Here is a 115,343-nt window from a genome sequence, read left to right on the forward strand (position 1 = left end):
ACCGCAGGTTCCCCTACGGTTACCTTGTTACGACTTCACCCCAGTCATGAGTCACAAAGTGGTCAGCGCCCTCCCGCAGGTTAAGCTACCGACTTCTTTTGCCACCCACTCCCATGGTGTGACGGGCGGTGTGTACAAGGCCCGGGAACGTATTCACCGTAGCATGCTGATCTACGATTACTAGCGATTCCGACTTCATGGAGTCGAGTTGCAGACTCCAATCCGGACTACGACAGACTTTATGAGTTCCGCTTGCTCTCGCGAGGTCGCTTCTCTTTGTATCCGCCATTGTAGCACGTGTGTAGCCCTACTCGTCTGGGCCATGATGACTTGACGTCATCCCCACCTTCCTCCGGTTTATCACCGGCAGTCTCCCTTGAGTTCCCACCATCACGTGCTGGCAACAAAGGATAAGGGTTGCGCTCGTTGCGGGACTTAACCCAACATTTCACAACACGAGCTGACGACAGCCATGCAGCACCTGTCTCACGGTTCCCGAAGGCACTTCAGCATCTCTGCCAAATTCCGTGGATGTCAAGAGTAGGTAAGGTTCTTCGCGTTGCATCGAATTAAACCACATGCTCCACCGCTTGTGCGGGCCCCCGTCAATTCATTTGAGTTTTAATCTTGCGACCGTACTCCCCAGGCGGTCGATTTAACGCGTTAGCTCCGGAAGCCACACCTCAAGGGCACAACCTCCAAATCGACATCGTTTACGGCGTGGACTACCAGGGTATCTAATCCTGTTTGCTCCCCACGCTTTCGCACCTGAGCGTCAGTCTTCGTCCAGGGGGCCGCCTTCGCCACCGGTATTCCTCCACATCTCTACGCATTTCACCGCTACACGTGGAATTCTACCCCCCTCTACGAGACTCCAGCCAACCAGTCTTAGATGCCGTTCCCGGGTTAAGCCCGGGGATTTCACATCTAACTTAATTGGCCGCCTGCGTGCGCTTTACGCCCAGTAATTCCGATTAACGCTTGCACCCTCCGTATTACCGCGGCTGCTGGCACGGAGTTAGCCGGTGCTTCTTCTGCGGGTAACGTCAATCGTGAGCCCTGTTCAGACTCACGCCTTCCTCCCCGCTGAAAGTACTTTACAACCCGAAGGCCTTCTTCATACACGCGGCATGGCTGCATCAGGCTTGCGCCCATTGTGCAATATTCCCCACTGCTGCCTCCCGTAGGAGTCTGGGCCGTGTCTCAGTCCCAGTGTGGCTGGTCATCCTCTCAGACCAGCTAGGGATCGTCGCCTAGGTGAGCCCTTACCCCACCTACTAGCTAATCCCATCTGGGTTCATCCGATAGCGTGAGGCCCGAAGGTCCCCCACTTTGCTCCAAAGAGGTTATGCGGTATTAGCCACCGTTTCCAGTGGTTATCCCCCTCTATCGGGCAGATCCCCAGACATTACTCACCCGTCCGCCGCTCGTCAGCAAAAGTGCAAAAGCCCTTTCCTGTTACCGCCCGACTTGCATGTGTTAGGCCTGCCGCCAGCGTTCAATCTGAGCCATGATCAAACTCTTCAATTAAAAGTGTTTGATGCTCAAAGAATTTCACTGTTCAGTATCGCAATGAATTAACTGTTTCAGTCACTCTTCAAGACTTGAATCTTTTTCGCCTTGCGGCGTTGATCGTGTCCTGCGAGTGCCCACACAGATTGTCTGATTAATTTGTTAAAGAGCATGGGCAACCGAACTTCCGTTCCGGGTTGCGAGGCGGCGTATCTTACGCTTTTTGCCTCCGGAGTCAAGCGTTTATTTTCGCTTTTCTCCGACTTTCCTCAGCGGCTTGTCTCAGCGCTGCGTCGGTCAGTGGTGGCGCATTATAGGGTGTTTTTCGGCGCTGACAATAGTTTTTTTGCATTTTTTTTCTGTTCGCGTTTTTTTTCAACAAAAGCGGCAAAAAAGTTCTTTTTTCACTCAATAAATGGTGCTATTGACAACAATTTTAAAATCCATGCAGTGCAACTCGAAATCTGTTGGGTATATTTTTATGTATTAAAATGTTACTTAGTTACTAAAATTGTCATGATTACAACATAACAGGACTTCTAATGGTCAAATCCGCACGCAGTATGTCGGGATTACCTTGGATTGCAGCAATGGCTTTTTTTATGCAATCTCTGGATGCAACAATCCTTAATACCGCACTGCCGGCAATTGCTAAAAGCCTTAACCATTCTCCACTAGCAATGCAGCCAGCTATCGTTAGTTACACGTTAACTGTAGCGATGTTGATTCCTGTTAGCGGTTGGTTGGCTGATAGATTTGGCACTCGGCGGATTTTTATTTATGCCGTATCCCTCTTTTCTTTAGGTTCTCTCGCCTGCGCATTATCCAGCTCTCTCTCTTTTTTAGTGATTTCACGCGTTGTTCAAGGGATTGGCGGCGCTATGATGATGCCTGTTGCTCGTTTGGCTTTATTAAGGGCTTACCCGCGTAGTGAACTGCTATCTGTTCTGAATTTTGTCACAATGCCAGGATTACTTGGCCCAATTTTAGGCCCTCTTCTTGGAGGAGTGTTAGTGACTTACGCAACATGGCATTGGATATTTATTATCAATATTCCCATCGGTTTACTGGGTATTGTTTACGCCAGAAAACATATGCCCAATTTTACCATGCCAAAAAGCCCTTTTGATTTTCTGGGCTTCATAATGTTCAGCTCGGGCTTAGTAATGCTTTCGGTCAGTCTGGATTTATTTGGTAATGATACGTTGTCTAATTATGTTCCGGCAGCAGTGTTAGCTGTAGGTATCATTATGCTGTCTGGGTATTGTATCTATGCCCAAAGGCATCCCAATCCACTTATTGATCTCAAGTTATTTGAAACCAGAACATTTTCAGTTGGTATCAGCAGTAATATTGCTACCCGTTTGAGTACAGGATCACTTTCTTTTCTTATTCCACTAATGCTACAGGTCGGTTTTGGTTACTCAGCAATTATTGCAGGTATTATGATGGCACCAAATGCTATTGGTTCTATTATGGCAAAATCTTTTGTCACCCAGATACTGGCCAGATTCGGATACAGAAATACTCTATTTTGGGTCACTGTTATTATTGGATTAATGATTGCCCAGTTTTCGCTACAATCACCAGCATTGTCACTCGTGTTTTTGATCATTCCTCTATTTATATTGGGAATGGTTATGTCTACTCAATTTACAGCAATGAACACAATTACTCTTGGTGACTTAAATGATAATAATGCAAGTGCCGGAAATAGTCTGCTGGCGGTGTCTCAACAGTTATCCATCAGCTTAGGTGTCACAGTCAGTGCCGCAATCCTGCGATTTTATGAGTCAATAAGTTATGGTTCTACAATAGATCACTTTCACTATACATTTATCACTATAGGTTCGATTACCTTGATTTCTGCTTTTATCTTTCTGCTCTTAAATAAAGAGGATGGCAGCAATTTGGTTAAGAAAAAGCGACCTAAAAAATGATGCTGTCAATGCTGGCCTACAAAATCACGCTCAAATAAGTTTCGGTGTCAATGTTAATTGTTTCGATTCACCATCTGGGTTATCCATTCGATAGAGCAACATATCGATGGCTAATATTGTTAATCACATAACAAACCGTCGATGTCGATACACCTGCAAAACGGGCAACGTTCTTCATGGTAGCCACGGATTAACCCTGTTCAGCCAGAAATGCATCAATTTCACTTCGCCACGGAACAGAAGGCTGCGCGCCATGACGTGTCACAGCTATTGCCGCTGCGGCATGAGCAAAACGAATCGCCGATAATATTTCTTTCCCTTCTAACAATCCCGTCACTAAAGCACCATTAAATGTATCTCCTGCTGCAATCGTATCAATGGCTTTTACCTCAAACCCGGATACAACTTTTCCTTGTTTACCTTTCTCGCTAAGCCATACTCCACGACTTCCCAACGTGATGATAACTGTTTCGATGCCTTTATTATGCAACGACTGAGCTGCTTTTTCGGCTCCGGCATCACCTGTTACAGAGACTCCTGTCAGAAACTCTGCTTCTGTTTCATTGGGTGTGATAATATCCACTAGAGAAAGTAGCCGATCTGAGATTTTTTGGGCTGGAGCAGGATTCAAAATCACTTTAGTGTTGTGCTTTTTCGCTGTTTCCGCAGCAAGTTGCACTGTGTCCAATGGCGTTTCAAGTTGTAGTAACAATGCATCTGCGTCTTTGATCACTTGCTCATAACGGCAGAGATATTCTGGTGTGAGCGCACCATTCGCTCCTGCATTAATGCCAATGACGTTTTCTCCCTGCTGATCGACAAAAATCAGCGCTACGCCAGTTGCTTCACCAGCAATAACTTCAATGGCAGAAGTATTGATATTATCTTTCACCAGTTGTTGGAGGACCCGTTCCCCAATATCATCCTGCCCGACACAAGCAATAAAAGTAATGTCAGCCCCGCAACGGCCAGCAGCAACCGCCTGATTTGCCCCTTTTCCTCCGAATGCTACCTGATACCGCTCGCCCTGCACGGTTTCTCCCGGCTGAGGAAATGATTTGAGGTTTAAGATGTGATCGACATTGATGCTACCCATCACGGCCAGTTTTGCCATACTCATTGTATTTATTCCTGCTAAATAATTTCTGCTTAATAACAATGCAGCGATCAAAACTGACAGCCACACGATAACAACGATTATTTTTTGTTAACCAATTCCAATTCAACGGGAATTAAGTATCCCTAGGCTAATGTTAGATCAATTCCCTGAGTAGACTCAGGACAACAAAAGCTCAATAAATTCTCATTAAAGTCTTTGCATAGAATACATTTTACCTATAAATAAATGGAGGTAATTATTCAAACTGCGGTGTTCACGGTATGCAATTGGTTGAGAAAATATCCAGACTAAGCCAGTATCTGGAAAGTGGGCTATATGAAAGACGACAAGCTATTCGTCTTTGTCTGCTGGCAGCCTTATGTGGAGAAAATGTTTTTCTTCTTGGCCCGCCGGGGATAGCTAAGAGTCTGATCGCACGCCGGCTAAAATTTGCATTTCAGCGTGCTCATGCTTTTGAATATTTAATGACACGCTTTTCCACTCCAGAAGAAATTTTCGGCCCCCTCTCGATTCAAGCACTCAAAGATGAAGGGCGTTACCAACGCCTTACTGAAGGCTATTTACCGGAAGCAGAAATTGTTTTTCTGGATGAAATCTGGAAAGCGGGACCTGCCATTTTGAATACGTTGCTGACAGCAATTAATGAAAAAAAATTCAGAAATGGTAATCAGGAAGAGCAGTTACCAATGAGGTTGTTGATCACTGCTTCCAATGAACTGCCTGATGCCGATAATGGCCTGGAAGCCCTTTATGATCGCCTATTGATCCGCCTCTGGCTGGACAATATTCAAGAAAAGAAAAGTTTTCGTGCTCTACTCACCGATCACCGTGATGAAAAAGCCAACCCTGTACCGGATCATTTTCAAATTACAGATGAAGAGTTTGCTCAATGGCAGGAGAAAATAAGTCACATATCTTTACCGGATCCTATTTTCGAGTTGATCTATCAACTGTGTCAGCAAATTAATGCTACAGAAAATGTCTCCCGCGTATCGGATCGCCGATGGAAAAAGTCCATTCGTTTGCTACAAGCCAGTGCATTTTTCAGTGGGAGAAACAGTATATCTCCACTGGATCTGGTGTTATTAAAAAATTGCCTGTGGCACGATCTAAATAGCTTAAAATTTTTGCCACAACTCCTGCATAACTTATTGACAGAACAAGCTTATCAACAACGTGTCTTGATGCAAAAAATGGATAAGCTATACCAACAGTGGGTAAACTCCAGACAAGATGAAAATCATCATTTCCCTCTGCAACTAATCGCAAAAACATCATTTTTTGGTCGTCATACACACTATACTCTCCCGGAAAATATCTATGAAAAAAAGCTGACACTATTTCTGTATCCTTCATTAAATCTACATAATCTTGCTGTTAACTTTATCGAAATAGATAAAAACACGCTGGAAAATTCACTTAAAAATAACAATGGACTATTGCTTATTCGATTAAACGGAATGGGTTTTCCACAAAAAATTTCTTTTGAAATCAATAAAAAAAATCAGATTGAAATTCTGGATACCAGCCGAAAAAGTGCAGTTTTATACCGTTTTGAACAACAGACAACCCTGGAAGAAAAGGAAAAGGTGCAATGGAATGAAAAATGGCTTTCTATACATGAAGAAATTCAACAACAACACCAATTATTCAATCAACATCAACCCTGCTTATTTATAGAAGAACACTGGATTGCCAATATTGAGCAAAGTTTTCTCCAATTAACCGAAAGGTTAAAACAGCTACGATCAAAAGTGGGGGTAGTAACATGCTAGCTCTGACAACACTTGATCTTTTGCTCGCCATTAATGAAGGTGAATTGATAGAGGAAACTATTTCAACGCTATTAAGTTCTCCTCAATTGGTAGTTTTCTTTAAAAAATTCCCCAAACTTAAAAAATCATTACAGAGAGACTTTCCAGACTGGCAGCACACATTACAGCAAAGGATCAAAGATGCCATTATTCCTGTTCTTTTAGCCGAAGAATTTCTGTTATATCAACAAATAGCAATCACAGAATCTGCTGTTTTTTATCGGCAACTTCCTCAGCTTGTCGAAAAACTCCAGCAAATCCAGTCTCCTTTTGCTAATGATGCTTACACGTTGTGCGAAACATTATCTGAACACAGCCATGCAGGATATATGCTGTTTATTCAACGCTGGCGTAGCAGTTTGATCCTACAGGTCACAAAATTTCACAGGATACTACTCGAACAAGAAAAAGATCAGTTGCTGGCAGAGATCCAGAAACGATTGGAACTCACCAGTAACCTCGATCCAATATTTAATGAAAATGATCGTGCAACGGGGCGGCTATGGGATATGAGCAAGGGACAACTTCATCTGACAGAACATAAAATATCATTAATCACCCAACATGCTGAATTTCTCAAGCAACAGCCCGAACTGGAAAAACTGGCCCAATTACTAGGCCGTAACCAAGCTGCTAAATCAATTCCAAAAAATAGTTCTGTCCTGGAAGCCTTTCCCAAAATTGAACGTATGCCAGATACTGTACCGGAGCAGATAAACGGACTTCAACAGAGTGACGATATCCTGAGACTTTTACCCACAGAGCTGTCCATGTTGGGGATTAAGGATCTGGAGTATGATTTTTATCGTCGGCTGATAGAAAAAAAATTACTGACTTATCGTCTGCAAGGGGATAACTGGCAGACAAAAACCGCATTAAAATCCGTTATTCACCATAACAATGAAGAACAACCCCGGGGACCATTTATTGTCTGTGTAGATACTTCTGGCTCAATGGGAGGGTTTAATGAGCGTTGTGCCAAAGCATTCTGCCTGGCATTGATGCGCATTGCTCTGGCTGATAACCGTCAATGCCATATCATATTGTTCTCCACTGAGATTATTCATTATGATTTAACATCACAGGATGGGCTGACTCAGGCTGTACATTTTCTGGGACAAACATTTAGAGGGGGAACCGATCTGGCCTTCTGCCTTAAAACAGTAACGGAGAAAATGAAAGAGTCTATCTGGAGAAATGCTGACGCTGTTGTTATTTCAGATTTCATTGCCCAGCGTTTGCCGGAAGAGCTAATCCATCAGATACAAAATCTGCAACAGCACCAAAAACACCGCTTCCATGCGGTATCCCTGTCCAATTACGGGAAGCCCGGTATCATGCGGATATTTGATCATATTTGGCGCTTTGATACCGGAATTACAAGTCGTTTACTACGAAGATGGCGGCATTGAGCCAAAAACCATCCGACTAAAATTTATAACGCAGCCTTACAGAACACCTTCGACAGATTCAATAATCTCCGGTGACCAAACACCACACTGAACCTGACCTATGTGTGTCATTTGCAACAGCAACATCACTAAGCGAGATTGGCCAATACCACCACCGATGGTCTGTGGCATGTCACCTTTTAGCAGAGACTGATGCCAGTCGTATTGCAAACGCTCTTCATCACCAGTCAGTACAAGCTGACGTTCCAGTGCTTCAACATCAACACGGATACCCATTGAAGAAATTTCAAATGCACCCTGCAAAACAGGGTTCCAGACGATAATGTCACCGTTCAGACCTAAAAAACCATCGCTGTTTGGTGTCGTCCAATCGTCATAATCCGGTGCACGAACATCATGTGCCTGACCATCAGACAACTTACCGCCGATCCCCATCAGGAAAATAGCACCAAATTCTTTGGCTGCTTCACGCTCACGACCTTTAGCATCCAGACCAGGATAACGTTTCAGAAGCTCTTCACTGTGAATGAAGTGAATTTGATCTGGCAGGAACGGTGCCAGACCAAACTCCTTACTTACTGCTTTTTGTGTTTCTTTTATCGCTTCGTAGATTTTACCTACTGTCTGTTTTAGATAGTCGAGTGAGCGGTGACCTTCACCAACCACTTTTTCCCAATCCCACTGATCAACAAAGACCGAATGGATAGGAGTCAGGCGATCCTCATCAGGACGCAAGGCTTTCATGTGAGTATACAATCCTTGTTCTGCTTGAAAACCAAAGCGACCTAATGTCTTGCGTTTCCATTTAGCCAGAGAATGAACTACTTCAAAAGTTGCATCAGGCAATGTTTTAACTTTCACCTGTACAGCTTTCTCGTGGCCTGACAGGTTGTCCTGAGTTCCATCACCAAGACGGCTCAAAATTGGCCCCTGCACTTCGATTAAACCAAGTTGCTTCTCTAGCAGGCGTGAAAAGTAAGATTTCACAAAACTAATCTGTTGCTGTTTTTCAATAAAGGATGTTTTCATGATGCTACTCTCAAAATTTTTTAGTGACCCTGTGTCTTGTTGATATAGATTAAGCAACAAAATGGGGTATAAATTCAATATATAATAATAAAAATATCTAGTAATATTTATAAACGATAATTTTTACACTATAAAAATGAATATTATTCAAAAATAGGGATTAAAAATGGCAGAAATTTATCAGATCGACAATTTAGACCGTGACATCCTTCACGCTTTGATGGATAACGCACGTACACCTTACGCAGAATTAGCCAAAAAATTCGCAGTCAGCCCAGGAACAATCCATGTCCGTGTGGAAAAAATGAAACAGGCAGGGATTATTTCAGGTACTCGAGTTGATATCAGTGTTAAGCAACTAGGGTTCGATGTGTGCTGTTTTATTGGCATTATCCTGAAAAGTGCTAAGGATTATCCGGCCGCATTACAGAAACTCGATAAGCTGGATGAAGTGGTTGAAGTTTATTACACCACTGGACATTACAGTATATTTATCAAGGTAATGTGTCGTTCTATCGAATCTCTCCAGGATGTACTTATCAACAAGATCCAGACTATTGAAGAAATCCAGTCAACAGAGACGTTGATCTCCCTGCAAAACCCGATCATGAGGACAATCAGACCCTGAAATGAAAAGTACATAACCATATTATCCACAAGTAGATACCAGAAGATTCACAACGTACAATAGTTATTCTTTAACGTTAACAAGGATCACAATGAGCACGATAACTTTAATCAGCGGCAGTACTATGGGTAGCGCTGAATATGTTGCTGAACACATGGCTGAGATCTTGGAAAATCACAGTTTTTCAACAAAAGTACTACACGGCCCTTCATTAGATGATCTTCCTCTGGAAGGGTTGTGGCTTGTAGTCACATCAACACATGGAGCTGGCGATTTACCGGAAAACCTACAACCTTTCGCAGATGCGATCATACAACAGCAACCTGATCTCAGTCGTGTGACATTTGGTGCAGTTGGTATTGGTAGTTCTGAATATGACACATTTTGTGGTGCTATAAGATCATTGGAACAGTTATTGGAAGATCATAAAGCAAAAAGGATCGGCGATCGGCTGGAAATAGATATCCAACAACACGAAATCCCCGAAGATCCAGCCGAAGAATGGGTCAAAGAGTGGGCAAAGTTACTCTGATCAGATTAAAAATATAGCAATTGACTGTGGATAACTTTGATGAAAAGCAGGGGTTAACTCGTAGTTATCCATTTAATAACCGAGTTTCAATCTATCGGCTGTGAATAACATGGCTTTTAGATCCCAGTTTATACTGTATTGGATCACGGATCATTCACAGCAAATGATCCTTTTCAGCGTTATGATCTTTCTATAGAAAATTCACTTATCCACAGATGATCGCGATCCTAATAAAAGATCCAATAAAGAGATCTTTAAATAAAAAGATCTTATTTTAAATAATGATGATCAACTGCTACTTGGTCTAACGTCCAAACTTGAGTAGAATTCTCTTCCCCAATGCAAATTCATACGAAGCATTCTTACAATTAAAGGTTCGCACATGTTTTATCCAGAGCATTTTGACGTCATCATTATCGGCGGTGGTCACGCTGGTACTGAAGCAGCAATGGCAGCCGCACGTATGGGACGTCAAACCTTATTACTGACTCACAATATTGATACTTTGGGCCAGATGTCATGTAATCCAGCCATTGGTGGGATCGGTAAAGGGCATCTGGTAAAAGAGATCGATGCACTTGGCGGTCTGATGGCAAAAGCAACCGATCTGGCTGGTATTCAGTTCAGAACACTCAATGCCAGCAAAGGTCCAGCTGTTCGAGCTACACGTGCACAAGCAGATCGTGTACTGTACCGACAGGCTGTGAGAACCGCACTGGAAAATCAACCTAACTTAATGATCTTCCAACAATCCGTTGAAGATCTTATCGTTGAAAATGACACTGTTACTGGTGTTGTTACACGTATGGGTTTGAAATTTAAGGCAAAGTCTGTTGTTTTAACAGTAGGTACTTTCCTTGACGGCAAAATTCATATTGGTTTAGAAAATTACAGTGGCGGACGTGCTGGTGATCCTCCTGCGATCGCTTTATCACATCGTTTACGTAAATTACCTCTGCGTGTTTCTCGTCTGAAAACAGGTACTCCACCTCGTATCGATGCTCGAACCATTGACTTTAGCCAGCTCGAACAACAATTCGGTGATAACCCAACACCTGTATTCTCATTCATGGGTAATATGGATCAACACCCGCAGCAGATCCCATGTTATATCACCCATACCAACGAAAAAACCCATGAAGTGATCCGGAATAACTTGGATCGCAGCCCGATGTATGCGGGGATCATTGAAGGGATCGGCCCGCGCTATTGTCCTTCTATCGAAGATAAAGTCATGCGTTTCGCAGATCGTAACGCACATCAGATCTTCCTTGAACCAGAAGGACTCACCAGCAACGAAATTTATCCGAACGGGATCTCAACCAGTCTGCCGTTTGACGTACAAATGCAGATCGTTCACTCCATGAAAGGAATGGAAAACGCACGTATTGTTCGTCCGGGTTATGCGATCGAATATGATTTCTTTGATCCACGTGATTTAAAACAAACACTGGAAAGTAAATTTATTAACGGTCTGTTCTTTGCTGGACAGATCAACGGTACGACAGGTTATGAAGAAGCAGCAGCACAAGGATTGCTGGCAGGCTTAAACGCTGCCTGTTATACCACAGGTGAAGAGGGATGGTTCCCTCGTCGTGATCAAGCCTATGTTGGCGTTCTGGTTGATGATCTATGCACATTGGGAACAAAAGAACCCTACCGGATGTTTACATCACGTGCAGAATATCGCTTGATGTTACGTGAAGACAATGCGGATCTTCGTTTGACTGAAAAAGGTCGTGAACTGGGGTTAGTTGATGATCTGCGTTGGGAACATTATTCCCGCAAAGTTGAAATGATCGAACAAGAGCGCCAGCGTTTACGCGACATCTGGGTTCATCCAAAATCTGACAATTTGGATGAAATCAATCAAGTGCTGAAAACACCACTGTCAAAAGAAGCCAATGGTGAAGATTTACTGCGTCGCCCGGAAATGAACTACGAATTGCTGACATCAATGCCACGTTTTGCACCGGGGCTGACAGAACCTCAAGCAGCAGATCAGGTTGAAATCCAGGTAAAATACGAAGGTTATATTGCCCGCCAGCAAGAAGAGATCGAAAAACAACTGCGCAATGAAAACACGGCATTACCTGTCGATCTGGATTATAAACAAGTCAGTGGGCTTTCCAATGAAGTTGTTGCAAAACTAAATGACCATAAACCAAGTTCAATTGGTCAAGCTTCACGTATTTCTGGTATCACACCAGCAGCGATCTCCATCTTACTGGTATGGCTGAAAAAACAGGGTTTATTGCGCCGTAGTGCCTAAGAGGACAAAGTTTTGCTTAACAAATTGGAATCTCTGTTGGCGAAGACCGACATTATTTTATCGTTGGAGCAGAAACAACAGCTTATTGCTTATGTAGATATGCTCAACAAATGGAATAAGGCTTACAATCTGACATCTGTTCGGGAGCCTGAGCAGATGTTAGTCCGGCATATCATGGATAGCATTGTCGTTAATCCATTTTTGCAGGGAACACGGTTTATTGATGTTGGTACGGGGCCTGGTTTGCCAGGTATTCCCTTGGCTATTGTGCGACCTGATTCTCATTTCACCTTATTGGATAGTCTGGGAAAACGAGTTCGTTTTTTGCGTCAGGTTCAACATGAATTGGGCCTCAATAACATTGAACCAGTACAGAGCAGGGTAGAGGAGTTTATTCCTGAAGTGCTTTTTGACGGCGTGATCAGCAGAGCTTTTGCATCTTTACAAGATATGTTGTCATGGTGTCATCATCTCCCTGAAACCAATAATGGGCATTTTTATGCTCTGAAAGGTGTGTTGCCGGAAGATGAGCTGGCTCAGTTACCTTTAGGGATCAGTCTTGATACCGTGGTTCCTCTGCAAATACCAGAACTAGAAGGGCAGCGTCATTTGGTTGTACTTAAACAAAACTGACTTTGCTGTTTATCAATAAAAGCTTAAATAATTAGTAACGCCAATCATAGTTATATTGTTACGGGTGTTACTAATTATATCCTCCTATTGTTTCATCTTTATTTACGGATAGATCACAGAAAAATAACTTTCATTTTATATTGAGCAAATTGTTCTTTCTAAGAAGGGGTGTCCATTTTCTTTATAAATAAATTTTAGAGAAAGTGTACAAAATAAACTTTTAAAATTTCTTAGTGATATATCAGATAAAAATTGATAGCTATAATATTAATTGTTTGATTTTATATGGAAAAATAAATGATTTTCATCACATATTTAATGGTTAGTGGTATTAATGTTTTAATTTAGTGTGATATGTATCACGTTTAATTTTTGAGTCGATAGATTAATCGTTACAAAATATTAAATGGTATTTGTGAGCAATCTACCATCAAAGTTAGAAATTTAAATAATTATTCACTTTTTCGCTACTTATGGATTGAATTCATTTTGGCTGCCCGTATAATTTGCACGTTTTTGTCACTTGACACTCTTAAACAAAGACAGTTTTATACAACATTCAGCAAAGCCTGATATGCAACGGTGTACTTCAGGGAGAAAACAAAAGTCATGTCTGTATCCCTTTATGGCGGTAGAATTGCACTGAAACTGTTACTTTTGCAGTTAATGACTTTTGTTATTCTCAGTGCGGCTTTTTATACCAGAAGTATCGAATGGGGTGTTTCTGCTTTTGCTGGTGGGTTGGCATATTGGCTACCAAACGTCATTTTTATGCTGCTTACCCACTTCCAAAAGGCAAAAGAACAGGATGTTCCTGTACGTATTGCATGGTTCTTCGCTATTGGGGAAGGGGTTAAGGTTATCATTTCGATAGCTATGCTGATAGTTGCCTTAGGGGTGTTCAAGGCGGCATTTGCACCACTTGGTGTGGCCTATTTAGCGGTGCTGATTGTGCAGATCATCGCACCTGCCGTAATGAACGGTTAGTGTTTTTAACAATAAAAGGGTAAAAAGCATCATGTCTGCATCAGGAGAAGTTTCAACTTCAGAGTACATAAGTCACCATCTGAGACACCTTCAGTTAGACTTACGTACTTTTGAGTTGGTCAATCCCCACGCTAGTGGCTATGAAGCGACGTTCTGGACGTTGAACATTGACTCGCTTTTTTTCTCCGTCGTATTAGGGATGTTGTTTCTGTTTGTATTCCGGAGAGTCGCGGTTCACGCTACTGATGGCGTACCGGGTAAATTCCAGACTGCAATAGAAATGATTATCGGTTTCGTTGATAACACGGTACGTGATATGTACCACGGGAAGAGCAAAGTGATTGCCCCTTTGGCTTTGACTGTGTTCGTCTGGGTGTTGTTGATGAACGCGTTGGACTTGCTGCCAATCGATTTCATTCCTTTGATCGGTGAACATGTCTTCGGCTTGCCTGCTCTGCGTATTGTTCCAACAGCAGATGTTAGTGTCACCTTGTCGATGGCGCTTGGCGTCTTTGTCCTCATCCTGTTCTATAGCATTAAGATGAAAGGAATTGGTGGTTTTGCGAAGGAGCTGACATTGCAGCCTTTCAATCATCCGCTATTTATTCCGATTAACTTAATTCTGGAAGGGGTCAGCTTGCTGTCTAAACCTATATCACTCGGTCTGCGACTGTTTGGTAATATGTATGCTGGCGAACTGATCTTTATTCTTATTACGGCTCTCTTACCGTTTTGGTCACAGTGGATGCTCAGCCTGCCATGGGCGATTTTCCACATACTGATTATTACGTTACAAGCCTTTATTTTCATGGTTCTGACGATCGTTTATCTGTCGATGGCATCTGAAGAGCATTAATTTCTAACAATCATTAATAGTGTTTTAACTGAAACAAACTGGAGACTGTCATGGATATAAACATGGATCTGCTGTACATAGCTGCCGCTATTCTGATGGGTTTGGCTGCTATCGGTGCTGCGATCGGTATCGGCATCCTTGGGGGCAAATTCTTGGAAGGCGCAGCTCGTCAGCCTGATCTGATCCCTCTGCTGCGTACTCAGTTCTTTATCGTTATGGGTCTGGTTGACGCCATCCCGATGATCGCTGTGGGCCTGGGCTTGTATATGATGTTCGCTGTCGGTACTAAGTAACTATACCAAAGTAACCAGCAGAACTGAAAATTACGCTGATTCATTAATTGAAATAGAGGTATTGTGCCGTGAATATTAACGCAACAATCCTCGGCCAGGCCATCGCGTTTGTCCTGTTTGTTTTGTTCTGTATGAAGTATGTATGGCCACCAATCATGGCGGCCATTGAAAAGCGTCAGAAAGAGATTGCTGACGGTTTGGCTTCAGCAGAGCGTGCTAAAAAGAACCTGGACTTAGCGCAAGCCAATGCGACCGACCAACTGAAAAAAGCGAAAGCAGATGCGCACGCTATCATCGAGCAGGCTAATAAACAAAAAGCCCAGATTATTGATGATGCTCGCGCGGAAGCAGAGCTGGAACGTAGCAAAATCCTCGCGCAAGGTCAGGCTGAAATTGAAGCTGAACGCAAGCGCGCTCGTGAAGAGCTACGTAAACAGGTGGCGATGTTGGCTATCGCAGGTGCCGAGAAAATCATCGAACGTTCCGTGGATGAAGCTGCTAACAGCGACATCGTTGATAAACTAGTCGCTGAACTGTAAGGAGGGAGGGGCATGTCTGAATTCGCTACTGTAGCTCGCCCCTACGCCAAAGCAGCTTTTGACTTTGCTGTGGAACACCAATCTCTCGAACATTGGCAGAACATGCTGGCGTTCGTTGCTGAGGTAACTCGCAATGAGCAGGTTGGTGAGCTGCTTTCCGGTTCATTGGCACCGGAAACGTTAGCCAATACCTTTATCACCATTTGTGGTGAGCAGGTAGATGAGCATGCTCGTAACTTTATTCGTGTAATGGCAGAAAATGGTCGCTTGCTGGTGTTGCCAGAAGTCTTCCAGCAATTTATCCAATTGCGTGCATCACTGGAATCAACTATCGATGTTGAAGTGATATCTGCATCCGAACTGAATGAGCAGCAGCAGGCTAAAATTTCTGCGGCGATGGAAAAACGTCTGTCACGCAAAGTGAAGCTGAATTGCAAAATTGACAAGTCTGTTATTGCCGGCGTGATTATCCGTGCGGGTGACATGGTGATCGATGGCAGTATTCGTGGCCGTCTGGATCGTTTAACAGACGTCTTGCAGTCTTAAGGGGACTGGAGCATATGCAACTGAATTCCACCGAAATCAGCGAACTGATCAAACAGCGTATTGCTCAGTTCAATGTCGTGAGCGAAGCTCACAATGAAGGTACGATTGTTTCCGTTAATGACGGTATCATTCGTATTCACGGTTTAGCCGATGTCATGCAGGGTGAAATGATCTCTCTGCCTGGCAACCGTTATGCAATTGCACTGAACCTGGAGCGTGACTCCGTTGGTGCTGTTGTGATGGGTCCGTATGCTGACTTGGCCGAAGGCATGAAAGTCAAATGTACTGGTCGTATTTTGGAAGTACCTGTTGGTCGTGGTCTGCTTGGCCGTGTTGTTAACACACTGGGTGAGCCAATCGATGGTAAAGGCGCTGTTGAGCATGATGGTTTCTCACCTGTTGAAGTCATTGCTCCGGGCGTTATCGATCGTCAATCCGTTGACCAGCCTGTCCAGACAGGTTACAAATCTGTTGATGCCATGATCCCAATCGGCCGTGGTCAGCGTGAGCTGGTTATCGGTGACCGTCAGACCGGTAAAACTGCTCTGGCTATCGATGCGATCATCAGCCAGCGTGATTCCGGTATCAAATGTATCTATGTTGCGATTGGTCAGAAAGCATCAACCATTTCTAACGTAGTTCGTAAATTGGAAGAGCACGGCGCACTGGAAAATACAATTGTCGTTGTTGCATCTGCTTCAGAGTCTGCGGCATTGCAATATCTGGCACCATACTCCGGCTGTGCGATGGGTGAATACTTCCGCGATCGTGGGGAAGATGCCCTGATTGTTTATGATGACTTGTCTAAACAGGCTGTTGCTTACCGTCAGATTTCTCTGTTGCTGCGTCGTCCACCTGGACGTGAAGCATTCCCAGGTGACGTTTTCTACCTGCACTCCCGTCTGCTGGAGCGTGCAGCGCGTGTTAGCGCTGACTATGTAGAAAAATTCACTAATGGTGAAGTGAAAGGCCAAACAGGTTCTCTGACCGCGTTGCCAATCATCGAAACCCAAGCTGGTGACGTTTCGGCATTCGTACCAACAAACGTTATCTCAATCACTGATGGTCAGATCTTCCTTGAATCGGCCCTGTTCAACGCAGGTATTCGTCCGGCAGTTAACCCAGGGATTTCTGTATCCCGTGTAGGTGGTGCTGCTCAGACCAAGATTATCAAGAAACTGTCTGGTGGTATTCGTACAGCTCTGGCTCAGTATCGTGAACTGGCGGCATTCTCCCAGTTTGCATCTGATTTGGATGATGCGACTCGTAAACAGTTGGATCACGGTCAGAAAGTTACTGAACTGCTGAAACAGAAACAGTACCAGCCAATGTCAATTGCGCAACAGGCTCTGTCTCTGTTTGCTGCTGAGCGTGGCTATCTGGAAGATGTCGAAATCGCGAAAGTGGTCAGTTTCGAATCGGCGCTGTTGGCATATGCCAGCCATGAACATGCTGATCTTCTGAAAGAGATTGACCAGTCTGGCGATTACAACGGAGAGATCGAAGCGAAGCTGAAGGCTCTGTTGGATTCCTTCAAGGCGACTCAGTCCTGGTAACACTATTCGGCCCTGTTTAATTTTCTTTAATGAAAAACATGGGCCGTCTGGTTGAATTCGGAGAAGCAGAAATGGCCGGCGCAAAAGAGATACGCACCAAAATCGCCAGTGTGCAAAACACGCAGAAAATCACTAAAGCGATGGAAATGGTCGCCGCGTCCAAAATGCGTAAAACGCAGGACCGCATGGCGGCCAGCCGTCCTTATGCAGAGACCATTCGCAGCGTGATTGGACACCTTGCGTTAGGGAATCTGGAATACAAACACCCATACCTTGAAGAGCGTGAAGTGAAACGCGTTGGGTATGTGGTTGTTTCGACTGACCGTGGTTTATGTGGCGGTTTGAACATTAACTTGTTCAAAAAATTGCTGATAGAAATGAAAGACTGGTCTGATAAAAAAGTCCAGGTTGATTTGGCACTTATTGGATCAAAAGCGGTTTCTTTCTTTTCTTCTGTTGGTGGCAACATTGTTGCCCAAGTAACAGGGATGGGAGATAACCCATCATTGTCCGAGTTGATCGGGCCAGTCAGCGTCATGATGCAAGCATATGACGAAGGGCGTCTGGATAAATTGTATATAGTGACAAACAAGTTCAACAATACAATGTCTCAGGTTCCGACAATCACTCAGTTATTGCCTCTGCCTGCCGGAGACGATGAAACACTGAAGAAGAAGTCCTGGGATTATCTGTATGAACCTGATCCTAAGGCGCTGTTGGATACCCTGCTGCGCCGCTATATAGAATCGCAAGTTTATCAGGGCGTCGTTGAAAACCTGGCTAGTGAACAGGCCGCACGAATGGTAGCGATGAAAGCCGCAACTGATAACGGCGGCAACCTGATCAAAGAGTTGCAGTTGGTTTACAACAAGGCTCGTCAGGCCAGCATCACTCAGGAACTCACCGAAATCGTTTCGGGTGCTTCTGCGGTTTAATAGCTAGGTTTACGAATTACGTAGAGGATTCAAGATGGCTACTGGAAAGATTATCCAGGTAATCGGCGCCGTGGTGGACGTCGAATTCCCTCAGGACAACGTACCAAAAGTGTACGATGCTCTTGAGGTTAAAAACGGTGAAGAAAAGCTGGTGCTGGAAGTTCAGCAGCAGTTAGGCGGTGGTATCGTTCGTTGTATTGCAATGGGGACCTCTGACGGTCTGCGCCGTAATTTAGACGTAGTTGATTTGGGGCATCCAATTGAAGTACCAGTAGGTGAAGCGACACTGGGTCGTATCATGAACGTACTGGGTGATCCAATTGATATGAAAGGTGAAATTGGCGAAAAAGAGCGCTGGTCAATTCACCGTACTGCACCAACCTATGAAGAGTTGTCTAACTCTCAGGAACTGCTGGAAACCGGTATTAAGGTTATGGACTTGATCTGCCCATTCGCAAAAGGGGGTAAGGTTGGTCTGTTCGGTGGTGCGGGTGTAGGTAAAACCGTTAACATGATGGAATTAATCCGTAACATCGCGGTCGAACACTCCGGTTACTCTGTATTTGCCGGTGTAGGTGAACGTACCCGTGAAGGTAACGACTTCTATCATGAAATGACGGATTCAAACGTACTGGACAAAGTATCTCTGGTATACGGCCAGATGAATGAGCCACCAGGGAACCGTCTGCGTGTTGCTCTGACTGGTCTGACTATGGCGGAAAAATTCCGCGATGAAGGCCGTGACGTTCTGTTGTTCGTCGATAACATTTATCGTTATACCCTGGCAGGTACAGAAGTGTCAGCATTGTTGGGCCGTATGCCATCTGCGGTAGGTTATCAGCCGACACTGGCGGAAGAGATGGGTGTTCTGCAAGAACGTATCACCTCAACCAAAACTGGCTCAATCACTTCCGTACAGGCCGTTTACGTTCCTGCGGATGACTTGACTGACCCATCACCAGCGACAACCTTTGCTCACTTGGATGCAACCGTTGTATTGAGCCGTCAGATTGCATCTCTGGGTATTTACCCGGCGGTTGACCCACTGGATTCAACCAGCCGTCAGCTTGACCCACTTGTTGTTGGTCAAGAGCACTATGATGTTGCTCGTGGTGTTCAGTCTATCCTGCAACGTTATCAGGAACTGAAAGACATTATCGCCATTCTGGGTATGGATGAACTGTCAGAAGATGACAAACTGGTTGTTGCTCGTGCTCGTAAGATCCAGCGCTTCCTGTCTCAGCCATTCTTCGTTGCAGAAGTATTTACCGGTTCACCAGGTAAGTTCGTTCCTCTGAAAGACACTATCCGTGGCTTCAAAGGCATCCTGAACGGTGATTATGACCACCTGCCAGAGCAGGCGTTCTACATGGTTGGTACCATCGAAGAAGCTGTGGAAAAAGCGAAAACGCTTTAATACGGCTGACGGGAGGTTGATATGGCTGCAATGACGTTCTCCCTGAACGTAGTCAGCGCTGAAAAACTGATGTTTGAAGGGCTGGTACAGAAAATTCAGGTGACTGGCAGTGAAGGTGAGTTGGGTATTTATCCTCAGCACACACCACTGCTTACTGCCATAAAACCGGGCATGATACGTATTGTTAAGCAGTTTGGTGAAGAAGAGTTTATCTACCTGTCAGGTGGTATTCTGGAAGTTCAGCCAAACGGCGTGATCGTACTGGCCGATACAGCGATCCGTGGTAAGGATTTGGATGAGGCCAAAGTGCTTGAAGCCAAGCGCAAGGCGGAAGAACATATCCGTAACTCCCACGGCGATGTTGATTATGCTCAGGCATCTGCTGAATTGTCGAAAGCGATTGCAAAACTTCGTGTAATCGAGATGACGAAAAAGCTGATGTAGAATTGACCCGATAAATTTCAGGTTTCAGCTGCACAAGCTATAACTTGAAAGATAAAGGGAACAGGCAGTAGATAAAAAGCCAGTTAGCTCTACTAACTGGCTTTTTTGCATTGCGAAATATGTAGCAATTTATTTCGTAAACAGGTTTACTTTCATACTTAAGATTGGAATTGTCAGGTTTCTTATGTCTATTACACCCAAAGCAATTGTTCCTAATCCAGTTATTCCTAAGCCAATGAGTGCAAAAAGTGTTGTTATTCTGGCCGCTGGCAAGGGAACCCGCATGTATTCTGACCTCCCTAAAGTTTTGCACTTATTGGCAGGCAAGCCGATGGTTCAACATGTTATTGATACAGCAATGGCATTGGGTGCTCAGCAAGTTCACCTGGTGTATGGGCATGGCGGTGATTTGATGAAACAAACACTTTCAAGCCAAAAAATTGCTAACCAAAAGCTAAATTGGGTACTGCAAGCAGAACAGTTAGGTACTGGCCATGCTATGCAGCAGGCAGCCCCACACTTTGCGGATGATGAAGATATTCTGATCCTCTATGGTGACGTGCCTCTGATTGCTAAAGATACGTTAGAGCGTCTTATCGAGGCTAAGCCAGAGGGGGGAATTGGTTTACTGACAGCTATTTTGGATAATCCAACCGGATATGGCCGTATTATTCGTGAAAATGGCGAAGTGACAGGCATTATCGAACAAAAAGATGCGACTGACGAACAACGTAAAATCAACGAAATCAACACCGGTATCTTGGTTGCGAATGGTGGTGATTTGAAACGCTGGTTATCCAAATTGGAAAACAATAATGCACAAGGTGAATATTATCTCACTGATGTTATTGCACTCGCACACAAAGAAGGTCGTCAGATAAAAGCAGTTCATCCAAGCCGTTTAAGTGAAATGGAAGGGGTTAATAATCGCCTTCAACTTTCTGCATTGGAACGTATTTACCAGTCTGAGCAGGCTGAAAAATTATTGCTGGCAGGCGTAATGTTACTGGATCCGGCTCGCTTTGATTTGCGCGGAACATTAGAACATGGGCGCGATATCATCATTGATACCAATGTGATTATTGAAGGTCATGTTGTATTGGGGAATAACGTTCAGATAGGCTCTGGCTGTATTCTGAAAAATTGCGTTATTGGTGATGGCGTAGTCATTAGCCCTTATACTGTAATTGAAGATTCTGAAATCGGCTCTGAATGTACTGTGGGGCCTTTTGCTCGTTTACGTCCAGGTTCTAAACTGGCGGAAAAAGCGCATGTTGGCAATTTCGTGGAAATGAAAAAATCTTCCCTTGGTAAAGGTTCCAAGGCAGGGCACCTGACTTATCTTGGTGATTCTGAAATTGGCAATAATGTGAATATTGGTGCAGGAACCATTACCTGTAACTATGATGGCGTCAATAAATTTAGAACCATTATTGGCGATGACGTATTTGTGGGTTCTGATAGCCAGTTTGTTGCACCTGTGAAAGTTGATAAAGGTGCCACTATTGGAGCAGGAACGACTGTAACAAAAGATGTTGCTGAGAATGAGCTGGTCATCAGCCGTGTCAGGCAAACTCATATTCAGGGCTGGAAACGTCCTGTTAAGAAAAAATAAAATATATACATAATAAAAATCCCCATCTCTACCAGGCTCGGGGGCCGGCAAAGCCAGAACGCGATTTGCCGTAAGACAATCAGGTTGTACGACATAAAAAGGGCGCTTATTAGCCCTGTTTTTAGGAATAAAACACATGTGTGGAATCGTTGGTGCAGTAGCACAGCGTGATATAGCAGAAATATTGATCGAAGGTCTTCGTCGTCTGGAGTACCGTGGCTATGATTCTGCGGGTATGGCTGTTGTCGACAATGAAAATCGGATGACTCGCCTGCGTGAAGCGGGAAAAGTACAGATGCTGGCTGATGAAGCAGATAAACAGCCCGTTATCGGTGGTACTGGCATCGCTCATACTCGTTGGGCGACACACGGGGAACCAAGCGAACGTAACGCGCATCCTCATGTTTCTGAACATATTGCGGTTGTGCATAACGGTATTATTGAAAACCATGAAGAACTGCGTGAAGAGTTGAAAACACGTGGTTATAGCTTCAATTCTGATACCGATACTGAAACCATTGCTCATCTTGTTCACTGGGAACAACAACAAGGTGGCTCATTGCTGGAAGTAGTACAGCGTGTTATCCCACAATTACGTGGCGCTTATGGCACCGTAATTATGGATAGCCATCAACCAGACGTGCTGGTAGCGGCACGTTCTGGCAGCCCATTAGTTGTTGGTTTGGGAGTCGGTGAAAACTTCCTGGCGTCTGACCAACTGGCATTACTGCCGGTGACTCGCCGCTTTATCTATCTGGAAGAAGGTGACATCGTAGAAGTTACTCGCCGTACCGTTCGCATTTTTGATGCGCAGGGTGAGGCGGTTGAGCGTGAGCAGATTGAATCCAACATTCAATATGATGCTGGTGACAAAGGTATCTACCGTCACTACATGCAGAAAGAGATTTATGAACAGCCAATGGCAATTAAAAACACGCTGGAAGGCCGCTTGAGCCATGGCGAGGTAAATCTGTCAGAGTTGGGTGCTAACGCAGAAGAATTACTGTCTCAGGTTGAACATATCCAGATCGTTGCCTGTGGAACTTCCTACAATGCTGGAATGGTTTCACGCTACTGGTTTGAATCACTGGCGGGTATCCCGTGTGATGTAGAAATTGCCTCTGAATTCCGTTACCGTAAGCCTGCATGCCGTAAGGGCAGCTTGCTGATCACTCTGTCCCAGTCCGGCGAAACGGCGGATACTTTAGCAGCATTGCGCTTATCCAAAGAGTTGGGTTATGTGACTTCACTGGCTATCTGTAACGTAGCGGGTTCATCTCTGGTACGCGAATCTGACTTTGCTCTGATGACCAAAGCGGGCGCAGAAATCGGTGTAGCATCCACTAAAGCCTTTACTACCCAGTTAACTGTATTGTTGATGCTGGTGGCTTACATGGGACGCCTGAAAGGCGCTGATGCTTCTCTCGAACAAAATGTCGTTCATGCCCTGCATGCACTGCCAAGCCGCATTGAAAGCATGCTGTCGAAAGACAAAGTTATCGAATCACTGGCTGAAGATTTCTCTGAAAAACATCACGCATTGTTCCTTGGCCGCGGCGATCAGTACCCGATCGCGGTTGAAGGTGCACTGAAACTGAAAGAGATCTCCTATATTCATGCAGAAGCCTATGCCGCTGGTGAGCTGAAACATGGCCCTCTGGCACTGATTGATGCTGATATGCCGGTGATCATCGTCGCACCAAACAACGAACTGCTGGAAAAACTGAAATCCAATATCGAAGAAGTCCGCGCCCGTGGCGGGTTGTTGTACGTCTTCGCAGATCAGGATGCGGGTTTCACCGACAGCGAAAACATGAAGATCATCTCCCTGCCACACGTAGAAGAGTTGATCGCACCAATCTTCTATACCGTGCCATTGCAATTGCTGTCTTACCACATTGCATTGATCAAAGGTACAGATGTGGATCAGCCACGTAACTTGGCGAAATCAGTGACGGTGGAGTAATATTTATAGTACGTTATTAATATAGACGTATAGTAAAACTGAGTAATTTTTAAATCCGGTTATGCGTAAGCTGACCGGATTTTTTCATAAGAGAAAAATCACAATAGAGACTTATCACTACATATAGGATATTCACGATAATAAAATGGAGAAAATAAAAAGTGTCTGAAATGGCTTTAGAATCTGTAGAAATGATGTCCAAATTTCCAGAGAAAAAATTTGATCCAGTGAGATTGCTGGTCGATTTTTTCAACCAACTACATGTTATTGAACGCTTTAATGTATTTGAATTTGAGTATATAACTGGTTGGGAGAATTGGTTTCAGATCGAACTGGCTTATTTTTTATACCACCATGTTACAGAGCAAGATGGGAAATGGTGGAGAGAGTTTAGTATCGAATGGGATGGCATGCCTGAAAATATTGGAAAATGTAAGCCGGATTTTTGGCTTTGGTCAGGTGAGAAAAATAGCTACTACCTGTTGGAATTAAAACAAAATGGGAATGTTCGTATAGCACTCAAAGAAGTCATCAAAGATATTCAAAAACTCAGCACCTTGACTAATACTAAAACCTTCAATGCAGTTGGCTATGATGGCGAATATACCTGTAAAGGTAAATTTTTCGTATTAGTTTCAAAATGTCAGCCGAATATTGTTGAAGTGCCAGCTGGAGCTACTGAGGTTTTTAGAGGGGCCATTGGCAAGAGTGGTTTTTACTTTGTTATATATCGTTCTTGAAGATTATAGTGGTATTTTAATTAGCCATAATCATTTAAGCTAACTGGTTATGTATTACGGTTTTTTATAGTTTTATCCGCCAGTTCCTGAGCAACTTCAATAAATACCCGTGCTGCCGCTGTTTCCCATGCCCCTTTTCGCTGTATCAACACCGCCGTTCTTTCCAGCTGGCAGCCAGCCAGTGGGATTGCGACTAATTCCTTGTCCTGCATAGCGATCGCTGCCGGAAGCAGAGTTGAAAGCGATGTCCGGCGAATCACTTCCAGAACGGCGCTGATGGAATTCATTTCCATCTGTACCTGCGGATGCAGGCCCATCTGACGAAAACTACGGTCAATCTGTGCGCGGGTAGCAAACTCTGCACTCAGAAGAATAAGTTTTTCATCGTTGAGCTCATTCAGGGTTATATGGTGTTGTTGTGCCAGCGGGTGGTGGCGAGCCACCACCAGAGTCAATTTTTCAGTCAACAGAACCCTTGATGTAATTTCCGGGGAATCTCCGTCATCAAAGGCAATTCCGATATCAAGATCATCATTAATTAACAGTCCTTCCATTCTTTCCTGCGATATCTCCTGGATTTGCAATGTGATATTAGGGAAACGAGCATAAAATTCGGCAACCAGAGGCCCGATGAAATAGGTGATAAAGGTGGGGGTGACGGCAACACGCAATGATCCTCTGCTGAGATCCTCCACATCATGAATAGCCCGCTTTCCCTCATCCAGCGCCTGAAATGCGCGGCGCACATACTGCAAATAAACTTCTCCTGCATCTGTCAGGCGGGTATTACGTCCACTGCGATCAAACAACTGGATGCCGAGGCTTTCTTCCAACAGCTTCACCTGCTGTGACAGGGCTGGCTGCGATACATGCAGCGCAGCTGCCGCCCTGGTAAAACCATGATGCTCTGCGACAGCGAGAAAATACCTTACATAACGGAAATTCATGATGGCAATTCATAAGATTTTTGGATGGGATTCATTATAAATGAGACTTTTATCTTATTGAATGAGAGGAGTAATCTTCATCGCATCGCAACAGAGCGAGACAGAGGAAATAAGATGAGCACTTTCCACTCTGTGTTGAATTTCTGCTTTTGATGACGTATCCGGTCAGTTTGTTTCTCTGGCTGAGAATTCAGACGTCCGTGCCGTACCTGCTCGTAACTAATTGATAGTAATTTCAACCGTAAAAAAGAGGTATCACCATGATTCAGTCACAAGTTAACCGTGAAGTCCGTCTGGCGCTGTCCGACAAAATTCTAGCTATCAAAGCGAAGAAAGATCTTTCGTTTGCCCAAATTGCTGACGGTACTGGTTTATCAGAAGTCTTCGTTACTGCTGCAATCCTGGGACAGCACCCGCTTCCAGCAGAAGTGGCTAATATTGTTGGCAAAAAGCTGGATCTCGACAGCGATGCTGTGATGTTACTACAGACCATCCCCGTTCGTGGCAGCATAGAGGATCGCATCCCCACCGATCCGACTATGTATCGTTTCTACGAAATGTTGCAGATTTACGGCACCACGCTGAAAGCTCTGATTCACGAAAAGTTTGGTGACGGCATCATCAGCGCCATCAATTTCAAACTGGACGTGAAAAAGGTTGCTGATCCAGATGGTGGTGAGCGTGCAGTTATCACGCTGGACGGTAAATATTTACCGACTAAGCCATTCTGATAGTAAGGTCACCGACAACAACTGGCACATGACCGCAGCACTATATAAATATCCACACCGTTTGAGTGTTCTTTCGCCTCAAGGTCTTGGTGTTTGCAATGAAGATCGCAACCACGCTCATGGTAAGAATGTTGGTACATAGCGTGATACATTCATTACATTTGATGGAGTGCGGTCTGTAACCCGATACAGTTAACAACTATTTTTTGTCCGCCAACAACTGAACGTACACAAAAGTTGAAGTTTTCTAAATCCGGTTATGTTATTCATAGCCGGATTTTTTATGGTTTTTTGTGACAATTTAAAAGAGGCATTAACCGATACACCAGTAGTATGTTTATTGGGGCCTTGTCAGGTAGGAAAAACCACACTGGTAAAAGAATTAGAGCCGGGGAGAGCGTATATTACTTTTGATGATAGTACGCTATTGAATGCTGCGAAAACCGATCCCTTAGGTTTTGTCCAGGGATTACCTGATCGAGTGACACTTGATGAAGTACAGAGAGTTGGAACGAACATGAATTGCATTTCTCTCACTATCGGGATAAAGACCAAGTTGAGGTTTTAGTCATTGAAGACGGCAGAAAAGTCTGGGGTGTGGAAGTTAAAAAATCTGCCAGCATTCAACCTAAAGATGGGGCGGGTTTGGCTAGACTTGCTTCTTTAGTTTGGCAACGATTGGCAGGGTGGGATACTACTTTATTCTGGGAATAATTGCTTACCTATAAACCAAGTACCAAATACGTATGCGGTGCCGATGGATGCCCTTTGGGGGGAATGAGAGAGAACTTTGTTTATGTAATGTTCGTTGATTCGTTAGATTTATTTATACCCGTCTGGATAAGTTGAACTTGTAAAAGTGCGTAATAACATTATGATTTGCAATAATTTGGATGATAAGGGAACGAACTTAAAATTCATCCAGCCACAATCATTCCATAAAAAAAATCGCATTTTCAAGAATATCAGTTTTGAGGGGAGAACAGTCTTTGAAGCAACAATCTACTTTACCGTCCTCTGTTAACTTTGGTTTCCTTTCCGAACATGATCCATTATTTGTTCAAATTGCATCCACTGCTGAGTTAGTTTTTTATAGTGATCCGAATACGACATTGATAAAGCTCAGACAGTTAGGTGAAGCACTTGCTCAACATATTGCATTGATGGCTGGTGTTGATTTTGATGAAAAAACCTCTCAGTCTGACTTATTGTATCTCCTTAATAGAGAACTGAAATTTCAGCCAGAAATAAGTAATTTCTTCCATATACTGCGTACTGAAGGCAACAAAGCGACACATGGATTTCATACGCAACATAAAGAAGCGCTTGACGGGTTAAAAGTTGCGCGGGCAGTAGCTATCTGGTTTCACCAAACTTTTAGAGGGCTCTTGGAGCGTTTTCTTTAAATGCACAACATGCAGTGAACCAGTCGTCACTGAACCAAAAAAACTAGGAGAGTTTGAATTAAGTTTACCTTCTTTAGCCGAACAAAAAATTATCGTCAATAAACTTGATACACTACTGGAACAGGTAGAAACCACAAAATCACGGCTTGAGCGTACTTTGGAAATATTGAAAAAATTCCGTCAGGCGGTGTTGGCTTCGGCGGTGAGTGGTCACTTAGGAGGTTTAAAGGACAGCAATTCTCTATTTGAAAATGCAAAACAAAAGGATTTAACTTCAAAAATTGGTTCTGGTTCAACGCCTAAAGGGGGAAATAATACCTATAAATTAGAAGGTATTCCTTTAGTTCGTTCACTTAATATACATACTCATTATATAAAATATGAAGATCTAGCTTTTTTAGACGAAGAACAAGCCAAGAAGTTAGCAAATGTAAAAATCCAATCCAATGATGTTCTTTTAAATATTACAGGTGCTTCCATTGGTAGAGTTAACATTGCACCAGAACAATTTATTGGAGGACGCGTAAATCAACATGTTGCGATAATCCGGTGCAAAATTGACAGAATTATCCCAAAATATTTACATATTTTTCTGGCATCACCATCAATTCAAAAATGGATTGTAGGAGAAAACTATGGCGCAACTCGTCAAGCCTTAACTAAAAAAATGCTTGAAGATCTAATTATTATTGTTCCGAGTATTCAGCAGCAAATCGAAATCGTCCGTCGGGTAGAAAAACTCTTCTCTTGGGCAGATTCTATCGAAAAACAGGTAATTGAAGCACAACAACGCGTCAATAACCTCACCCAATCCATTCTGGCGAAAGCCTTCCGTGGTGAATTAACAGAGCAATGGCGTAAAGATAACCCCGACTTAATTAGCGGAGAAAATAGCGCTGAATCCTTGTTGAAGAAAATACAAGCAGAACGTGAATTAACAAAGCCGGCAAAACGAGGCCGCAAAAAGAGTTAAATCCCATCTCACTACATTAACGTTTTCATATTATATGTGCGGCTATCAGCCGTACATATTTTCTTATTGCTATCTTCCATCAGCACAATAAAAAAATCACAGGCGAAGAATCCCACAATAAAACAGATCTAACGAGTAAAAGTGGAGTAACCCAAATGGCAACGATATCGGTAAAAAAACCTCAATAATGCACCTTAAAATAGCACACCAAAAACTCAACCATCACTCTGATATGGGCAGACATAGCAAGATGTGTAACCATCATTCCTTACCTCATTCTTGATTTAAACATAATGTGATCTTCCGCATTTTTTACGTACTTATAATGAGATTATCGTGCTTGCAATATTTCAGGAATTCTTTACTACACTTAAACAGTAACTTGATGTGATTAAGGCAATGATTTAACAGTTTAACGAAGAATATGAGCCACGAGCATCAGTTTTGCTCCGTTGGCAATAAATGGAATTCCTCTGATGACAATTGAAAAAATCACCCTGAACTACCCTGAGTCCAAAAGTGCGGATATCACTCAAAAAAATATCGATCAACTTAAACAGCTTTTCCCGGAAGTATTTTCTGAAGGAAAAATCGATTTTGACGCCTTAAAAGCTGTGCTTGGTGAAGTCGTTGATGATTCAGATGAGCGCTATAACTTTACTTGGCGTGGTAAGGCCCGCGCGCGTCAAATTGCCCAGACTCCATCAACAGGCACACTGCGCCCTTGTAAAGAAGAAAGTGTAAATTGGGATACCACAGGGAACCTTTTTATTGAAGGTGATAACCTTGAAGTGCTTAAGTTGTTGCAAAAGTCTTATCATAAAAAGGTAAAGATGATCTATATCGACCCACCCTATAACACCGGTAATGACTTTATTTATAAAGATAATTTTCAAGATAAGTTAATCAGATAAATTATCTGCATTACTGTTACAATCGATAACACGATAACCTGATTCTCTGCCTGTTCTTATGAAATCGAAGATAATACTTTCTGAGCCTGAACGAATCACATTGCAACAACTTGCTTTGAATCATCCACATCGGGACATTCGTACGCGAGGAACGGGTTTGCTCATGCTTGCCAGAGGGATCAAGCCGTCCCAGATCACCGCTGAAATCGGATGCAGTCTCCGGGTTATCTATAATTGGGTTCACATGTGGCACAATTCAGGGATAGCGGGATTATTAGGTGGTCATGCCGGAGGCCGGTATCTCGCCATGACGCCTGACATGATTGCCACTGCGGTCGAAGCGGCCAGCGCAGAGTCCCTGACACTCGCCCGGATAGCTCAGTGCGTTGAGGCAAAGCATGGTGCCCTGCCTTGTACGCTTGAAACGCTGGCAAATACCCTGAAAAAGCAGGGGCTCACCTATAAACGAACCCGACTGTCGCTTAAAAAAAGCGTAACGAAACGGAGTTTGCTAAAAAATCCGCCTTGCTGAATAAAATTAAGGCTGGAGCACAGTTAGGCCATTACCGTCTGCTCTATTTCGATGAGGCGGGTTTTGCCGCGTCTCCTCCGGTGCAATATGGATGGAGTCCACGGGGTAAGCCCCATAAAACTGAGCCTCGAGAGCATGACAGACGGTCAGTTCTGGGGGCGTTAAATTACACGGATAACACGCTGTTTTACCAGACAACGTCAGGCAGTATCACGCGCGATGACGTGATTGATTTTTTAGAGCAGGTCGCCAAACAAGGGGACAACCGCCTGACATTTTTAGTGTTGGATAATGCGCGTATCCATCACGGGATCGAAGAACAAATCAGAAATGGCTGGTTACGAGAACACAACATGTTTTTATTCTATCTTCCCGCTTACAGCCCAGAGCTGAATTTGATTGAGATCGTCTGGAAACAGGCCAAATACCATTGGCGACGTTTTATCACTTGGACTCAGAATACAATGGAGCATGAATTAAATACTTTATTGAAAGGTTATGGCGACCAATTTGCAATTAACTTTTCTTGAGTACTTAAATTCTGATTTTTTCAATTTATGTCCTGTTAAAGAAAATTTTTCTTACATTATATTTATCCCTTGTTCTTATCATTTTTATGCAATAATCTTCTTTTTATATGTAAAAAAACTAAAATTGCTGACACTGGGCTAATTATTCTATCTTGTTCTTTAAATTTATCATAGTATCTCTCTCGTAATTTAGGTAATTGACTCCAATGAGTACCGCCCGATATATGGTGTTCCTGATGATATCCATCATTAAATGCCAGTAAATTATATAATCTTCCATAATAACTAACAGAGTTAGTGAATTTGTTTTCTGGATTGGCTCCATAATGTTCATAATAATTTTGTATATTTACCAGAATAAAAGAAAGCAAAATAGAAGGTAAATAGCAAAGCAATGCCCATTCCCAAGATACACTAAAGAAAAAAAGCAGACCAACAAATATTGAAAGTCTATCTAAACGCAATTGGTTAATTTCTTTTCTGCTATTAACTTTATCTTTTGAAATTAAATTTTCAAAATGACTATCATACTTACTTAACTTACCTCTCCATGAAAATAAAGACCATAATATATTTGGAATTATGTTTAGTAAAGTTCCCATCCCACCAATAATGGAATATTTCCATAGTGAGTTATGTTAATTTTCTTTACCATTTAAAAAAGTTGATGATAAATCTTTTATAGGACTCCCATTATCATTGTGATATTTATGATGATTCCTGACGTGTGTTAAATGATAGCCTTGAATAGATTGGCCTATATTAATATAATTCAAAATGGAAACAAAATCATTCATTAAAGATGATACAAACCACGGATTATGAGTAAAGAAATGAGAAATAACAATAATATTGTAAGTGGTGATTAATGACACCACAATAACATTAATTATCCAGCTGTAAATAGATAATTCACCCCAATTAAATGCCAATGTTACATTTATTACAATGTTTAATATGCTTAATAGAAATAATATGGCATCTTTTTTCGAGGATTTCCAAATTTTCATACTTATCCTTTTTCATTAATATGATACATTAAAAGTATATTTTATTTTTCAGACTAAATAAATATACTGTTCATTAGAAATGAGTAGATCATTTTCGCAACTTATCATGATTGAGATAAAGCAGGAGTGATCTACTAAAGTTTATAAATCAAACTCTCTATTTTAAAATCAAACTGGTTAAACTCTAATACTTAAAAATATGATTGCAGACTGCCTCAACGCCTTACATCTAGAGTTGCACAGTGGAAAGAGCCACCAAAACTATTAAAATACCTAAAATTACATGGAATTGGTGTAAATCCCCAACGCTTCATTGCTGCTATCATTGAGTCATCTTGTTTTTCGACAATGACTCTATTCTCATCTAACATAAGAATATTCATATTAAGTACTCAAGAAAAGTTAATTGCAAATTGGTCGCCATAACCTTTCAATAAAGTATTTAATTCATGCTCCATTGTATTCTGAGTCCAAGTGATAAAACGTCGCCAATGGTATTTGGCCTGTTTCCAGACGATCTCAATCAAATTCAGCTCTGGGCTGTAAGCGGGAAGATAGAATAAAAACATGTTGTGTTCTCGTAACCAGCCATTTCTGATTTGTTCTTCGATCCCGTGATGGATACGCGCATTATCCAACACTAAAAATGTCAGGCGGTTGTCCCCTTGTTTGGCGACCTGCTCTAAAAAATCAATCACGTCATCGCGCGTGATACTGCCTGACGTTGTCTGGTAAAACAGCGTGTTATCCGTGTAATTTAACGCCCCCAGAACTGACCGTCTGTCATGCTCTCGAGGCTCAGTTTTATGGGGCTTACCCCGTGGACTCCATCCATATTGCACCGGAGGAGACGCGGCAAAACCCGCCTCATCGAAATAGAGCAGACGGTAATGGCCTAACTGTGCTCCAGCCTTAATTTTATTCAGCAAGGCGGATTTTTTAGCAAACTCCGTTTCGTTACGCTTTTTTTAAGCGACAGTCGGGTTCGTTTATAGGTGAGCCCCTGCTTTTTCAGGGTATTTGCCAGCGTTTCAAGCGTACAAGGCAGGGCACCATGCTTTGCCTCAACGCACTGAGCTATCCGGGCGAGTGTCAGGGACTCTGCGCTGGCCGCTTCGACCGCAGTGGCAATCATGTCAGGCGTCATGGCGAGATACCGGCCTCCGGCATGACCACCTAATAATCCCGCTATCCCTGAATTGTGCCACATGTGAACCCAATTATAGATAACCCGGAGACTGCATCCGATTTCAGCGGTGATCTGGGACGGCTTGATCCCTCTGGCAAGCATGAGCAAACCCGTTCCTCGCGTACGAATGTCCCGATGTGGATGATTCAAAGCAAGTTGTTGCAATGTGATTCGTTCAGGCTCAGAAAGTATTATCTTCGATTTCATAAGAACAGGCAGAGAATCAGGTTATCGTGTTATCGATTGTAACAGTAATGCAGATAATTTATCTGATTAACTTAATATAAAAAACTATCTTGAATTAACAGGCCAGGTTGATGGTGAAGGAAAAAAAATCAGTACAAGCCATGAATCTTCAGGAAGATTTCACTCAGATTGGTTATCAATGATCTATCCGAGGTTAAAACTGGCTAGAAATCTATTATCTGATAATGGAGCTATATTTATATCTATTGATGACAATGAGTTTAATAACCTAAAATTAATATGTGATGAAATATTTGGTGAAGAAAACAATATCATTAATTTCACTTGGAAGACTGAGGGTAATTTTGATAATCAAGCTAAAATTAAAAATTGTCATGAATATATTTTAGTTTATGCTAAAAATGCCAAGAGTATTTACCTTAATCCTATTATAGATCCCAATGTACCCAAAAATAGCAAGCTATTTAACAACGCCATTAAGAACACAATTATAAAAAATGGTCCGAAGAATCCCGTATCTACAGTAGTTCTTCCTACAGGCTTCCCTTCAAATTTTGAAAAAGGGGTTATTGAAGAAAGATATGATACCTGGCCTCATTATTTTTCAAAAGCAAGAATTGAAAACTATAAGTTACTCGATAGTGTTGAAATCTCTAGTGGTTGGTCATCGAAAGATCTACTTTTGCAGTTTATTGCTAATAACTATAACCCAATTTCAGATAATAAAGGTCAACCTACATCATTCTATGTAACACCTACAGGGGCAATTGAAGTTGAAAAGGTTAGGAAAAAATCAAGTCATATTATATCTGTCCTTCAAAATCTTGGAGGTTCACAGAAAGGTACTGCTGAGTTGGAAAAATTGGGGGTTATATTTGATGATTATCCAAAACCAGTACAACTTATTGAGTACCTTTGCTTAATGTGTGTATGTGAAAATGATATTGTTTTAGATTTTTTTGCTGGGTCGGCTACAACTGCTCATGCTGTGATGAATTTAAATATCCAAAATAAATCAGGTGCTAAGTTCATTCTAATACAGCTACCAGAAGAGATTGCTAAAGATAAAAAGTCCTATCAGGCTGGGTTTAAAAAAATTTCAGAAATAAGTTTGGAGAGAATTAAAAAGGTAAGTAACCAATTATTTGATGGCAGACAGATAAGCTCAAATGGGGTTAAATACTTTAAACTATCTGAAACTAATATCCGTTCTTGGGATGTTAACTTCGATAATTTGGAGCCAGCACTTAAACTCGCATTAAAATCAATTAAAGATGATCGCTCGGTAGAAGATATTCTTTATGAAATCCTGCTTAAATACGGTATTGAATTAACCACCCATGTTGAAGAAGTCACTGTAGAGGGAAAGAAAATCTTTGTTGTTGGCACAGGGGCTTTAATCGTATGCCTGGACGATGATATTACCGAACAGGTGATTGAAGGTATCGCCAAACTGAAAGAAAAACTTAATCCAGAAAATACTCAAGTCGTTTTTAAAGACCAGGGCTTTGCAGACTGTGTCGTCAAAACCAATGCGATTCAGATCCTGAAGCAGTATGGTATCAACGATGTAAAGAGCATTTAAGGTGATGGTAATGAAGATTCAATTTAGATCGGACTTATCACACCAAATGGAGGCGGTTGAAGTTGTTTTAGGTGTGTTGCAGGGCAGGAAACATTTCAATGTAATTTTACGGTAGCTGATAATATGTGGGCGAATCAGCAACTGGATATCTTTGGTAAAAACAATGACCTTGGTGTCGGAAATGTTCTTACCTTATTGCCTGATGAAATTTATGCCAACACGCGTAACGTCCAGTTAAAGAATGGCTTGCCACAGGTTGAAAACGCAAAGCAAGAACTGGCAAGTCTGGATTTCAGTGTTGAGATGGAAACAGGGACAGGTAAAACCTATGTGTACCTGCGTTCTATCTTTGAGCTGATTCAGCGTTATGGACTGACAAAGTTTATTATCGTGGTGCCGTCTATTGCAATTAAAGAAGGTGTCTATAAGTCACTGCAAATCACTGAGCCGCATTTCCGTGAGCAGTACAAAAACGTCCAGTATGACTATTTTATCTATGACTCATCACAACGCCTATTATCCAGATATGCGTAAGCTTGACTGGATTTTTTAGTGCGTCGGGCATGGCCCGTAGTTTTTATGTTAATAAGATTTTCAGACTTTCAATGTATCAGGAATTCTTTACTACACTTAAACAGTAAATTGCTGTGGTTAAAGCAATGATTTAACAGTTTAACGAAGAATATGAGCCACGAGCATCAGTTTTGCTCCGTTGGCAATAAATGGAATTCCTCTGATGACAATTGAAAAAATCACCCTGAACTACCCTGAGTCCAAAAGTGCGGATATCACTCAAAAAAATATCGATCAACTTAAACAGCTTTTCCCGGAAGTATTTTCTGAAGGAAAAATCGATTTTGACGCCTTAAAAGCTGTGCTTGGTGAAGTCGTTGATGATTCAGATGAGCGCTATAACTTTACTTGGCGTGGTAAGGCCCGCGCGCGTCAAATTGCCCAGACTCCATCAACAGGCACACTGCGCCCTTGTAAAGAAGAAAGTGTAAATTGGGATACCACAGGGAACCTTTTTATTGAAGGTGATAACCTTGAAGTGCTTAAAATATTACAGAAGTCTTACCATAAAAAGATAAAAATGATTTATATCGACCCGCCATATAATACTGGTATCGATTTTGTTTATAAAGATAATTATCATGATAATATAAGGAACTATTTAGAAGTAACTCGGCAAATGAATATCAATGGTCAATTGAATTCAACTAATAGAGAAACCTCTGGCAGGTATCACTCAAGCTGGCTGAATATGATATTTTCACGGCTGCTCGTTGCTAAAAACTTACTTCATCCAGAAGGAATGATCTATATATCTATAGATGATAATGAAGTCTTTAATTTAGTGAAAGTTTGTGAGGAAATATTTGGATACGATGCTGTTAAAATAATTGTAGTTAAAATGAGTGAAGCTAGTGGCCTAAAAATGGCTAGTGTCAAAAAACTAGGGACTATTCCAAAATTAAAAGAATATATTATTGCTATAAAACCGAGTGGTATCAATAATATTGAATTTACTCTAATAAAGAAACCTATGTGGGACTCGGAGTATAATATATACTTGGATAATTTTAGTAGGGAGAATAGAGACTTTTATGACTCTATAAAAGATTCGGAATATCTTAGTGATGAGCAGTTAAAAAAACTAGATGAAATTTTATCAGGCATAACTTTAAAGTCCTTGTCCGAAGTATATAAAGGACCAGTTTCCAAAAAGAATGAATGGCTTTTCAATAATAGCTGGAGAATATGTCAGTGCGTCAAATCTAGTAGTGTTTACAAGCTAAGCGAAGAAAAGAAGAAAAACAAAAAAATAAGTGGTGTTTTTTCTGTTAAGTCAGCTCAGGGATTAGTATATCTTGTACGCGGAACATATCCAGAAACTAGTCGAGACCCTAGGCTACAATTAATATTTGCCTCTGATAACCTATTTGTTCATCCTGGTGATTTTTGGGCTCATATTAAAACAACAGGGCTTGATAATGAAGGTGGAGTTCCTTACAAAAATGGGAAAAAACCATTAAAACTAGTGACTGAACTGATTAGCTCTTTAAAGTGTCTTAATGATGGAGATATAGTTTTGGACTTCTTCGCTGGTTCAGCAACGACTGGTGAAGCGACAATGATAGCAAGTAAAAATAACAATATTAAATTAAATTACATATTAGTTCAATTACCAGAAAATTTAGAGGACACTTACAAATTAGCCAGTGCTGATATGAAAAAGCAAATAAAAGAGTCTATGGATTACTTAAATGATCTGGGTAAGCCTCTTAGCTTAACAGAACTGGGAAAACAAAGAATTAGAATGAGTATTGAAAAATACAAAACTGAATCTCAAGTAGATGGATTTAAAGTATTTAAGCTAGACGAAACTAATATTCGTTCTTGGGATGTTAACTTCGATAATTTGGAGCCAGCACTTAAACTCGCATTAAAATCAATTAAAGATGATCGCTCGGTAGAAGATATTCTTTATGAAATCCTGCTGAAATACGGTATTGAATTAACCACCCGTGTTGAAGAAGTCACCGTAGAGGGAAAGAAAATCTTTGTTGTTGGCACAGGGGCTTTAATCGTATGCCTGGACGATGATATTACCGAACAGGTGATTGAAGGTATCGCCAAACTGAAAGAAAAACTTAATCCAGAAAGCATGCAAGTCGTTTTTAAAGACCAGGGCTTTGCAGACTGTATCGTCAAAACCAATGCGATTCAGATCCTGAAGCAGTATGGTATTAACGATGTAAAGAGCATTTAAGGTGATGGTAATGAAGATTCAATTTAGATCGGACTTATCACACCAAATGGAGGCGGTTGAAGCTGTTTTAGGTGTGTTTGCAGGACAGGAAACATTTCAATGTAATTTTACGGTAGCTGATAATATGTGGGCGAATCAGCAACTGGATATCTTTGGTAAAAATAATGAACTCGGTGTCGGAAATGCTCTTACCTTATCGCCTGATGAAATTTATGCCAACACGCGTAACGTCCAGTTAAAGAATGGCTTGCCACAGGTTGAAAACGCAAAGCAAGAACTGGCAAGTCTGGATTTCAGTGTTGAGATGGAAACGGGGACAGGTAAAACTTATGTGTACCTGCGTTCTATCTTTGAACTGAATCAGCGTTATGGACTGACAAAGTTTATTATCGTGGTGCCGTCTATTGCGATTAAAGAAGGCGTCTATAAGTCACTGCAAATCACTGAGTCGCACTTCCGTGAGCAGTACAAAAACGTCCAGTATGACTATTTTGTCTATGACTCATCAAAGCGCGAACAGGTGCGTAACTTTGCTACCAATGATTACACCCAAATCATGGTGATCAATATTGATGCGTTCAGTAAGTCATTCACCGATCCTACGAAAGAAACTACGGCGAATCTGATTCACCGTACAGATGACAGATTGAACGGGATGAAGCCGATTGAATTTATTCAGGCGACTCGTCCTGTCGTTATTATTGATGAACCACAGTCAGTTGTATCAACGGCAAACCGAAAAGACGCGATTGGCAGCTTAGCGCCGCTGTGTACATTCCGTTATTCGGCCACGTTGGAGGAAGCGCCGCACCTGCTATATAAGCTCGATTCTATTGATGCCTATGAGCGCAAATTGGTTAAGCAAATTGAAGTTGCTTCGCTGGATGTTAAAGACGGGCATAACCAGGCCTACATCAAGCTAGTGAGTGTTGATAATAAGAAGTCCCCCATTTCTGCCAAAATTGAAATTGGCGCTCAAACGCGCACAGGCAAGCTGCAACCACGTAAGGTAATCACTATCAAAGAGGGTCAGGTTAATGACTTATTCGAACTTTCGGGTGGGCGCAGTGTTTATGAAGGTTATATCGTTAACGATATTTATTGCGAAGAAGGTAATGAATATATTGATTTTACCAGTCGCGATGAAATTGTGCGCCTTGGGCAAGCCATTGGCGAAGTGGATTCGGAGGCTTTTAAACGCATTCAAATAGCCAAAACTATCGAAGAGCATCTGGAAAAAGAACTGAAGTTCTATCACAAGGTAACAACGGGTTATGACAAACTCGACCACTCGAAAATCCTAAGCCAGAAAGGTATTAAAGTGCTGAGTCTGTTCTTTATCGATAAGGTTGCCAACTACCGCGGCTACTCTAAAGATGGCGTGCCTGTTCAGGGTAAGTTTGCCAGGTGGTTTGAAGAAGAGTTTGCCAGGCAGGTTAGCAAGCCCAAATATCGCGTGTTGTACCCGAAAATCTGGCACAGTGATGGCGATAAATACACTATTAACGAAATAGCGCTGCAAGAACTCACGCAAACAGTACACGATGGCTACTTTGCACAGGACAAGAAAAAAGATGCTTCTGGCAACCCTCAGCTCGTTGATTCGAAGCTTTCAGCTAAAGGCGAAGGGGGTAAAACCGCGGCGGATGAGTCGGCCTATAATCTGATCATGAAAGATAAAGAAAAGCTTCTGTCTATAGACGAGAAACTGCGTTTTATCTTTTCACACTCAGCACTGAAAGAAGGCTGGGACAACCCGAATGTTTTCCAGATCTGTACGTTGAATGAATCCGGCTCGATCACTAAAAAACGACAGGAAGTCGGTCGTGGCCTGCGTTTAGCCGTTGATCAATCTGGTGAGCGCGTGCCTTACGGTTTTGAGGTAAATACCCTGACCGTTATGGCAAATGAATCTTATGAACATTTTGTTTCTGAACTGCAAAAAGAGATTGAAGCAGAAGAAGGCATTAAATTTGGTGTGGTTGAGTCTCACCAATTTGCCAACATTGTTGTTTCTGGCGAACTGGATCAGAAGGCCTTCTTGGGAGCAAAGAAGTCAGAAGAGATCTTTCAGCATCTTCTGTCTCAAGGTTATATTGATGGCAAAGGCAAGATTCAGGATGTGCTGAAAATTGCCATCAATAACAATGAGGTGAGTCTGCCTTCCAGTATTGCTGAGTATACTGATGCCATCGTTGCCACATTGAAGAAGTTGGCAAAAGGCTTGAACGTGAAAAAACACGCAGAGAAGCGCTCTGTAGCCTTGTGTGAAGATACAAATGGTAAGCAAGTTGTACTTGGTGAAGACTTCATGGCCCTTTGGGGGCGTATTAAATACAAAACAACTTATCGTGTTAACTTTAATATCAACGAGCTGGTTGAAAACTGTATCAAGGAAATTAGAGCGAACGTGGTAGTAGCCAGTGCCAGGTTTCAGTACACCAAGGTTAAGGTTGCTGTCACTGAAGCTGAACTGGAAACTTACGATAAGAAAACCAGGATTCAGGATTACCGCAATCGTAACTTCCGGTTGCCAGATATCGTGACTTATCTGACCGATCAGACCAATCTGACCCGCCAGACAATTATCGATATTCTGTTAGGTTTAGGCGATAAGCTGGAAGCCTTCAAAAACAATCCTCAGCGTTTTATCGAATTAGCGGGTGAAGTTATCCGTAAACAGATGCGTATTGCCATTGTAGATGGCATTAAATATCACCGTATTGGTGACGAGGCATACTATGCCCAAGAGCTTTTCCAAGAAGAAGAGCTGACTGGTTACTTCAAAGATATGGTGAAAGCTGAAAAGTCGGTATATGACTACATCATTTGTGATTCAGATACTGAGGTTAACTTCGCTGAAAAGCTGGAAAGTGCTGAAGAAGTGAAGATTTATTCCAAGTTGCCATCCTGGTTCAGGATTGGTACTCCGCTGGGCAGTTATAATCCTGACTGGGCGGTATTAATTGACAAAGATGATGGCGCGGGGGAGAAGCTTTACTTTGTGGTTGAAACGAAATCAAGCATATTCTCAGATGATCTGCGTGAGGCTGAAAAGGCCAAGATCAAATGTGGTGTTGAGCATTTCAATGCATTAAGCAAAGACAAAGATGGCAAAGAGGTGCCCAACGCTGCCAAGTTTGTTAAAGCCGATAACTTTGATACGTTCAGTACTAATTTTTGATCTTAATAATATCAAGGCACTAGCAATAGTGTCTTCAGGTTACTGACAAAGTACTGGTTTTTATCCGGCGCTTTGCTTTAGTGTGCCAGGCATGGTGCGTGCTTTAACGCTTGATTGGTTCACGAGGAAATTATTGTGGCGCAGGTCAGTGCAAAGTGAGACAAGTTAGCCCTTGTTGCGTAAAGAATACCGGATTCGCACAATATAAGCATCATTGACCAGGAAGTGTTTACCTATATTCATCTGGTTTGAAAATCGTCTTTCTGCTCCAAATAATGCTCCTGAAAATAACGCTCTAAAAACTCAACCGTCACTCTGATACGGGCGGATATAGCCAAACGTGTCACATAAACTGCCCAGATATTCGCTGGCTGGTAATATTCAGGCAGAATATGAATCAAAGCGCCTGATTTAATATTTTCTCTGACATCCCAATACGAGCGCAAAGTAATACCATGACCATCCAGACACCATTGGTGAATAATTTCAACATGATTGGATGACATCGGCCCGGTGACTTTCACCGATTGAGTACCGGTACTGTTTTGCAATTTCCAGATCCCGAACGGATGATCCCGCTCTTTGATCACCAGACAAGCGTGAGAAGGGAGTTCATTAATTGATTTCGGCATCGGGTTGCGGGCGAGGTAAGCCGGGGCAACAAATTTTCTGCCAAAACCGAAGCTGCTGGTAATTCTGATTTTCCCTTGAGGTTCTTGCCGAAGTTCGGAAAGTTCATCAAGCATCTGATTAACATCATTCAGGATATGTTGCGCCCATTCATATATCCGCTCACCATCTTCGGTAATTGATACCCGGCGTGTTGTTCTGTGTAACAGGCTGACATTCAATACATTCTCTAATATGGCGATACGTTTGCTGATAAAAGCAGGAGAAGCCCCGATTTCTTCCGCAACGGCGACAAAACTCGCTCTTTTAGCCACTAAAAGAAAGACGCGCAGATCCTGTAAAAAGGAAGATTATTCATAAATTGTAAATTATGTTTCTACATTTTTTGTATTGAATACAAATTAGTCAATTATAAGATATCTGAAAAGTCAATTCCGTATCCTGATAAATGAGATATGTTTGATGAAAAAATGTTTAAAATTGCTGCAATTCCGGGAGATGGAATTGGTCATGAAGTGCTTCCCGAAGGCATTCGGGTATTGCAGGCTGTGGCTGAAAAATGGGATCTTCGTTTATCGTTTGGACATTTTGAATGGGCCAGTTGCGATTATTATCTTAAACACGGCTGATGATTGGTTTAATCAATTAACACAGCTTGATGCCATTTATTTTGGCGCTGTTGGCTGGCCTGAAACAGTGCCTGATCATATTTCGCTTTGGGGTTCATTACTTAAATTTCGTCGTGATTTTCAGCAATATGTCAATTTGCGTCCTGTACGCCTTTTACCGGGAGTGCCCTGTCCATTAGCGAACAAGAAACCGGAAGATATCGATTTTTAACTTCTCAAAAGGCTTGCCTCGTTCAATATTGTTTTCTGGTGTACAGATAATTTCAAGGCTTACCATCTATTACCCCATTTTTTAAGCTGAAAACCTAGTATCTTTCTGTTTCGAAAAGTTTTATATAGACCATAGCGCATTTTCCTTTGGCGAGAAAGATACCAACTGACTGCTTTTCTGAGAAATTGCATTTATCAGGAAAATCTATCTGAAATTAATAAATTAACTGCCAATACTACAAATATTAAAGCAGTGATTTTATTTAAAATATTTTGTATTTCTGGTTTATGAGATATTACATCACTTAAATACCCTGATAAGTATGAAATAATGGAAAATACAATAAAAGTGATGATGGAAAATATCAAGCCAAGATATAATGACTGGAGTGAAACTGGGATAAAATTTGTATTTTGATTGGTGAACTGGGGCAGAAAAGCCAAAAAGAAAATGATAATCTTGGGATTTGATAAATTCATTATTATCCCTTTGCTGATGAGTTTCTTGGTATCGTGAAATTTGTCAGTACTTACTTGAATAAAAACAGGTTTAGCTTTGAAAGCACCCCAAGCCAGATAAGTGAGATAAATTATGCCAAAAATCCGAATAACTTCAAATGCTACTGCATTTTCTCGTAATATTGCTGCAATGCCTAACGATACTAAAGAAATATGTATTGCCAAACCAATGCATAGACCAATGGTTATTAATATTCCAACTTTTCGCCCATTTATTGCCGATTGACTCAATATAAAAAGATTATCAGGGCCTGGTAAAAAACATAAAAAAGTTGAAATACTGATAAATGTAATTAATGTTTCTATCGATGGCATAATAATTACCGCTATTTTACTATTAATGAATTGATATCATTATACTAATGAAAGTAAATGATATATAAAAGATGAAAAATCTACTTACGGGTATGAATTAATTTCATACCATGTCTGATTGTCCTTTCAAGGTGAGCTTTGATTAGAGGAAAACAAATCTCTCGGAACCATTTATGCTCTGGATCCTGATGATATTTGGCATGCCATAGTAAGTAGTATTGCTGCGGCTGGATATCAATGGGTAAGTATCTTATTTTCAAATCATAATTTTGTGCAAAATCAGCAGCGATATGCAGTGGTATAGTGAGCATCGCATCTGTTTTTATCAGTAACTCAATGGCTGATTGGAAAAAAGGAACTGTAACCAAAATATTACGGTGGAGATCCATCATTGCTAATGTATGGTCAACGAAGCTATCTTTATCTCCGCCACCACTAATAAGAATATGCCGACTGTTAATATAGTCGTTAATGGTTAGCTCACTATCAGATTTAGGGTGATTATGTCTGAATACAACAACAAGTTGGTCTTCGGCCATTAACTTGCCATATAAATTATCAGGTATGGAGTCAGCAATAGTTGCCACTAAGTCAAGATCTTGCCCGGCAAGTTTATTCAGGTTGTTTTTATACCACAATTTATATTCGATACTGACGTTAGGCGCTTCCTTTTCAATATGAAAAAAGATAGAAGGTAAGATGGCTTGGGCGACATAGTCGCTGGAGGCTAAGGTAAATTTCCTTTTACATTGATTTAGCTTTATTGATTCTGGTGCATATAGATTATCTAATTGCTGCATCAATATTGGAAGTTGTGCTTTTAATCTCTCTCCTTTCTTAGTAAGGATAAATTTATTTGCTTCTCTTATAATAATCTTGTCATGAAAATCTTCACGAAGCTGATTTAATGTTTTACTCATTGCAGACTGTGTAACATTTAATTGTTTTGCTGATTCAGTCAAATTAAGTGTTCTCAGTATTGATATTAGAGCAGGAAGTAATTTGTAATTATTCAAAGTGTACTTTCCATATTAGAGGTTTTAATAATTATAAGCACTTTAAGTGATAATTAATTTTTTATCCATAATTTTTCAATACTGATTAATTAAAAGAAACCTTTTTAACAATCACCTCTGTATCTAATCATGATACTCCTACTTCATAAATACAAATGGTTGTTCTAATGAATAAAAAATAATATATATCAGTAATGGGAGACTGATTTAATCAAAAGAGTACTTTTATAGGGGGTAATATGGATAACCATTATGATGTTTTGATTATGGGAGCGGGCGTTTCTGGCATTGGTATGGCATGCCATCTGGCAAGAGAGTGTCCTAACAAAAAAGTGGGGGTCTTAGAACGTCGTCACGCAATAGGCGGAACCTGGGATTTATTTCGCTATCCGGGGATTCGCACAGATTCAGATATGATGAGCTATGGCTATAAATTTCGTCCCTGGACAGACACCAGTATTTTTGCTGACGGGCCTTCAATTAGACGCTATCTGAATTCAGCAGTGGAAGAGTATGAAATTGATAAAAAAATCCAGTTTGGATTAAAGATCACCAAAATTAACTGGTCAAATGAAACTCGCCAATGGACTGTTACCGCAATAGATGAAACCAGTGGAGAGATTCAGCAATTTACCTGTCATTTTCTTATTGGCGCGACAGGTTACTACAATCAGGATGAACCTTATGTACCCAAACTCCCCGGCCTTGAAGATTTTAAAGGCACAATAGTTCATCCACAACACTGGCCTGAGACATTAGATTACAAACGAAAGCGGGTTGTTGTGATTGGAAGTGGTGCAACCGCAGTCACTTTACTTCCGGCAATGGCATATGAGACCGAGCATATTACTATGCTACAGCGTTCCCCGGGTTATATTTTTTCAATACCAGGCAGGGATAAGATAGCTGAGTTTCTGAATGGCATTATTCCACAACGTTGGATTTATACATTAAGCAAAAATCGCAATATCTTATTTTTCAGCTTGTTATATAAAATCAGCCGGTATTTCCCTAACTTTTTGAAATCGTTATTGTTGGGATTAGCCCGCAGAAAAGTTGGCCCTGATTTTGACATGAAACACCTGACCCCCAAGTATATGCCATGGGATGAACGGTTGTGCTTTGTGCCCGACAACAATCTATTTAAAGTTCTGAAAGAGGGGAAAGCGTCTATCGTTACTGATCAAATTAAGCGTATTACTGAAGACGGAATTTTATTGCAATCAGGTAAGAAATTACCTGCTGATATCATAGTTACAGCGACAGGGTTGCAATTACAACTGATGGGGGGAGCTGAGATTTCTATTGATGGTCAACCACAGCAAGGTCATAACCTGATGTTCTATAAGGGGACATTGATACAGGATATTCCTAATTTTGCTTATCTATTTGGTTACGTTAGTAACGCCTGGACATTAAAAGTTGATCTTTCAGCGGAATATATTTGTCGTTTGTTAAAAGAAATGGATCGCCGTCAGACTACGGTTGTGACACCACATGCTCAGCCGGATGAGGTAGTACCTGATAAACATTTGTTTGGTGCCTTGCAATCTGGTTATGTGAAACGAAGCGAAGACGCGCTTCCCCGTCAGGGACGCAGTCCAAATTGGCAAGTGTCACATGATTATCAAAAAGATAAACAAATCTTACGGCAGCCAGTGGATGATCCGGCTCTGGAATGGATGTAATCATAATCAGCCCGTTATGATAACGGGCGAATTATCTTTTATCAGATTTCAGATACCGTCTCAGCCATTTCCTGGAAGTACTCTTTTGTAGATCTGGATATACAGATCAATTTTTTAACGCCTGAACACTCTCAACCAAATCAGCAAGTTGGGCAACAACCCGATCACCGACACTAGCATTATCACCGCCTGGTGCTTTATTGCGCATAAAATCGCGTTTTATCTGTTGCCAGCGTTGTTGTTGTTCTGGTGTCATGGTGCCACGGATCTCTGCTAATTTGAGTAAGTTCTCTTCTGCTCTTAAATATGAATGCTCACCGCCACGGGCAGCCGTGGCGGTGGGTGTTACTGACTACTCTTCTGAGTTATCTTTTTTCTGACTTTTTTTACTGCCGCTGAACATATTGACCAGAGATTGGACTTCCGGGTTTTGCAGCAGAGAGTTGAAATCGAGTTTTTGCTCTCCAGCCACTTTTTCGTCCACCTCCTTTTCTCCGGTTCCGTTATTACCTTTACCAGCCAGTAACTTATCTGCGGCAGATTTTACTAATGGACTTTTGTCTGCTACGCCATTAATCGCTTTGCCCACAGTGAGTGCTTTAGAGAAGGTATTGAAGAAGCTGCCGTCACCGCCCACGATATCGATGTTGGTTTTGCTAAGCGCTGTCGCCAGAACTTCCGCTTGCTCTTTGGCGATCTCTTTATTGGCGGCAATAGCAGACATCGCTTGTTCAAAGTTTTTCTCAAGCTGCATACGGAACTCTTCATGCTCACGTGCGGTATCGCTGAGATTACCCATCGCGGTGAATTTATCAGTCAGGCCATCAGCTTCTGCTTTCAGACGCTGGCGAATAATTTCAGCTTGTGCGGTACCCAACTGACCTTCACCACGTGCTTGTGCCGTCAATTTTTCTTCCAGTACTTTGGCTTCTGCCAGACCTTTTTCTTGTGTACCACGGGCTTCGGCCTGAGCCTGAATAATGGTGATCTGTTTTTGGCGATCTGCTTCAGAAACCATACGCACTTCCTTGATGCGTTCTTCTTCCTGGGCAACGGTTTTTTCTACGGCGACACGCTCACGAATAACGTTAGAAATATTTTTACGCTCTTCTTCCAGCGCTTTCTCTTTTTCAATGCGCTGGAGTTCAACTTCACGCTCACGGGCAACAATTTCCAATTCCTGTGCCCGAATGACTTTTTCCATTTCAATGGTGACGGCACGGGAGCGATTCTGTTGGGCAACTTCCACTTCACGCAGGCGATTCTCTTCGCAGATTTCGATTTCCTGCTGAGTTTGAATGCGAGCCTGTTCTGCTTTCAGGCGCTCTTCTTCTTTTACTTTCAGAGTCTCGGCGGCTTCACGAGCACGGATGCTTTCAATTTCACGTTTCTGGCGGGCTTCGGCATCAGCTTGCTGACGTTCTAATGCCAGACTGGCTTCACGGGTTTCCACGTTTTTCTTCTGGATGGCCAGCTCTTGATCCCGTTCTTTCTGGTTGGTTTCTATATTGTGAATGGCAGTGATTTCGGTAATTTTGCGAATACCTTCCGCATCGAAAATATTGTTTGGATCCAGCGAGTTTTTCGGGGTCTGTTCCAGATAGTCGATAGCAATATCTTCCAGAGCATAACCGTTCAAATCCTTACCGATAACATCAACAATGCGATCACGGAAGTTCTGCCGATCTTCAAACAGTTTTGCCAGTTCTAATTGTTTACCAACGGTTTTCAGTGCTTCTGAGAATTTGGCACTAAACAGGGTGTTGACGGCATTATGGTCAGATGCACGTTCAACACCGATGGATTTTGCCACTTTCAGTACATCTTCGGTGGTTTCATTGACTCGCAGGTAGAAAGCAACAGTAATGTCTGCGCGCAGGTTATCTTTACAGATCAGGCCATCTTTGCCCCGACGATCAACTTCCAGCGTCAGCAGGGAAATTCGCATCAATTCTTTTTTGTAAATAACGGGATAGACCAGAGCGCCAGTAAAATGAACTTTAGGCTGAGATGACATATCGTTGACGATCAGCGCAGTTCCCTGTGGTACTTTGATATAAAATGCTTTAAAAAGCCCGAAAAAACCCAGAATGACGATGATTATCGTTGCAATAATTATCAAAAACGGCATGAAATCAGCCAAATTAATATCTGACATATTTAAGTGTTTCTCCATTTTGTTGTAGGGCAAACTTGTTTGGGGTTAACGGAATACCCCAGAACTTAAGTTGCTATTCATCCATGACCGAAATATTGAGAGAGGCATGTCAGATAGCAAGTTTTACGGCAGTGGTGGAAAGTAACTTGTCACAATCTAAATTCATCTTCATTGGCGACCGTATAACTGTTAGTTGTGGCGTCATAACTGATCAGAACGACATTAAGTGCTCGCTGAAATAGCTCAGTGGCCAGCCAATCAGAGTAATGAGTGTGATCAGGAATTCCGGTCAGGCCGAGTTTCGTTAACCAGCCCGCCAGAGAGGTTGCATCGAAACTATCTACATCCATATTCAGAATATCAATATCAAACAAACCAAAAGCGGCACATATCCAATAAAACAAAATAATCAGTAATAGTCCGCTGAAGATAATAACTGGAAAAGCTAAACAGTTTTGTAAGAAAAGCGCCATTAGGATGCTGTCTCAAAACGGTGGTAGATAATTGTGAAATTATATTTAATTAAATCAAATTTAAGAATAACTTAATAGTTAAAAAAAGATATTTTTTGAATTTTCACCAGAGGAATTAATGGCTGTTATTTATATTCTTGCTAATAATAAAACAAAATCGTTTAATTTTTTGATTGGCTGTTATTCTGTATTGAAATCAGGGAAAACTACGGCGTATTTAAGATATAAATTCAGAAAGGGATATTAGTTGATATAATTTATTTATTAAATTATCAATTAATGAATTATTTTCTTGTAGCTAATTATATTTGCAAAGGAATACCTGAATAAATTTAGATATAGTTTAAAAATAGCACGCGGATTGCTGCAAGACGGTTAGTTTTGTAGCGCATAAATTTACTTGCACCTTTTCTCATATTTTGTCAGCTTTAGTACTGTCAGGGGTGCTGACAATGACTTTTTCAAGACAGGGTAAATATGATGAAAAGTGTAGGTTTTATCGGCTGGCGTGGTATGGTTGGCTCAGTATTGATGCAGAGAATGAGCGAAGAAGGGGATTTTAACCAGATCAATCCTGTTTTTTTTACGACTTCTCAACATGGACAACCAGCCCCAGAGTTTACAGGTAAATCAGGCGTTTTGCAGGATGCTTTTGATATTGAAACACTTAATGCGCTGGATATTATTATTAGCTGTCAGGGTGGGGATTATACCAATGAAATTTACCCTAAACTGAAAGCAACGGGCTGGCAGGGATATTGGATCGATGCGGCTTCTGCACTCCGCATGAATGATGATGCTGTCATTATTCTCGATCCTGTTAACCATCAACATATTCAGAACAGCCTGAATAAAGGGATTAAAACTTTTGTTGGCGGTAACTGTACTGTCAGCCTGATGTTAATGGCATTGGGTGGGTTGTTTTCCAATGATTTGATTGAATGGGCATCGGTATCAACCTATCAGGCGGCTTCTGGCGGTGGTGCCCGTCATATGCGTGAGTTATTGGTTCAGATGGGAATGCTGCATAATCAGGTTGCAGATGAACTGCAAAACCCGGCTTCTGCGATTCTGGATATTGAAAAGCGTGTAACGGATTTCACCCGTAGTGGCACATTGCCGACTGATCAATTTGGTGTTCCTCTGGCCGGGAGTTTGATACCGTGGATTGATAAGCAACTGGAAAATGGACAGAGCCGTGAAGAGTGGAAAGGCCAGGCGGAAACCAACAAGATTTTGAACACAGGTGATAACATCATTCCGGTTGATGGCCTGTGTGTCCGTATTGGTGCACTGCGTTGCCATAGTCAGGCATTTACCCTGAAATTGAAAAGAGATATTCCGATTCATGAAATTGAAACGCTGCTGGCATCCCATAATGATTGGGTTCGCGTGATCCCGAATGATCGCGAACTGACAATGCGTGAGTTAACACCGGCTGCGGTGACTGGTACTTTGAACACGCCAGTGGGTCGGCTGCGTAAGCTGAACATGGGGCCGGAATATCTGTCAGCTTTTACTGTCGGTGATCAGTTACTGTGGGGAGCGGCGGAGCCGTTGCGCAGGATGTTGCGGATTTTGTTGTAGAAATAGTTTAGTTATTGGAATAATACGATAGTTGAAATAGGCTGCCAATATAGTGAAGAATGCTTATATTGGCGGCGGTTCGTTTTGGAATTTCTTGTATCATTAGCATGATGCAGTATATCGATAACCTCCATGCTCTGGAGAGAATAACCAGGCTCCGCTGTTATTGGGATCTAACAGCATAGTACTTTCTGTATAATTAACAAATCCCATCCTATTATAAGCCCTTGAAAGATGAGATATTGCGGTCGTCAATTTTAATTTTCCATGATGGCCTGTTTGGTAGGACAAATTGACAGCTTTTTCCATCAATAAATAAGCACAATTTTGGATCCCTGGATGGATAATCAGGTAACTGACTTCAGGATAATATGGATAGTGATCATCTTCATTGTAGGTAAATAACATTATTCCAATGGGCATCATCAGAGAAGTCACTGAGTCTGTTGGAAAGTGAGTTGTATAACAGACAAAGTAGGTATAATTGCAACCTTGATATAAGGCACCATCTTTTTTTCTGATGCGGAATGATAAATTATCTTTCACTGTACATAACAGGCTATCTGTTATACAACATCTCAGATCCCATAATTCTTCGGTGGAAAGACTCGATTTTGCTTCTATATTATCTCTTCTTCGATATGTATTTTCGATATGTGACAGCCATCCATCCTGTTTAATTGAATTATATAATTTCTTGGCTGCTATTTCTGCTTCTTGCAATGTTACTTTTTTAACTATTGGAACATATCCATTTATCAATCTGGGGTTGTGATGATTAACATTGATATTCAATATATTTTTGGGTGGCAGAGTATGGAAAGAGTTTGAGCGGGATAAAGCTCCAGATGGTGTTTTGTGTATATAGCTATTAAAAGAAGAATTTCGTTTTAACATAATAATAACCTCAATAATAGAAATTGAATATGATTAATGAACTTAAGCTACTCTTAACATCTAGGTTCAATATGTTATATAAGAATTAAAATTTACTGATCTATATAATGAAAATGAAATTTTTCTTATATTCTTAATAAGATCATTTTTTGTTTTTATGACGAAATATCCTTAAATAATAGCTCTTTATCAGGGTAAGCAAATGAAGGATTTTTCAATTAATTTGAGAAGTAATATAAGACAGTTTTGGATGGTTTTCCAAGTAACCAATGAATATTTTATAGATAAATTTTGAACAGTCTTTTTTCCCGGATAACGTTTTAGTTATCCGGGGCAGGAGTCAGGAATATCAGATATCAATATTCGCCGCTTTCAGTGCGTTCTCTTCGATAAATGCACGGCGAGGTTCAACGGCATCACCCATCAGGGTGGTGAACAGTTGATCTGTCGCAATGGCATCTTTCACAGTGACGCGCATCATACGGCGAGTTTTTGGGTTCATTGTAGTTTCCCACAACTGATCAGGGTTCATTTCCCCCAGGCCTTTATAACGTTGGATAGAAAGACCGCGGCGTGACTCTTTGCTCAGCCATTCCAGTGCTTGCTCAAAGTTGCTTACTGCCTGACGACGTTCGCCACGTTCAATATAGGCACCTTCTTCAATCAGATTACCGATCAATTCACCCAGTTTGCTGATGCGGCGGTATTCGCCTCCGTGAATGAAATCGAAATCCAGATTGTAGTTAGTATCAACACCGTGTGTGCGGATGCACAGAACCGGCTCGTAAACCTGACGCTCGCGATTTTCATGGATTTGGTAGCTGTAAGTGCTGCCATGTTGTTCTTTGTCATTCAGACGAATAGTCAGTGCACTTACCCATTCTTCCACTTTGGTTTGATCGGTTAAGGCATCTTCGGTCAATACCGGATGGTAGATTAAGTTATTCAGTAACGCCAGCGGATACAAGCGTTCCATACGTTTGATTATTTTTTGAGTCGCATTGAATTCAGTTACCAGTTTTTCCAGTGCTTCGCCTTTCAGAGCCGGAGCATGTGGATTGGTGTAAAGTGATGCACCATCCAGTGCAATGGACATCTGGTAGGTTTCCATTGCATCATCGTCTTTGATGTATTGCTCCTGCTTGCCTTTTTTCACTTTGTACAGTGGTGGCTGAGCAATATAGACATAACCACGTTCAATGATTTCCGGCATCTGACGATAGAAGAATGTCAGCAACAGAGTACGAATATGGGAACCGTCAACGTCGGCGTCGGTCATGATGATAATGCTGTGATAACGCAGTTTATCCGGATTGTATTCATCACGGCCAATACCACAACCCAATGCGGTAATCAGGGTTGCCACTTCCTGTGAAGAGAGCATTTTGTCAAAACGCGCTTTTTCAACATTCAGAATTTTACCTTTCAGTGGCAGGATAGCCTGATTTTTACGGTTGCGCCCCTGTTTAGCTGAACCGCCCGCAGAATCACCCTCCACCAGATAGAGTTCGGACAGTGCAGGATCACGCTCCTGACAGTCAGCCAGTTTGCCCGGCAGACCTGCCAGATCTAATGCGCCTTTGCGGCGGGTCATCTCACGCGCTTTACGGGCAGCTTCACGGGCACGTGCTGCATCAATGATTTTGCCAACAACAGTTTTGGCATCGTTCGGGTTTTCCAGCAGATATTCCACCAGCTTCTCGTTCATCATCGTTTCAACCGCAGTTTTCACTTCAGAAGAAACCAGTTTGTCTTTCGTTTGTGAAGAGAATTTCGGATCTGGAACTTTAACCGAGATAACCGCGATCAGGCCTTCACGGGCATCATCACCGGTAGCACTGACTTTGGATTTTTTGTTGTAACCCTCTTTATCCATATAGCTATTGAGGGTACGGGTCATCGCTGTACGGAAGCCCACTAAATGGGTTCCCCCATCACGCTGAGGTATGTTGTTGGTAAAGCAATAAATGTTTTCCTGGAAGCCATCATTCCATTGCATGGAAATTTCAACACCAATACCGTCTTTTTCGGTGGAGAAATAGAAAACATTCGGATGGATCGGGTTTTTATTGCGGCTCAGGAATTCAACAAACGCTCTAATACCCCCTTCATAATGGAAGAGATCTTCTGTATTGGTGCGCTTGTCAACTAAACGGATGGAAACGCCGGAATTCAGGAATGATAATTCGCGCAGGCGTTTTGCCAAAATATCAAATTCGAAATCGGTGTTAATTTTGAACGTATCCATACTTGGCCAGAAACGCACAGTTGTTCCTGTTTGTTCTGTATCACCAACGACTTTCAGTGGTGCTTGCGGAACTCCATGATGGTAGGTCTGTTCATGTACTTTACCGTCACGACGGATAGTCAGTTCCAGTTTTTTCAGATAAGGCGTTAACAACAGAAACCCCTACGCCATGCAGGCCGCCGGAAACCTTATAGGAGTTGTCATCGAATTTACCCCCCGCATGCAGCACGGTCATGATGACTTCCGCTGCTGAAACACCTTCTTCTTCGTGTATGTCGGTAGGAATACCGCGGCCATCATCCTGTACAGAAACTGAGTTATCTGCATGGATTGTGACATTTATTTTGTCACAATGGCCTGCGAGGGCTTCGTCGATAGCGTTGTCAACAACCTCGAAGACCATGTGGTGCAGGCCAGTACCATCATCGGTATCACCGATATACATGCCTGGACGTTTACGAACAGCATCCAGCCCTTTTAATACCTTGATACTTGAGGAGTCATATGTATTCGACATCAACGTTTCTCGCTCATCTTAATCCTGTGGTTGAACCTCTATTTTGCCATGTTCTACGCGAAACATCCTGCTATTTACATCAATCATGTCTGCAACTTGCTCAGGAGTTATTGCACTGACAAACACCTGGGCTTGCGTAGATTTCAGACGCTCGGCTAATAAATTACGACGACCGGCATCCAATTCAGAGGCAAAATCATCAAGCAGATACAGGCATTTTTGCCCGCTCTGTCGGGTGAAATATTCACCCTGTGCTAACCTCAGGGCACACATCAGTAACTTAAGCTGACCACGTGAGAGCATATCTTCCACAGATATGCCGTCTGCCCTGATCCGCAGATCGGCTTTGTGGGGGCCGGATGCGGTATAGGTTAATGCTTTGTCGCGCTCAAACTGCCGCGCGAGCAGTTCTGCATATTCACTCTCTTTATCCCAGCCTTGTTGGAAAGAGATACTGAGAGTGAACTCAGGTAAAAACTGTTTGCAGGTTTTTTCAATATCTTCGGCAATACCTGCAATATATTCAGCCCGCCATTGGCTTATCTGGGTCGCAAGCGGTGCAAGCTCATGATCCCAGTGCTGGATCTGGTTATAACGGGTTATCTGCCGTAATGCCGCATTTCGTTGTTTTAGCAGCCTTTTCAGGTTGACCCAGGCAGTAAAAAAACGCGGTTCATTATGAAAACAACCCCAATCAATAAAAGCACGGCGGTATTTCGGGCCACCATTTAACAGCGTAAAACCTTCTGGTGTGATAAGTTGCATTGGCAGCATTTTTGCCAGCTCGGCAATTTTATGCCCATCACTGCCATCAATTCTGACTTTGCTGTCACCCTGACGGTTTTTGCTTAATCCAACCGACAGAGTTCGCTCATGGGACTGTTGCTCCAGCCTCCCATGAAGAATGAACTCCTCACAATCATGACGGATCACTCTCCCCGCCTGAATACTGCGAAAAGCGCGTCCATGGCCCAATGTGTAAATGGATTCCAATACACTCGTTTTGCCGCTGCCATTTGGCCCGACAAGAAAATTAAATCCCGTTGCCAACGGCAAATCGGCATTTGCGATATTACGAAAATCGCGGATCAACAGACGCGAGAGAATCATGAGCTATGAATTAATACTTGTTACAGGCGCATTTTTTACAGACGCATTGGCATCACGACATAAGTCGCTGCCTGACTGGCTGAATTCTCTATTTTTACACTGGATGTGGTATCCGTCAGCAGTAAACTGACTTGCTCGCATTTTAATGCGTTGAGGACATCCAATACGTAACTGACATTGAAGCCAATTTCCATTTCAGCGCCGTGATAATTGACGTCGACGATCTCTTCTGCTTCTTCTTGTTCCGGGTTATTTGCGGTAATTCGGAGCTGGTTTTCACTCAGGTAAATGCGAACACCACGGAATTTTTCGTTGGATAAAATCGCCGCCCGTGAAAATGCCTGTTTAAGCATGTCACAATTTGCTTCCAGTGTTTTATCAGGATTCTTGGGCAGGACACGACGATAATCAGGGAAACGTCCATCAACCAGTTTTGAGGTAAATATAAAGTCACCAACGTGGGCGCGAATATTGTTGCTGCCGATCCGCAATTGGAGTGGGGTATCTCCACCATCCAGTAATCGCATTAATTCAATGACACCCTTACGAGGGACAATCACTGAGTGTGAAGGTAAACTCTGGCCAATATTCATTGAACAGACCGCCAGACGATGGCCATCTGTAGCAACAGTACGCAGTTCTTCCCCTTCAGTTTCGAACAGCATACCGTTCAAATAATAGCGGACATCCTGATGTGCCATTGAGAATTGAGTAGACTCAATCAGACGTTTTAATGTTGCTTGTGGTAATGAGAATTCAACTTCGCTTTGCCAGTCATCCAGATTGGGGAAATCGGATGCAGGCAGGGTGGAAAGTGAAAAACGGCTGCGTCCGGAGCGAACCAGAATACGGTCACCATCCAGCTCAACGCTGATTTCCGCTCCATCAGGCAATCCACGCCAGATATCAAAGAATTTACGCGCGGGAATGGTGGTTGCTCCCTCTTCATGTGGCTGAGTGAGTGCTACCCGAGCCTTCATTTCCATCTCTAAATCTGTACCTGTCAGTAACAGGGAGCCGTCCGTCACCTGCAACAATAAATTGCCTAAAATAGGCAGGGTAGGGCGGCCACCTAAAGGGCTGCTGACCTGTTGCAAGGGTTTTAATAATTGCTCACGTTCAATGATAAATTTCATAGCGCTAGGAAGACAATGTTCTGATTAAGTTAGAAAAATCTTCTTTGATGTCATGACTTTCTTCACGCAGCTGTTCAATTTTACGACATGCGTGCAGTACGGTTGTATGGTCACGGCCACCAAAGGCATCCCCGATTTCAGGCAAGCTGTGATTTGTCAGCTCTTTTGCCAGCGCCATTGCCATCTGTCTTGGACGGGCAACAGAGCGTGAGCGGCGCTTGGAAAGCAGATCAGCAACTTTGATTTTGTAATATTCAGCGACTGTTTTCTGAATGTTATCAATAGTTACCAGCTTTTCCTGTAAAGCCAATAAGTCACGTAATGCTTCGCGTACAAAATCAATAGTAATCGCCCGGCCAGTAAAATTGGCGTTGGCGATGACTCTGTTCAAAGCGCCTTCGAGTTCACGGACGTTGGATCGCAGGCGTTTAGCTATAAAGAAGGCCACTTCCCCCGGTAGCTGAATCTGGTTTTCATCTGCTTTCTTCATCAGAATGGCAACTCGGGTTTCCAGCTCCGGTGGTTCAATAGCAACAGTTAGTCCCCAGCCAAAACGGGATTTTAACCGATCTTCAACGCCATTAATCTCTTTTGGATAGCGATCTGATGTCAGAATAATCTGTTGATTACCTTCCAGCAGAGCATTGAACGTGTGAAAAAATTCTTCTTGGGATCGCTCTTTATTAGCGAAAAATTGAATGTCATCAATAAGCAGGGCATCTACTGAACGATAATAACGCTTAAACTCTTCTATCGCATTGTTCTGCAAAGCTTTAACCATGTCCTGCACAAAACGTTCAGAATGCATGTATACCACTTTTGCATTGGCTTTACGTGCCATGATGCTGTTGCCGACGGCATGTAAAAGGTGGGTTTTACCCAGCCCTGTGCCTCCGTAAAGGAATAGCGGGTTATATGCTCCTCCCGGGTTATCGGCAACTTGTCTGGCTGCTGCCCTGGCGAGTTGGTTGGATTTACCTTCAACAAAGTTATCAAATGTATGTTTAGGATTCACATTTGAACGATAGGATAACTCCGGCTGCGCTTTTGCATTATCCCAGCTCGGACGTACAGATAAACTGGATGGAGCAGTAGCCACCGGCATATCAGCAATGATTTTCTGAGACGTAGACTGGCTCGGTGAAACAGGCTTATTACCTACTTCAAAACGCAGTAATGGTACTTCAGGACCACAGAAATCATTTAATAACAAGTTGATATTATTTATATATTTCTCTCTAACCCAATCCAATACAAAGCGATTGGGGGCATAGAGAGCCAACGTGTTATCACTTAGTTCTGCCTGAAGGGGTCGTATCCACATACTGAATTCTGTGGCAGGTAACTCATCCTGCAAACGGGCAAGACATTGCTGCCAAAGCGAAAGTGACACGGCAAACTCCCCTAAAACAAGACCAATAAAAGAAACTGGAATAATAGATACGTTATACTGGGCACAAGGCATTACTATTTACCGATGAGAACGTTACCGGGTAAGAACGTCTACCGATGAGATAGCTCGCAGTACCTTGTGGCGACTTTTACTTTCATCGCTCTCCCGACGATCCGTACAGCGAGATCGGAATCGTGACCAGTGATCATAACGCAAAAGACGATATAAATCCTCATTCTTTTACACAGCTTTGACGCTTTTTATCCACAGGGAGATCACCACGCTTTGGTACTCGTAGAATATAAAGCCCATAGAAGATACTGTAGTGTAATCATGGTATATAGCAAATCGCATTTAATTATCATTTAAAATTCAAAGGGAAAACAGCAGTATAATTATTGCTCAAATTCCAGGATCCGTGTTGGATCCTTGCGCTTTATTACACAGTCCGTATAATCTTGCACCCTGTGTGTAATGCCAAACGATTTTTTTCCGGCTGTGGCTGGTGGGAAGTCAGGGTTAACACCTTAGATAGCAAAATATTGGGTAGCAACAAGTCTGACACCGACTGAAACGCGGTCAGGCTCGCGTCATCTTGGATTGACTAAGGGTAGTACATTTTATTACAATCCTGCCTCTTTCTATATATTGATGTTGCGATTGAGGCATCGGTGTCTACTTATTTCTCACTGGTCGCCAACGCATTTGCTGAATCAGTTACAAATTTTAAGTTAGGTAGAAATCGCTATGAAACGCACTTTTCAACCATCCGTACTGAAGCGTAACCGTACTCACGGTTTCCGCGCTCGTATGGCCACTAAAAATGGTCGTCAGGTTCTGGCTCGCCGTCGTGCGAAAGGCCGTGCTCGTCTGACCGTTTCTAAGTAATAAAGCTAACCATTCCAAGTGGTTAAGCTCGCTTTTCCGAGGGAGTTACGTTTGTTAACTCCCGAGCATTTCACTTATGTTTTCCAGCAGCCACAACGGGCAAGTTCCGCAGAGATTACCATCCTTGGACGCCTTAATGAGCTGGGGCATCCCCGTATCGGTCTAACCGTCGCCAAAAAAAATGTTAAACGCGCCCATGAGCGTAATCGTATTAAGCGATTGGCTCGTGAAAGTTTTCGTTTAAACCAACATAAATTACCTTCTATGGATTTTGTGATTTTGGTAAGGAAAGGGGTCGCTGAGCTTGATAATCGTGAGCTAACGGAAACGTTAGGCAAATTATGGCGTCGTCACTGTCGTTTGGCTCGCGCCTCTTGATTACTTTAATCAGAGGTTACCAGTTAGTGATTAGTCCACTACTGGGGCCTCGTTGTCGTTTCAACCCTACTTGTTCCCAATATGGTATTGAGGCATTACGCAGGTTTGGAATGATAAAAGGCAGTTGGTTAACGGTGAAACGCGTATTAAAATGCCACCCTTTACACGAAGGTGGTGATGATCCTGTCCCACCTAGAAAAAACGAAGATAACAGAGAACATTAACGATGGATTCGCAACGCAATCTCCTTCTCATCGCTTTGCTGTTTGTTTCGTTCTTGGTCTGGCAGGCGTGGGAGAATGATAAGAACCCACAACCAACAGTACAGATCTCGCACCAAACAAGTTCGCTGAGTAACGAAGCAGGCAATGGGCAAGGCAAACTGATCACCGTGAAAACGGATGTGCTTACGTTGCACATCAATACCCGTGGTGGTGATATTGAAGAGGCTGATCTGCTGGCCTATCCTGATACTCTTGGTTCCAAAACGCCGTTTAAGCTGTTGGAAACGACCCCAGAGTTCACTTATCAGGCTCAAAGTGGATTAACTGGCATTAATGGTCCAGATAATCAAGCTGAGCGTCCTCTCTATACTACTACTCAGAATAGTTATGTTTTGGCTGATGGTCAGAATGAATTGCGTATTCCGATGACTTATACCGCACCAGATGGTGTTGTATATGTTAAAACTTTCGTGTTGAAACGTGGTAACTATGCTGTTTCTGTTGATTACAGCATTGATAACGTGACCGACAAACCGTTGCAGATGGCGTTTTTTGGTCAGTTGAAGCAGAGCGTTAACCTGCCGACACATCGTGATACCGGCAGCAGTAACTTTGCTCTGCATACCTATCGTGGTGCTGCTTATTCTTCTGATGAAGCAAAATACGAAAAATACAAATTTGATGAAATTGAAAGTAAACCGCTTTCCGTAACCACAAAAGGCGGTTGGGTGGCGATGCTCCAGCAGTATTTCGCTACAGCCTGGGTTCCCGGAGAAGGTAAGACCAGTAATTTCTATACCATTGACCTGAAAAACCAGAAAATGGCGATTATCGGGTACAAAGGTGAAACCATCGATATTGCACCAAACAGTAAGCAGAATATCTCCTCTACCCTGTGGGTTGGCCCTGAAATTCAGGACAAAATGGCAACAGTTGCTCCACATCTGGATTTGACTGTTGATTACGGTTGGTTGTGGTTTATTTCCCAGCCTCTGTTCAAACTACTGAAATTCCTGCATGAGTTCATTGGTAATTGGGGCTTCTCCATTATTGCCATTACCTTTATCGTGCGCGGTATCATGTATCCGCTGACTAAAGCGCAATATACTTCTATGGCGAAAATGCGTCTGTTGCAGCCGAAAATCACTGCGATGCGTGAGCGTTACGGTGATGACCGTCAGCGCATGAGTCAGGAAATGATGGCGTTGTACAAAACAGAGAAAGTAAACCCATTGGGTGGCTGTCTGCCTCTGTTGATTCAGATGCCAATCTTCCTTGCATTGTATTACATGCTGATGGGATCTGTTGAACTGCGTCATGCACCATTTATGGGCTGGATTAAGGACTTGTCTGCGCAAGACCCGTACTACATCCTGCCATTGCTGATGGGTGTGACTATGTTTGTGATCCAGAAACTGTCACCAACTACCGTAACTGACCCGATGCAGCAGAAGATCATGACTTACATGCCAGTCGTGTTTACCATCTTCTTCCTGTGGTTCCCGTCTGGTCTGGTGCTGTACTACATCGTCAGTAATCTGGTTACTATTATCCAGCAACAGGTTATTTTCCGCAGTCTGGAAAAACGCGGTTTACATACTCGCGAAAAGAAAGTAGACCTTTCTAAAAAATAAGTCTTTTAAAAATAGATTTTTTTTAAAAATATATAGAGGGCGGTCATTGGCCGCCTTTACTATTTCAGAAAATTGGTAAAAGAGAGAATTTCATGAATACCACCGATACGATAGTCGCTCAGGCCACTCCTCCGGGACGAGGCGGTGTAGGCATTCTGCGTATTTCTGGCCCCAAAGCTGCGGAAGTTGCTGAGGTGGTATTGGGAAAACTCCCGAAACCCCGTTATGCCGAGTACCTGCCGTTCTGTGATCTGGATGGTTCTGTATTAGATCAAGGTATTGCCCTTTATTTCCCAGGCCCTAACTCGTTCACTGGTGAAGATGTGCTGGAACTCCAAGGGCACGGCGGGCCGATTATTCTTGATTTGCTGTTAAAACGTATTCTGACAATTTCCGGTGTGCGCATCGCGAATCCGGGGGAGTTTTCTGAACGCGCGTTTTTGAATGATAAACTTGATTTAGCTCAGGCTGAGGCAATTGCGGATCTGATTGATGCCAGCTCGGAGCAGGCTGCCCGTTCTGCGATGAACTCCTTGCAAGGAACATTCTCCAGGCAGGTTCATCAAATGGTAGAAGCGTTGATTAATCTGCGTATCTACGTTGAAGCGGCGATTGATTTTCCTGACGAAGAAATTGATTTTCTTTCCGATGGCAAGATAGAAGCCAAGTTGGATGAAGTGATTGCAGAACTTGAGCAAGTTCGTTCACAAGCACGTCAAGGCAGCCTTTTACGTGAAGGGATGAACGTAGTGATCGCAGGTCGTCCGAATGCAGGTAAATCCAGTCTACTGAATGCGTTGGCTGGCCGTGAAGCCGCAATTGTCACCGATATTGCGGGTACGACACGCGATGTTTTGCGCGAGCATATTCATATTGATGGCATGCCGCTGCATGTGATTGATACCGCAGGTTTGCGTGAAGCCAGTGATGAAGTAGAGCGTATTGGTATCGAACGCGCATGGCAAGAAATCGAACAAGCTGACAGAGTACTGTTTATGGTGGACAGTACGACAACCAATGCTATCGAACCTGCCCAAATCTGGCCGGAGTTTATGGCAAGGCTGCCTGCATCTCTGCCTGTTACGGTTATTCGTAACAAAACAGATATGACCGGAGAAGAAACCGGTATATCACAGATAAATGGTTACTCATTAATCCGCCTTTCTGCCCGTGAAGGAGAAGGAATTGATTTGCTGCGCGATCATCTAAAAGAAACCATGGGCTTCAACAGTAATATTGAAGGCGGCTTTCTTGCCCGTCGTCGTCATTTACAGGCACTGAATACAGCAACAGAACATTTGCAGGAAGGCCATCAACAATTGGTATTTGCCCGTTCAGGGGAGTTGTTGGCGGAGGAACTGCGTTTAGCACAACAGGCATTGAGTGAAATCACGGGAGAATTTACTTCCGATGATCTGCTTGGACGGATTTTCTCGAGTTTTTGTATTGGGAAATGAAGTCCCAGCCTTTAGGGAAAAAGAAGTCAAAAGACACCAAATGAAAACTAACTAAAGCCTTGTTTAAAGTGGTAAAATCACAAAATCAATGATGGGTTGTTAGTTTTCTTTTTACTTCTCCTCTGTTCTTTTGGTCATATATTGCCCTGCTTGTTCCCCAGCCATATAATCGTGGGGAACACTACCTATGAAAGTATCTATTGAAAAACGACAACCAGACCGCGAAGGAAAGCGTTCTTTGCGCCTGGTGTATTACTACGGCTCCAGCATTGAAGACGGCCAACGTAAACTGAAACGCTCACACGAGCCACTAGACATCTTCATCTATGACAAACCACGCTCTCCGGTAGAACGAGAACACAATAAAGAGGCACTGGGGATCGCTGAGGCTGTAAGATCTAAGAGGCTACTTGAAAGCGAGACATCAAGGCATAAACTGGAGGATCGAACTAAACTCTCAGCCAGTTTCTTCGATTATTACGATTCGGTCACCGACAGCAAAGCTTCTGGTAGCAAATCCAATTATTCGATTTGGGTCTCAGCCGGGCATCATCTAAGGCGCTATCATAGGCGTGCAGAACTTACATTCGAAGATATTAATAGAGCCTTTCTGGAGGGCTTTAAAACCTACCTGTTGAAAAACGCAACCACTAAGTCAGATCAGCTGCTGTCTAAAAATACGGTAAGCAGTTACTTCAACAAGATAAGGGCAGCTCTCAACCAAGCGTACCAAGAAGGGATTATCAGAGATAACCCGGTTAGAATGGTGAAAAGTGTTAAACCAGAAACAAACCAAAGGGTTTATCTGACTTTGGAAGAGATAAAGGCTATGGCAAAAGCAGAATGCTGCTATGACGTCCTCAAACGTGCATTTCTGTTTAGTTGCACAACAGGTCTTCGCTGGTCTGGCATACAGAAGTTGGTTTGGTCAGAAGTGGAAGAATTTGAGCCAGGCCATTTGCGGATTATTTTTAAACAGAAAAAAATCCAGAATGGCGGAACAGCACTGCAGTACCTCGACTTACCAGATTCAGCAGTAAGATTGATGGGGGAACGCAAGAATAACGATGAGCGCGTGTTCAAGGCACTGAGATACAGCAGCTATACCAATGTAGCGTTACTTCATTGGGCCATGCTTGCTGGGGTGACCAAACATGTAACTTTCCATGCTGGTCGGCACTCGTTTGCAGTTAACCAGCTTGCACGGGGCTTAGATATTTATTCATTATCACGCTTACTGGGCCACAGTGAGCTGAGAACAACAGAGATTTATGCTGACATCCTAGACCAAAGACGAAGGGATGCAATGCGGAACTTTCCTGATATCTTTGCAGACAGCCTTTAAAACCTAGCAGTAGACCGAGGGCCAAAACAAAAAGCCATGGATTGAAAGTTACTACTACGTAATTTGATTCTGTTTGTGGGACAGCTTTTATTTCAACGTCCTGCCGAGGTGACAACTCAGATTCGATCATCCGTACAAGCGACGATTTTCCTGCTCCCCATCCTCCCGAAATCCCGATTGAGATAGGCTCACCACCGGTATCTCGTATGAGCTCAGCACAGGCTTTTGCTACTAGGCGAAAGTTAACGTAATCAACGGTTGTTTCATTGTCGTGCCACATATATTTCCTATTAATTCTTTATTCGTCCAATCGCACGAGGCCAACTTGTTAAAAACCAATCTAATCAGAAAAATTAAACCTGTGGCTTTTTGAAAAACTCAAGTTCCAATTTCTACTTGAACCTGATTTTCTATTGCCACTTGAATCTGATTCTCTATTACAGAGTAAATATCAACATTCTCATCTGGAACTTCGATGCTTACAAGAAGGCTAAACCGCACTCTATTTTTCCAACGATCTTCTGCAGTTTTATACTTCCACCATCCACTGACAGGAAAAACAGCTATAGTGTGCATATCAGCTAAATCTTGAGCACTACCCGTCCAGTGATCTGAATGAATTGAACCTCTTGTTCGAAGTTGGCTTCCTAAAAACCACCCATCATTGCCACCTTCTGGTCCATCGTAATCATCCGTATTTGCTAAGCCATTAATGTAAGAGCGGAAGTTAGCAATTGATTGCCCAGGTCTGATGGTTTCAAACCTCAAACCATGAGATTGATAGCTATATCTTGTACGATAGCCTCTCCTTCCAGGATTAGGTTCTATGAAGTACGATAAAGTAACTTTTAGTTTAACCTCTAACTCAGGCGACAAGTTTTGCAACTCAGTCAGAGGCCAAGGTAACTGATAAAGTTTCATTTGTTTTAGTTTAGGATCAGATGATGCCTTAGCATCTTGAGGTTTGATAAATGGTTGAATCTCACCCTCAGCGATCAAAGTAAGTGCATGGTCAGCACTGTATCTAGCTCTATCAATGTTTGTTACACCATACCCAACCGTACGCAACAATGTTTCTTTTGCCACTTTAGGACTATGCACAGCACTTAATAACCCGAATCGTTCCATCATTCGTGGAGTCCACTCCGCAGAGTGAATTATCAAGCCTCGGATAGTCTCAGGCCAAAGTTCAGGATACTCGGCTGTTAACTGAGCCGCACACCTCGAAACTAACGCACATGCAGCGCTTGTATCACTTCCCCGCTCAAAAACCTGACCGGTAGTTTTTCCTGATGTTGTTAATAATCCAACAGTATCTTCATTACTGACTTCCGTCTTATCTGGTGACAAAAGTCGATTCCCACCTTCGGCAACGACATCAGGCTTAAATGGTGCTTGCTTTCTCCATGCCCAATTCACAGAAGAACGACTTGATGGAGCGACATCACCCGCCATTGCAAATGGTGACCAACCTTCAAAATAGGGATCATCATTTGTTGTCATTTCTGTATATGCCCCAACGGTAATAGCATTCCATGCTTGAGCAGGATCTTCTATTTCAGCGAGGTTTACTTGATCCCAGTAATCTTGATCAGGACGAATGTCTAAATTATTACCAGCAGAAATAACAAAAAGTCTCCGCTTTCCATCTTGCATACCAGAGGTAAATTGATCAATTTCTGCAGACCATGACGAAGGTCTACCACTTTCTCTTTCATGATCAGAAGTAACAGCAAGACTATATACTCGGTTTATATCTGGTCTATCTATTTCAAGTTTGTATGCTGTTCCTACAGTTATAGCACCATACAACAAGGGATCATTATTACCTTGAGAAGGTAATATTCTTGCCGATTCAATTATATGTGATAAATGAATAGAGTTGTTTTCCAATACAACATCCATCAAATTCCCAAATGCTGCAAGCCCTGCCTGTAAAGAACCATGTTCATTAAATGGAGCTAGTGGTTTATATTGGTCATATTTAGGCCAATCAGGATCCCAAGAGACGGAGTAATCATCGCAACAAACTGTACTTAACAAACGATTATGATAATTAACCCCAGTATCAAGTATGGATACACTCGTTATTATATTTTCGGAAAAAGTAATTCTTTCTGAAATACTTTGCAGCCACTGTTGTTGCTCTTTTGGTGAAGAGCTAATGATAGGAACTGGTGTATCCTTCGCTTTTCGAATTTCTTCTAAATTTGAAATTAATTCAGGAGCTTTTTCTAATTTATTAACTGAGGCTTTAATAAGAACAACAAAAGAATTGAAAAATGATATAGAGGTGTTTCCTAAACGACCATTAACTCTTTCTGCAAGAGACTCTGCTATTTTTTCAACACCGTCCACTGTGTTTTTTTTCAGCCACAATTCCCACCAAACATCAAGATCTCGATCTGTAGGAAATAATTCTGGAGGATCTGTCCAAAATGACTCTAAACTTGCAAGCCTGATCTCAGAAATGCTATCTATTAATGTGTGATTTCGAGGAAAAGAAACGCCATCTTTATTTGGCTTTCCGTCTTTCTGAGGATCTAAATACTGTTGTATTTTTTTAAGGAATGTATCTCGCCGATCTTCAGGTATGAAAACTAAGGCTAACTCCCTATCTCCTCTCATCTGACAAGAACAGAGTTTAAAATCTCTGTTATCTAAACTATCTAATGGAAGCTTACATCCATCAACTCCTATAATTTCAACATATATCCCAGAATCATCTGTGATAGTATCAATTTCATGTTCTCTTTGTTGGTTATAAGCATCTATTAAATTTTGATATTGACCTCTCAAATGACTTCCATGTTGGTTTCTATCTCGTCCAGGAACACTTGGATTTCGACCAGTCCTTCTAGATTTAAATTTTTCCTCAATGAAAAACCTAGCTACATCTAAATGCTTCCTTTTAGAAACCATATAATTCCCTCCTTTTAGAAACCATATAATTCCCTTACAAGTTTTTATTTATTATTACCTGACTGCCTTCTTGAAAAGGCCTTTAATAGTGTTTCACTTGTTATTTTTGCATTAAAATTCAAAACAGCTTCTTTAGCTGCATCTTCACAAGATCGAGTAATTTCAGCAGAACTCAAACCATTCGCAGCTTCTGCAACCATATTCCAATCAAAGTCATCAGTATCGAAAAGTGATAGGCGATTTTGAATTAGAAGACATATTTGATCAAATTTTGGTTTTTCAAACCTAATGATGTCATCAAATCTTCTATAAAGCGCTTGGTCTAGTAATTCTGGATGGTTTGTAGCGGCAACAATTATACTCTCTGACGCATCTTGCTCTACAAATAACAAAAAAGAGTTTAATACCCTACGAATTTCCCCAACATCATTGGGTGCACCTCGTTGAGTTCCGATAGCATCAAATTCGTCAAAAAGATAAACAGCTCTTGTTTGACGTATGTGATCAAAGATTAACCGCAACTTTGAAGCAGTCTCTCCCATAAAACGTGTAATTAGGTTATCCAGAACTATTGTATAAAGAGGTAATTTTAACTCTGTGGCTAACATAGATGCAGACATTGTCTTACCAGTTCCTGGAGAACCAGTAAAAAGGAGTTTTCTACGCGGCTGCAAACCAAACTGACTAAGTTTGTCTTTCTGACGTTGTTCTAATATCACCTTTTCCATACGTTCTTGTATGTCATCAGAAAGAACAAGCTCATTAAGACGAACACTGTGTGGTGTGAGTTCTAATAAACCTTTTAACTCACTTTGATTCTGTTGAGCAAATGGAATAGTTCTAGACGATGCTAGCCCCAGCTTACTGGTAGATCGTTGAGATTTTTCAACAAGATTTTTAATATCGCTAGCAAGCTTGTTATGCCCCTGTCGAGCTTCTTTGGCAGCAACCTGAAGGGCAACAGAGTAAAAACGCTGATCGTCACGCTCAGCGTGACTCTTTAAAAGCGCTTTCAGTTGTTCCGCAGTAGCCATTAGTTAATCTCCATAAGACGGGGCGACCTTACCATTTTTATACAATAAAGTATGTGTAGTATGACAGAGTTTAAGCTATTAATCCCCAATAGAATTTTGTACACTCACCACCCCAACATGATTATAAATAGTCGTTCTAGATACTCCATATCGTCTAGCAACATCAGATACAGGAATAGAGCCATCCTTGAGTAATTCATTAATTTCCCTAATGTCTTTTTTCTGTAACTTTGGCTTCCTTCCCCCCAAGCGCCCGCGTGCTCTTGCTGCTTCCAATCCCGCCTTGGTACGTTCGCTAATCAAATTCCGCTCAAATTCCGCTAAAGCAGCAAACACATGAGAAACCAACTTTCCAGAAGCACTGTTAGTCTCAATCTGCTCTTGTAAGCTCAGAAATCCAACCTGCCGTTCATCAACCAGATGGGTAACAACTTTCACCAAATCACCTAAGCTACGACCCAGCCTATCCAGCCTCCAAACTACTAACGTATCTCCGGGCCTAAGAGCCTTTAGGCAGTTATCAAGTTCTGGCCGGGCAATATTTTTCCCACTGGCCTTGTCCTCATAGATGATTCTACAACCGGCAGCAGTCAACGCATCCCGCTGAAGATGCAGGTTCTGGTCGTCGGTTGAAACTCTGGCATAGCCGATTTTTTGATTCATGTACGTTTAATTTACATAGAATTATTTACGAGAATTTTAACATTTTTTGATTAAAATACCAACCAATACATAAGTTCCTTAGGTGTTCAATAAACGGTGGTTTGATGAACAAAAAAGAAAGAACCGGTATATGGGAATACCGCACGATAAGGGCTGCTATGCGAAGCAAAGGGGATCGAGCTAAAATAAGCAGTAGACAAGAAAGGAGTTGTTCAATGAGAGAACATCAAAGAAATTGCGACGACATGGCAGAGAGAAATGCCCTGAAAGAGCTTTTGGAGCATGCCGAACCGAGATATTTCGTGCGGAAGAACGCTTTCATCAGAAGATATCAGAGAGAATCTCAAGGAACTGGCTGTTCAGTTCAAAAGGTGATCGTATGTGGGAACGTTGCACGACGTAGTAGTTAGAGCCAAGCATAACAAAGCTGTGATATGTTCTTTCAGAACAAAGTATTACTAAGCGCATTGTGAATGCGAGGGAAAAATTCCTGATCCACATTTACTCCCAAAAAAATCACAATAAATTGTTTTATAACTAATTTATAGTTTTTGTATTGGAAGTGAAGCTGGTAAATAATGGAATAAAACAGCAAACAAATGCAGATTATTTAATTATTTCAAATAGTTAAATACAAGCGTGAGTGAGGGTGAAACACTCGATTTTGTATGTATACGATAAATCCAAAATTGCTGCGCGGTTTAAAAAATCACTTATTGTTACACTCTGAGTAATGAATATGATATATGCAAACATCTAGTTTAGTATCTGTTAAATATTCATACTCAGAGTGTGAAAATGTCTTCAAAATTAAACTGGCTAGTAAATCATACTGCTCCCGGATCATTGATTCTGCAACAGTGGTGGCTGGTTGACTAAATCGGCAACATCATCGGGAGTTTGTGATCTGCCTAATGTGATACCATCAACAAACTTTTTATAAGTTGCACCTTTTTCAGACCAGTCAGTTCGACAAAGCGTTCATCAATTTTGACCCACACATCAGTCCCGACAATGCCTGCATCGTTGATCATGATATCGAAACCACCTAAAAAGTAATTTGTCAATTCAACTCAAAGCTAATTTGCAGTGTGATATCTGCTGCCAGATTTGCAGGTTTCGGGCCAATGGATTTAGCAAGACTGAGGGCTTTTAAAGCCTCATTATCCATTGTACTGTAACCGGAGGATTGAACGACTCTGGCTGTGGTAATTGAACCATCATCTTGCAGTGTAAAATTGACGGTAACTGTACCTTCCTGTCTCATGCGTTTTGCTTTGCGGGGATAACGTTTATGGCGTTCAATTTCCTGTCTGAGTTTTGTACGGTAATTATCCGACTCACGATTACCTTGACCCATCACGGGTTGTGAAGTTGTTGCTCTGCTCATGCCGCCTTGTGAATTGATCTGCTCAATGCCATTGGTTTCCAGCTCTTTTAGGTGCTGTTCCTGATCGGGTTGAACAGATTGTTTTTCTACGTTTTCTTTCGGTTTTTCTTTTCGCTGCTTTTTCGGTTTTTGAATTTTGACTGGCTCGACAGGCTTCTTGATCTTTTTTTCTGTTTGTTTATTCAGTGTAATTGCTGGCGTTGTTGGTGATTCAGGAACAGTTGGCAGTGGCTGAGATAATTCAACAGGTTCTGGTTCCTCCTTCCACGATGGAGCCGCGACCATAGTGATCGAAAATTCTTTCTCAGGCGAATTTTGGTTGAGATGGTGAGCACTATCATCGTAAAAATCTGTATGTCGGTTTAACAGCCATATCAGACTGATATGCACTAAAACAGCAATCAGAATACCAACCAGAAAGCGTTTATTGAGCGTCAACGGAACATAGTTAGCAGAATTGTCAGATATGGCTGTGTTGATCATATTATCCTCTAAAACTGGCTGGTAAGACTGAGTTTAAAGGTTCTGCCCGGTGCCGGTATCATTGAGCGCGTCAGCGGATCAAGATAATAGCGGTTGGTTAAGTTAGTACCAGTCAGCTCCATTGATATGGTAGGGGTGATCTGATAGCTAACATAAGCATCGACAGTGAATACCGGATTCCAGCGCATTGGATTGTTGGTCTGTCCTTTATAAACATCCGGCAAAGCCTCCATCAACCATTTTTCATCTTTATTTTCTGCTCCGCTGTGATAGAGCATCCGGCTGCCCAGTTCCAGTTTTTCATCAAACAGACGTCCGCCAATTTTCAGATTAGCTGAATATTTTGGCTGGATGGAAGTCCGCAGATAACCGCCCGGAAAACCGCCATCAATACATTCAGAGATACCGTAACGATTCTGGGAGTCCATTCTTGCGACTGAGTTATTGTCACATACCTTATTTTTCATATTGTAGACCAAGCCCATATCGGTAAAGAAACTGCCATTGTCATAACGTGCCTGTAATTCCAGACCGGCCAGTTTCTGTTTATCCAGTTGGGAGAATTTGTAGGTATTGTCGCGGTCGAACACATTTTCAATGATGGTGTTGTAATAGGAGAGTTTGATATCCGCATTGCGTTCAGCATTAACTAATTGACTGAAATCATAAACGAAACCCACTTCTATGGTTTTGGCTCGTTCTGGTTTGAATTGTCCGCCAATGATATTATTTTGGACACCCGAAAAACCGACCGTATCCTCAAAAATACTGGGCATTTTTACTGCTTCGGCATAGCGAGTGTAAATGCGGAAATCATCCGTAACATAGGCTGTGGCAGAGAATGTCGGCGCCCAGGCGTGATCCTTACGTTTTGGAGCTGGTTCCCAGGGATCGGCAGCTTCAGAGCCAGATACACTATTCGCATCGACTGCCATCCCATATTCATATTTAAAGGCTTCTTTGCCACTTATTGGATCGATGATTTTCTCATCCATATCCAGTTGACCGTTGAAGTAAGGATTTTGGTTCTTTTTGAGCTGCCCATTGCTGGAATCATATTCCCAAGTGAAATTTTCTTTAACCATCCAACGCCCCTGCCCATGACGATCACTTTTAAATTGAATTTTTTTTACTTTATTACGTAACTCTTTTTTTTCTTTTCTATTGAGTTTGGAATAGTAATCGTCATTCGATTTTTTCTTAAAATATTCAGATTCTTCTGTCGTTGCTGTTCGCCAATAGCTCATTTCATGCCCGATGTTCTCTCCGGGTTTTTTGTAACGCTCATCTCTTGCAGTACGCCGTTCATTGAGAAAATCATCTTTGGACCAATAGGAAACACGTTTAGCACCAGCGCTTAATGCCAGCCATGAAGCAGGGCGCCAGTCAAAGTTAAAAGCGAGATTGATTTCCTGACGCTGCCCTTTCCTTGCTGGTGACTGAAAAAAATACATATTTTGAGGATTGTATTCATCATTGGAATCCAGGTGTTCGCGCTGAAAATTTCCCATCAGGGTCAAGTCCAGATTACGGGTCAGCTCAAATTTATTAGAAATATCCACGCCCCAGCGATTATTTTGAGAATTGGTAACAGCTGTATTTATCAAGGTGCCATCAATATAGGAGGTCTTGTTGCCACGATTTTTTTCCCATTGATAATCCCTGCTAACTGGACTGCGGGGATATCCGCCCGCGGTATTGGTATTACTTGTCGTGCGGGTTGTCCACAAATTCATATCGAAATCGATATAAGGGTTTTCAGCAGGGTGCCATTTATAAGTCAGGTTAGCCGCTTGTTGGCGGACATTAGCCAGTGGCCATTGGGGGACGACGTTGTCTTCAGCAAGTACCATCGCCAGTCTTGAAGGCATAATATCGCCGAACTGCATACGAGTATTGCGGAAACCGAGTTGTAGCGCTTGATCATCGGTGAAATGCCAGGTGTTTTTGATTAACACAGACTGCATCTCACTGGAGGTATTGGGAACTTCATTGCCCGGGCGATAGATGCGGGCTGCAAAAGGCAGATAAGGGTCTAAACTTGTCTGTGGTTCAGTCATCAGTTTTTTATCAGCTTCTGTCACGGCTTCATCATAACGATGGGCACCACCTTTACCGGCAAAATAGTTACCCTGACGACGGTATGCATAAGCCAGCATTAAATCAAAATATTGTTGCCTTGTGCCCACTGCGATGCGGAACGCATTATCTTTGAATCCAAACAGTTTATTGTCTTTTGACGAATGTGGCGTGATTTTTAAGGCAGGATCAGTTTCAGCATCTTTATAGGTAAAGTTGGGTATATCACGGTAATCTTGCCCCAGTGACAAAGAAGGGATACGTTCCCTGACTGAGTTACTGCTGGTTTCCAATTTGGTATTGATGCCAAACGTTTCACCTTCCGGCACCACATCATCAATATTTAGTGTTTTGATAGCAACTGCTCCACCGATAGATCCTTTGACCTTACGATTAAGGGAGGGGCCTTTTTCGATTTCAATACTGCTGATTAAGTTCGGATCAATGTAGTTGCGGTTATTGGCACCGTTGTAACCACGCCCAACGGTAATGGCCTGTTCTGTTCCATCAATAGTGACGGGAATACGTCCTTGCCCCTGAACACCACGGATATTGATATCTAAGGCACCACTATTGCGGGCATCACCGCTATACACACCAACGGCACCTTTGATCAAATCGGCGGGAGATGCGCCCTTGTAGCGTTCGATCTCTTTTTTACCGATATAGATATTGGAGATATCTTTGTCATAGACCGCATCATAACCGGTTTTATCTTTATCACTGTTATCTGTAACCCGAATTTTACCTAGATCAGTCTTGCCACTTGATGTTGTGACGGCAGGTTTGGATTCAGCAAACAGCGGTGGCGCTGCCAGTGAAAAGGCCAGAGATAAGGCCACTGTGATGGGAGTAAGCCGGGTTTTAATTCGATATGCCATTGATATCCCTCGTCTCATTTATCAATTATCATTGCGCCAATGAAAATCATCAGATTTTGCTTAAAAATACTTTTCCAGCCGGATCAGCACTTCGTTTTTGTTAAAGCTGTATAGCCAATCTACATTGCTATGATTGCGTCGGTGGCGGAAAGTCACAGAGGGGGTCATGCCCAATATTTCAGCGGCAGGAACTTTGATAACGGCGGTATAAATCTGCTCCGTATCCTGACGTCTGGCTCTAAGCATCGGGCTGTAAGCGCCAAAGCGCCGATCCCGCAGTGTAGCAAACAGTGATCCATTGATACCGGGGTAGATTTGCCCGGCAATCCCCGCACGGGCACCCCATTGTTGATAACGGTCTACGGGATACAGGTCGTTATCCCGATAAACCCAGTCACCACCGCCAAACAGGATAAATTCTTTGTTGATGGCGTGGGATAAAGTGAGGTAAGAAGAGGTGAGTTCACCGTCTTTCCTGCGGTAATGCTGTTGATGGTGCAATTGTTTGTGTTCAAGTTCAACATTAAGGGCAGTTTGAGAAGTAATGCCCCATCTCCACTCAGTTTTGAGACCTGTGGCACGATAAAAAGTATTACCAGCACGTTGCTTATATTCAAACACAGGGCCAAAAGAGATATTGTGCTTCCTGTTTTTATAACTGTAGCCACCGATTAGCTGGAAAGTGTTTTCGTTCTCATCATGGTAATCACGGTAATTTTCACCATAAATCAGGCCGCGGCCAAAAATACCATGGTGACCGGAAAGCTGGTATCGTCGGCTTAATGTTGCGTCATAAGATACTCCCCATGCTTTGATGGCCTTGGGGATTTGACCTCGATAGATTTGGTGATTTTTTAGATCATAGTACTGATAGAAGTGATCCTGGTCAGGAGACATATTGACGTTATCGTTATAGGCATAACCGGCAGAGAAAGAGCCGCGCCAGCTATTTCTTAAGCTTATTGCTTCCAGATAGCTATTGATATTTTTCAGCACTACTTCTGGTAGCTTTTTTGCTTGATACAATTCAGTAAACAATTCCTCTGCTTCCCGATTTTTATGATCCTCAAAATAGGCACGGGCTAATTCCAGTTTGACGCGAGGAAAATCGGGCTGTTGGTTCAGGATTTGTTGATAATGATAGGCAGCGAGATCTAAATTTCCGTCAAGGCGGGCCAGCCCACCTTGGGCAAAATTCACCAACATAACATCGTGTTCCGGCAATTTCAGGTATGCTGCCAGAAAACGCCTGACGTCTGACCATTGTTGATGGTTAACAGCGAGGAAGAGTGCCTGACCGATATCATTAATATTATTTTCGACCTGAAAAGGTTGCCCATTAATGACAATCAATGATGAGTTATTTTCAATGAAAACAGGATCTGGTGTAATCAGATTAGTTTCTTTCTCCTGTTGGTTATGCTGTGCTTCTTGCCAGATTTTACGTGAAGTATCTTCGTCATCAGCATAAATGGGTAAAGAGAAGCATAAGGCTATCAATGACGTTAATAATATTGGCGTTTTTCTATTGTCAGACATTGGGAAAACCGGATTGCAAAGTTCATGCTACTAGAAAAAATAAAAACAAAGAACAGTACCCAATTAGGGCTCTGTTCTTTGAAAAATTAATAATTACTGTTTAGAGCCACCGAAAGCGGTATCTTTGGAACTGTCGCCAGCAAATTTAGCATATCCAGCCAGACTGGATGCATTATCGCCAAAGAAATGACCTTCTGTCGTCCCGGCAAGGTTGCCAATTTTAGCGTCACCCTCAAACGTAGCATCAGAATGGATATCAGCATCAATACTTATTGTCATTGCAGCATTTGACATCGAACCACTCAGCGTTTCCGCACCGAAATCTGCTGTAAATGTACCGGACAGAGCATTATTACCGCTGTATTGGTTAATACCTGTTACTGTATAGGTCGCTGTACCATCGGTTGGAATGTTGGTAGTGATATCCTTGCCAGCGTAATAAACCGTATGGGTTTTGTCATCGGCTTTACCAGTCTGAGACCATTCACCAAAGTACACATCGGCATTAGCGACTTTGCTGAAATGGAATACCCCCATACCGCCGTGAGAACCAGGGGCACCTGCCATTGAGATATTATGAATACCATTGTTGTCAGCAGGAGCCATGTGGGTTAGGCCAGCAAATCCGATGATTTTACCACCGTAAACGGAACTGACACCAATACCCGGTTCACCACCTGCGCCACCATGTGGGCCTCTACCTGCTTCAGTAGCACCCACCTTAATATGTGGTGTTGTTTCCATCTGACTCTGACCAAATCCTACTGCTGCCTGAGCCTGCGCCATAAATCCTAATGTTCCTAAAGCGGCAACTAATACTTTAATCTTTCTCATTATTATCCTCGTTTGGAGTAGGGGTTCCTTTTTTACCCCATCATGAAAAACAGACTGATTTATTGCGTAAAGAAAATTACACCGTTCATGTGATAATGTAAATGATAGTGATTCTTGTTTGTCTTTGGTTTTTTGGGGTGGATACAGGAAATTTATTTATAACGTATTAAATTTTAATGCTTTTTGTTTTTTTGAAAAAGAGAGAAAGTAATTTGTTTTTTGTCAAAAATGTGATGTTAGTAAACTTAATCACTTAATATTATTGTGGTATTAATGTTCTGATTTTTGTTCAGTAAAATAGTCATCTATGCCCGATGGATTGTTTTATAGTCGTTTTGATGCAACCCGAAATTTATTTATATATTTATCAATCTAATATTTGTTTGATGTAATATGGAACTCGTTATGAATGCCGAAATCATTATTCAATCAGCGAAAGAAAGGGAAGATTTCAGGGAAGAAACAAACGATATTATCAGAGCTAATTGGCCGGAGTTTATGGATTACGATGCGGTAGCCTGGCAATATTGGGATATGTTATATGAGCCTGATTTTAATCATTTTCAAAAGTGTGCCATCCTGAAACAAGGGCAACAAGAACGTCTGATTGGATTGTTGAATTCAATACCTTTTCCGTGGGAGCAACCTTCCTTAAATCAACTGCCTGACGATGGGTGGGATGCGATATTACGTAATGGGGCAGAGGCTAAGGGAAAAAAGCAAGCGAATATGCTGTCAGCCCTGTCTGTTACCGTTGATCCTGAATTTCGTGGACATAATGTACCAGCTTTATTGATTAATGGTGTGAAACAAACTGCCCGTGAAGCGGGGTTGCAAGGGATGGTTGTTCCTGTCAGGCCAAGTCTGAAAAGCTGTTATCCACTGCAAGATTTTGTCGAATACTGTAACTGGAAAAATGAAAAAGGGGAGCCATTTGATCCCTGGGTGCGTACTCATTGGCGTTTAGGAGCCAAAATCATTAAACCTGCACTCCGTTCAATGAATATTTACGGTACAGTGGAAGAGTGGCAAGAATGGACAGGAATGAAATTCCCGCAAAGCGGGGAATACATTATTCCGGGTGGATTGGTGCCATTGGTGGTGGATACGGAGAAACAGACGGCCCACTACATTGAACCCAATTTGTGGATGTTTCATAGCATTGATTAATCTTTTAGCCGTTGAGGATGTGTATATATTGTCGCTCGTCCCGGTTTACAGAAACCTGCCAGTGTCAGGTTACATTTTTCCGCTACCTCGATTGCAAGTGAAGTAGCGGCAGAAACTGCAAACAATATTTCCACTCCACAATTAGCGGATTTTTGCACCATTTCATAACTGGCCCGGCTGGAAACCAAAACTGCCCCTTGCTGCCAGCTTGTTTTTGATCGCATTCCCAGTAACTTATCCAACGCAACATGGCGACCAACGTCTTCGCATCCACCCAGTAAATATCCTTCTGAGTTAATCCAACCCGCAGCATGGGTACACCCCGTTATTGCGCCGATATTTTGCAGACGGGATAATTGTGAAAGCGCCTGATCCAGACAGCTTAATGAGAAATTTTGTGTAAAGGGCAGGGGAGTGATTGGGCGAAATATTTCAGATATCTGTTCGGTGCCACAAATACCACAACCTGTTCTGCCAGCCATACTGCGACGACGCTCTTTCAATTCAGCAAAACGGCGGCTGGAGAGTTCGATATGTAATTCAATGCCGCCGTGACAACTGATGACTGAATCAATACCACGAATTTCCTGTGGAGAAATGATGATCCCTTCCGATAATGAGAAGCCGATTGCGAAATGTTCGAGATCTTTCGGGCTTGCCATCATCACAACGTGAGAAATTCCGTTGTAAACTAAGGCAATGGGGACTTCTTCTGCCACCCAATCCTGTTTGGGGCTGTTCAGATGATTTTTTTGTTGTACATAGATACGGGAAGTACCGCAAATCTTATCAATGATTACGTGGTTTCCTGACCTTGCGTTATCCATCTGCTTCATTCTCCATCGGATTAATTTATGATGCTGTTGACTGAATATCGTCGGCTCAATCCGGCGTTTGAGCTGTCAGTAAAAATACCAGAGACGATTTTTTTCTCCGGTTTTACTGACATTATTGTTTGAACAGCTCTTTATTCGAATAAAAAACTATTCGAATAGCTTTCTGAGTCTACGATTCGCTTCTTGTTTATCAAAAGGTTCAAGTGATTCACTTGGGGATAACCCGATATACTCCAGGTGCTCTGCTTCGTCTTCGGTCAATAGTTTCCTCTTTCTCAACTTGAGTAAATAATTCCATTCCCAAACACCGCCAGAATCTTCAGTCGGACATACCCCGTTACCTGCGGTAACATTAGGCTGAAGGATATCTTTTTCAAGCACCTTCTCTACTGTTATCAGATGGAGCCAGTCATCACCAAAGTCATACTGATAGTTGAGATTATCGCCAATATCACGTAAGAATAAACCAATACATACTTGGTCATAATTTTCTTCCGGGATTTCTATTCCCCCAAGGTCAAAACGAAACAGGTGAGCATTTTCCCATCCCATGGTACTTTGTATCACATCGTGCAATTCATTCAGTGTCATCTGGTTACTGATATGAACCCGACGCCAGACAGCAGGGCTTGCTTCCAGTAAGCTGATTTTGATAACCAACCCTTGCGGTGGGACTGAAGCTGAGAGGTCGTCCAGATCCATAGTAAAGAGCTGAAAACTGAGTTCAGATAAGGTATCAAATAAACCAAATCTTTTACGGTTTATCGCCGGATCGTGGAGCGCATGAGCCAAATCCAGATATTCATTCGTTAAACGTTTCTCTTCTGGTGGTAACTTATATCTCTCGACAGCGGCGGAGTAGGTCAGACGCCCGGTAAACACATCCTTGTTTGCATAATAGTAGAGTTTCAACAAGTCTCTGGGCTTTTTCGCTTTCAATATACATTCTTCTGGTGCCAGCCAGCTCATCATGAGTGCTGATTGAACCGCGTGGCCAAGGTTGACGTAACCGAGGCGACTCTGTTCTTGCCGCTTCGGGTTTACCTCATAACCCAATTTCTGGCTCCATTGTTCAAGATTAAACTCTTCTGGTTGAGTCCAGTCGATAGGCAATTGTGACAACCAATAAAGTGAGTAAAGGTCGAGAGGTGTATTTTTAGTTTGCTGAACGGAAAAGATCCACGGTAGCACTTGTTGCAGCCAGTCTGGAGATACAGGCGTAAATTCAACATTGGTATCGGTACTTAATTGTGCTATTAACTCACTGAGTGTTTGGTCAGGGGTGATATTCAATAAGGTTTCCCGGATACCAGATTTAAAATCCAGCATCATACTTATCTGGTATTCCTGACCATCCAGTGTGGCTTTCATCATCATACTAGCGCAATCATTGCCATCAACCTGGGTGGCGTATAGTTCGTATATTTCTGCTGTCGTCCGTGCTTTATGGTGCGCCAGTGCGCGTTTTTTCCATCGCTTCATATAGGGTTTAATTGAAGGATGGCGGTTAAAGCGGGTACACAGGTTTATAAGTTGCAAGTAGGATAAATTTTTCCAGGCAGAAGAAGGAGATTGATCCAGCACCTGTGCACTGGTAAGTGCTATTGGTTCCTCAAAGTATTGAGTCAGCAAAAGTAGTGCGTCAATGCCCCATGAATACTGAATTACTTCCGACAGTATATGGTGTAACGCTTCAAGGGGCGCAACAGAAAAACCATCTTCGAAAAACTCAATGAATTCGATACCGGATTTAAGATTAAGCTCATGAATCAGTTGTTTTAATTTGGGAGGCTGTTGGGGAAAAGAAGCCACATTTGTGTTATCGGTATACTTTGTAATATCCAGCAGATGAGCGATGTCAGTTTTGATGTGAAACTGGTATCTCTTCAAGATTGAGGAGCATAACAACACGTTCTCACTACGTAGCTCGAAGTTTTCTTTAGCATAATTTAGAATTAATTCAATGGCTTGTTCAAATTGTTGTTTGACTTCCTTAGGTGAATTGACAGAGATTAACGCGAGTTCTGAGATGGCAACTTCAAGCCAATCCTGAACGCTGTCTCCTATATCATCCATCGTTTCCTCAGGTAGAGTTAATGCCGTAGTGATCATCAAAAAGGTATTCTCTGGATTGGCAAACCACTGAACTTGCTTTGGGGTTAAATGCCGTTGCTTCTCAGGCTGGAGGGCATATTCTTCTATTGCGGAGAATAATTTTTCAGGTGTTAGTTTCATCATCAATCTCTTCTATTTTCAATATATTAATCAATAAGAAATAATCATGATTGTACTGTCCAATCTAACCTAGATTGTAAATATAGTTATTAACAGCATTTCATTCTGATAATACTCTTATTTGTCACTATGATCGCCAATTTATTCAGAAGATTTTAAATTTAATAGGTAATTACGATTGAATTAATTATCATAGTGTTAACAGTGGGATCATGGTGGTAGATTTTTTAAAAACTTATCTTTATCTGTCAGGCTGGCACACTATGTACTGAAAAATTTGCTTTATTTTGTCTACAGTATGTCGGGAAACCTGTGCTATTTTCATCGGCTGGTGTGAAACTGGATTCATGCATGGAACACAGTAGAGTATGAAGAAAAAAATAATCTCAGGGGTCTATTTGGGGATATTATTGATCGCAGCCCTGGTATTAGTATTTGAAAAAAGTGCTGATATCTATCCTGCGTTAGTTTCTGTTGGTGTATTTAGTACCCTCTTCGGACTGGTATTTCTTATTTCAGCACGCTGGTTGTTTTCCGTGGTATTTACCGGCACCCTTTTTATTATCATCAAATTCCTCAACCAGCTGAAAGTTCACTACTATAAAGACCAACTGATGTTCTCTGATTTGAATATTATGCTCGATCCTTCAAATCAGGAAACACTGCGCCACTATTGGTTAGCTGGTCTTGCGGTAGTAGCGATGCTAGGTTGGCTAATCTTCAATATGTTCCTGAGCTGGAGAAGCGCAAATCCGGTGCGAGGGCTAAAATGGCGGGTGTTGAGTATTGTATTGGTTGCTGCCGGTGTTGGGAGTGTCAATCTTACCGTCAATGCTTACCATAACGAATGGCAGGCTGAATTACCCAAAGGGCGTGGGACTATGACCAATATGGTTATGTCAGCTAAAGATGTAGAGTATCAATCTCCTGAATTTGGTGTATCAGCAGATTATTTTTTGCAGCGGGCGAAAAATGTCACTCTGCCTGAACCACTGCCATATGTAAAACCAGCAGATGTAAAACCGGATGTGGTTGTATTATTGCAGGAATCTACGGTTAACCCGCATATTTATCAGTTACCGGCAAATACCCGCTTACCAGACCTTTTTATGTTTCAGCACGATGCGGGGGTCAGCGCGCAAAGTCCACTCCGGGTGCAAACCTTTGGTGGTGGAACATGGCTATCGGAATTCTCTATCCTGACTGGATTAAATACTGATGACTTTGGCTCACGTAAAAATTCTGTGTTTTATTTTGTGGTTGATCATCTGCAAAATAGCCTGTTTCGTGCCATGAAAGACAATGGCTATTACACTGTGGTACTGACGCCATTTAATAAATCTGCCTATCATGCCGGACATGCGTACCAGACATTGGGTGTTGATCGCATTATCCAGCCACAAGAGTTGGGTTATCCAGCAAGTATGGATGAGAATTTGTGGCAGATCAGGACACAAGATGTATTATCTTACGTGAAAACTATCCTGGCTGAGGAGACGGATAAACCTATCTTTATTTACGCCCTGACCATGTACGAGCATGGGCCTTATGAAGAGAACCATAGCGACGATTATGGATTGACGGGCAAACTTGAAGATTCATCGGCAGTAGGAAAATTCAGCCACTATATGGAAAAGATCACGACATCGGATCCGTCTGTCAAAGAATTCAGTGAATTTGTGGCTAAACGCGATAAGCCGACAGTTTTTCTCTCATTTGGCGATCATCAACCAAATATCCATTTTAACCAGTATTCTTCTTCACTGCCTGATCCGGCCTATCTGACCCAATTTACGATGCGGGATAATCTGAAACAGGGAGCGCCTATTACCACAGGCAAGCTGACAGATATTTCTTTTCTTGGCGGGATGATTTTGGAAAGGGCTCGGCTAACCGTTCCGCCTTTCTATCAGGCTAATATAACGATGCGTCATTTATGTGGTGGTGAACTCAATGACTGTCAGGATAAAGCACTGGTGGAGAGCTATAAGCATTATATTTACCAGCAGTTATCTGTGGCGGGTAAAGAATAACCTGGGCGTTGTGTAAAGATTGCGCAAATAAAACCTACACGGGCTCAATCGTGTAGGTTTTATATGTAAGCTTTATCTGGCCTGTTTCGATGGTGTAATGCGGTAAGCGCAGCGTCGTGCACCGTTCAGAATATATTCAGTTCTTTCCACTTGTGCTTGCAGAATTTCCCGAAACATTTTCAGCTCAGCGCGACAAAAACCCTGGCATATGCTGGCGGCAGCACAGATTGGGCAGTGATTTTCAACAAACAAAACTGAATTATCTTCCTGAACGATATATTGAGCCATATAACCTTCCTGGCAGCGTATTTTAACCAGACGCTCAATTTTTTCCTGTAATCCAGTTGCTCCTTCCATTGCGGTTTTATAATTATCAGAAATTTCTTTTTCACGAGATTTGACAATTAAATCTAAAGTTGATTCGCCCAATTGATTGCGGATAATCGTAATCATCTGGACGCTTAATTCTGCATGAGTATTGGGAAATTTAGCGTTCCCTTTGTCGGTCAGATACCAAAGCTGAATAGGGCGGCCGACCCCCCTTGTTTCTGAGTGGCCTTCAACCAGACCCTCTTTAGCCAGTTTCACAAACTGTTGGCGGGCTGCTTCTGCTGTGGTGCCTAATATCTTACCAGCATCAGCAGCTTGCATAGCACCTCGCGTTTTTAATAGCATCAATAATCGTTCACTCACAGATTGTGGTGGCATCATGCTATTTTCCAAGTCAATGCTTGACATATTGTTGAACCTGACAGTAATTTATTCCAAGATTTATCTTGTTTAATTTAACGTAACAAATTTCACAACTCAACCTGAATTCAGGAATAATAATCATGGCAATGACTGAGGAAAATCGCTGGAGGGATCTGTTTTCCAGTAAAAATGCACCGAGTGCGATAGCGCTTTCACTGGGTGTGGGATTGATGGCTGTTAATACTTTAATTGCGATTACAATTTTGCCCTCCGTTGTAAAGGATATTGGCGGATTGAACCTCTATGCCTGGAATACAACACTGTTTGTCGTAGCATCTATTATCGGATCGATACTTTCAGCGCGACTATTGAGTGCATCAGGTGCAAGAAATGCTTATTTGGTTGCAGCCCTGGTTTTTTTCATCGGTAGTTTATTTTGTACTTTCGCACCTACAATGGAAATTATGCTGATTGGGAGAGCCATTCAGGGGCTTGGCGGTGGATTTCTCTTTGCACTTTCTTATTCAATGATTAATCTGGTGTTTGCACAATCGCTTTGGCCACGAGCGATGGCATTAATTTCAGGGGTATGGGGGGTATCAACCCTGATCGGGCCAGCTATTGGCGGTATTTTTGCTGAAATGAATGTGTGGCGTTATGCGTTTGGCATTATGTTGCCTATTACTTTGTTGTATGCCTTATTCACTTATCGGATTCTTCCCCAAAAACAGGTAGAGAATACAACGAAAACAGCTTTACCTGTTGTGCAGCTTATTCTGCTATCCGCTGCTGTACTTGCAGTTTCCTCGGGGAGTTTGTCACAAGATGTGCGTATCAATATTCTTGGCATTGTTACAGCAGTAATATTGATATCCTTATTGGTTATCTATGAACCCCGAACTTCGGCAAAATTATTTCCAGAAAATGCGTTGAATTGGCACTCTCCCCATCTGATCTTATTCGCTACTATATCGCTTTTAGTGATAGGGTTGGCGGGTGATGTTTTTGTTCCCTATTTTCTGCAAATTCTGCATGGGCAATCTCCTTTAGCTTCTGGTTATATGGTTGCCACTGCGGCAGTGGGTTGGACGATTGGAGAAATGCTCAGTGCTAGTTGGCAGGGTGAGAAAATTCGCTTTGCGATTGTAAGTGGTCCTGCCTTTATGTTTATTGGTATGTTGATATTGCTTGTAATGTTGCCCTATCAGTCAGCGGGAGAGTGGAAAATAATACTACCGATAATTTTTGGCTTAGGGCTGTTTGGTTTTGGTGTCGGTTTTGGTTGGCCTCATTTGTTGACCCGCATTTTGCAGGTTTCCAGTGATACTGATAAAAACATTGCCGGCTCATCTATTACTACCGTTCAGCTATTTGCCACAGCATTTGGCTCTGCATTGGCTGGCATGGTCACCAACATATTTGGATTTTATCAGCCCGGCGGTATTGAGGGCGCAGTTTCTTCTTCCCATTGGTTATTTTTACTTTTTTCTATTGCACCAATATTGGCGTTATTGACGGCATGGAAATCAGCAAGGATTACAGTAGTAAAATAGGCAAATGGTATAATCTGTGCATTGGCTTTCTATGGAAAACCAATGCACAAGAAATATTGTTTTTTGCAGAATATCAGCCATATTAACTTCTTAAATACCCAGCAATTCATTTAGATAATTACAATATTAGACGTCACAAGATAGGTAAATATAATATGATGCAGAAAGATGTTATAAAATAAAGCTAAGGATATTTGATGTTCATGATTTCCAATCTACCAATGGATGGTTTAAATACCAGCACAAAACACCGCCAAAGATATAGCCGCTCAATAATAAAACATATTTTGATACTATTTATGCTCTTCTTTAGCATAAGCAGTGTATCAGCAAAAGAGGTCCGACAAGAGACGACGCTCGTTGAAGTTCCGGCACTTACCCAGAGTGTAACGGATGTATCCAATATCCTAACCAAGAATGAACACCAGCGTCTGACCCGCAAACTGAAAAAATTGCAATCAGAACACAAAGTGCAAATGGCGGTTTTGATTCTTCCAACGACAGGGAGCGATAGTGTCGAAACTTTTGCTTCCCGCGTGTTCACTGAATGGAAACTAGGCAGTAAACAACGTAATGATGGCATCCTGTTTTTGGTGGCATCAGATGATCATAAGATGCGTATTGCCGTTGGTTCCGGCCTTAAAAAGCAACTAACGGAAACTAAACTGGCAAATATTTTACGTAAGGATGCAAGGCTGGCTTTCAAAGAGGATGACTATTATGAAGGTATCAGTAATAGCATTGAGTCCCTTGAGTCCTTGGTAAAACAATCGTGGCAAGAGCAAGCGTCGCAAGAAACATCAAAGATTACTCAGGCTTTTGAAGACGATAACAGTGATACTTCCGACAACATATCAGACAAAGATTTTTCGAATCTGCTGATTTTTTGGCTGATCGGCCTGATATCTTTGCCCTTGCTGGTTTTCCGTAAAGATGGCAGGTTTAAACGTTTCCTCAAGAGTGCATCAACAGTGGCTGTCTGTACTTTTGTACTCAGTTTGGTTGGCATTTTTCCTGCTATCCCGTTGGGATACTATCTGATGATTTTCTTCCTGCCAGTAATTTTGATACTTGTTGTGCTCTTTTTCGGTGCTTCGTTACTGGGCAGTTTATTCAGTAGCCTCTTTGGGGGGTTATTTGGTGGTTCCGGTTCAGAATCTCCTGCTATTGCTACTGAGAGTACGGAAAACCCTAACGATGACAGTTTTTCCGGTGGTGGCGGAAAAAGTGACAATGATGGTGCATCAGGGGATTGGTAATCTGTTTGGTTAGCACCTGATTGTTAAGCAGACATACTTTTTATATGTAATATAAGAATATGTCTGCTTTTTTGATTTGATTTTGTGTTTTTGTACGCTTAACTAAAATAAATAGCTCAATATTTCTTCAGAGGTAAGTTCAATCTCAAATTCCTCTCGCGGTATCCATAGATCATCCACTTAATGATTTTGAGCCAGTTGCTTGTGCCCTTCATTGTTAATAAAGCAGGACAGACAAAGCACTATTGTTGCCAGAATCAGGCAATAAGCGATAATCGGCCAGCTAGTCTCATTGGATAAAAGTGTAATGGTGAACGTCCCGACCATCCCTGACAGTAACCCCCCTAAGCAAAAATAGAAGGCCGTAACAGTACCAGCGATATGGTCGAATCCCCGAAGCGCTCCATTTGGCGCCACAGAAACCCCTGTAGAAATGCCAACACCAATAAGCCACATTGGGGCGATGAAGCCAAGGACCGATTCAGGCATGAGTAGCTCTCCAACTGCCAGCAATAGTGCTCCTGCCACCAGGCAGCACATTCCTGCCCGTAACATATTCAGCCTTCCCCACCGAACAATCGCACCTCCTGCAATTCGCGAAGTCACCATCATTGCGATAGCCACAGTTGCAAATAGCAAACTGAAGGTAAGCTGCGATAATCCTTGCCGGCCTGTCATTACCCAGGGGGCAGTTGAAAGAAAGACGAAGAAGCTCCCCATTCCTGCACTGTAGCAGAGTGTGTACAGCCAGAAATTCAGACGCTTTACAGGAAGAAGTAGTTGCGACCACTGTAACCCTGCCGACCGTTTCTGCCGGGTCTCTGGATAGAGTTTCCAGGCTGTAATAACAGCGACTGCCATTGCACATCCTAATAAACCAAAGATTGCGCGCCACCCTAGCCAGGTGTTAACCAGCGCTCCTAGCAAAGGCCCTACTGCCGGAACCATAGCAAGCATGGAGCTGAGTAAACCATAGATGATATTGCTTTCCTTACGCCCCGAATAGATGTCGCGTACAGCCGCGAATATGGCTACGAGACATGCCGAAGCACCACAAGCTTGAATAACTCGGAGACCCAAAAAAACTTCTGGGGATGAAGTTATAGCAAGGCCGAATGAAGCAACGATGTAAGTAATTCCACCACTAAGCAAAACAGGACGACGACCGAACCGATCTGACAGCGGGCCGAATAGAAGCTGGCCGGCTCCTATTAGAACCAGGTATACCGTCAACGTTAGCTGGATTGTTCCTGTTCCGGCACCAAGTACATCGGCCATGAGAGGAACGACGGGCAGATACATATCCATACCCAGTGATGCCAGTAAATCGAATGGGGATAACAGTAATATTGTGGTGGTAAGAGAATATCGCCAGGAAAAATCTTTTGAGTGCACGAATCCATCTCCTAAAGTTAAGGAATTGGCGGCGTGCTCATAGAATTGAGAGGTTCTTGAGGACGCCGCAACAACCACACTATGGTTGCTACGGCTTATCTATCTGTTGTGTGTTTTTTGAGGGGACTCATATATAGTTATCCTGTAGTGAGTTCGTATCGTAAGATCTTCACGCTGAGATGCAAAGAGCCTTAAATTACGTGTGATACTTTATAGGTAATTGTTAATCTTTTCTAACCATTTTTGCTTGATGACAGAAATGGTATTTGTTTATCTGTGAGCACTGGCTGAAATTGCCGATGGGTGGTAGTTAAGCTTGAGCTAAGCAAGAATTCCTGCTTAGACTATCTATGACTCAAGTTTGGATCATCTATGTGTCTCAAAAATGATGGAAATTTCCATAACCTTTATAATCAAACAGATATAGATAAAACACGATAATTACTTTTGATATTTCCGAAGGGGGGCGGGTAGACGTCCATGTCTGGATTGATATGAGATCAATAACAATGATGTCTACGGTTATATCCCTGTTATCACCTGAGAATGGCTCTTCAGACTCTATTTTAAACCCGGCAGCCATTACAAATGCCAGCGTCGTGCCTTTGCTGAAGTCCAGTGCGAGCTGCTAAGTTAGTTTCCAATTTATAAACCACCGCATAAGTCTGTAAAGCTTCCGGTCACGAATGAAGCTTCGTCACTAAGTAGCCAAAGAATCGCATTTGCAACCTCTTCAGGCGTTCCACCTCTTTGCATCGGGAAGTTCTTGGCAATACGATCAACTCTAGAAGGCTCGCCTCCATCAGCATGAATATCGGTGTAAATGCCTCCCGGACGAACGCAGTTGACTCGTATGCCGTCAGCGGCGACTTCTTTAGATAATCCTGTAGTAAAGGTATCAACTGCACCTTTCGACGCAGCATAATCAATGTATTCGAAAGGTGAGCCACTTTTCGATGCACCTGATGAAACGTTAACAATTGAACCTCCAGAGCCTCCTCTAGAAATAGACATACGCTTAATCGCCTCAGAAGAGCAATAAAAATGACTCATTACATTGGTCAATAGTACTTGTTGAAATCGTTCCCCATCCATATCAATTAAGGGCATTTTTTGTTTTAAGATTCCAACGTTATTGACAAGGTGAGTAATACTTCCTAACTGAGTATCAATGTTATCGAACATTTTTTTTACTTGATGCTCATTGGAAACGTCAGCACGTACAGCGATACATTTGGCACCCAGATTCAAAATCTCATCACGGACTTTAAACGCAGACTTTTCATCGTTTAAATAATTTAAACATATAGAGTATCCTTTATTTGCTGCCAGTATAGCGGTAGCCGCTCCAATACCTCGACTAGAGCCTGTAACTAAAAGTATTTTTTCGTTCATCATTATCCTATTTAGTAGTATTACTTGACAAAACTAACTTGAAATAACCAAACGCAGATAAATAAGAAAACGCAATTGCTATTAGCATATAACTATACACATACCAGTCACTTACAGAAACGTACTTTGTTACTGCGGGGTAAAGTAGCACTGGGAACATATCAATCTGAGTGGAGATTACATCTGGCGTAATAACCTTAAGATGGGGTCAGGAAAATACCGCCCATTACGCGCTGTCAATACTGGGCTGTAAAAAAACAGTCTTGGTGTGGGATATTTTCCGTTTTCCAAACGGACCCCTAACAAATATTGGGATATGCCAACATACAACAGACGACGGCGTATGCGCACTTAGCACCCGATTATTTGCAGTTAGCAATTACATTGAATCCATTGAGTGAAGGTATAGAAATCTAGTAGCCATAAGCAACTGTAGGTAACAAAAGTGTTAACACGAGTGTCCACACTTGGAAATTTTTAACTCGTCTACAGTTGCTTAAGATAAAATTATCTATCTGATTTTAAAGTAAATATTATTTCGGATAGAGATAAAAAAAAGCCCTTCGCGTGCTGAGGGGCTTTTATAATTCACGTCACATTTCCTTCTTGACCTTCTGAATCATAGATGAAATGCCACACGCTTACCGGTTGGAAGTGTCACATCAATACTTAATTCTCCCCCCAAAGCCGCTACATAGCGTTTGAGCGTTGAAAGGCGCGGATCATGGTCGGTGTTTTCCATTCGAGCAATAGAAGGTTGCTGAACACCCATAGCGGCTGCAAGCTCCGCCTGTGACATGTCTAACTCATCACGTAACTGGCTAAGAGCCAATTTGATGCTGGCCTGTTCAACTCGCTTTTCAACGCGCGCCTGCATTTCCGGGCTTTCTTGCGCTAACAGTTTTCTGTAATTAGACATCATTATTTCTCCAGATTGTCCAAGTGACGGCGATATTCAAAATCAGCTTTTCGGATCATATCCTTGTAGAACCGCTTTTCATTGGTCCCGGTTTTATTGCCGGCACATAAAACGATTGCACATCGCTGAGGGTCAAAAGCAAAAAAAGCTCTAATCGGATCACCGGCGTGTTGAATACGCAATTCCTTCATGTTTGGGAAATCTGAGCCATATAGCGTATCAACATAAGGCCTACCAAGATTCGGACCAAACTTTTCCAGCACGCCCATTGCTTCATAAATTGACTCCCTGAGTTCATCACTCTGAGCCAAAAACTATTCGTCAAAGCACTCTGTCGTTATAACTTCCCACATACCGACCCCATAACTTATTCGTTATAATTAAGAATATAACATATTTGTTATATTGCCAATATTAATACTGAAGACGGACAGCACTCTTTTCGTTTTATTGTGGACTATCGAAGCACATTACCGTCTGTTGACCGCGTACTGGGTGTGGCTGTACGGCCTCAACCAGCGTCGGTTGTCACCCAGCGGACAAAGGTTTCATGACTGACGAATGTGGCACTACAATTGATATTCTGGCACTGGTTGTAACGTTCTTTGGTCTGGAGTGTGTGTACAAAGCTGCTGTGGGTATGGGCGACGTGGCCGCAAAGGGGGCATCTCATCATAATGTGAGTACCTCAATTATCAGGAAAGCGCCAGCTGTGTTAGGCGATAGCGCGATTATAACAAATCAGGCGCCCATGTCAGCATCCTATATTTTCACTTCCAGCGCTAAGGCGGAGGTTAAGCCGCTATCATTCAGGGGGTGTGGGCTGGTACAAAGGGAAATCAGTGCCATTGAATGAATACGATAATGTGAATTCCTCTTTTTTTATTTTGTGATTCATTAAAAATCTTTCATTATCACTGTCCTCAATACCTCATAATAAATGGAGATTTTATGCATTGGTCTTTACGCACAGGGGCTTTCATACTTGTCTTGCTGGGTGTGAGTTATAGCATTTATGCCCGTTTTTCCCCTTATGTAACAAACGAAAACATGAAAGAAGATATTGAAATCATCACGCAAAACACGCTCCCTCCGGTGACCAGTGAAGACTGGGGGATCATTCTGGGTGCGCCCTATGCGGTTTTCAATGGTCATGCGGTTAATGACTATGCGCCTGAAACCGCCGAGGATAATGGATTATCGTCGGCATGGGGGATCAAAAATCGGCAGGATTTACTTCAGCAATTATTTTGGCTCATTATGGAAGGGCACTCTGCCGGTTATTATGAAATAAGAGATAATGTTATTCATCTATCAAAAAACGATTTCGACACATTATTGAGCAGCATTGAAAAAAGTCAGTGGGATGAAACGGAAAAACAAGAAATCATCTGGCAATATAAGATGATGTATCACAACACCAATGACATTCAAAACGTGAAATATCTGGCCTGGGATTATGTCCGGTTCAGTATGTTATGTTTAGAAGGTGCCCGACTGAAATACATCACCAAAGAAGAAGCCAAAGCCTGGACACGGATGTTAGCCCCGCGTCTGCGTAAAACGTATACGGGATGGGGTGATTTGTGGCACCATTTATTTATCACCCGCTGGTTCTGGTCGGCTCAGGATAAGCAATGGACAAGCAGCCAATCAGATTACCTTGCTATCGTGAATAACTTATTACAGAAAAAGGGCAGCCCGGCAACAACCATTAAATGGGGTTCACCGCTTTCCTCCACGGATACCACGTCATTTGCTGAAGCCGTGGCAAGTTTACAATTAGAAGATGAAGACGGTGTGATTGCCGGGGTCGATGAACTGAATAAAGTCATCAAATCGCACCTGAACCTTAAATAAGTCCAACTATAAAACATCAACAGGGGCTATATGCCCCCGTCCTTATTTTGGCGGTTCGGGTCAGTCGATATCAGGCGCTGTCGAGCAAAACACGGTATTTGCGCCATGCTGTCAAGGCGATTGGCCCCGTTTGCCCTGATTATTCTGTGGTCAGTGACCTATTGGCTCGCAAACCCATTGGCTGGGCTATGTCCTTCTCACCGGACTCTGAACTGACAAAGAAAGCCTCAAAAGACACGAAAACAGCGGTTTTTTTATCGTGTGACAGGTCACACCATTCTATTGTTAGACGTTTCTCAGACGCTCGCCCAACGCTTCCAGAATGAAAGCGTTCACTGAAATATGGTGCTCGGCCGCCGCTTGATTTAAACGTTCTCCAAAGGACTCAGGATAGCGCAAAGTAAACGTTTTTATTTTTTCACGTTTCTGATAAGGCTCAATATTCGCGGCCCGACAATCTTCCAGATATTCATCCAAAGACAACCGACCTTCAGCATGCAGTCCGGCGATACTGTCAGCCACAAAATCACAATAACCGGATAAGCCTAAAAACTTCCCCCGAAACATGCTTATTTCAGGGATATAACTGATCACCGCCGAAAGTCCGGCGATTTCCATAATATTTGTATTTTGTTTACTCATGATGGCGTAACTCCTACACTTTCTAACCATTCCCGTAATCCAGCCACAGCCCCTTTGTCTGTGTCTGGCGACGGATGGGGGCGATGAAAATTGGCAATACTCCCATTCAGCAAAAATTTACAACGAGAACCCCGGCCTTCCTTGATTTCACCGCCTAATGCCTTGATTAAAGATTCAATATCTGACCATTTAATTCCCGACGATACAGGTGTTTTAAAAATTTGTTCCAAGGTACGTTGTTGCCTCGTTCGGAGCGCTGAAACCGGTTTGTTCATATCCCAATACACCACGACTTCAAATAATGAAGTCATATTAATGCCAGTAGAAAATGAAGTCAAATTATGAAGTCATAAAAACAAACAACCCGCACGGTAACAGCGGGTTTTATCGTTATTTCGTGATATGCCACACCATCATAATTTCATCTCATGCCAGCCCAGCGTAGCCCAACAGGTCGCCTCGCCAGAGAAACAACTTCAGCCACAGGAAGACGCTCGCCACATTTTCCACATTGCCGTGTTGATAGCGCCTGCATTTTCTGTTGGACCTCCGCCGCCCGGCTGGCCTTATCGGTAAACAGCAACAGATGCCAGTGTGGCGTGCCATCATGATGAGGCTCCACCACGCGTACCCCGTACACATTCAGCACCTTATCCTTAAACGCGGTACGGATTTTCGCCCAGACCCGCACCAGATAACGCTGGTCGTCTTTGGGCGTGTAGGCTTCTTCCGCCCAGTGACTGTTCAGTACCGCCACCTTATCTTTCCCCATCTGGCGGGTCGGATGATATTTTGACGGGGTAGTAATAGTGATAAACATGCCGATATCGCCGCGCGCCGTAGCAACCCGCTCAATCCCGGCAATCTGGGCCATCAGCTCCATGCGGCGGATTTCCGGATTGGAAATACTTTGCATGACTTTCTCAACCAGATCGAACCGCTCACCGGTGGCAACGTCTTCAATATCCATCTACTCAAGGTACTGCCTATTGGCGAGGCGCTGGGACTGCACCTCCTGAATGGCCTGACGGCTGGCATAGGGGGAACGGTTTTTATTGACGGCCATTGCGGCAATCAGCAATGCTTCCCGCCAGCGGGTACGGTGTGCCTTAAGCCGGCGATACCAGAAATCGTCACTGACCAGACGGGACACGGCCGCAATCACCTCTTTGGGTTGCAGTGTTCCTTTCAGGTAACGGGCGTAATGCGCGGGTGTGATATGCAGACTGCGGGCCAGTTTCGCCAGTTCGCCATAAATCGGGTGCAGGTGGCGCATCTTGTAGATAGCTTCTTTATCGCCGTTCGCCGCTGCGATGCACTGATCACAATACTGTACAGCGTAAAGAGCCCGGCGGCGATTTTCGTTGCCAGTGTCTTTAGCGGCTTATTATGGAGATCGGGCAGGCGGTTAAACTGACTGATTTCGGTCGAAATCCGGGCGGTGGCCATCAGCGTCGTGTGGGTATCCATGTCAAAACGGCGGCAATGCGCGGCCAGCGTTTCTGATGGAACTCGAAATACAAAAAATCCTGGGCTTTCAGAATGCCCTGTTCTTCCAGAATCTTTTCGTAACGTTTCGGCAGGAATAACGCAGAACGCGCGGCAGGGAATTAATATCCGATAAGATCGCTTGCCCCTGAAAGCGGGGTGCATTCCACCAATAGGCATATTGCCCGTTAGCGGGTTCTGCTTCGGGCAGGGTACGGAAATCAATCGGGCGGTCTAACATGTCATCACACCGCCGTAAGTAGCCGGGTTCAGGATATCCAGCGCGCTCTGGCAACGTTTAGCTATGGTGTCGACCGCCGCCAGATAGTCTGTCACCGAGCGCATTTTGTGCCGGGTATACGACACAGATACTGGCCGTTTTGCGGGGGGGGGGGGACAGGAGAAAAAACACACCAGAGGGACTGATAGCCCTGAGTGTCCCGGAACTGCGTAAGCTGCTGTCAAAACTGATGGAAAAGGCGGGGGAAACTTTAGAGCAGATTTTATCCTGGTCCTATTGGCGGCGGCGACATCAGTACCGTGCACAACAATGTCATTACCATAGCAGGGATAATCCTTTGATTAAAAAAAATTACGGCTGTAGTACTAGAAGCTCAACATGTTCTAAAAGGTCGTGTGAATTTTCTTAAAACGAAGAATGGGGAACAACGAGTCGTTCCTATTTCTGATGATGTGGAGAAAGAAATTCGCGGGCAAAAGCAAGCAGGCAAACTGTTCAAGGTTGACTACAAGAAATTCTGTGACACCTTACATACAGTCAAACCAGACTTACCTAAAGGTCAGGCAACCCATGTTCTAAGGCACACTTTCGCCAGTCATTTCATGATGAACGGGGGAATATAATTGCGTTACAACAGATATTCGGTCACGCCAGCATAACCCAAACGATGGCCTATGCTCACCTTGCCCCAGATTATCTGCAACATGCAATTACATTAAATCCTCTTAAAGGTGGAATTAAAGTAGTGTAAGGAAAAAGAGTGTGGAGGTTGTCCACCGACCGTCCACACTCAAAAACTTTCACACGCCTTCTAACTCTTTCGTACTTTTTTATGTTGTTGTTTTTACAGGGGTATTGTCTATAAGTCATTGAAAAAAAAGCCCCTCAAGGGGGCTGAAAGACAGGGATGGTGTCTATGGCAAGGAAAATCGTTATTGATATTACTTCACGTCATTAGGTATAACAGAATCAGTTTAACTCCCGGACAATTCGCGCTTTATAACACTTTTGGAGCTGCTCTTCCTGCTCCGATGTCAGCAATTGATACATCTGATGACGAATACGCGCTATTTCTACACTGAGATCAATATTCTGCTTTGCTACTTTTTCAAGCTGCGTTTTTACCGCAACTTCATCAAAATCCTTTGCAGTCAGAAGAGCATACATCTTCCAACGTTCTGCTTCTATATCCGCTCTTACTTGCTCATGCAGATGCCGTTTTTTCACCAAATCCCACATCTGCTGCCGTTGCTGTTCAGTTAATGTAATTCCCCCAAAAACACAACTATAGTTATAGTTACGTTGGTAATAACCAGAATCACCCTTGTCGTATGGCAGACAAAACAGTGAAGAATCAGCCTCGGAGGCATTATACGCATCAGCAATTTCAGCTAAGGCCATTGCCGTTCCAAACACAGACATTGACGCTAAAGCTAATGTTGCTATTTTACGCATTTAATAATTCCTCGCTTTATCGAATAGCACTATTCGATTCAGTGCAGGTAATATAGCCGTATGGCTGCAAACTAGCGTCAGAGCATGTAAAAGTACGTAAAGTCATGGAATAGCAAAATTTGTTATCGTATTTTGCTCTTGGAGGAAGAATGAATGCATAAGATATTATTAGTTGATGATGACCGCGAACTAACATCTTTGTTAAAAGAACTACTAGAAATGGAAGGATTCAGTGTAGTGATCGCCCATGATGGCGAGCAGGCATTACAATTTATCGATTCTTCAATTGATCTATTACTACTGGATATCATGATGCCGCGCAAAAATGGCATTGAGACATTGAAGGAGCTACGTCAATACCACCAAACTCCCGTTATTATGTTAACGGCTCGTGGAAGCGATTTAGACCGCGTTCTGGGACTGGAACTGGGGGCAGATGATTACTTACCTAAGCCTTTTAACGATCGTGAACTGGTAGCCCGTATACGTGCGATTTTGCGTCGTTCCAACTGGAACGAACAACAGGCTGACAACGGTACACCTGTACTCGAAGTCGATAAACTGCAACTCAACCCAGGACGCCAGGAAGCCAGTTTTGATGGCGATATTCTGGATTTAACCGGAACAGAATTCACACTTCTCTACTTATTGGCTCAACATTTGGGGCAAGTTGTTTCCCGTGAACATTTAAGTCAAGAAGTATTAGGAAAACGACTAACACCTTTTGATAGAGCCATAGACATGCATATTTCTAACCTTCGTCGTAAATTACCCAACCGGACTGATGAATTACCTTGGTTTAAAACGTTACGTGGACGCGGATATTTAATGGTTTCAGCGAAATGATCAATAGCCTAACAGCCCGCATATTTGCCATTTTCTGGCTAACGCTGGCGCTCGTTTTGATGGTTGCGCTAATGGTGCCCAAGCTGGATTCAAGGCAATTAACCCCACTATTAGACAGTGAATATCAGCAAGGAAACCAGATAGCCAGACATATTGGAGAAGAATTAACTCGCTATCCACCCAATGATCTATTCTGGTGGCTAAGGCTAGATCGTGCCATTGCCCAATGGGCACCACCAGATCAATTCTTATATCTCGCTACTGCTGAAGGGCGTGTTGTTGGCCATGAGAAAAATTTTGTGCAGGTTGTTCGCAATTTCCTCGGCCAATCTGACAATACAGACCATCCTAAAAAGAAAAAATATGGTCGTATAGAAATACTTGGGCCATTTTCAATACGTGATGGTGAAGATTACTATCACCTCTACCAGCTTCGGCCGGCAGGCAGTCCACAATCAGATTTTATTAATTTGATGTTTGATCGCCCTTTCCTGCTGCCTGCGGCGACCATGTTAATAAGTGCACCACTACTCCTATGGCTGGCATGGAGTTTAGCAAAACCCGCCCGTAAGTTAAAAAACGCGGCAGATGAGGTGGCAAAAGGTAATTTAAGACAGCATCCTGAACTGGAATCAGGCCCACAAGAATTTCTGGCTGCTGGTAGCAGCTTCAATCAGATGATTAGTGCATTAGAAAGAATGGTGACCGCTCAACAAAGGCTGATATCCGATATTTCGCACGAATTGCGCACTCCTCTTACCCGTTTACAACTTGCAACAGCATTGCTACGTCGTCGTCACGGAGAAAGCAAAGAGCTGGAGCGCATTGAAACAGAAACTCAGCGCCTGGATAGCATGATTAATGACTTGTTGGTACTTTCCCGCAACCAGCATAAAAATGAACTACTGCGTGAAAATATCAAAGCCAGCGAGATATGGAATGACACATTGGAGAATGCCAAATTTGAAGTCGAACAGATGCACAAAACACTGGATATCGTTTCTCCCCCTGGTTCCTGGACTATTTACTGCAACCCGGCAGTACTCGGCAGTGCACTGGAAAACATTGTCCGCAACGCTCTTCGCTACTCCAGCAGCCATATCGCCGTGGCATTTAAAGCTGATAATCATGGCGTGACGATTACCGTTGATGATGATGGTCCTGGCGTCAACCCGGAAGATCGTGAACATATCTTCCGCCCGTTTTATCGGACAGATGAAGCAAGGGATAGAGAATCAGGTGGAACTGGACTGGGGTTGGCAATAGTCGAAACCGCAGTGGAACAACATCGAGGCTGGGTGAAAGCAGAAGATAGCCCTTTAGGCGGGCTAAGATTGGTGATTTGGTTGCCGTTGCATGGACGATAGATAGATGGCGTCCTGACCGAAATTTAGTTAATAACAGTATGTAATAATTAAAGAAAAAAAGGCTATTATGCTTGACCTTGAGGCGTTGAGGGTCTAACCTCGTCGCGGTTTGATGAAAATTACTCGTATAGTTATTTATTTTTAGAGAAAAATTATTCTATATCAATTAGATAACCAATCCATGATTAATGATGGGCACTCTGGGAGCCATAACCTAGTGCGGTAGCTTTAATCAAGCATAGACATGTATTTTTCATAAAACTTCCTTCCTAATTCTAAAACCAACCTTAAAATCAACTGAAAATCCAAAAATGAAAATTCTGGTTACTGGTGGAGCAGGTTTTATTGGCTCTGCATTAATTCGATATATTATCAACCATACTGATGACCATGTTATTAATGTTGATAAACTCACTTATGCAGGCAATTTAGAATCACTCAAAGAAATTGATCATAGTCCACGCTATTCTTTTGAAAAAGCAGATATTTGCGATCGTAATGCTCTCGACTGCATACTAGAAAAATATCAACCGGATGCGATTATGCATTTAGCAGCAGAAAGCCATGTAGATCGTTCAATCAGTGGCCCTAGTGATTTTATTGAAACCAATATTATTGGCACTTATACTCTTTTGGAAGCCGCTCGAAATTACTGGCAGAAATTACCCGAAAGCAAAAAAAATAAATTTATTTTTCACCATATTTCAACAGATGAAGTATACGGTGATTTGCCTCATCCAGATGAGCTTCCAGAACATTCTTCCCTTCCTTTATTTACTGAAAATACAGCCTACGCTCCAAGTAGCCCATATTCAGCATCAAAAGCATCTAGCGATCATTTAGTTAGAGCATGGCACAGAACTTATGGATTACCAATAATAGTAACCAATTGTTCCAACAATTATGGACCTTACCATTTTCCAGAAAAATTAATTCCTCTTGTTATCTTGAATGCATTAGAAGGGAAATCTTTGCCAATCTATGGTAAGGGAGATCAAATTCGGGATTGGTTATATGTTGAAGACCATGCAAGAGCACTATATTTAGTTGTTAATACTGGTAAAAATGGTGAAACTTATAATATCGGTGGTCATAACGAAAAAACCAACCTCGAAGTTGTCGAGAAAATTTGCCAAATTTTGGATGAACTCGTTCCTAAAGAAGTTTCTTATAAAAAGCAAATTACCTTTGTTGCTGATCGACCAGGCCATGATCGTCGTTATGCGATCGATGCCGACAAAATCAGCAAAGAGTTTGACTGGAAGTCGCTGGAAACGTTTGAGAGCGGTATCCGCAAAACGGTTAAGTGGTACTTATCAAACGCCACGTGGGTCGAGAACGTGAAGAGTGGTGCCTACCAGTCGTGGATTGAGCAAAACTATGGGAAACGTAGTAAATGAATATTCTGTTGTTCGGTAAGAATGGGCAAGTTGGATGGGAACTTCAGCGTTCACTCGCGCCGCTAGGCAACCTGATTGTGCTGGATGTTCAATCTACTGAATATTGTGGTGATTTCAGTAATCCGGCGGGTATTGCCGAAACTGTATGTCGCATCAAACCAGACGTAATTGTTAATGCTGCTGCTCATACGGCCGTCGACAAAGCGGAGTCTGAACCTGAGCTTGCCTCGTTGCTGAACGCCGAAAGCGTAGAAGCCATCGCCCGAGAAGCAGCAAAAATTGACACTTGGGTCATCCACTATTCAACCGATTATGTTTTCTCGGGAGAGGGTGAAAAGCCATGGGTGGAAACTGATAGCACAGCGCCGCTGAACGTCTATGGTCAGACAAAATTAGCGGGGGAGAAAGCACTACAGGAAAACTGCCCGAAGCATCTCATTTTTCGCACCAGTTGGGTTTATGCCGATAAAGGCAACAACTTTGCGAAAACGATGCTGAAACTGGCGAAGGAGCGTCAGGAACTTTCTATTATTAATGACCAGTTTGGTGCGCCGACAGGAGCTGAACTGTTGGCTGATTGTACTGCTCACGCTATTCGTACTGCCATTATGCAGCCGCAAGTGGCAGGATTATATCATTTAGTTGCTGGGGGGGAAACCTGCTGGCATGACTACGCCGGGCTGGTTTTAGCTGAGGCGAAACGTGCCGGGATAGAACTGGCGCTGAGCAAATTAAACGCGGTATCTACAGATAATTTTCCTACACCGGCGAAGCGTCCGCATAATTCACGATTGAATACAGAAAAATTTCAGCACACCTTTGGTCTGGTACTCCCGCATTGGGAAGTAGGAGTAAAACGCATGTTGGCAGAGTTGATTACAACGACTGCACCTTAATTCATTCTCTGAGATAGTAAAATGAAAACACGGAAAGGTATTATTCTGGCTGGCGGTTCAGGAACTCGTCTTTATCCTGTGACTATGGTTGTGAGCAAACAGTTGCTGCCGATTTATGATAAGCCGATGATCTATTACCCTCTGTCAACTTTGATGTTGGCTGGCATTCGCGATATCCTGATTATCAGTACGCCGCAAGATACGCCGCGCTTTGAGCAATTGTTTGGCGACGGTAGCCAGTGGGGGCTAAATCTGCAATACAAAGTACAGCCAAGCCCGGATGGTCTGGCACAGGCGTTTATTATCGGTGAGGAGTTTATTGGTGATGATGACTGCGCGCTGGTGTTGGGCGACAATATTTTCTACGGTCATGATTTACCGCAACTGCTGGATGGCGCGGTGAATCAGGAACGCGGGGCGACGGTTTTTGCTTACCACGTTAACGATCCTGAGCGTTATGGCGTCGTTGAGTTTGATAAACAAGGCATGGCAATTAGCCTTGAAGAAAAACCGACTGAGCCGAAAAGTAACTATGCGGTGACCGGTCTCTACTTCTATGACAATGATGTCATTGAAATGGCTAAAAGCCTAAAACCTTCTGCGCGTGGCGAACTAGAAATTACTGATATTAATCGCCTGTATCAGGAGCAGGGTCATCTGTCCGTGGCGATAATGGGGCGTGGTTACGCGTGGCTCGACACCGGAACGCATCAAAGTCTGATCGAGGCCAGTAACTTTATCGCAACCATCGAAGAACGTCAGGGATTGAAAGTGTCCTGTCCTGAAGAGATTGCTTTCCGCAAAGGGTTTATTGACGCTGGGCAAATCGAAAAACTGGCTAAACCGCTAGCAAAAAATAATTACGGAAAGTACCTGCTGAAGATGATTGGTAAAAAATAACTGTAGAAGAAAGGCGTAATGCCTTTCTTTTAATCAGATCCTCAGTACCAATCAAATAATAACTGTTAATAAATAGCTTACAATGAAAATATTGATCACGGGTATCTCTGGTTTTTTAGGTTCAAGACTTTCAGAGCTGCTAATGAATAAGTCATTCGATGTTTCAGGTAGCTCACGCACAGGTGATGCAACACGAAATATCTACGCCACTGGCGATATTGATGGTCATACAGCGTGGCATGACATCGTCTCTGGTTGTGATGTCGTTATTCATGTGGCAGGACGCGCGCACATTCTGAATGACAAAGAAACAGATATTGCCGCGGTGTTTAAAAAGGTGAATTGTGATGCGACAATAAAACTCGCTGAAGATGCCTTTGCAGCGGGTGTCAAGCAGTTTATCTTTATCAGTTCGATCGGTGTAAGTGGTGATAATTCAAAACAACAAGCCATTAGTGAAAATTCCACACCGCATCCCGTTTCACACTATGCAATTTCCAAATACGAAGCAGAAAAACAGCTGCTGGAAAAATACAAAAACACGAAGATGGCCATTACCATTATTCGTCCAGCATTAATTTGTGGTCCGAATGCGCCGGGAAATATCGAGCGTCTGCTGAAGCTGGTGGCAAGTGATTTGCTGCTGCCGTTCAAAAAGGTCAACAATGTCAGAAGCATGGCGTCATTGGACAATTTATGTGATTTTATTGCCCACTGCATTGGTAATCCGTTGGCAAAAGACGAGACATTTGTTTTTTCTGATGAGATTGAATTGTCAATCGAAGAGATTGCCAGCACGATGGGCGCAGGGATGGGGAAAAAAGTCAGACTGATCTATTTCCCTCCCTTTATCCTGAAATCGCTGTTGTCTTTGCTGGGCAAAAAGAAAATATATGAGCAGCTTTTCGAGTCGTTAACTGTTGATGCATCGAAATCCAGAACGTTGATGAAGTGGCAACCGGTTGTAACTATCTGGGATTCCCTCTTCGCTGCGGGTCAGGCATTTCACGAGGATAAAAAATAATGTCATCCATCGTCATGTCGCTGTCGGCGTTTATTATTGCTTGCGTTCTGACCTGGCTGTTGCGGGTCTACGCTATTCGCAATAATGTCCTCGATATTCCGGTGCATCGCAGTTCGCACTCCATTCCAACACCGCGAGGCGGCGGAGTTGCCATTGTTATCACGCTACTTGCTTTTGTGGGCATTGGCTACTTTTCACAGCTTATTTCTCGCGATATGATGTTGGCGCTGGCTATTCCTGGTTTGATCACCGCAGTCATCGGTTTCATTGATGATCACAAGCACATAGATGCGAAACTGCGTCTGGTGTTCCATTTCCTGGCCGCCGGTTCCGGGCTTTATTTTATCGGTGGTTTCCCGGCGGTTGTGTTTGCCGGTTACAGCATCAATATTCCCATTGTTGGCATCGTCTTTGGCCTGCTGTTCCTTGTTTGGATGCTGAATCTCTATAATTTTATGGACGGGATTAATGGTATTGCAGGCAGCGAAGCGGTGTCATTCGGTGCATTGAGCCTGTTGGTTATTGGCTTAAGTAACCCGGCATTGTTAGGGCAAGATTTGTCCTTGTGCCTGCTGATTCTTGCCGGCGCCAGCATCGGGTTCCTGGTATGGAACTTCCCGGTTGTGCGCATCTTTATGGGCGATGCGGGCAGCGGATTTTTAGGGATTGTTATTGGCCTGCTGGTACTGATTGTCAGCCATGAGGATAGCCGCCTATTCTTTGCCGAATTGATTTTGCTGGGCGTATTTGTGGTCGATGCGACCGTAACGCTGTTACGCCGCGTGGCACACGGGCAAAAACCTTTTGAAGCGCATGCCAGCCATTGCTATCAAATATTGTCCCGTCATTATCAATCTCATGCGAAGGTCACAACGGGTGCGATAGCGATTAACGTATTTTGGCTAACGCCTCTTTCTTTTGCTGCGGCAACATCGCGCCTTGATGGCGTATTGGCTCTTATCATTGCATGGGTTCCTTTAATCGCGTTGGCGTGGAAATGTGGGGCGGGTGTTAAGGATAAAATTCGAGCGTGAGCGTAGGTATTCGCAATTTGTTTTTGAATATAAAGTCACGACTGGATGTGTCACAATAAATCCAGCTAGGTAATCAAGTAGCGTGTAAAAGATTAGGAATATCATGTTAGTCTGGTTTGTCTCATTACCAAGGTCATACAAAAGAATAATCTCTCTTTCCATCGACATTTTTCTTTTGGTCTTCTCTTTTTGGCTCGCTTTGTGGTTAAGAATTGATGTATTGATGCCAATCAGTAGCATCCAGCATTGGTATCTTGTTTCTTTCAATACCTTAGTAACACTTCTGGTCTTTATTAAGCTGGGCTTGTATCGGGCAGTTTTGCGCTATCTGAGCGCGAAAGTGCTGGTTTTGGTGGCTATCGGTATGGCGCTGTCTGCCGCGTTACTGATCATGCTCGCTTTCTTCACCAATATCTATTTGCCGCGTACGATCCCGGGCATCTATTTTGCCGTTGGTCTGTTATTCGTTGTTGGTTCGCGACTTTTACTGCGCATGCTGCTCAACAGGTGCATGAATTTCGGTACTAAAGTTATCATCTATGGTGCGGGTGCATCCGGGAGACAATTGTTGCCAGCGTTGAGTCAGGCGGCGGAATATTATCCGATTGCGTTCGTTGACGAGAATGAGAAGTTACAAAATACTATCATTCACGGCGTGACGGTTTATAGCCCGCAGAAACTGAAATGGCTGGTTAATAAGTATAATGCCAGGAAAATACTTTTAGCGATGCCAAGCGCCAGCCGTGAACGCAAAAGAGAAGTGATTGCCATGCTGGAAGGACTACCCTGCGAAGTGTTATCTATTCCAGGCATAGTCGATTTGGTTGAAGGTAAAGCCACAATCGATACGATCAAGAAAGTCTCGATTGCCGACCTACTGGGTAGAGATCCTGTTGCGCCGTTGCCGCAGTTGATCTCCAGAAATATCAAAGATAAAGTGGTGCTGGTTACAGGAGCTGGAGGCTCAATTGGCTCTGAACTATGTCGGCAGATACTCAACAACAGCCCCAGCACGCTGGTTCTGTATGAGATTTCTGAATTCTCCCTGTATGCCATTGAGCGCGAGCTGAGTGGTCTTATCAAGCACTTGAATGCGAACATTACGCTGGTGCCGATTCTTGGGTGTGTGCAGGATCAACACCACCTTGAACGTGTGATGACCCGTTTTAAAATTGAAACGGTCTACCATGCGGCGGCCTATAAGCATGTGCCGCTGGTTGAATATAATGTTGTTAACGGCGTCATGAACAACATTTTTGGTACGTTGAATTGTGCGAAGGCTGCTATCAACAGCGGCGTGCGTAAATTCGTACTGATTTCAACAGACAAAGCGGTACGTCCAACAAATACGATGGGGGCGACGAAGAGGATGGCTGAACTGGTGCTGCAATCTTTGTCAGCACAGCAGAAATCGACCTGCTTCTGTATGGTGCGCTTTGGAAACGTTCTTGGTTCATCCGGCTCTGTTGTGCCGCTATTTGAAAAACAGATTGAAGTGGGCGGCCCAGTAACACTGACGCATCAGGATATCATTCGTTATTTCATGACTATCCCGGAAGCGGCTCAGTTGGTTATTCAGGCTGGCGCGATGGGCAAAGGCGGTGATGTGTTTGTGCTTGATATGGGCGAACCGGTGAAAATTCTGGATCTGGCTCACCGCATGGTCTCCCTGAGTGGTTTGAGCGTGAAAGATGAAGAGACCGGGAAAGGTGATATTACGATTAAAATCACTGGATTGCGGCCTGGGGAGAAACTATTTGAAGAGCTGCTGATTGGTGAAAATGTTGAAAAAACGCAGCATCCACGCATTCTGACCGCCAATGAAATAATGCTCGACTACGATAAATTACAAGAGTATTTGTGCGAAATGAAGAACGCTTGTATGAATTACGATCAAGTTAAAATACGAGAGATTCTAATTAGTGCGCAGACTGGTTTTAAACCTTCTGATGATATCTGTGATATATTGTCTTAAAGGTTTTTGGCGTGACAGTAATAGCGAGCAAAGAGTTGATTGTTATCGCTAATATTTATTAACTTAATGCATCGGAATTAAAATGCTCTTAACAGCAACCAAAATACCTGGAGTGTTGATTTTTGAACCTAAAATTTTCAAAGATGAACGCGGATATTTTTATGAAAGCTTCAATCATGCCAAATTTGAAGAAGCTGTCGGTCATAAAGTCACTTTTGTCCAGGATAACCAATCAAAATCGCAGAAAGGTGTTGTCCGTGGTTTGCATTTTCAAGCGGCACCCTCAGCACAGGGTAAATTAGTTCGCTGCGTTGCTGGTGAAGTCTATGATGTCGCGGTTGATATCAGAGAAGGTTCGCTAACGTTTGGTCAGTGGGTTGGCGTGCATTTATCTGCTGAGAACTGCAAACAACTGTGGATCCCGGAAGGTTTTGCCCATGGCTTTGCTACGTTGAGTGATTCGGCTATTTTCCTCTATAAAACAACTAATTATTACAATCCTAAAGCGGAACGGACCATTCTGTGGAACGATCCTGCACTGGCTATTGACTGGCATGTAGAACAACCAATCTCATCCGATAAAGACAAAATTGCGCCTCTGTTACAGCAATTACTGGAGAACAACGGTGGATATTAAACTGATTCCTCTTCAAACCCATGGTGATGAGCGTGGTTCTTTAGTTGCTCTGGAGTATGGCAGCAATATTCCGTTCGAAATCAAACGCGTTTATTATTTGTTCAACACTGATAAAGGTGTCAAACGTGGTTTCCACGCGCACAGAAATCTGAAACAGATTGCTATTGCCGTTCGCGGTTCTTGCCGGTTCGTTCTGGATGATGGTAAAGAGCGAGTGAGTCTGCTGCTGGATAACCCTGCGCAGGGATTGGTGATTGAATCCTTCATCTGGCGTGAAATGATCGATTTTTCAGAGGATTGTGTTCTGATGGTGTTGGCCAACGAACTCTATGATGAGAGCGACTATGTGCGCAATTACGATGACTTTCTGGGGTCGGTTCAGGGGAGGGCTTGATGGCTGTGACTGGTAGTTGGATTTTGACCGATGACGAGTTTATGAAACCCTCATACCGGATAAGCCCGTTCAGTACATCATCCATTGCAAAGAATTGCGGTTTACCACCGGCCAGCAAGGACGTGCAGTTTTTTGAAAAAAGACATCCGGCGTACCATCAGCACTATTTGCTCAAAGCGCGCCACGGTATCACGCTGGCATTAACCAATTTGGAGCTGGCAAAAACAGATCGTGTCACCGTGCTTACCACCACGGATAATCTGTACGTCAGCGGGTGTGTAACGAATGCGATTGAAGCTATTTGCAAATGGAACCGCACGTTGAATGAAGAAACCAAAGCTATCGTGGTTGTCCATGAGTTTGGCACTGTGTATCCGGATATGGATAAGCTCTACCAGCTTGGTGTTCCCATTATTGAAGATTTTGCCCATTCATTTAATTCCTCGTCTGCCGACTCTGGGCGCAGTGATTTCGTCATCTATAGCTTTCCTAAGTATTTCCCTATTCAGTTCGGTGGAATTATCCTTAGCCGCAATATGTTGACCATTAAGTCGGAATTGGGCGCAGAATACGAGGACTATGTTAAGCGTGTGGTTTCCGCACATGTTGACCATGTTGAGGAATATGCCGACATACGATGGAGAAACTATCGCTATCTGTTGGAGCTTTTTGCGGGCTTGTCTTGTACGCCACGTTTTACTTTTAGCGAACGGGAAACACCATCCGTATTTATGTTTTGCCCTCCGGCAGAGGTTAATCTTATTGCGCTGAAAACATTTATGCAGGGTAACGGAATAGAATGCAGTGTTTTTTATGGTGAACAGACGTTTTTCATTCCGTTGCACGATAGACTGCGACAAGCAGACCTCGACTATTTTGTTTTTGTCTACAATGAGTTTATTCAACGGGGCGCGTGATGAAATTAGAAAACATTACATTGGTTGGTAGTGCAACAGTAGATCCTTCGACAAGCATTAATAATGTTCGTTTAGGAGATAATGTTAAAATTGCTAAACGATGCTCTGTTTTTGGTTCAAAGGAAAACGTTCTTGAAATTGGTCATGACAGCTATGTTGGTATGAATTCAATTTTAAACGGCTACAGCGCCAAATTAACTATCGGTGCTCATGTAAGTATTGCGCAAAATGTAAATATAATGACCGATTCAGGTCCAAACTCCAGCGAGCTTTTGCAAAAAATCTATCCGATTCAGAAAGAAGAAATAGAAATTGGCGATCACTGCTGGATTGGCACTTCGGCGATTATTATGCCCGGTGTTAAATTGGGAAATTTTTGTATTGTCGCGGCAAATAGCTACGTTAATACTTCATTTGAAGATTACTCAATTATAGGTGGAACACCTGCTCGGTTGATTAAGAAAATTGATCCTTCTGGGCTGAAAAAGGATTAAGTTATGACCAGAATAGCATTGAATGAAAAATATGCTGTCAACCTAGTTGATGGGTATGCGGAAAATAATTTTTTTTCCAGTAAATGCTTTATTGAGCACCAAATTGTCGTACAGAAAAAAGAAGTACGAACATTTGCTCTGGTGGATCTCGCAAGAAACAAACAACTCGCTATCAAATCTTTTGCCCGCGGACAAAACTCCTCTGACTGGATGTCCCCGGTAACCGGTGCTTTTGGACCCGTTGAGGCCAGCGAGTTTATTTCTATGAGCGAGCTGGATTTTTTCATCAGCGCTATCTCTGATTATCTGTTATCTCTGGAAAACAGCGCTAAAATCGTTTGGCGTCTGCCGCCGCAGTATTACCAAAGCAAAGTCCACACCAAAGTTCAGAATGTTCTATTCCGCCAAAAATGGGCTCTGGATGAATATGATCTTAATTTTCATCTTCCCATTACCAGCTACGAGGATTTTCGCTCTAACCTTAGCAGCAGTAAGCGAAGAGAGCTTAACCGCATTACAAAGTCTAAGCCTGAATTTAACGAAGCAACCATGGCTGAGCAGCGTAAAAGCGTTTATGACGTCATTAAGTTAAACCGAGAAAGCCAGGGATTCCCGATGACCATGTCATGGGAGGCAATTGAAGCGCTTTCTCTCGCCATGGGTGAGAAGATCAAGTTTTATATTCTGACGCGCGACAATGTTGTTCTTGCTGGCGCTATTTGTCTGACACTCGACATCAATACATTATATGTGTTTTATTGGGGCGAGTATCCGGAATATAGAAAAGATTCTACCATCATTAAGTTAGCTGAAGGTATCTATCTGGCAGCAGCTGAAGGCGGATTTTCGACGCTTGATATTGGTACCTCGACATGCCATTCAGAGCCAAACCAAGGATTGATCAATTTTAAAGAGAATATTGGTTGCTTGGTTAGCCAAAAAATTACAGTTAGCTTAAGCAAAGATGGAAAATAAATAAAATGAAAGTAGACTTTTTGAATCTGCAACAAATTAACGCGCGCGATGCGCAAGAAATGCTTACGGCATGCAAAGATGTTATTGATTCTGGTTATTATATCGGCGGGGATAAAGTTGATGCTTTCGAAAATGAATTTGCGGATTACTGCGGGGCAAAACACTGTGTTAGCGTGGCAAATGGCCTTGACGCATTAAACCTTGTTTTACGCGCTTGGAAACTGCAGGGCCGCCTGCAAAATGGTGATGAAGTCATTGTTCCTGCGAACACCTACATTGCATCGGTACTTGCGATCACTGAGAACGGGTTAGTACCTGCGTTTGTTGAGCCTGACTACAATACATTCAACATCACTGCGGCTGGTATTGAATCCGCTATCACCGCGAAAACGAAATCCATCCTTCCTGTGCATCTGTACGGTCAGTTAGCGCCAATGCCTGAGATTATGCGCATTGCCGAAAAACATAACCTGTTAGTGCTGGAAGACAGTGCCCAGGCGCATGGCGCCATGCTTGAGGGGAAGCGTGCGGGTACATGGGGCCATGCTGCTGGTTTTAGTTTTTACCCAGGTAAAAACCTCGGCGCATTGGGCGATGCTGGCGCTGTAGTGACGGATGATGACGAACTGGCAAATGCGATCAAAGCGCTGCGCAACTATGGTTCGCACAAAAAATATGAAAACCTGTATCAGGGGCTGAATAGCCGTCTGGACCCGATGCAGGCCGCGATGCTCAGCGTTAAATTAAAACGTCTGGAGAGTGATACTGAGCACCGTCGTCGCATTGCGGATATATATATTAAGAACATGAATAATGCACTGGTGACTACGCCATTCGTCACTGAAGCGGCTGCCCATGTTTGGCATTTGTTTGTGATTAAAACCCCGTATAGACAACAGCTGCAGGAGTGGCTAGCGACGAACAACATTCAAACGCTGATTCACTATCCTATTCCGCCGCATAAACAACAGGCTTACTCTGAGCTTAACCATCTGCATTATCCGATCACTGAGCAAATTCATGAAGATGTATTATCACTGCCAATATCTCCGATTTTGACAGAAGATGAAGCGATGTATGTCGTAAACAAAATCAATGCATTTAAAGTGTAAGAGTAAATTTAATGCGGGCTCTATTTAGTGTCACTTTTTGGACCGGTTTGTTAACAATATTTAAAATGGCAGTAGGTTTTGTTATTACAAAATTTGTGGCTGTTTATGGCGGGCCTTCAGGACTGGCCCTTTTGGGCCAGTTACAGGCTATTGTCACAAGTTTCAATGGGATAGTTAACGCTCCAGTTAGTAACGGGATCGTTCGCTACACCGCCGAGAATCATGACGCTGGTATAGATAAATGCACGCCTTGGTGGCGTGCAGGTGTATGCTGTGCGATATTCCTCTATCTTATCATCCTGATCGTTGTCTTACTTTGCTCGAATTATCTGGCGCGGGTCTTTTTGGCAAATGAAGAGTATGCTTGGATAATTGTTCTGGCAGGCGCTTTTTTGCCATTTACTGCCATCGGAACCTTTGTCAACTCCGTCATCAACGGTGCGAAAGATTATAAGAAATATGTCATTGTTGGCATGTTCTCAACGCTATTATCATGCCTGATAATGATGGTGTTAATCTATTACAAGAAATTGCACGGTGCACTTATTTCTGTTTGTATTCAATATGCTTTGGTTGGGCTTATCTCTATCGCGTTTGTATATCGACAAAAGTGGTTCAAGCTCGCTAATTTCTTCGGTAGAATAAACAAAGAGAATGTTAAAGGTATTGCAGGTTATATTTGCATGGCGGTGGTCAGTGCCATTGTTTTACCCACCACGTTGCTGTTGATCCGTAACGAAATGGTTGACCAGCTTGGCTGGATGCTTACCGGACAATGGCAGGCCGTATGGAGGATATCGGAAGTCTATCTTAGCGTCTTGACGCTTGCGCTAGGAGTTTACTATTTGCCAAAGCTTTCTTCTATTGGTGATAGCAATAAAATTCTGGCAGAAGTAAAAACGACAAGCCACCTGATGTTTGGTCTGGCTATCATTATGGCGTTCAGCGTCTACGTGATGAAAGATTTTATTATTCTGATTTTGTTTTCACCAGAATTTCTACCGGTGCGGGAGTTTTTCACTATTCAGCTCGTGGGGGACTGCCTAAAACTCATTAACTGGGTTTACTCTTACCCTATGCTGGCGCGTGGTTCTACGCGTTGGTTTATATCGCTCGAGTTATTCTTCGCCTTTTTGTTCTTTATTTTAACTACCATTTTACTGCATTTTACGAATCTGGCTGTCGACTCCGTATTGTATTCATACGTCATTGTCCAGCTGGTTTGTTTCCTGTTCTTGCGAATTGCACTAAAACATATAATTCATTAAATCGGAAGGAACAATGCTAGAGTTGACATATGCAATGCCTTGCTATAACCATAGTGCTTTTTTGGTCGAAGCTTTGGATTCTATAAAAAATGATGTTGCGACTCATGATTTAAGTTATGAAGTATTAATTATCGATGATGGTTCTTTGGATAATTCAGTTGACGTTATCAAAAAATGGGTGGAAACCAACAGCGATATCAATGTTCGTTTAGTTATGCAAGAAAACCATGGTATTGCCAAAACAGTCAATAAACTATACAACAACTCTAACGGTAAATTCGTCCGGCTTTCCGCTTCTGATGATATTGTTCTTCCCGGCAGCTCCGCTGCGATGATGGCTATTGCCGCGGATAATATCACCTGTGTGTTTGGTGATGGCATCGTTATTGACAACGATAGCAAGCAAGTTGGCGATAGCTTTATGAATTATCACGGCGGGAATCCTGATGATCTGCGAAATAACCAGCGCATTCCGCAAAAATTGATCGACAAATGGTGTATTGCCGGTCCGTGCATTCTGGTAAGGCGCGATTTCTTTAACAACTATCAGTATGACGAAAATTCAAGGATCGATGATTTTGACTTCTTCCTGAATGTGTTTAAGAAACCGGATAGCGTAATTTACCTCGATCAAAAAGTTTGTGGCTACCGTATACACGGCAGCAACACATCAAAAGTGAAAGATATAGCAACTCGAATTGCTAATTTGCATTCATTTTATTATTTGCTGGAGAAATACACCTATAATCCTGAACTGAAATATGTGCAGAAGAAACTTTTGGCTAAAAGATACCTCACTAAGTGTAAAATTAACTACTTGCAGAGGAGTTATCTCAAAGCCGCCTATCATTATGCTATTCACAAATATTATTCATCACTAAGTTAATCAGCTAGTGAGATAAAATAGCCAGTAGTCAGCTTAGAGTGGATTGAAATATGAGTGGAATGAAAAGCAGATTGTCATTTTATATAATGGTGCCAGTGTTAGTGCAATTAGCGCTTTTTTATCTATGCTTCAATGTTACTGAGGGGATGGTTTCTTATTCTCTTTTTTATGCAGGTAGCATTCTTTTTCTGGTGTGCTTTGCAGAATTAATTTTCAGAAGGAAAATCGACTATTCTAGCCTGTATGAAAACATATACGGTAACATAGCTCCGATTGATAAACTGGTGCTGAAGTCGCTGGGTTTTTTGATTTTACTGTTATTCCCCCTTGATGTTTATTTTAATGGGTTCAAACTTTTGGATCCAGTTTCTTATGCAGAATTTTATGGGGCGGGGCGATTTGTTCGTCATGTAACCTCTTTATGTTGGATGCTGGTGCCTATTGCGTATATCATCAGACGCGAAAATCCGTGGATTGCCAGATTCTTTATCTTGTTTTCTGTGCTGCTACCGATCATGATGATTGACCGTAATCGCTTGCTGACCTCTTTCTTCTGTTATTTCTTTATTCTTTACGCAAGGTTCCGCTCAACATCAGTCAGAAGCCATCCAAGCGAATTTCGTAAGGTGAAATTCGGTCTGTACTCACTCTTAATTTTACTACCGACGATCTTTGTGGTTATTGGGTTTTATCGTAGTGGTACATCTTTCTCTATTGAATCTTCTGGCGATAGTATTGTCTATGGGAAATTCCCACTGACGGCATTTTTCGACATTATGCCGTCGTCAATCAAACAAATATTGTTATATATTACGACACCGATCCTTAACTTCACTCATGTGGCGTCGACAGGCTTTTTGAACGACCAGTTTTTGCTCAGCCAGATTTCGCCGTTCTCTCGTGAAGAATTTCCGATGTACCCCTATTCTCCAGTGCTGATCGCCCGCTACAACGTCGGGACGGAATTTTTTCCTTTCCTTCTCTTTGGTGGTCTGCCGCTGGTGTTTATGGCAATGTTTTTTGTGATTTTGGTATTTGGTGCTGTTTTTTATTGGTTTTGCAAGACGCAGGGTATCTATGCATGGTTACTCTTCTTGAAACTTGCATATTTTATGTTATTTCTGGGCTTTGCTCCTCAGTTTTATATCTTACTTAATATTATGAGTACTGTTCTTATCTTTTTGTTGTACTTATTTTCTAATTTTCTGAAGTTCTTTATGCTTAGCCATATTGGCAAACCCATTGGTGAGAGGCAGCAATGACGGGAATTAAAGTAGCTGTTTTACTGGCTGCATATAATGGAATGAAGTGGATAAACGAACAAATTCAAAGTGTTCTTAATCAAGAAAATGTATCCGTAGATATCCATATTAGTGTCGATGTTAGTACCGATGGTACCTATGAGAACTGCCTTGAGCTTGCGAAACAATATAGCAATATTTATATTTTTCCTTATGGTATCCGCTATGGTGGCGCAGCACGCAATTTCTATCGTTTAGTCCGTGATGTTGAACTGGCAAGCTATGATTTTGTCTCTTTTGCCGATCAGGATGATATCTGGTACCTGGATAAATTATCGAACGCGATAAAGGTGCTTTCCGAAAAAGGCTACGATTGTTATTCTAGTAATGTCATAGCGTTCTGGGAAAATGGCAAACAAGTCCTGATCAGCAAAGCGCAAGATCAAGTCGAGTATGATTATTGCTTCGAATCTGCCGGACCGGGCTGTACTTATGTGTTCAGTAAAGAAGTGGCATTAAAATTCCAAGCATTCATCAGTAATAATAAAGATAAAGTCGATGAGGTTGAATTGCATGACTGGTTAATTTATGCATTTGCTCGCCACAGCGGATATAAGTGGTTTATTGATTCGTGGCCGAGCATGTTGTACAGACAGCACAGTAGCAATCAGTTTGGCGCAAACGGCGGATTACAGGCAGCGAAGCGCAGAATCCAAATGATACGTGACAGTTGGTATCTGACAGAAGTAAAACGTATCGTTAATATCCTTGATGTTGAAAATCGTCCGTTCTTTGTTAATTGCCTGAATCGCGGTTATTTTGGCCATCTTTATATGGCATGTTATATCCACAAGGTTCGCAGGAAATTACGCGACAGATTAAGCCTTGCAGTTATTTTAGTGTTGGGTATGCTGAAGTAAATTTGCTTAATGTGTCACAAACAAAGGCGTAGATCCATTTCGCTTCTTTTGCACCCGAATCTAGCGTGTAAAATCCTTATTTGACCTGGGAGCGCAGCACCTCCCAGAATACACCTGACAGAAGTTATAATAACCTAATGAAATGGCCACCTCCCCTAAACGGCTTCAGTGAGCCATGCTGAATATATCAGTAAAAACATGAAGAGGTGTCCAATGGAACAAGTTATCGGAATTGACCTAGCAAAGCGAGTGTTTCAAGTACATATTGCATCCCCGCTTGGCAAACTGATTAAAAATACGGGGGTTTCACGCGATAAACTGACGGCTTTCATTGCACAACAGCCTCCTTCAAAAATTGTGATGGAGTCGTGTGGCAGCAGACAGTCGTCCGGGGATGCGTTATGTCCCGGAAAAAACACAGGCACAGCAGGATATTCAGTGTTTGCCTCGGGTTCGCCAGCGGCTAATGAAAAACAGAACGGCGCTGATTAATCAAATCCGGGGATTAGGCTTGGAATATGGCATTGCTATCCCAGAAAGCGCTCACAAAGTTGAGCAATGTTTGCCTGATCATCTGGAAAACGCGGAAAATGACCTGACTCCAATGAGCCGTGAACTGTTTCAGGAACTGCTGTTTGAACTCAAAGAACAACAGCAGCGTCTGATGGAGCTGAATAAACGCCTCGATCACCTGAATGCGCAACAGGAAGATACGGGCGGTTACTGACACTGCCGGGTATCGGTCCGCTGGGAGCCTCGGCTCTAATGGTCGCCTTGGGCGATAACAAAGACTTCAAAAATGGCCGCCATTTTGCTATCTATCTGGGGCTGTTACCAAGGGAACATAGCAGCGGAGGCAAAGTCAGGTTATTGGGGATCACGAAACGCGGAGATAGCTATTTGCGTGGAATACTCATCCACGGTGCCCGCTCAGTGGCTTATCGGGTGCAAAAACTCCCCGACGAACGATGTAATTGGATTGCAACGTTGGTTAAAAGGTGTGATAACCCGTAGCGGACTCAATAAGGCACCAGTAGCGCTGGCAAATAAAAATGCCCGAATCGCGTGGGCACGGGTCAACCAACAATCGAGTTATGAAGCGCGATGAGTCACCCTTTATGTAGCAAAAGTCCATAAGTTGATGTAATTGACAGGTAGCACCGACTCTCTGTGAACCTGGTAACCCGATCAGTCTATCGAGACTGTTGAATTAATGAGGACAGAGAGTGCGGATTTTCATCAGGGCTCACTGAAGCCGAATATATGTTTGCGACTACGTTGTCAGAAAAATTTACTCACCCACTTGAATTAAGTCGGTGTCCATATATCGGGTTATAATACTAAGAACCTATTCAGAATATTTTAAACCTGAATAGTTTTTCATGTAAGCTGCTGGGATGAGAAAAGTTTATACCAGTGACATTAGTCGAGAAGTGTTCATGGAAATTGAACCCCTGTTGCTCAGCAATAGGAAATGTACACGCCCCAGAAAAGTCGCTGTCTACGAGGTATTTTGTGCCTTGCTATATTTGCTCAAGAGCGGTTGTCAGTGGGATATGCTGCCCAGCGATTTTCCCCCAAAAAGCACGGTTTATTACTACTTCAAACTCTGGAAAGAAAAACCGTCAGAAACAGATCTCAGTTTGCTTGAGCAGGCTTTAAAAAAATGTCGTTGGCGAGGTCCGTATCAACCATGGTCGAAACGCCAACACCACTTTCTTGATAGTTGACTCGCAAAGTGTTAAGAACACAGACACAGCGCATAAAAAAGGATATGTCGCGGGTAAAAAGATTTCCGGCCTCAAGCGGCATATAGCCGAGGATAACCAAGGGCTTCCCCATGCTATCAAAGTATGTGACGGACAGAAAAGGTATGTTAGCGGCTTTTACTATGCACAAGAATCCCTTACTGGTGTGAAAAATATCCTCGCTGATGGCGGTTACACGGGAGTCCCCTTCGCTGACAGTGTGAGTGAGATACTGGGAGCTACCGTCGAAATAGCCAAACGTGATGAGCTTCATACCTTCAAGGTTATCCCAAACCGGTAGGTAGTCGAGCGTTCATTTGCCTGGCTGGATAAATGCCGCCGCTTATGGAAAAACTGTGAATGCTATTTAACCCGAATTCCGTTTAAGCCGTCACTGGGAAATCGTCTTCTGAGTAGAAAATTTTCAGTGACGGTTTCTTTTCTTTAACGCAGTAAGCAATCAATCCACATAAAACGGTTAACAAAAAACCTTTTATACTTCGGTGGCGAGAATGCTCTATTTGAGAAATGTGTTTCAATTGGCCATTAATGGTTTCGATGATAAAACGCTTTAATAACATTATTCTATCCCACTCTTCCAGCACCTGTGCTTTCATATTACGGCGCTTTTTCGTGATAAAAGTCACCCCATTTTGGGCTAAATCCTCTGCTAATTCCTTGTTGAGATAACCTTTGTCACCGTAAAGACAACCTATTAGCCCTTTTGCTAATTCACGAACAGGTTCCCGATCATCCACATTACCGGGCGTCACTTTAAGCGCCAAAATTTCGCCCTGATGGTTCACAATCAAGTATAATTTGAAACCGTAAAACCATATATGGACGTCCCCCGGTTGTGCAAGCATTGAGTCGATACGGTTTGCTACCATATATCCGGCGTCATAAAGGGCTTATTTGCCCGCGCCATGATGTCATCCGCACCCTGTTTCCTTCTCAGCCGTCATCGGTATGTGACTACCTAGGTTTTACTCAGGTTATTGCAGGGCCGATAGCCGTTTTTTCATCAGTGTTTGCAAACTCGGTTAAAGCGTCTGTTTCAATTCACTTAATTCAATTAATGGATAGCAAAA

The 115,343-nt window shown here is 42.7% G+C and carries 94 protein-coding genes, 1 rRNA gene and 15 pseudogenes (1 of these 110 running past the window's edge); 66 read left to right on the top strand and 44 right to left on the bottom strand.

The annotated features are described in order from the left end of the window. Nucleotides 1–1,530: ribosomal RNA gene (locus BDD26_RS00005) — 16S ribosomal RNA — on the bottom strand; the annotation flags it as partial. A gap of 524 nt (nt 1,531–2,054) precedes the next feature. On the opposite strand from BDD26_RS00005, the gene mdtD reads away from it, so the two are divergent. Then, nucleotides 2,055–3,452 carry a multidrug transporter subunit MdtD gene (mdtD, locus tag BDD26_RS00015; protein WP_115825225.1) on the top strand — a complete coding sequence of 466 codons (1,398 nt, stop codon included), beginning with the start codon at nt 2,055–2,057 and terminating at the stop codon, nt 3,450–3,452. 94 nt (nt 3,453–3,546) lie between these two features. Here mdtD and BDD26_RS00020 read toward each other — a convergent pair. Together BDD26_RS00020 and rbsK are read right to left on the bottom strand one after the other, a co-directional pair. Beyond that, a pseudogene (locus BDD26_RS00020) lies at nt 3,547–3,639 on the bottom strand (LacI family DNA-binding transcriptional regulator); the annotation flags it as partial. 3 nt (nt 3,640–3,642) lie between these two features. Beyond that, entirely contained in the window at nt 3,643–4,572 is a 930-nt protein-coding gene (gene rbsK / locus BDD26_RS00025) for a ribokinase (RefSeq protein ID WP_115825226.1), read from the bottom strand. 260 nt (nt 4,573–4,832) lie between these two features. Between rbsK and ravA the strand changes: the two genes are divergently transcribed. Next, a complete protein-coding gene (gene ravA / locus BDD26_RS00030; protein ID WP_115825227.1) occupies nt 4,833–6,347 on the top strand; it encodes an ATPase RavA in 1,515 nt (504 codons plus the stop codon). Beyond that, on the top strand, nt 6,341–7,798 hold the full coding sequence (viaA, locus tag BDD26_RS00035; RefSeq protein ID WP_115825228.1) for an ATPase RavA stimulator ViaA: 1,458 nt from the start codon (nt 6,341–6,343) through the stop codon (nt 7,796–7,798). The genes ravA and viaA overlap by 7 nt, the downstream gene beginning before the upstream one ends. 36 nt (nt 7,799–7,834) lie before the next feature. On the opposite strand, the gene asnA is transcribed toward viaA, so the two are convergent. Then, nucleotides 7,835–8,827, bottom strand: a complete 993-nt coding sequence (asnA, locus tag BDD26_RS00040) for an aspartate--ammonia ligase (protein WP_115825229.1) — start codon at nt 8,825–8,827, stop codon at nt 7,835–7,837. A 166-nt stretch (nt 8,828–8,993) separates the two neighbouring features. Between asnA and asnC the strand changes: the two genes are divergently transcribed. From asnC to BDD26_RS00120, 16 genes are all read left to right on the top strand, one after another. Beyond that, nucleotides 8,994–9,455: a transcriptional regulator AsnC gene (gene asnC, locus BDD26_RS00045; RefSeq protein WP_038266994.1), complete on the top strand. Its 462-nt coding sequence runs from the start codon at nt 8,994–8,996 to the stop codon at nt 9,453–9,455. Between the two features lie 91 nt (nt 9,456–9,546). Continuing rightward, complete coding sequence (mioC, locus tag BDD26_RS00050) at nt 9,547–9,987, top strand: FMN-binding protein MioC (protein ID WP_047679051.1); 441 nt, start codon at nt 9,547–9,549, stop codon at nt 9,985–9,987. Nucleotides 9,988–10,369: 382 nt separating this feature from the next. Beyond that, nucleotides 10,370–12,259 carry a tRNA uridine-5-carboxymethylaminomethyl(34) synthesis enzyme MnmG gene (gene mnmG, locus BDD26_RS00055; RefSeq protein ID WP_115825230.1) on the top strand — a complete coding sequence of 630 codons (1,890 nt, stop codon included), beginning with the start codon at nt 10,370–10,372 and terminating at the stop codon, nt 12,257–12,259. Nucleotides 12,260–12,271: 12 nt separating this feature from the next. Continuing rightward, nucleotides 12,272–12,892, top strand: a complete 621-nt coding sequence (gene rsmG / locus BDD26_RS00060) for a 16S rRNA (guanine(527)-N(7))-methyltransferase RsmG (protein WP_115825231.1) — start codon at nt 12,272–12,274, stop codon at nt 12,890–12,892. Between the two features lie 609 nt (nt 12,893–13,501). Beyond that, nucleotides 13,502–13,879: a F0F1 ATP synthase subunit I gene (gene atpI / locus BDD26_RS00065; RefSeq protein WP_038266981.1), complete on the top strand. Its 378-nt coding sequence runs from the start codon at nt 13,502–13,504 to the stop codon at nt 13,877–13,879. Nucleotides 13,880–13,910: 31 nt separating this feature from the next. Further along, nucleotides 13,911–14,735, top strand: a complete 825-nt coding sequence (gene atpB, locus BDD26_RS00070; protein ID WP_038266978.1) for a F0F1 ATP synthase subunit A — start codon at nt 13,911–13,913, stop codon at nt 14,733–14,735. Between the two features lie 50 nt (nt 14,736–14,785). Then, nucleotides 14,786–15,028, top strand: coding sequence for a F0F1 ATP synthase subunit C (gene atpE, locus BDD26_RS00075; protein ID WP_038266976.1), 243 nt, complete (start codon nt 14,786–14,788; stop codon nt 15,026–15,028). A 68-nt stretch (nt 15,029–15,096) separates the two neighbouring features. Then, nucleotides 15,097–15,567 carry a F0F1 ATP synthase subunit B gene (atpF, locus tag BDD26_RS00080; RefSeq protein ID WP_038266973.1) on the top strand — a complete coding sequence of 157 codons (471 nt, stop codon included), beginning with the start codon at nt 15,097–15,099 and terminating at the stop codon, nt 15,565–15,567. Between the two features lie 12 nt (nt 15,568–15,579). Further along, a complete protein-coding gene (atpH, locus tag BDD26_RS00085; RefSeq protein ID WP_038266970.1) occupies nt 15,580–16,113 on the top strand; it encodes a F0F1 ATP synthase subunit delta in 534 nt (177 codons plus the stop codon). Nucleotides 16,114–16,127: 14 nt separating this feature from the next. Beyond that, a complete protein-coding gene (gene atpA, locus BDD26_RS00090) occupies nt 16,128–17,669 on the top strand; it encodes a F0F1 ATP synthase subunit alpha (protein ID WP_115825232.1) in 1,542 nt (513 codons plus the stop codon). 71 nt (nt 17,670–17,740) lie between these two features. Further along, complete coding sequence (gene atpG / locus BDD26_RS00095; protein ID WP_038267015.1) at nt 17,741–18,604, top strand: F0F1 ATP synthase subunit gamma; 864 nt, start codon at nt 17,741–17,743, stop codon at nt 18,602–18,604. Nucleotides 18,605–18,638: 34 nt separating this feature from the next. Next, nucleotides 18,639–20,021 (top strand): F0F1 ATP synthase subunit beta, encoded by a 1,383-nt coding sequence (gene atpD / locus BDD26_RS00100; protein WP_038266964.1) that lies wholly within the window; start codon nt 18,639–18,641, stop codon nt 20,019–20,021. Between the two features lie 21 nt (nt 20,022–20,042). Beyond that, nucleotides 20,043–20,465, top strand: a complete 423-nt coding sequence (locus BDD26_RS00105; RefSeq protein ID WP_038266961.1) for a F0F1 ATP synthase subunit epsilon — start codon at nt 20,043–20,045, stop codon at nt 20,463–20,465. 235 nt (nt 20,466–20,700) lie between these two features. Beyond that, nucleotides 20,701–22,080, top strand: coding sequence for a bifunctional UDP-N-acetylglucosamine diphosphorylase/glucosamine-1-phosphate N-acetyltransferase GlmU (glmU, locus tag BDD26_RS00110; RefSeq protein ID WP_115827463.1), 1,380 nt, complete (start codon nt 20,701–20,703; stop codon nt 22,078–22,080). A 136-nt stretch (nt 22,081–22,216) separates the two neighbouring features. Then, nucleotides 22,217–24,046 carry a glutamine--fructose-6-phosphate transaminase (isomerizing) gene (gene glmS / locus BDD26_RS00115; protein WP_115825233.1) on the top strand — a complete coding sequence of 610 codons (1,830 nt, stop codon included), beginning with the start codon at nt 22,217–22,219 and terminating at the stop codon, nt 24,044–24,046. Nucleotides 24,047–24,207: 161 nt separating this feature from the next. Further along, a complete protein-coding gene (locus BDD26_RS00120; RefSeq protein WP_051502581.1) occupies nt 24,208–24,786 on the top strand; it encodes a hypothetical protein in 579 nt (192 codons plus the stop codon). A 47-nt stretch (nt 24,787–24,833) separates the two neighbouring features. On the opposite strand, the gene cynR is transcribed toward BDD26_RS00120, so the two are convergent. Then, complete coding sequence (gene cynR, locus BDD26_RS00125; protein ID WP_115825234.1) at nt 24,834–25,733, bottom strand: transcriptional regulator CynR; 900 nt, start codon at nt 25,731–25,733, stop codon at nt 24,834–24,836. A gap of 260 nt (nt 25,734–25,993) precedes the next feature. Here cynR and cynS point away from each other — a divergent pair, with 260 nt between their 5' ends. The 7 genes and pseudogenes from cynS to BDD26_RS00165 all read left to right on the top strand — a co-directional run bounded on the left by cynS (nt 25,994) and on the right by BDD26_RS00165 (nt 30,819). After that, entirely contained in the window at nt 25,994–26,464 is a 471-nt protein-coding gene (cynS, locus tag BDD26_RS00135) for a cyanase (RefSeq protein ID WP_115825235.1), read from the top strand. 283 nt (nt 26,465–26,747) lie between these two features. After that, nucleotides 26,748–27,032 carry an AAA family ATPase gene (locus BDD26_RS19825; RefSeq protein WP_244922615.1) on the top strand — a complete coding sequence of 95 codons (285 nt, stop codon included), beginning with the start codon at nt 26,748–26,750 and terminating at the stop codon, nt 27,030–27,032. A gap of 421 nt (nt 27,033–27,453) precedes the next feature. Beyond that, nucleotides 27,454–27,870, top strand: coding sequence for a DUF4145 domain-containing protein (locus BDD26_RS00145; protein ID WP_244922616.1), 417 nt, complete (start codon nt 27,454–27,456; stop codon nt 27,868–27,870). Between the two features lie 157 nt (nt 27,871–28,027). Next, the gene (locus BDD26_RS00150) at nt 28,028–28,843 is read left to right on the top strand and encodes a restriction endonuclease subunit S (protein ID WP_170140354.1); all 816 of its coding nucleotides are present in this window, start codon (nt 28,028–28,030) and stop codon (nt 28,841–28,843) included. 476 nt (nt 28,844–29,319) lie between these two features. Continuing rightward, nucleotides 29,320–29,748: pseudogene (locus BDD26_RS00155) on the top strand (site-specific DNA-methyltransferase); the annotation flags it as partial. Nucleotides 29,749–29,815: 67 nt separating this feature from the next. Then, on the top strand, nt 29,816–30,289 hold the full coding sequence (locus BDD26_RS00160; RefSeq protein WP_051502334.1) for a helix-turn-helix domain-containing protein: 474 nt from the start codon (nt 29,816–29,818) through the stop codon (nt 30,287–30,289). Continuing rightward, nucleotides 30,283–30,819, top strand: a complete 537-nt coding sequence (locus BDD26_RS00165) for an IS630 family transposase (protein WP_084766466.1) — start codon at nt 30,283–30,285, stop codon at nt 30,817–30,819. Before BDD26_RS00160 ends, BDD26_RS00165 begins: the two co-directional genes overlap by 7 nt. A gap of 62 nt (nt 30,820–30,881) precedes the next feature. Here the strand turns inward: BDD26_RS00165 and BDD26_RS19830 are convergent, their stop codons facing one another. The 4 genes from BDD26_RS19830 to BDD26_RS00185 all read right to left on the bottom strand — a co-directional run bounded on the left by BDD26_RS19830 (nt 30,882) and on the right by BDD26_RS00185 (nt 33,225). After that, nucleotides 30,882–31,421, bottom strand: coding sequence for a fatty acid desaturase (locus tag BDD26_RS19830; protein WP_244922617.1), 540 nt, complete (start codon nt 31,419–31,421; stop codon nt 30,882–30,884). Between the two features lie 36 nt (nt 31,422–31,457). Further along, on the bottom strand, nt 31,458–31,829 hold the full coding sequence (locus BDD26_RS19835) for a fatty acid desaturase family protein (RefSeq protein ID WP_244922618.1): 372 nt from the start codon (nt 31,827–31,829) through the stop codon (nt 31,458–31,460). 392 nt (nt 31,830–32,221) lie between these two features. After that, on the bottom strand, nt 32,222–32,758 hold the full coding sequence (locus tag BDD26_RS00180) for an IS630 family transposase (protein WP_084766466.1): 537 nt from the start codon (nt 32,756–32,758) through the stop codon (nt 32,222–32,224). Beyond that, nucleotides 32,752–33,225 carry a helix-turn-helix domain-containing protein gene (locus tag BDD26_RS00185; protein ID WP_051502334.1) on the bottom strand — a complete coding sequence of 158 codons (474 nt, stop codon included), beginning with the start codon at nt 33,223–33,225 and terminating at the stop codon, nt 32,752–32,754. The genes BDD26_RS00180 and BDD26_RS00185 overlap by 7 nt, the downstream gene beginning before the upstream one ends. Before the next feature lie 178 nt (nt 33,226–33,403). Between BDD26_RS00185 and BDD26_RS00190 the strand changes: the two genes are divergently transcribed. The 4 genes and pseudogenes from BDD26_RS00190 (at nt 33,404) to BDD26_RS00205 (ending at nt 40,767) form a co-directional block, all read left to right on the top strand. Beyond that, entirely contained in the window at nt 33,404–34,810 is a 1,407-nt protein-coding gene (locus BDD26_RS00190) for a site-specific DNA-methyltransferase (RefSeq protein WP_115825237.1), read from the top strand. Nucleotides 34,811–35,011: 201 nt separating this feature from the next. After that, nucleotides 35,012–35,320 (top strand): annotated as a pseudogene (locus tag BDD26_RS20695) (DEAD/DEAH box helicase family protein); the annotation flags it as partial. Between the two features lie 232 nt (nt 35,321–35,552). Next, nucleotides 35,553–37,583 carry a site-specific DNA-methyltransferase gene (locus BDD26_RS00200; protein ID WP_425330433.1) on the top strand — a complete coding sequence of 677 codons (2,031 nt, stop codon included), beginning with the start codon at nt 35,553–35,555 and terminating at the stop codon, nt 37,581–37,583. A gap of 10 nt (nt 37,584–37,593) precedes the next feature. Next, nucleotides 37,594–40,767, top strand: coding sequence for a type III restriction-modification system endonuclease (locus BDD26_RS00205; protein ID WP_244922619.1), 3,174 nt, complete (start codon nt 37,594–37,596; stop codon nt 40,765–40,767). A 239-nt stretch (nt 40,768–41,006) separates the two neighbouring features. Here BDD26_RS00205 and BDD26_RS00210 read toward each other — a convergent pair. Then, nucleotides 41,007–41,755 (bottom strand): annotated as a pseudogene (locus BDD26_RS00210) (LysR family transcriptional regulator). A 97-nt stretch (nt 41,756–41,852) separates the two neighbouring features. Between BDD26_RS00210 and BDD26_RS00215 the strand changes: the two are divergent. Next, nucleotides 41,853–42,234: pseudogene (locus BDD26_RS00215) on the top strand (isocitrate/isopropylmalate family dehydrogenase); the annotation flags it as partial. 197 nt (nt 42,235–42,431) lie between these two features. Here the strand turns inward: BDD26_RS00215 and BDD26_RS00220 are convergent. Next, a complete protein-coding gene (locus BDD26_RS00220; protein WP_115825240.1) occupies nt 42,432–43,070 on the bottom strand; it encodes a LysE family translocator in 639 nt (212 codons plus the stop codon). An 80-nt stretch (nt 43,071–43,150) separates the two neighbouring features. Beyond that, on the bottom strand, nt 43,151–44,086 hold the full coding sequence (locus BDD26_RS00225) for a LysR family transcriptional regulator (RefSeq protein ID WP_115825241.1): 936 nt from the start codon (nt 44,084–44,086) through the stop codon (nt 43,151–43,153). 239 nt (nt 44,087–44,325) lie between these two features. On the opposite strand from BDD26_RS00225, the gene BDD26_RS00230 reads away from it, so the two are divergent. Next, a complete protein-coding gene (locus tag BDD26_RS00230) occupies nt 44,326–45,774 on the top strand; it encodes a flavin-containing monooxygenase (RefSeq protein ID WP_115825242.1) in 1,449 nt (482 codons plus the stop codon). A 106-nt stretch (nt 45,775–45,880) separates the two neighbouring features. On the opposite strand, the pseudogene BDD26_RS19415 reads toward BDD26_RS00230, so the two are convergent. The 3 genes and pseudogenes from BDD26_RS19415 to BDD26_RS00240 all read right to left on the bottom strand — a co-directional run. Beyond that, nucleotides 45,881–46,072 (bottom strand): annotated as a pseudogene (locus BDD26_RS19415) (hypothetical protein); the annotation flags it as partial. Between the two features lie 54 nt (nt 46,073–46,126). Next, nucleotides 46,127–47,923: a flotillin family protein gene (locus tag BDD26_RS00235; RefSeq protein WP_115827464.1), complete on the bottom strand. Its 1,797-nt coding sequence runs from the start codon at nt 47,921–47,923 to the stop codon at nt 46,127–46,129. A 158-nt stretch (nt 47,924–48,081) separates the two neighbouring features. Continuing rightward, a complete protein-coding gene (locus BDD26_RS00240; protein WP_244922621.1) occupies nt 48,082–48,405 on the bottom strand; it encodes a hypothetical protein in 324 nt (107 codons plus the stop codon). 480 nt (nt 48,406–48,885) lie between these two features. Here BDD26_RS00240 and asd point away from each other — a divergent pair, with 480 nt between their 5' ends. Beyond that, entirely contained in the window at nt 48,886–49,992 is a 1,107-nt protein-coding gene (gene asd / locus BDD26_RS00245; RefSeq protein WP_115827465.1) for an aspartate-semialdehyde dehydrogenase, read from the top strand. Nucleotides 49,993–50,094: 102 nt separating this feature from the next. Here the strand turns inward: asd and BDD26_RS00250 are convergent, their stop codons facing one another. From BDD26_RS00250 to dnaA, 5 genes and pseudogenes are all read right to left on the bottom strand, one after another. Further along, on the bottom strand, nt 50,095–50,889 hold the full coding sequence (locus BDD26_RS00250) for a hypothetical protein (protein ID WP_115825243.1): 795 nt from the start codon (nt 50,887–50,889) through the stop codon (nt 50,095–50,097). Between the two features lie 349 nt (nt 50,890–51,238). Then, nucleotides 51,239–53,654, bottom strand: a pseudogene (gene gyrB / locus BDD26_RS00255) (DNA topoisomerase (ATP-hydrolyzing) subunit B). Between the two features lie 18 nt (nt 53,655–53,672). Further along, nucleotides 53,673–54,764: a DNA replication/repair protein RecF gene (gene recF, locus BDD26_RS00260; RefSeq protein WP_038267123.1), complete on the bottom strand. Its 1,092-nt coding sequence runs from the start codon at nt 54,762–54,764 to the stop codon at nt 53,673–53,675. 35 nt (nt 54,765–54,799) lie between these two features. Further along, complete coding sequence (gene dnaN, locus BDD26_RS00265; protein WP_115825244.1) at nt 54,800–55,900, bottom strand: DNA polymerase III subunit beta; 1,101 nt, start codon at nt 55,898–55,900, stop codon at nt 54,800–54,802. Nucleotides 55,901–55,904: 4 nt separating this feature from the next. Continuing rightward, nucleotides 55,905–57,293 carry a chromosomal replication initiator protein DnaA gene (gene dnaA, locus BDD26_RS00270; protein WP_038267138.1) on the bottom strand — a complete coding sequence of 463 codons (1,389 nt, stop codon included), beginning with the start codon at nt 57,291–57,293 and terminating at the stop codon, nt 55,905–55,907. 747 nt (nt 57,294–58,040) lie between these two features. Here dnaA and rpmH point away from each other — a divergent pair. The 6 genes from rpmH (at nt 58,041) to BDD26_RS00300 (ending at nt 63,219) form a co-directional block, all read left to right on the top strand. After that, a complete protein-coding gene (gene rpmH / locus BDD26_RS00275; RefSeq protein ID WP_038267117.1) occupies nt 58,041–58,181 on the top strand; it encodes a 50S ribosomal protein L34 in 141 nt (46 codons plus the stop codon). Nucleotides 58,182–58,199: 18 nt separating this feature from the next. Further along, a complete protein-coding gene (gene rnpA, locus BDD26_RS00280; RefSeq protein ID WP_038267113.1) occupies nt 58,200–58,559 on the top strand; it encodes a ribonuclease P protein component in 360 nt (119 codons plus the stop codon). Then, nucleotides 58,523–58,783, top strand: coding sequence for a membrane protein insertion efficiency factor YidD (gene yidD / locus BDD26_RS00285; RefSeq protein ID WP_072022044.1), 261 nt, complete (start codon nt 58,523–58,525; stop codon nt 58,781–58,783). The genes rnpA and yidD overlap by 37 nt, the downstream gene beginning before the upstream one ends. Before the next feature lie 2 nt (nt 58,784–58,785). Further along, nucleotides 58,786–60,417 (top strand): membrane protein insertase YidC, encoded by a 1,632-nt coding sequence (gene yidC / locus BDD26_RS00290; RefSeq protein ID WP_115825245.1) that lies wholly within the window; start codon nt 58,786–58,788, stop codon nt 60,415–60,417. 92 nt (nt 60,418–60,509) lie between these two features. Further along, nucleotides 60,510–61,874, top strand: coding sequence for a tRNA uridine-5-carboxymethylaminomethyl(34) synthesis GTPase MnmE (gene mnmE / locus BDD26_RS00295; protein ID WP_115825246.1), 1,365 nt, complete (start codon nt 60,510–60,512; stop codon nt 61,872–61,874). Nucleotides 61,875–62,061: 187 nt separating this feature from the next. Next, nucleotides 62,062–63,219, top strand: coding sequence for a site-specific integrase (locus BDD26_RS00300; RefSeq protein ID WP_115825247.1), 1,158 nt, complete (start codon nt 62,062–62,064; stop codon nt 63,217–63,219). Nucleotides 63,220–63,256: 37 nt separating this feature from the next. On the opposite strand, the pseudogene BDD26_RS00305 reads toward BDD26_RS00300, so the two are convergent. The 9 genes and pseudogenes from BDD26_RS00305 to BDD26_RS00345 form a co-directional block, all read right to left on the bottom strand. Then, nucleotides 63,257–63,499, bottom strand: a pseudogene (locus BDD26_RS00305) (P-loop NTPase fold protein); the annotation flags it as partial. 98 nt (nt 63,500–63,597) lie between these two features. Further along, nucleotides 63,598–66,141: a S8 family peptidase gene (locus BDD26_RS00310; RefSeq protein WP_115825248.1), complete on the bottom strand. Its 2,544-nt coding sequence runs from the start codon at nt 66,139–66,141 to the stop codon at nt 63,598–63,600. 44 nt (nt 66,142–66,185) lie between these two features. Beyond that, on the bottom strand, nt 66,186–67,175 hold the full coding sequence (locus BDD26_RS00315; protein WP_038264278.1) for an AAA family ATPase: 990 nt from the start codon (nt 67,173–67,175) through the stop codon (nt 66,186–66,188). A gap of 78 nt (nt 67,176–67,253) precedes the next feature. Then, the gene (locus BDD26_RS00320) at nt 67,254–67,838 is read right to left on the bottom strand and encodes a recombinase family protein (protein WP_115825249.1); all 585 of its coding nucleotides are present in this window, start codon (nt 67,836–67,838) and stop codon (nt 67,254–67,256) included. A 911-nt stretch (nt 67,839–68,749) separates the two neighbouring features. Continuing rightward, entirely contained in the window at nt 68,750–68,905 is a 156-nt protein-coding gene (locus BDD26_RS19420) for a hypothetical protein (protein WP_170140343.1), read from the bottom strand. Continuing rightward, nucleotides 68,902–69,711, bottom strand: a complete 810-nt coding sequence (locus BDD26_RS00330; protein ID WP_115825250.1) for an energy transducer TonB — start codon at nt 69,709–69,711, stop codon at nt 68,902–68,904. The genes BDD26_RS19420 and BDD26_RS00330 overlap by 4 nt, the downstream gene beginning before the upstream one ends. Before the next feature lie 8 nt (nt 69,712–69,719). Further along, nucleotides 69,720–72,671 (bottom strand): TonB-dependent receptor domain-containing protein, encoded by a 2,952-nt coding sequence (locus tag BDD26_RS00335; protein WP_115825251.1) that lies wholly within the window; start codon nt 72,669–72,671, stop codon nt 69,720–69,722. 60 nt (nt 72,672–72,731) lie between these two features. Further along, nucleotides 72,732–74,210 (bottom strand): surface lipoprotein assembly modifier, encoded by a 1,479-nt coding sequence (locus BDD26_RS00340; protein WP_115825252.1) that lies wholly within the window; start codon nt 74,208–74,210, stop codon nt 72,732–72,734. Between the two features lie 93 nt (nt 74,211–74,303). Continuing rightward, on the bottom strand, nt 74,304–75,044 hold the full coding sequence (locus BDD26_RS00345; RefSeq protein ID WP_115825253.1) for a Slam-dependent surface lipoprotein: 741 nt from the start codon (nt 75,042–75,044) through the stop codon (nt 74,304–74,306). A 405-nt stretch (nt 75,045–75,449) separates the two neighbouring features. On the opposite strand from BDD26_RS00345, the gene BDD26_RS00350 reads away from it, so the two are divergent. Beyond that, nucleotides 75,450–76,214, top strand: a complete 765-nt coding sequence (locus BDD26_RS00350) for a hypothetical protein (protein WP_038264255.1) — start codon at nt 75,450–75,452, stop codon at nt 76,212–76,214. Here BDD26_RS00350 and fdhD read toward each other — a convergent pair. Both fdhD and BDD26_RS00360 read right to left on the bottom strand, forming a co-directional pair. Further along, the gene (fdhD, locus tag BDD26_RS00355; protein WP_115825254.1) at nt 76,211–77,041 is read right to left on the bottom strand and encodes a formate dehydrogenase accessory sulfurtransferase FdhD; all 831 of its coding nucleotides are present in this window, start codon (nt 77,039–77,041) and stop codon (nt 76,211–76,213) included. The genes BDD26_RS00350 and fdhD overlap by 4 nt on opposite strands. Nucleotides 77,042–77,197: 156 nt before the next feature. Beyond that, a complete protein-coding gene (locus BDD26_RS00360) occupies nt 77,198–79,288 on the bottom strand; it encodes a plasmid pRiA4b ORF-3 family protein (protein WP_244922622.1) in 2,091 nt (696 codons plus the stop codon). A 365-nt stretch (nt 79,289–79,653) separates the two neighbouring features. On the opposite strand from BDD26_RS00360, the gene BDD26_RS00365 reads away from it, so the two are divergent. Continuing rightward, on the top strand, nt 79,654–81,318 hold the full coding sequence (locus BDD26_RS00365; RefSeq protein ID WP_115825255.1) for an LTA synthase family protein: 1,665 nt from the start codon (nt 79,654–79,656) through the stop codon (nt 81,316–81,318). A 72-nt stretch (nt 81,319–81,390) separates the two neighbouring features. Here the strand turns inward: BDD26_RS00365 and BDD26_RS00370 are convergent, their stop codons facing one another. Then, nucleotides 81,391–82,056 (bottom strand): helix-turn-helix transcriptional regulator, encoded by a 666-nt coding sequence (locus tag BDD26_RS00370; RefSeq protein WP_115825256.1) that lies wholly within the window; start codon nt 82,054–82,056, stop codon nt 81,391–81,393. A 95-nt stretch (nt 82,057–82,151) separates the two neighbouring features. Here BDD26_RS00370 and BDD26_RS00375 point away from each other — a divergent pair, with 95 nt between their 5' ends. Then, nucleotides 82,152–83,564 carry an MFS transporter gene (locus BDD26_RS00375; RefSeq protein ID WP_115825257.1) on the top strand — a complete coding sequence of 471 codons (1,413 nt, stop codon included), beginning with the start codon at nt 82,152–82,154 and terminating at the stop codon, nt 83,562–83,564. A 197-nt stretch (nt 83,565–83,761) separates the two neighbouring features. After that, the gene (locus tag BDD26_RS00380) at nt 83,762–84,823 is read left to right on the top strand and encodes a TPM domain-containing protein (RefSeq protein WP_115825258.1); all 1,062 of its coding nucleotides are present in this window, start codon (nt 83,762–83,764) and stop codon (nt 84,821–84,823) included. A gap of 204 nt (nt 84,824–85,027) precedes the next feature. Here BDD26_RS00380 and cml read toward each other — a convergent pair. Together cml and BDD26_RS00395 are read right to left on the bottom strand one after the other, a co-directional pair. Then, nucleotides 85,028–86,218, bottom strand: a pseudogene (cml, locus tag BDD26_RS00385) (CmlA/FloR family chloramphenicol efflux MFS transporter); the annotation flags it as partial. A gap of 645 nt (nt 86,219–86,863) precedes the next feature. Then, on the bottom strand, nt 86,864–87,613 hold the full coding sequence (locus tag BDD26_RS00395; RefSeq protein ID WP_198023775.1) for an SDR family oxidoreductase: 750 nt from the start codon (nt 87,611–87,613) through the stop codon (nt 86,864–86,866). A 303-nt stretch (nt 87,614–87,916) separates the two neighbouring features. Here BDD26_RS00395 and BDD26_RS19840 point away from each other — a divergent pair. Continuing rightward, nucleotides 87,917–88,030 (top strand): annotated as a pseudogene (locus BDD26_RS19840) (site-specific integrase); the annotation flags it as partial. Between the two features lie 202 nt (nt 88,031–88,232). Here BDD26_RS19840 and BDD26_RS00405 read toward each other — a convergent pair. The 3 genes and pseudogenes from BDD26_RS00405 to BDD26_RS00415 form a co-directional block, all read right to left on the bottom strand. Then, the gene (locus BDD26_RS00405) at nt 88,233–88,532 is read right to left on the bottom strand and encodes a helix-turn-helix domain-containing protein (protein ID WP_038264287.1); all 300 of its coding nucleotides are present in this window, start codon (nt 88,530–88,532) and stop codon (nt 88,233–88,235) included. 2 nt (nt 88,533–88,534) lie between these two features. Next, nucleotides 88,535–88,843 (bottom strand): type II toxin-antitoxin system RelE/ParE family toxin, encoded by a 309-nt coding sequence (locus BDD26_RS00410; protein ID WP_232217462.1) that lies wholly within the window; start codon nt 88,841–88,843, stop codon nt 88,535–88,537. 136 nt (nt 88,844–88,979) lie between these two features. Continuing rightward, nucleotides 88,980–89,208, bottom strand: a pseudogene (locus BDD26_RS00415) (ogr/Delta-like zinc finger family protein). 275 nt (nt 89,209–89,483) lie between these two features. Here BDD26_RS00415 and BDD26_RS00420 point away from each other — a divergent pair. Next, complete coding sequence (locus BDD26_RS00420; RefSeq protein ID WP_115825261.1) at nt 89,484–90,392, top strand: DUF1266 domain-containing protein; 909 nt, start codon at nt 89,484–89,486, stop codon at nt 90,390–90,392. Between the two features lie 285 nt (nt 90,393–90,677). Here the strand turns inward: BDD26_RS00420 and BDD26_RS00430 are convergent, their stop codons facing one another. The 4 genes and pseudogenes from BDD26_RS00430 to BDD26_RS19850 form a co-directional block, all read right to left on the bottom strand. Beyond that, complete coding sequence (locus BDD26_RS00430; protein ID WP_115825263.1) at nt 90,678–91,034, bottom strand: type II toxin-antitoxin system HicB family antitoxin; 357 nt, start codon at nt 91,032–91,034, stop codon at nt 90,678–90,680. Next, a complete protein-coding gene (locus BDD26_RS00435; protein WP_176551324.1) occupies nt 91,031–91,309 on the bottom strand; it encodes a type II toxin-antitoxin system HicA family toxin in 279 nt (92 codons plus the stop codon). The genes BDD26_RS00430 and BDD26_RS00435 overlap by 4 nt, the downstream gene beginning before the upstream one ends. A gap of 146 nt (nt 91,310–91,455) precedes the next feature. Further along, nucleotides 91,456–92,352 (bottom strand): annotated as a pseudogene (locus BDD26_RS19845) (replication endonuclease); the annotation flags it as partial. A 219-nt stretch (nt 92,353–92,571) separates the two neighbouring features. Continuing rightward, nucleotides 92,572–92,763: a hypothetical protein gene (locus BDD26_RS19850; protein ID WP_244922623.1), complete on the bottom strand. Its 192-nt coding sequence runs from the start codon at nt 92,761–92,763 to the stop codon at nt 92,572–92,574. A gap of 392 nt (nt 92,764–93,155) precedes the next feature. On the opposite strand from BDD26_RS19850, the pseudogene BDD26_RS00445 reads away from it, so the two are divergent. Then, nucleotides 93,156–93,514, top strand: a pseudogene (locus BDD26_RS00445) (tyrosine-type recombinase/integrase); the annotation flags it as partial. 218 nt (nt 93,515–93,732) lie between these two features. Here BDD26_RS00445 and BDD26_RS00450 read toward each other — a convergent pair. Then, nucleotides 93,733–94,218 carry a Spy/CpxP family protein refolding chaperone gene (locus BDD26_RS00450; RefSeq protein WP_115825264.1) on the bottom strand — a complete coding sequence of 162 codons (486 nt, stop codon included), beginning with the start codon at nt 94,216–94,218 and terminating at the stop codon, nt 93,733–93,735. A 153-nt stretch (nt 94,219–94,371) separates the two neighbouring features. On the opposite strand from BDD26_RS00450, the gene cpxR reads away from it, so the two are divergent. The 20 genes and pseudogenes from cpxR to BDD26_RS00550 all read left to right on the top strand — a co-directional run bounded on the left by cpxR (nt 94,372) and on the right by BDD26_RS00550 (nt 114,700). Next, the gene (gene cpxR / locus BDD26_RS00455) at nt 94,372–95,064 is read left to right on the top strand and encodes an envelope stress response regulator transcription factor CpxR (RefSeq protein WP_038263587.1); all 693 of its coding nucleotides are present in this window, start codon (nt 94,372–94,374) and stop codon (nt 95,062–95,064) included. Then, nucleotides 95,061–96,431 carry an envelope stress sensor histidine kinase CpxA gene (cpxA, locus tag BDD26_RS00460; protein ID WP_115825265.1) on the top strand — a complete coding sequence of 457 codons (1,371 nt, stop codon included), beginning with the start codon at nt 95,061–95,063 and terminating at the stop codon, nt 96,429–96,431. Before cpxR ends, cpxA begins: the two co-directional genes overlap by 4 nt. A gap of 311 nt (nt 96,432–96,742) precedes the next feature. Further along, nucleotides 96,743–97,831, top strand: coding sequence for a dTDP-glucose 4,6-dehydratase (gene rfbB, locus BDD26_RS00465; protein WP_115825266.1), 1,089 nt, complete (start codon nt 96,743–96,745; stop codon nt 97,829–97,831). Continuing rightward, a complete protein-coding gene (gene rfbD, locus BDD26_RS00470; RefSeq protein ID WP_115825267.1) occupies nt 97,828–98,727 on the top strand; it encodes a dTDP-4-dehydrorhamnose reductase in 900 nt (299 codons plus the stop codon). The genes rfbB and rfbD overlap by 4 nt, the downstream gene beginning before the upstream one ends. Before the next feature lie 21 nt (nt 98,728–98,748). Then, nucleotides 98,749–99,627, top strand: a complete 879-nt coding sequence (gene rfbA / locus BDD26_RS00475; protein ID WP_115825268.1) for a glucose-1-phosphate thymidylyltransferase RfbA — start codon at nt 98,749–98,751, stop codon at nt 99,625–99,627. Nucleotides 99,628–99,709: 82 nt separating this feature from the next. Further along, nucleotides 99,710–100,651: an NAD-dependent epimerase/dehydratase family protein gene (locus BDD26_RS00480; protein WP_115825269.1), complete on the top strand. Its 942-nt coding sequence runs from the start codon at nt 99,710–99,712 to the stop codon at nt 100,649–100,651. Next, nucleotides 100,651–101,685, top strand: coding sequence for an MraY family glycosyltransferase (locus BDD26_RS00485; protein WP_115825270.1), 1,035 nt, complete (start codon nt 100,651–100,653; stop codon nt 101,683–101,685). The genes BDD26_RS00480 and BDD26_RS00485 overlap by 1 nt, the downstream gene beginning before the upstream one ends. A 103-nt stretch (nt 101,686–101,788) precedes the next feature. Beyond that, nucleotides 101,789–103,660, top strand: coding sequence for a polysaccharide biosynthesis protein (locus BDD26_RS00490; protein ID WP_115825271.1), 1,872 nt, complete (start codon nt 101,789–101,791; stop codon nt 103,658–103,660). 82 nt (nt 103,661–103,742) lie between these two features. After that, the gene (gene rfbC, locus BDD26_RS00495) at nt 103,743–104,297 is read left to right on the top strand and encodes a dTDP-4-dehydrorhamnose 3,5-epimerase (protein WP_115825272.1); all 555 of its coding nucleotides are present in this window, start codon (nt 103,743–103,745) and stop codon (nt 104,295–104,297) included. Next, nucleotides 104,287–104,691 (top strand): sugar 3,4-ketoisomerase, encoded by a 405-nt coding sequence (locus BDD26_RS00500; RefSeq protein WP_115825273.1) that lies wholly within the window; start codon nt 104,287–104,289, stop codon nt 104,689–104,691. Before rfbC ends, BDD26_RS00500 begins: the two co-directional genes overlap by 11 nt. Then, nucleotides 104,691–105,608 carry a DegT/DnrJ/EryC1/StrS family aminotransferase gene (locus BDD26_RS00505; protein WP_115825274.1) on the top strand — a complete coding sequence of 306 codons (918 nt, stop codon included), beginning with the start codon at nt 104,691–104,693 and terminating at the stop codon, nt 105,606–105,608. Before BDD26_RS00500 ends, BDD26_RS00505 begins: the two co-directional genes overlap by 1 nt. Continuing rightward, nucleotides 105,608–106,102: an acyltransferase gene (locus BDD26_RS00510; RefSeq protein WP_115825275.1), complete on the top strand. Its 495-nt coding sequence runs from the start codon at nt 105,608–105,610 to the stop codon at nt 106,100–106,102. Before BDD26_RS00505 ends, BDD26_RS00510 begins: the two co-directional genes overlap by 1 nt. Nucleotides 106,103–106,105: 3 nt before the next feature. Next, nucleotides 106,106–107,077, top strand: coding sequence for a hypothetical protein (locus BDD26_RS00515; protein WP_115825276.1), 972 nt, complete (start codon nt 106,106–106,108; stop codon nt 107,075–107,077). A gap of 59 nt (nt 107,078–107,136) precedes the next feature. Next, nucleotides 107,137–108,189 carry a DegT/DnrJ/EryC1/StrS family aminotransferase gene (locus BDD26_RS00520; RefSeq protein WP_244922624.1) on the top strand — a complete coding sequence of 351 codons (1,053 nt, stop codon included), beginning with the start codon at nt 107,137–107,139 and terminating at the stop codon, nt 108,187–108,189. Between the two features lie 11 nt (nt 108,190–108,200). Then, nucleotides 108,201–109,457: an O-antigen translocase gene (locus tag BDD26_RS00525; protein ID WP_115825278.1), complete on the top strand. Its 1,257-nt coding sequence runs from the start codon at nt 108,201–108,203 to the stop codon at nt 109,455–109,457. Nucleotides 109,458–109,470: 13 nt separating this feature from the next. After that, nucleotides 109,471–110,343 carry a glycosyltransferase gene (locus tag BDD26_RS00530; RefSeq protein ID WP_115825279.1) on the top strand — a complete coding sequence of 291 codons (873 nt, stop codon included), beginning with the start codon at nt 109,471–109,473 and terminating at the stop codon, nt 110,341–110,343. A gap of 50 nt (nt 110,344–110,393) precedes the next feature. Further along, entirely contained in the window at nt 110,394–111,605 is a 1,212-nt protein-coding gene (locus tag BDD26_RS00535; protein ID WP_115825280.1) for an oligosaccharide repeat unit polymerase, read from the top strand. Further along, on the top strand, nt 111,602–112,504 hold the full coding sequence (locus BDD26_RS00540; protein ID WP_115825281.1) for a glycosyltransferase: 903 nt from the start codon (nt 111,602–111,604) through the stop codon (nt 112,502–112,504). The genes BDD26_RS00535 and BDD26_RS00540 overlap by 4 nt, the downstream gene beginning before the upstream one ends. Before the next feature lie 213 nt (nt 112,505–112,717). Further along, nucleotides 112,718–113,612: pseudogene (locus BDD26_RS20700) on the top strand (IS110 family RNA-guided transposase). A 289-nt stretch (nt 113,613–113,901) separates the two neighbouring features. Then, nucleotides 113,902–114,700 (top strand): annotated as a pseudogene (locus tag BDD26_RS00550) (IS5 family transposase). Here BDD26_RS00550 and BDD26_RS00555 read toward each other — a convergent pair. Both BDD26_RS00555 and BDD26_RS00560 read right to left on the bottom strand, forming a co-directional pair. Then, nucleotides 114,636–115,142 carry an IS982 family transposase gene (locus BDD26_RS00555; protein ID WP_425330416.1) on the bottom strand — a complete coding sequence of 169 codons (507 nt, stop codon included), beginning with the start codon at nt 115,140–115,142 and terminating at the stop codon, nt 114,636–114,638. The pseudogene BDD26_RS00550 and the gene BDD26_RS00555 sit on opposite strands and share 65 nt — an antisense overlap. 185 nt (nt 115,143–115,327) lie before the next feature. Beyond that, a protein-coding gene (locus BDD26_RS00560) for an IS110 family RNA-guided transposase (protein WP_211305439.1) crosses the window boundary here: on the bottom strand, nt 115,328–115,343 show its 3' end. It continues 746 nt past the right edge of the window; the window shows 16 of its 762 coding nt (coding positions 747–762); the start codon falls outside the window, past its right edge; the stop codon is at nt 115,328–115,330.

It is taken from the genome of Xenorhabdus cabanillasii (genome assembly GCF_003386665.1).
Taxonomy (GTDB): Bacteria; Pseudomonadota; Gammaproteobacteria; order Enterobacterales; family Enterobacteriaceae; genus Xenorhabdus; species Xenorhabdus cabanillasii.

Coding starts and splice junctions, on each gene's coding strand:
- BDD26_RS00405 (WP_038264287.1), bottom strand. CDS start 88,532: ATGTCTAATTACAGAAAACTGTTAGCGCAAGAAAGCCCGGAAATGCAG.
- fdhD (WP_115825254.1), bottom strand. CDS start 77,041: ATGGATAACGCAAGGTCAGGAAACCACGTAATCATTGATAAGATTTGC.
- ravA (WP_115825227.1), top strand. CDS start 4,833: ATGCAATTGGTTGAGAAAATATCCAGACTAAGCCAGTATCTGGAAAGT.
- BDD26_RS00330 (WP_115825250.1), bottom strand. CDS start 69,711: ATGATCAACACAGCCATATCTGACAATTCTGCTAACTATGTTCCGTTG.
- BDD26_RS00380 (WP_115825258.1), top strand. CDS start 83,762: ATGTTCATGATTTCCAATCTACCAATGGATGGTTTAAATACCAGCACA.
- BDD26_RS00490 (WP_115825271.1), top strand. CDS start 101,789: ATGTTAGTCTGGTTTGTCTCATTACCAAGGTCATACAAAAGAATAATC.
- BDD26_RS00240 (WP_244922621.1), bottom strand. CDS start 48,405: ATGGCGCTTTTCTTACAAAACTGTTTAGCTTTTCCAGTTATTATCTTC.
- BDD26_RS00340 (WP_115825252.1), bottom strand. CDS start 74,210: ATGTCTGACAATAGAAAAACGCCAATATTATTAACGTCATTGATAGCC.
- BDD26_RS00515 (WP_115825276.1), top strand. CDS start 106,106: ATGACCAGAATAGCATTGAATGAAAAATATGCTGTCAACCTAGTTGAT.
- BDD26_RS19850 (WP_244922623.1), bottom strand. CDS start 92,763: ATGTTAGACCGCCCGATTGATTTCCGTACCCTGCCCGAAGCAGAACCC.
- viaA (WP_115825228.1), top strand. CDS start 6,341: ATGCTAGCTCTGACAACACTTGATCTTTTGCTCGCCATTAATGAAGGT.
- BDD26_RS00375 (WP_115825257.1), top strand. CDS start 82,152: ATGGCAATGACTGAGGAAAATCGCTGGAGGGATCTGTTTTCCAGTAAA.
- cpxR (WP_038263587.1), top strand. CDS start 94,372: ATGCATAAGATATTATTAGTTGATGATGACCGCGAACTAACATCTTTG.
- glmU (WP_115827463.1), top strand. CDS start 20,701: ATGAGTGCAAAAAGTGTTGTTATTCTGGCCGCTGGCAAGGGAACCCGC.
- BDD26_RS00205 (WP_244922619.1), top strand. CDS start 37,594: ATGAAGATTCAATTTAGATCGGACTTATCACACCAAATGGAGGCGGTT.
- recF (WP_038267123.1), bottom strand. CDS start 54,764: ATGATTCTCTCGCGTCTGTTGATCCGCGATTTTCGTAATATCGCAAAT.
- BDD26_RS00430 (WP_115825263.1), bottom strand. CDS start 91,034: ATGAGTAAACAAAATACAAATATTATGGAAATCGCCGGACTTTCGGCG.
- cynR (WP_115825234.1), bottom strand. CDS start 25,733: ATGAATTTCCGTTATGTAAGGTATTTTCTCGCTGTCGCAGAGCATCAT.
- cynS (WP_115825235.1), top strand. CDS start 25,994: ATGATTCAGTCACAAGTTAACCGTGAAGTCCGTCTGGCGCTGTCCGAC.
- mnmE (WP_115825246.1), top strand. CDS start 60,510: ATGAATACCACCGATACGATAGTCGCTCAGGCCACTCCTCCGGGACGA.
- BDD26_RS19830 (WP_244922617.1), bottom strand. CDS start 31,421: ATGGGAACTTTACTAAACATAATTCCAAATATATTATGGTCTTTATTT.
- BDD26_RS00105 (WP_038266961.1), top strand. CDS start 20,043: ATGGCTGCAATGACGTTCTCCCTGAACGTAGTCAGCGCTGAAAAACTG.
- atpI (WP_038266981.1), top strand. CDS start 13,502: ATGTCTGTATCCCTTTATGGCGGTAGAATTGCACTGAAACTGTTACTT.
- dnaN (WP_115825244.1), bottom strand. CDS start 55,900: ATGAAATTTATCATTGAACGTGAGCAATTATTAAAACCCTTGCAACAG.
- mnmG (WP_115825230.1), top strand. CDS start 10,370: ATGTTTTATCCAGAGCATTTTGACGTCATCATTATCGGCGGTGGTCAC.
- BDD26_RS00530 (WP_115825279.1), top strand. CDS start 109,471: ATGCTAGAGTTGACATATGCAATGCCTTGCTATAACCATAGTGCTTTT.
- BDD26_RS00395 (WP_198023775.1), bottom strand. CDS start 87,613: ATGAACGAAAAAATACTTTTAGTTACAGGCTCTAGTCGAGGTATTGGA.
- rfbB (WP_115825266.1), top strand. CDS start 96,743: ATGAAAATTCTGGTTACTGGTGGAGCAGGTTTTATTGGCTCTGCATTA.
- BDD26_RS00310 (WP_115825248.1), bottom strand. CDS start 66,141: ATGGTTTCTAAAAGGAAGCATTTAGATGTAGCTAGGTTTTTCATTGAG.
- atpG (WP_038267015.1), top strand. CDS start 17,741: ATGGCCGGCGCAAAAGAGATACGCACCAAAATCGCCAGTGTGCAAAAC.
- BDD26_RS00320 (WP_115825249.1), bottom strand. CDS start 67,838: ATGAATCAAAAAATCGGCTATGCCAGAGTTTCAACCGACGACCAGAAC.
- mdtD (WP_115825225.1), top strand. CDS start 2,055: ATGGTCAAATCCGCACGCAGTATGTCGGGATTACCTTGGATTGCAGCA.
- BDD26_RS00185 (WP_051502334.1), bottom strand. CDS start 33,225: ATGAAATCGAAGATAATACTTTCTGAGCCTGAACGAATCACATTGCAA.
- atpE (WP_038266976.1), top strand. CDS start 14,786: ATGGATATAAACATGGATCTGCTGTACATAGCTGCCGCTATTCTGATG.
- BDD26_RS00535 (WP_115825280.1), top strand. CDS start 110,394: ATGAGTGGAATGAAAAGCAGATTGTCATTTTATATAATGGTGCCAGTG.
- cpxA (WP_115825265.1), top strand. CDS start 95,061: ATGATCAATAGCCTAACAGCCCGCATATTTGCCATTTTCTGGCTAACG.
- BDD26_RS00480 (WP_115825269.1), top strand. CDS start 99,710: ATGAAAATATTGATCACGGGTATCTCTGGTTTTTTAGGTTCAAGACTT.
- BDD26_RS00420 (WP_115825261.1), top strand. CDS start 89,484: ATGCATTGGTCTTTACGCACAGGGGCTTTCATACTTGTCTTGCTGGGT.
- BDD26_RS00435 (WP_176551324.1), bottom strand. CDS start 91,309: ATGAACAAACCGGTTTCAGCGCTCCGAACGAGGCAACAACGTACCTTG.
- rfbA (WP_115825268.1), top strand. CDS start 98,749: ATGAAAACACGGAAAGGTATTATTCTGGCTGGCGGTTCAGGAACTCGT.
- BDD26_RS00360 (WP_244922622.1), bottom strand. CDS start 79,288: ATGATGAAACTAACACCTGAAAAATTATTCTCCGCAATAGAAGAATAT.
- BDD26_RS00450 (WP_115825264.1), bottom strand. CDS start 94,218: ATGCGTAAAATAGCAACATTAGCTTTAGCGTCAATGTCTGTGTTTGGA.
- asnA (WP_115825229.1), bottom strand. CDS start 8,827: ATGAAAACATCCTTTATTGAAAAACAGCAACAGATTAGTTTTGTGAAA.
- rbsK (WP_115825226.1), bottom strand. CDS start 4,572: ATGAGTATGGCAAAACTGGCCGTGATGGGTAGCATCAATGTCGATCAC.
- BDD26_RS00335 (WP_115825251.1), bottom strand. CDS start 72,671: ATGGCATATCGAATTAAAACCCGGCTTACTCCCATCACAGTGGCCTTA.
- rpmH (WP_038267117.1), top strand. CDS start 58,041: ATGAAACGCACTTTTCAACCATCCGTACTGAAGCGTAACCGTACTCAC.
- BDD26_RS00525 (WP_115825278.1), top strand. CDS start 108,201: ATGCGGGCTCTATTTAGTGTCACTTTTTGGACCGGTTTGTTAACAATA.
- BDD26_RS00345 (WP_115825253.1), bottom strand. CDS start 75,044: ATGAGAAAGATTAAAGTATTAGTTGCCGCTTTAGGAACATTAGGATTT.
- BDD26_RS00555 (WP_425330416.1), bottom strand. CDS start 115,142: ATGGTAGCAAACCGTATCGACTCAATGCTTGCACAACCGGGGGACGTC.
- BDD26_RS00300 (WP_115825247.1), top strand. CDS start 62,062: ATGAAAGTATCTATTGAAAAACGACAACCAGACCGCGAAGGAAAGCGT.
- BDD26_RS00520 (WP_244922624.1), top strand. CDS start 107,137: ATGCTTACGGCATGCAAAGATGTTATTGATTCTGGTTATTATATCGGC.
- atpB (WP_038266978.1), top strand. CDS start 13,911: ATGTCTGCATCAGGAGAAGTTTCAACTTCAGAGTACATAAGTCACCAT.
- BDD26_RS00510 (WP_115825275.1), top strand. CDS start 105,608: ATGAAATTAGAAAACATTACATTGGTTGGTAGTGCAACAGTAGATCCT.
- mioC (WP_047679051.1), top strand. CDS start 9,547: ATGAGCACGATAACTTTAATCAGCGGCAGTACTATGGGTAGCGCTGAA.
- rfbD (WP_115825267.1), top strand. CDS start 97,828: ATGAATATTCTGTTGTTCGGTAAGAATGGGCAAGTTGGATGGGAACTT.
- yidC (WP_115825245.1), top strand. CDS start 58,786: ATGGATTCGCAACGCAATCTCCTTCTCATCGCTTTGCTGTTTGTTTCG.
- asnC (WP_038266994.1), top strand. CDS start 8,994: ATGGCAGAAATTTATCAGATCGACAATTTAGACCGTGACATCCTTCAC.
- BDD26_RS00190 (WP_115825237.1), top strand. CDS start 33,404: ATGATCTATCCGAGGTTAAAACTGGCTAGAAATCTATTATCTGATAAT.
- BDD26_RS00250 (WP_115825243.1), bottom strand. CDS start 50,889: ATGTTAAAACGAAATTCTTCTTTTAATAGCTATATACACAAAACACCA.
- BDD26_RS00350 (WP_038264255.1), top strand. CDS start 75,450: ATGAATGCCGAAATCATTATTCAATCAGCGAAAGAAAGGGAAGATTTC.
- atpA (WP_115825232.1), top strand. CDS start 16,128: ATGCAACTGAATTCCACCGAAATCAGCGAACTGATCAAACAGCGTATT.
- glmS (WP_115825233.1), top strand. CDS start 22,217: ATGTGTGGAATCGTTGGTGCAGTAGCACAGCGTGATATAGCAGAAATA.
- BDD26_RS00505 (WP_115825274.1), top strand. CDS start 104,691: ATGGCTGTGACTGGTAGTTGGATTTTGACCGATGACGAGTTTATGAAA.
- atpH (WP_038266970.1), top strand. CDS start 15,580: ATGTCTGAATTCGCTACTGTAGCTCGCCCCTACGCCAAAGCAGCTTTT.
- asd (WP_115827465.1), top strand. CDS start 48,886: ATGAAAAGTGTAGGTTTTATCGGCTGGCGTGGTATGGTTGGCTCAGTA.
- BDD26_RS19825 (WP_244922615.1), top strand. CDS start 26,748: ATGGTTTTTTGTGACAATTTAAAAGAGGCATTAACCGATACACCAGTA.
- BDD26_RS00315 (WP_038264278.1), bottom strand. CDS start 67,175: ATGGCTACTGCGGAACAACTGAAAGCGCTTTTAAAGAGTCACGCTGAG.
- BDD26_RS00370 (WP_115825256.1), bottom strand. CDS start 82,056: ATGTCAAGCATTGACTTGGAAAATAGCATGATGCCACCACAATCTGTG.
- yidD (WP_072022044.1), top strand. CDS start 58,523: ATGGCGTCGTCACTGTCGTTTGGCTCGCGCCTCTTGATTACTTTAATC.
- BDD26_RS19835 (WP_244922618.1), bottom strand. CDS start 31,829: ATGAAAATTTGGAAATCCTCGAAAAAAGATGCCATATTATTTCTATTA.
- atpD (WP_038266964.1), top strand. CDS start 18,639: ATGGCTACTGGAAAGATTATCCAGGTAATCGGCGCCGTGGTGGACGTC.
- BDD26_RS00220 (WP_115825240.1), bottom strand. CDS start 43,070: ATGCCATCGATAGAAACATTAATTACATTTATCAGTATTTCAACTTTT.
- rfbC (WP_115825272.1), top strand. CDS start 103,743: ATGCTCTTAACAGCAACCAAAATACCTGGAGTGTTGATTTTTGAACCT.
- BDD26_RS00230 (WP_115825242.1), top strand. CDS start 44,326: ATGGATAACCATTATGATGTTTTGATTATGGGAGCGGGCGTTTCTGGC.
- BDD26_RS00365 (WP_115825255.1), top strand. CDS start 79,654: ATGAAGAAAAAAATAATCTCAGGGGTCTATTTGGGGATATTATTGATC.
- BDD26_RS00540 (WP_115825281.1), top strand. CDS start 111,602: ATGACGGGAATTAAAGTAGCTGTTTTACTGGCTGCATATAATGGAATG.
- BDD26_RS00485 (WP_115825270.1), top strand. CDS start 100,651: ATGTCATCCATCGTCATGTCGCTGTCGGCGTTTATTATTGCTTGCGTT.
- BDD26_RS00160 (WP_051502334.1), top strand. CDS start 29,816: ATGAAATCGAAGATAATACTTTCTGAGCCTGAACGAATCACATTGCAA.